The organism is Aliidiomarina minuta, from assembly GCF_003987145.1.
GTDB classification, from domain to species: Bacteria; Pseudomonadota; Gammaproteobacteria; order Enterobacterales; family Alteromonadaceae; genus Aliidiomarina; species Aliidiomarina minuta.
In genome coordinates, this window is the sequence record NZ_PIPL01000002.1 from 1 (window position 1) to 115,343 (window position 115,343).

Annotated in this window: 102 protein-coding genes and 1 tRNA gene (1 of these 103 running past the window's edge); 58 read left to right on the plus strand and 45 right to left on the minus strand. The window is 49.3% G+C overall.

Features of this window, described 5'->3' with window-relative positions; all coding sequences use genetic code 11:
- Positions 1–758 precede the first annotated feature (758 nt).
- The 3 genes from CWE09_RS10285 to CWE09_RS10295 are packed head-to-tail and all read left to right on the plus strand — an operon-like array spanning position 759 to position 2,331.
- Entirely contained in the window at positions 759–1,052 is a 294-nt protein-coding gene (locus CWE09_RS10285) for a hypothetical protein (protein WP_126803966.1), read from the plus strand.
- Positions 1,053–1,105: 53 nt separating this feature from the next.
- Positions 1,106–1,561, plus strand: a complete 456-nt coding sequence (locus CWE09_RS10290) for a copper chaperone PCu(A)C (RefSeq protein WP_126803967.1) — start codon at positions 1,106–1,108, stop codon at positions 1,559–1,561.
- Between the two features lie 53 nt (positions 1,562–1,614).
- Positions 1,615–2,331, plus strand: coding sequence for a TIGR04219 family outer membrane beta-barrel protein (locus CWE09_RS10295; protein ID WP_126803968.1), 717 nt, complete (start codon positions 1,615–1,617; stop codon positions 2,329–2,331).
- A 4-nt stretch (positions 2,332–2,335) separates the two neighbouring features.
- Here the strand turns inward: CWE09_RS10295 and CWE09_RS10300 are convergent, their stop codons facing one another.
- The gene (locus CWE09_RS10300) at positions 2,336–3,244 is read right to left on the minus strand and encodes a TIGR03899 family protein (RefSeq protein ID WP_126803969.1); all 909 of its coding nucleotides are present in this window, start codon (positions 3,242–3,244) and stop codon (positions 2,336–2,338) included.
- A gap of 196 nt (positions 3,245–3,440) precedes the next feature.
- On the opposite strand from CWE09_RS10300, the gene CWE09_RS10305 reads away from it, so the two are divergent.
- The gene (locus CWE09_RS10305; RefSeq protein WP_126803970.1) at positions 3,441–5,654 is read left to right on the plus strand and encodes a GGDEF/EAL domain-containing response regulator; all 2,214 of its coding nucleotides are present in this window, start codon (positions 3,441–3,443) and stop codon (positions 5,652–5,654) included.
- On the opposite strand, the gene CWE09_RS10310 is transcribed toward CWE09_RS10305, so the two are convergent.
- The 5 genes from CWE09_RS10310 to CWE09_RS10330 all read right to left on the minus strand — a co-directional run bounded on the left by CWE09_RS10310 (position 5,651) and on the right by CWE09_RS10330 (position 9,792).
- Positions 5,651–6,139, minus strand: a complete 489-nt coding sequence (locus CWE09_RS10310) for a DUF3299 domain-containing protein (RefSeq protein ID WP_198679756.1) — start codon at positions 6,137–6,139, stop codon at positions 5,651–5,653. The two genes, CWE09_RS10305 and CWE09_RS10310, sit on opposite strands and share 4 nt — an antisense overlap.
- Positions 6,136–7,455 carry an ABC transporter permease gene (locus CWE09_RS10315; protein WP_126803971.1) on the minus strand — a complete coding sequence of 440 codons (1,320 nt, stop codon included), beginning with the start codon at positions 7,453–7,455 and terminating at the stop codon, positions 6,136–6,138. Before CWE09_RS10315 ends, CWE09_RS10310 begins: the two co-directional genes overlap by 4 nt.
- Entirely contained in the window at positions 7,452–8,159 is a 708-nt protein-coding gene (locus tag CWE09_RS10320) for an ABC transporter ATP-binding protein (RefSeq protein WP_126803972.1), read from the minus strand. Before CWE09_RS10320 ends, CWE09_RS10315 begins: the two co-directional genes overlap by 4 nt.
- Entirely contained in the window at positions 8,156–8,689 is a 534-nt protein-coding gene (gene ppa, locus CWE09_RS10325; RefSeq protein WP_126803973.1) for an inorganic diphosphatase, read from the minus strand. Before ppa ends, CWE09_RS10320 begins: the two co-directional genes overlap by 4 nt.
- Positions 8,690–8,799: 110 nt before the next feature.
- Positions 8,800–9,792, minus strand: coding sequence for a class 1 fructose-bisphosphatase (locus CWE09_RS10330; protein ID WP_126803974.1), 993 nt, complete (start codon positions 9,790–9,792; stop codon positions 8,800–8,802).
- A 189-nt stretch (positions 9,793–9,981) separates the two neighbouring features.
- On the opposite strand from CWE09_RS10330, the gene mpl reads away from it, so the two are divergent.
- Genes mpl through panP form a run of 6 tightly spaced genes read left to right on the plus strand, consistent with a single transcriptional unit; the run spans position 9,982 to position 16,067 of the window.
- Positions 9,982–11,361, plus strand: a complete 1,380-nt coding sequence (mpl, locus tag CWE09_RS10335; protein WP_126803975.1) for a UDP-N-acetylmuramate:L-alanyl-gamma-D-glutamyl-meso-diaminopimelate ligase — start codon at positions 9,982–9,984, stop codon at positions 11,359–11,361.
- On the plus strand, positions 11,351–11,965 hold the full coding sequence (locus CWE09_RS10340; RefSeq protein WP_126803976.1) for a flavin prenyltransferase UbiX: 615 nt from the start codon (positions 11,351–11,353) through the stop codon (positions 11,963–11,965). Before mpl ends, CWE09_RS10340 begins: the two co-directional genes overlap by 11 nt.
- Positions 11,966–11,997: 32 nt before the next feature.
- Positions 11,998–12,930, plus strand: coding sequence for an ABC transporter ATP-binding protein (locus CWE09_RS10345; protein ID WP_126803977.1), 933 nt, complete (start codon positions 11,998–12,000; stop codon positions 12,928–12,930).
- 1 nt (position 12,931) lies between these two features.
- A complete protein-coding gene (locus tag CWE09_RS10350; RefSeq protein WP_126803978.1) occupies positions 12,932–13,705 on the plus strand; it encodes an ABC transporter permease in 774 nt (257 codons plus the stop codon).
- Between the two features lie 9 nt (positions 13,706–13,714).
- Positions 13,715–14,383, plus strand: a complete 669-nt coding sequence (gene trmB / locus CWE09_RS10355) for a tRNA (guanine(46)-N(7))-methyltransferase TrmB (RefSeq protein ID WP_126803979.1) — start codon at positions 13,715–13,717, stop codon at positions 14,381–14,383.
- 34 nt (positions 14,384–14,417) lie between these two features.
- Positions 14,418–16,067 (plus strand): pyridoxal-dependent aspartate 1-decarboxylase PanP, encoded by a 1,650-nt coding sequence (panP, locus tag CWE09_RS10360; RefSeq protein ID WP_241974358.1) that lies wholly within the window; start codon positions 14,418–14,420, stop codon positions 16,065–16,067.
- A 1-nt stretch (position 16,068) separates the two neighbouring features.
- On the opposite strand, the gene panC is transcribed toward panP, so the two are convergent.
- From panC to sfsA, 7 genes are all read right to left on the minus strand, one after another.
- Entirely contained in the window at positions 16,069–16,911 is an 843-nt protein-coding gene (gene panC, locus CWE09_RS10365; RefSeq protein WP_126803981.1) for a pantoate--beta-alanine ligase, read from the minus strand.
- Between the two features lie 21 nt (positions 16,912–16,932).
- Positions 16,933–17,727, minus strand: coding sequence for a 3-methyl-2-oxobutanoate hydroxymethyltransferase (gene panB, locus CWE09_RS10370; RefSeq protein WP_126803982.1), 795 nt, complete (start codon positions 17,725–17,727; stop codon positions 16,933–16,935).
- A 57-nt stretch (positions 17,728–17,784) separates the two neighbouring features.
- On the minus strand, positions 17,785–18,279 hold the full coding sequence (folK, locus tag CWE09_RS10375; RefSeq protein WP_126803983.1) for a 2-amino-4-hydroxy-6-hydroxymethyldihydropteridine diphosphokinase: 495 nt from the start codon (positions 18,277–18,279) through the stop codon (positions 17,785–17,787).
- Positions 18,276–19,652 carry a polynucleotide adenylyltransferase PcnB gene (gene pcnB / locus CWE09_RS10380; RefSeq protein ID WP_420807997.1) on the minus strand — a complete coding sequence of 459 codons (1,377 nt, stop codon included), beginning with the start codon at positions 19,650–19,652 and terminating at the stop codon, positions 18,276–18,278. Before pcnB ends, folK begins: the two co-directional genes overlap by 4 nt.
- A 139-nt stretch (positions 19,653–19,791) precedes the next feature.
- Entirely contained in the window at positions 19,792–20,670 is an 879-nt protein-coding gene (gluQRS, locus tag CWE09_RS10385; protein WP_126803984.1) for a tRNA glutamyl-Q(34) synthetase GluQRS, read from the minus strand.
- Complete coding sequence (dksA, locus tag CWE09_RS10390; RefSeq protein ID WP_126803985.1) at positions 20,670–21,122, minus strand: RNA polymerase-binding protein DksA; 453 nt, start codon at positions 21,120–21,122, stop codon at positions 20,670–20,672. The genes gluQRS and dksA overlap by 1 nt, the downstream gene beginning before the upstream one ends.
- Positions 21,123–21,259: 137 nt before the next feature.
- The gene (gene sfsA, locus CWE09_RS10395) at positions 21,260–21,964 is read right to left on the minus strand and encodes a DNA/RNA nuclease SfsA (RefSeq protein WP_126803986.1); all 705 of its coding nucleotides are present in this window, start codon (positions 21,962–21,964) and stop codon (positions 21,260–21,262) included.
- A 70-nt stretch (positions 21,965–22,034) separates the two neighbouring features.
- Between sfsA and pepB the strand changes: the two genes are divergently transcribed.
- From pepB to mrcB, 3 genes are all read left to right on the plus strand, one after another.
- Positions 22,035–23,333 (plus strand): aminopeptidase PepB, encoded by a 1,299-nt coding sequence (gene pepB, locus CWE09_RS10400; RefSeq protein WP_126803987.1) that lies wholly within the window; start codon positions 22,035–22,037, stop codon positions 23,331–23,333.
- Between the two features lie 82 nt (positions 23,334–23,415).
- Positions 23,416–25,881, plus strand: a complete 2,466-nt coding sequence (gene hrpB, locus CWE09_RS10405) for an ATP-dependent helicase HrpB (RefSeq protein ID WP_126803988.1) — start codon at positions 23,416–23,418, stop codon at positions 25,879–25,881.
- The gene (gene mrcB / locus CWE09_RS10410) at positions 25,878–28,151 is read left to right on the plus strand and encodes a penicillin-binding protein 1B (RefSeq protein ID WP_126803989.1); all 2,274 of its coding nucleotides are present in this window, start codon (positions 25,878–25,880) and stop codon (positions 28,149–28,151) included. Before hrpB ends, mrcB begins: the two co-directional genes overlap by 4 nt.
- 51 nt (positions 28,152–28,202) lie before the next feature.
- On the opposite strand, the gene CWE09_RS10415 is transcribed toward mrcB, so the two are convergent.
- The 4 genes from CWE09_RS10415 to CWE09_RS10430 form a co-directional block, all read right to left on the minus strand.
- Complete coding sequence (locus tag CWE09_RS10415) at positions 28,203–29,897, minus strand: NAD-dependent malic enzyme (protein ID WP_126803990.1); 1,695 nt, start codon at positions 29,895–29,897, stop codon at positions 28,203–28,205.
- A 127-nt stretch (positions 29,898–30,024) separates the two neighbouring features.
- Complete coding sequence (gene hemL, locus CWE09_RS10420) at positions 30,025–31,305, minus strand: glutamate-1-semialdehyde 2,1-aminomutase (protein WP_126803991.1); 1,281 nt, start codon at positions 31,303–31,305, stop codon at positions 30,025–30,027.
- Between the two features lie 9 nt (positions 31,306–31,314).
- The gene (locus CWE09_RS10425; RefSeq protein WP_198679758.1) at positions 31,315–32,331 is read right to left on the minus strand and encodes an aspartate carbamoyltransferase; all 1,017 of its coding nucleotides are present in this window, start codon (positions 32,329–32,331) and stop codon (positions 31,315–31,317) included.
- A 52-nt stretch (positions 32,332–32,383) separates the two neighbouring features.
- Complete coding sequence (locus CWE09_RS10430; RefSeq protein WP_126803992.1) at positions 32,384–32,827, minus strand: CopD family protein; 444 nt, start codon at positions 32,825–32,827, stop codon at positions 32,384–32,386.
- A gap of 62 nt (positions 32,828–32,889) precedes the next feature.
- Between CWE09_RS10430 and CWE09_RS10435 the strand changes: the two genes are divergently transcribed.
- From CWE09_RS10435 to pepQ, 4 genes are all read left to right on the plus strand, one after another.
- Positions 32,890–33,597 carry a DUF6776 family protein gene (locus CWE09_RS10435; protein WP_126803993.1) on the plus strand — a complete coding sequence of 236 codons (708 nt, stop codon included), beginning with the start codon at positions 32,890–32,892 and terminating at the stop codon, positions 33,595–33,597.
- 41 nt (positions 33,598–33,638) lie between these two features.
- Entirely contained in the window at positions 33,639–33,986 is a 348-nt protein-coding gene (gene erpA / locus CWE09_RS10440) for an iron-sulfur cluster insertion protein ErpA (RefSeq protein WP_133306980.1), read from the plus strand.
- Positions 33,987–34,239: 253 nt separating this feature from the next.
- Positions 34,240–34,626 carry a DUF3718 domain-containing protein gene (locus tag CWE09_RS10445; protein WP_126803995.1) on the plus strand — a complete coding sequence of 129 codons (387 nt, stop codon included), beginning with the start codon at positions 34,240–34,242 and terminating at the stop codon, positions 34,624–34,626.
- Positions 34,627–34,695: 69 nt separating this feature from the next.
- Positions 34,696–36,000, plus strand: coding sequence for a Xaa-Pro dipeptidase (gene pepQ, locus CWE09_RS10450; RefSeq protein ID WP_126803996.1), 1,305 nt, complete (start codon positions 34,696–34,698; stop codon positions 35,998–36,000).
- Between the two features lie 54 nt (positions 36,001–36,054).
- Here the strand turns inward: pepQ and CWE09_RS10455 are convergent, their stop codons facing one another.
- Entirely contained in the window at positions 36,055–37,158 is a 1,104-nt protein-coding gene (locus CWE09_RS10455) for an anhydro-N-acetylmuramic acid kinase (RefSeq protein ID WP_126803997.1), read from the minus strand.
- Positions 37,151–38,449 (minus strand): peptidoglycan DD-metalloendopeptidase family protein, encoded by a 1,299-nt coding sequence (locus CWE09_RS10460; RefSeq protein ID WP_126803998.1) that lies wholly within the window; start codon positions 38,447–38,449, stop codon positions 37,151–37,153. The genes CWE09_RS10455 and CWE09_RS10460 overlap by 8 nt, the downstream gene beginning before the upstream one ends.
- Positions 38,450–38,595: 146 nt before the next feature.
- Here CWE09_RS10460 and tyrS point away from each other — a divergent pair, with 146 nt between their 5' ends.
- Positions 38,596–39,801: a tyrosine--tRNA ligase gene (tyrS, locus tag CWE09_RS10465; RefSeq protein WP_126803999.1), complete on the plus strand. Its 1,206-nt coding sequence runs from the start codon at positions 38,596–38,598 to the stop codon at positions 39,799–39,801.
- A 61-nt stretch (positions 39,802–39,862) separates the two neighbouring features.
- Here the strand turns inward: tyrS and CWE09_RS10470 are convergent, their stop codons facing one another.
- From CWE09_RS10470 to CWE09_RS10500, 7 genes are all read right to left on the minus strand, one after another.
- Positions 39,863–41,863, minus strand: coding sequence for a methyl-accepting chemotaxis protein (locus CWE09_RS10470; protein ID WP_126804000.1), 2,001 nt, complete (start codon positions 41,861–41,863; stop codon positions 39,863–39,865).
- An 89-nt stretch (positions 41,864–41,952) separates the two neighbouring features.
- A complete protein-coding gene (locus tag CWE09_RS10475; protein ID WP_126804001.1) occupies positions 41,953–42,771 on the minus strand; it encodes a symmetrical bis(5'-nucleosyl)-tetraphosphatase in 819 nt (272 codons plus the stop codon).
- A 9-nt stretch (positions 42,772–42,780) separates the two neighbouring features.
- A complete protein-coding gene (gene apaG / locus CWE09_RS10480) occupies positions 42,781–43,155 on the minus strand; it encodes a Co2+/Mg2+ efflux protein ApaG (protein ID WP_126804002.1) in 375 nt (124 codons plus the stop codon).
- The gene (rsmA, locus tag CWE09_RS10485; RefSeq protein ID WP_126804003.1) at positions 43,148–43,963 is read right to left on the minus strand and encodes a 16S rRNA (adenine(1518)-N(6)/adenine(1519)-N(6))-dimethyltransferase RsmA; all 816 of its coding nucleotides are present in this window, start codon (positions 43,961–43,963) and stop codon (positions 43,148–43,150) included. The genes apaG and rsmA overlap by 8 nt, the downstream gene beginning before the upstream one ends.
- Entirely contained in the window at positions 43,960–44,946 is a 987-nt protein-coding gene (gene pdxA / locus CWE09_RS10490; RefSeq protein WP_126804004.1) for a 4-hydroxythreonine-4-phosphate dehydrogenase PdxA, read from the minus strand. The genes rsmA and pdxA overlap by 4 nt, the downstream gene beginning before the upstream one ends.
- Complete coding sequence (gene surA / locus CWE09_RS10495; protein WP_126804005.1) at positions 44,947–46,227, minus strand: peptidylprolyl isomerase SurA; 1,281 nt, start codon at positions 46,225–46,227, stop codon at positions 44,947–44,949.
- 10 nt (positions 46,228–46,237) lie between these two features.
- Positions 46,238–48,457 (minus strand): LPS-assembly protein LptD, encoded by a 2,220-nt coding sequence (locus CWE09_RS10500; protein ID WP_157982850.1) that lies wholly within the window; start codon positions 48,455–48,457, stop codon positions 46,238–46,240.
- 195 nt (positions 48,458–48,652) lie between these two features.
- Between CWE09_RS10500 and CWE09_RS10505 the strand changes: the two genes are divergently transcribed.
- The 3 genes from CWE09_RS10505 to djlA are packed head-to-tail and all read left to right on the plus strand — an operon-like array spanning position 48,653 to position 51,193.
- Positions 48,653–49,669 carry an aminoglycoside phosphotransferase family protein gene (locus CWE09_RS10505; protein WP_126804007.1) on the plus strand — a complete coding sequence of 339 codons (1,017 nt, stop codon included), beginning with the start codon at positions 48,653–48,655 and terminating at the stop codon, positions 49,667–49,669.
- Positions 49,657–50,346, plus strand: coding sequence for an N-acetylmuramate alpha-1-phosphate uridylyltransferase MurU (murU, locus tag CWE09_RS10510; protein WP_126804008.1), 690 nt, complete (start codon positions 49,657–49,659; stop codon positions 50,344–50,346). Before CWE09_RS10505 ends, murU begins: the two co-directional genes overlap by 13 nt.
- A 4-nt stretch (positions 50,347–50,350) precedes the next feature.
- Positions 50,351–51,193 carry a co-chaperone DjlA gene (gene djlA, locus CWE09_RS10515; RefSeq protein WP_126804009.1) on the plus strand — a complete coding sequence of 281 codons (843 nt, stop codon included), beginning with the start codon at positions 50,351–50,353 and terminating at the stop codon, positions 51,191–51,193.
- On the opposite strand, the gene CWE09_RS10520 is transcribed toward djlA, so the two are convergent.
- The 3 genes from CWE09_RS10520 to CWE09_RS10530 are packed head-to-tail and all read right to left on the minus strand — an operon-like array spanning position 51,190 to position 55,321.
- Positions 51,190–51,981: a DUF3530 family protein gene (locus CWE09_RS10520; protein ID WP_126804010.1), complete on the minus strand. Its 792-nt coding sequence runs from the start codon at positions 51,979–51,981 to the stop codon at positions 51,190–51,192. The two genes, djlA and CWE09_RS10520, sit on opposite strands and share 4 nt — an antisense overlap.
- A gap of 32 nt (positions 51,982–52,013) precedes the next feature.
- A complete protein-coding gene (locus tag CWE09_RS10525; protein WP_126804011.1) occupies positions 52,014–52,670 on the minus strand; it encodes a pseudouridine synthase in 657 nt (218 codons plus the stop codon).
- Positions 52,667–55,321: an SNF2-related protein gene (locus CWE09_RS10530; RefSeq protein WP_126804012.1), complete on the minus strand. Its 2,655-nt coding sequence runs from the start codon at positions 55,319–55,321 to the stop codon at positions 52,667–52,669. Before CWE09_RS10530 ends, CWE09_RS10525 begins: the two co-directional genes overlap by 4 nt.
- 180 nt (positions 55,322–55,501) lie before the next feature.
- Here CWE09_RS10530 and CWE09_RS10535 point away from each other — a divergent pair, with 180 nt between their 5' ends.
- Entirely contained in the window at positions 55,502–56,887 is a 1,386-nt protein-coding gene (locus CWE09_RS10535; RefSeq protein WP_126804013.1) for a PhoH family protein, read from the plus strand.
- On the opposite strand, the gene CWE09_RS10540 is transcribed toward CWE09_RS10535, so the two are convergent.
- From CWE09_RS10540 to metK, 7 genes are all read right to left on the minus strand, one after another.
- Positions 56,884–57,831 (minus strand): hypothetical protein, encoded by a 948-nt coding sequence (locus tag CWE09_RS10540; protein ID WP_126804014.1) that lies wholly within the window; start codon positions 57,829–57,831, stop codon positions 56,884–56,886. The genes CWE09_RS10535 and CWE09_RS10540 overlap by 4 nt on opposite strands.
- The gene (locus CWE09_RS10545; RefSeq protein ID WP_126804015.1) at positions 57,832–58,122 is read right to left on the minus strand and encodes a hypothetical protein; all 291 of its coding nucleotides are present in this window, start codon (positions 58,120–58,122) and stop codon (positions 57,832–57,834) included.
- 81 nt (positions 58,123–58,203) lie between these two features.
- Complete coding sequence (gene ruvX / locus CWE09_RS10550) at positions 58,204–58,626, minus strand: Holliday junction resolvase RuvX (protein ID WP_126804016.1); 423 nt, start codon at positions 58,624–58,626, stop codon at positions 58,204–58,206.
- A 13-nt stretch (positions 58,627–58,639) separates the two neighbouring features.
- Entirely contained in the window at positions 58,640–59,197 is a 558-nt protein-coding gene (locus tag CWE09_RS10555) for a YqgE/AlgH family protein (RefSeq protein WP_126804017.1), read from the minus strand.
- 73 nt (positions 59,198–59,270) lie between these two features.
- The gene (gshB, locus tag CWE09_RS10560) at positions 59,271–60,215 is read right to left on the minus strand and encodes a glutathione synthase (RefSeq protein WP_126804018.1); all 945 of its coding nucleotides are present in this window, start codon (positions 60,213–60,215) and stop codon (positions 59,271–59,273) included.
- A gap of 56 nt (positions 60,216–60,271) precedes the next feature.
- Entirely contained in the window at positions 60,272–61,000 is a 729-nt protein-coding gene (gene rsmE, locus CWE09_RS10565) for a 16S rRNA (uracil(1498)-N(3))-methyltransferase (protein ID WP_126804019.1), read from the minus strand.
- A 4-nt stretch (positions 61,001–61,004) separates the two neighbouring features.
- A complete protein-coding gene (gene metK, locus CWE09_RS10570; RefSeq protein WP_126804020.1) occupies positions 61,005–62,150 on the minus strand; it encodes a methionine adenosyltransferase in 1,146 nt (381 codons plus the stop codon).
- Positions 62,151–62,415: 265 nt separating this feature from the next.
- On the opposite strand from metK, the gene tkt reads away from it, so the two are divergent.
- The 7 genes from tkt to queA are packed head-to-tail and all read left to right on the plus strand — an operon-like array spanning position 62,416 to position 70,169.
- The gene (gene tkt, locus CWE09_RS10575; RefSeq protein WP_126804021.1) at positions 62,416–64,407 is read left to right on the plus strand and encodes a transketolase; all 1,992 of its coding nucleotides are present in this window, start codon (positions 62,416–62,418) and stop codon (positions 64,405–64,407) included.
- A complete protein-coding gene (gene epd, locus CWE09_RS10580) occupies positions 64,408–65,433 on the plus strand; it encodes an erythrose-4-phosphate dehydrogenase (protein ID WP_126804022.1) in 1,026 nt (341 codons plus the stop codon).
- 26 nt (positions 65,434–65,459) lie between these two features.
- Positions 65,460–66,647 carry a phosphoglycerate kinase gene (locus CWE09_RS10585; RefSeq protein ID WP_126804023.1) on the plus strand — a complete coding sequence of 396 codons (1,188 nt, stop codon included), beginning with the start codon at positions 65,460–65,462 and terminating at the stop codon, positions 66,645–66,647.
- A 28-nt stretch (positions 66,648–66,675) separates the two neighbouring features.
- Positions 66,676–67,740: a class II fructose-bisphosphate aldolase gene (gene fba, locus CWE09_RS10590; protein ID WP_126804024.1), complete on the plus strand. Its 1,065-nt coding sequence runs from the start codon at positions 66,676–66,678 to the stop codon at positions 67,738–67,740.
- Positions 67,741–67,761: 21 nt separating this feature from the next.
- Positions 67,762–68,568, plus strand: coding sequence for a DUF481 domain-containing protein (locus CWE09_RS10595; RefSeq protein ID WP_126804025.1), 807 nt, complete (start codon positions 67,762–67,764; stop codon positions 68,566–68,568).
- 60 nt (positions 68,569–68,628) lie between these two features.
- Entirely contained in the window at positions 68,629–69,087 is a 459-nt protein-coding gene (locus tag CWE09_RS10600) for a Crp/Fnr family transcriptional regulator (protein WP_126804026.1), read from the plus strand.
- Positions 69,088–69,137: 50 nt separating this feature from the next.
- Positions 69,138–70,169, plus strand: a complete 1,032-nt coding sequence (queA, locus tag CWE09_RS10605) for a tRNA preQ1(34) S-adenosylmethionine ribosyltransferase-isomerase QueA (protein WP_126804027.1) — start codon at positions 69,138–69,140, stop codon at positions 70,167–70,169.
- Between the two features lie 37 nt (positions 70,170–70,206).
- Here the strand turns inward: queA and tgt are convergent, their stop codons facing one another.
- Together tgt and CWE09_RS10615 are read right to left on the minus strand one after the other, a co-directional pair.
- On the minus strand, positions 70,207–71,334 hold the full coding sequence (tgt, locus tag CWE09_RS10610; RefSeq protein ID WP_126804028.1) for a tRNA guanosine(34) transglycosylase Tgt: 1,128 nt from the start codon (positions 71,332–71,334) through the stop codon (positions 70,207–70,209).
- A 377-nt stretch (positions 71,335–71,711) separates the two neighbouring features.
- Positions 71,712–74,897 (minus strand): serine/threonine-protein kinase, encoded by a 3,186-nt coding sequence (locus tag CWE09_RS10615; RefSeq protein WP_126804029.1) that lies wholly within the window; start codon positions 74,895–74,897, stop codon positions 71,712–71,714.
- 364 nt (positions 74,898–75,261) lie between these two features.
- Here CWE09_RS10615 and CWE09_RS10620 point away from each other — a divergent pair, with 364 nt between their 5' ends.
- From CWE09_RS10620 to rpoD, 4 genes are all read left to right on the plus strand, one after another.
- Complete coding sequence (locus CWE09_RS10620) at positions 75,262–75,969, plus strand: flagellar brake domain-containing protein (protein ID WP_126804030.1); 708 nt, start codon at positions 75,262–75,264, stop codon at positions 75,967–75,969.
- Positions 75,970–76,105: 136 nt separating this feature from the next.
- On the plus strand, positions 76,106–76,321 hold the full coding sequence (gene rpsU, locus CWE09_RS10625; protein ID WP_126804031.1) for a 30S ribosomal protein S21: 216 nt from the start codon (positions 76,106–76,108) through the stop codon (positions 76,319–76,321).
- A 126-nt stretch (positions 76,322–76,447) separates the two neighbouring features.
- Complete coding sequence (gene dnaG, locus CWE09_RS10630) at positions 76,448–78,193, plus strand: DNA primase (RefSeq protein ID WP_126804032.1); 1,746 nt, start codon at positions 76,448–76,450, stop codon at positions 78,191–78,193.
- Between the two features lie 117 nt (positions 78,194–78,310).
- Entirely contained in the window at positions 78,311–80,137 is a 1,827-nt protein-coding gene (gene rpoD, locus CWE09_RS10635) for an RNA polymerase sigma factor RpoD (RefSeq protein WP_126804033.1), read from the plus strand.
- 76 nt (positions 80,138–80,213) lie between these two features.
- On the opposite strand, the gene CWE09_RS10640 is transcribed toward rpoD, so the two are convergent.
- The gene (locus CWE09_RS10640; protein WP_126804034.1) at positions 80,214–82,793 is read right to left on the minus strand and encodes a TonB-dependent receptor; all 2,580 of its coding nucleotides are present in this window, start codon (positions 82,791–82,793) and stop codon (positions 80,214–80,216) included.
- 324 nt (positions 82,794–83,117) lie between these two features.
- On the opposite strand from CWE09_RS10640, the gene CWE09_RS10645 reads away from it, so the two are divergent.
- Positions 83,118–83,194, plus strand: a tRNA-Ile gene (locus CWE09_RS10645).
- Positions 83,195–83,360: 166 nt separating this feature from the next.
- On the opposite strand, the gene CWE09_RS10650 is transcribed toward CWE09_RS10645, so the two are convergent.
- Positions 83,361–84,671 carry a type II toxin-antitoxin system HipA family toxin gene (locus CWE09_RS10650; protein ID WP_126804035.1) on the minus strand — a complete coding sequence of 437 codons (1,311 nt, stop codon included), beginning with the start codon at positions 84,669–84,671 and terminating at the stop codon, positions 83,361–83,363.
- A 3-nt stretch (positions 84,672–84,674) separates the two neighbouring features.
- Entirely contained in the window at positions 84,675–84,938 is a 264-nt protein-coding gene (locus CWE09_RS10655) for a helix-turn-helix domain-containing protein (protein ID WP_126804036.1), read from the minus strand.
- A 195-nt stretch (positions 84,939–85,133) separates the two neighbouring features.
- On the opposite strand from CWE09_RS10655, the gene CWE09_RS10660 reads away from it, so the two are divergent.
- The 8 genes from CWE09_RS10660 (at position 85,134) to CWE09_RS10695 (ending at position 95,942) form a co-directional block, all read left to right on the plus strand.
- Positions 85,134–85,541 (plus strand): hypothetical protein, encoded by a 408-nt coding sequence (locus CWE09_RS10660; RefSeq protein ID WP_126804037.1) that lies wholly within the window; start codon positions 85,134–85,136, stop codon positions 85,539–85,541.
- A 70-nt stretch (positions 85,542–85,611) separates the two neighbouring features.
- Positions 85,612–86,937, plus strand: a complete 1,326-nt coding sequence (locus tag CWE09_RS10665) for a TolC family protein (RefSeq protein WP_126804038.1) — start codon at positions 85,612–85,614, stop codon at positions 86,935–86,937.
- Positions 86,927–88,756 (plus strand): efflux RND transporter periplasmic adaptor subunit, encoded by a 1,830-nt coding sequence (locus tag CWE09_RS10670; protein ID WP_126804039.1) that lies wholly within the window; start codon positions 86,927–86,929, stop codon positions 88,754–88,756. The genes CWE09_RS10665 and CWE09_RS10670 overlap by 11 nt, the downstream gene beginning before the upstream one ends.
- Positions 88,757–88,758: 2 nt before the next feature.
- Positions 88,759–92,466: an efflux RND transporter permease subunit gene (locus CWE09_RS10675; RefSeq protein WP_126804040.1), complete on the plus strand. Its 3,708-nt coding sequence runs from the start codon at positions 88,759–88,761 to the stop codon at positions 92,464–92,466.
- Positions 92,453–92,818: a copper-binding protein gene (locus tag CWE09_RS10680; RefSeq protein WP_126804041.1), complete on the plus strand. Its 366-nt coding sequence runs from the start codon at positions 92,453–92,455 to the stop codon at positions 92,816–92,818. The genes CWE09_RS10675 and CWE09_RS10680 overlap by 14 nt, the downstream gene beginning before the upstream one ends.
- Positions 92,819–92,858: 40 nt before the next feature.
- Positions 92,859–93,575: a PepSY domain-containing protein gene (locus CWE09_RS10685; protein WP_126804042.1), complete on the plus strand. Its 717-nt coding sequence runs from the start codon at positions 92,859–92,861 to the stop codon at positions 93,573–93,575.
- Positions 93,572–95,353: a PepSY domain-containing protein gene (locus tag CWE09_RS10690; RefSeq protein ID WP_126804043.1), complete on the plus strand. Its 1,782-nt coding sequence runs from the start codon at positions 93,572–93,574 to the stop codon at positions 95,351–95,353. Before CWE09_RS10685 ends, CWE09_RS10690 begins: the two co-directional genes overlap by 4 nt.
- Before the next feature lie 124 nt (positions 95,354–95,477).
- Positions 95,478–95,942, plus strand: a complete 465-nt coding sequence (locus CWE09_RS10695) for a hypothetical protein (RefSeq protein WP_126804044.1) — start codon at positions 95,478–95,480, stop codon at positions 95,940–95,942.
- Between the two features lie 185 nt (positions 95,943–96,127).
- Here the strand turns inward: CWE09_RS10695 and CWE09_RS10700 are convergent, their stop codons facing one another.
- The gene (locus tag CWE09_RS10700) at positions 96,128–97,948 is read right to left on the minus strand and encodes a bifunctional metallophosphatase/5'-nucleotidase (protein ID WP_198679759.1); all 1,821 of its coding nucleotides are present in this window, start codon (positions 97,946–97,948) and stop codon (positions 96,128–96,130) included.
- A 147-nt stretch (positions 97,949–98,095) separates the two neighbouring features.
- Here CWE09_RS10700 and CWE09_RS10705 point away from each other — a divergent pair, with 147 nt between their 5' ends.
- The 4 genes from CWE09_RS10705 to CWE09_RS10720 all read left to right on the plus strand — a co-directional run bounded on the left by CWE09_RS10705 (position 98,096) and on the right by CWE09_RS10720 (position 102,558).
- Entirely contained in the window at positions 98,096–100,438 is a 2,343-nt protein-coding gene (locus tag CWE09_RS10705) for a TonB-dependent receptor (RefSeq protein WP_126804046.1), read from the plus strand.
- Between the two features lie 143 nt (positions 100,439–100,581).
- The gene (locus tag CWE09_RS10710) at positions 100,582–101,283 is read left to right on the plus strand and encodes a hypothetical protein (protein WP_126804047.1); all 702 of its coding nucleotides are present in this window, start codon (positions 100,582–100,584) and stop codon (positions 101,281–101,283) included.
- 27 nt (positions 101,284–101,310) lie between these two features.
- Positions 101,311–102,105, plus strand: a complete 795-nt coding sequence (locus CWE09_RS10715; protein ID WP_126804048.1) for a helix-turn-helix domain-containing protein — start codon at positions 101,311–101,313, stop codon at positions 102,103–102,105.
- 9 nt (positions 102,106–102,114) lie between these two features.
- Positions 102,115–102,558: a VOC family protein gene (locus CWE09_RS10720; RefSeq protein WP_126804049.1), complete on the plus strand. Its 444-nt coding sequence runs from the start codon at positions 102,115–102,117 to the stop codon at positions 102,556–102,558.
- Positions 102,559–102,626: 68 nt separating this feature from the next.
- On the opposite strand, the gene CWE09_RS10725 is transcribed toward CWE09_RS10720, so the two are convergent.
- A complete protein-coding gene (locus CWE09_RS10725; RefSeq protein ID WP_126804050.1) occupies positions 102,627–103,298 on the minus strand; it encodes a hypothetical protein in 672 nt (223 codons plus the stop codon).
- A gap of 148 nt (positions 103,299–103,446) precedes the next feature.
- Here CWE09_RS10725 and CWE09_RS10730 point away from each other — a divergent pair, with 148 nt between their 5' ends.
- From CWE09_RS10730 to CWE09_RS10760, 7 genes are all read left to right on the plus strand, one after another.
- Positions 103,447–104,994: an EAL domain-containing protein gene (locus tag CWE09_RS10730; protein ID WP_126804051.1), complete on the plus strand. Its 1,548-nt coding sequence runs from the start codon at positions 103,447–103,449 to the stop codon at positions 104,992–104,994.
- Between the two features lie 120 nt (positions 104,995–105,114).
- Positions 105,115–106,146, plus strand: a complete 1,032-nt coding sequence (locus CWE09_RS10735) for a DUF2157 domain-containing protein (protein WP_126804052.1) — start codon at positions 105,115–105,117, stop codon at positions 106,144–106,146.
- A 17-nt stretch (positions 106,147–106,163) separates the two neighbouring features.
- The gene (locus CWE09_RS10740; protein ID WP_126804053.1) at positions 106,164–106,592 is read left to right on the plus strand and encodes a hypothetical protein; all 429 of its coding nucleotides are present in this window, start codon (positions 106,164–106,166) and stop codon (positions 106,590–106,592) included.
- Between the two features lie 307 nt (positions 106,593–106,899).
- Positions 106,900–107,652, plus strand: coding sequence for an alpha/beta hydrolase (locus CWE09_RS10745; protein ID WP_126804054.1), 753 nt, complete (start codon positions 106,900–106,902; stop codon positions 107,650–107,652).
- 4 nt (positions 107,653–107,656) lie between these two features.
- A complete protein-coding gene (locus tag CWE09_RS10750) occupies positions 107,657–107,938 on the plus strand; it encodes a nitrilase-related carbon-nitrogen hydrolase (RefSeq protein WP_157982851.1) in 282 nt (93 codons plus the stop codon).
- Positions 107,913–108,065 carry a hypothetical protein gene (locus CWE09_RS14355; RefSeq protein WP_420807998.1) on the plus strand — a complete coding sequence of 51 codons (153 nt, stop codon included), beginning with the start codon at positions 107,913–107,915 and terminating at the stop codon, positions 108,063–108,065. The genes CWE09_RS10750 and CWE09_RS14355 overlap by 26 nt, the downstream gene beginning before the upstream one ends.
- Before the next feature lie 170 nt (positions 108,066–108,235).
- On the plus strand, positions 108,236–108,544 hold the full coding sequence (locus tag CWE09_RS10760; RefSeq protein ID WP_126804057.1) for a hypothetical protein: 309 nt from the start codon (positions 108,236–108,238) through the stop codon (positions 108,542–108,544).
- Here CWE09_RS10760 and CWE09_RS10765 read toward each other — a convergent pair.
- Positions 108,541–109,320: an acetoin reductase gene (locus CWE09_RS10765; protein ID WP_126804058.1), complete on the minus strand. Its 780-nt coding sequence runs from the start codon at positions 109,318–109,320 to the stop codon at positions 108,541–108,543. The two genes, CWE09_RS10760 and CWE09_RS10765, sit on opposite strands and share 4 nt — an antisense overlap.
- A gap of 306 nt (positions 109,321–109,626) precedes the next feature.
- Here CWE09_RS10765 and CWE09_RS10775 point away from each other — a divergent pair, with 306 nt between their 5' ends.
- Positions 109,627–109,845: a DUF6500 family protein gene (locus CWE09_RS10775; RefSeq protein ID WP_126804059.1), complete on the plus strand. Its 219-nt coding sequence runs from the start codon at positions 109,627–109,629 to the stop codon at positions 109,843–109,845.
- Between the two features lie 62 nt (positions 109,846–109,907).
- Here the strand turns inward: CWE09_RS10775 and CWE09_RS10780 are convergent, their stop codons facing one another.
- Positions 109,908–112,007, minus strand: coding sequence for a TonB-dependent receptor (locus CWE09_RS10780; RefSeq protein ID WP_126804060.1), 2,100 nt, complete (start codon positions 112,005–112,007; stop codon positions 109,908–109,910).
- Between the two features lie 186 nt (positions 112,008–112,193).
- On the opposite strand from CWE09_RS10780, the gene CWE09_RS10785 reads away from it, so the two are divergent.
- The 4 genes in view from CWE09_RS10785 to CWE09_RS10800 are tightly spaced (at most 20 nt apart) and all read left to right on the plus strand, a layout consistent with a single transcriptional unit that may run on beyond the window.
- The gene (locus CWE09_RS10785; RefSeq protein ID WP_126804061.1) at positions 112,194–113,060 is read left to right on the plus strand and encodes a heme/hemin ABC transporter substrate-binding protein; all 867 of its coding nucleotides are present in this window, start codon (positions 112,194–112,196) and stop codon (positions 113,058–113,060) included.
- Positions 113,035–114,069, plus strand: a complete 1,035-nt coding sequence (locus CWE09_RS10790; protein WP_241974359.1) for a FecCD family ABC transporter permease — start codon at positions 113,035–113,037, stop codon at positions 114,067–114,069. The genes CWE09_RS10785 and CWE09_RS10790 overlap by 26 nt, the downstream gene beginning before the upstream one ends.
- Complete coding sequence (locus tag CWE09_RS10795) at positions 114,062–114,841, plus strand: heme ABC transporter ATP-binding protein (RefSeq protein WP_126804062.1); 780 nt, start codon at positions 114,062–114,064, stop codon at positions 114,839–114,841. Before CWE09_RS10790 ends, CWE09_RS10795 begins: the two co-directional genes overlap by 8 nt.
- A gap of 20 nt (positions 114,842–114,861) precedes the next feature.
- A protein-coding gene (locus tag CWE09_RS10800) for a HugZ family pyridoxamine 5'-phosphate oxidase (RefSeq protein WP_126804063.1) crosses the window boundary here: on the plus strand, positions 114,862–115,343 show its 5' portion. The gene runs 247 nt beyond the window's last position; the window shows 482 of its 729 coding nt (coding positions 1–482); it begins with the start codon at positions 114,862–114,864; the stop codon falls past the right edge of the window.

Consider the following 115,343-nt stretch of genomic DNA (forward strand, 5'->3'; position numbering starts at 1 on the left):
CCAGATCGCAAATGAATACCCCATCGCGGCCACAACGACATCGCACGGCAGGCATAGCCTGCCCTACGGTGCATCCGATGTATCTGGTCATTTGTGTAGGGCAGGCCGTGCCTGCCGTCCAGGTTGGGTACCACCGCGAAACCCCGCGACGTATCCGATACCCGACAACGACAGCATCGGGGATACCCCAACCACCGCAACGGCAGGTGGAACCTGCCCTACGGTGCAACGTATCCAGACCGCAAATGAATACCGCATCGCGGACACAACGACATCGCACGGCAGGTGGAACCTGCCCTACGGTGCAACGTATCCAGACCGCAAATGAATACCCCATCGCGGCCACAACGACATCGCACGGCAGGCATAGCCTGCCCTACGGTGCATCCGATGTATCTGGTCATTTGTGTAGGGCAGGCCGTGCCTGCCGTCCAGGTTGGGTACCACCGCGAAACCCCGCGACGTATCTGATACCCGACAACCACAGCATTGCCGATACCCCAACCACCGCAACGGCAGGTGGAACGTATCCAGATCGCAAATGAATACCCCATCGCGGCCACAACGACATCGCACGGCAGGCCGAGCCTGCCCTACCATGCGGTTTTAGCTAAAATATGGTCAATTTAGCTAAAAATAGAGATTGATATATTTTTTTAATTTAATTAAGTTTATGAAAATCAATAAGTTAAAATATGGCACGGCAATTGAAAGATAATTGAAAGAATTAATGAAATTAACAATATGAAGGAAAGATCATGCGTTCAATTTTACTTATTACTTTGCTGGTAGCTGCATTATTCTGGTTTGCTCCCGGGATCTTTGCCGCCTCTCTTGCTGGATTGATAACGGTCACGGTTTCAGGTTTTGTGGGACTGTTGATTGTAGGTGGAGTCATGTTGTTCGTTGGGCTGATCTTTGGGAGCGCGTTGATGGCATTTCTGGCCGGAGGTATCACGTTACTCTTTGTCGGCTTCAGTCTCCTCTGGCCGCTACTTATTGCTTTTATTCTTATCTGGCTTTGTACACGAGGGCGTACCCAAAGCGCTTAATTTCGTTTACAGTAGGCACGTATAATACTGAGAAAAGAAAAAGGGAAAATTATATGCGTGCTTTATACCTGATAAGCTTTTGTGTGTTTGCGAGTTTTGCTTCCGCTACCCAGGCTGCGATATCTTTGAATACTGATGACATCTGGTTGCGTGAATCGGTGCCTGGTGCCGAGAACGGGGCGGGTTTCGGTGCTTTGCTTAATCCCTCGAATGAGGATGTCGTGATTGTTGGTGCTTATTCTGAGGTGGCAGGTGACGTAGAAATACATCAGCATGTAAGCCGTAATGGTCAAATGTCGATGGAAGCTATTGAAGCTCTGACAGTGCCAGCAGGAGAGGAAGTAAAGTTACAGCCTGGTGGTTACCATCTTATGTTATTAGGGCTGAAGCAGCGCTTAACAACTGGTGATGAACATGAGATTACGTTGTTGCTTGCATCTGGCGAAGCCATTACTATGATGGCTGAGGTCAAACCGTTAATCGAGGATGCTCATAACGAGCATCATTGAGCGAATTCGCGGTAGAATAGCTGATATTGTTAAGTAGTAAAAAGGAAATAAAAATGAAAAAAGCAGGACTGGTCGCCGTAGCGGCTTTTATGGCAGTGAGCGCAGCTCCGGCAAAAGCGGACTGGATTTTTGGTGTGTACGCTGAAGGCCAATACTGGGCGCCAGAAGCGACAGGGAGTTATGGTTCTCAGGGGAATCAGGTCGATTATGATTTCGAAGATGAGGGGCAGCTGCAATTGGCTGTCGCTTTACATCACCCGATACCTTTATTACCTAACATCAGATTAGAACGGCAAGAGCTGGAAACTACCGGCTTTCGCTCTGGTGCTGATAGTGCTACAGCAACTCAGCATACCGTAGATTTGCAGCATGATACGATAACTCTTTATTATCGCCTTCTGGATAATCGACTGGCTCGCATTCATTTTGGTGTCAGTGCTAAACGTTTCGATGGCTATGTTGGTGAAACCATGTCAGGTAATGGTTATCAAGTAGATGAAACTATTCCGACAGCTTATTTGATGGGTAGTGTTGGCTTGCCGTTTACTGGACTAAGTGCTTATGCACGTGGTCATCTGCTTGCCTTTGATGATAACAAAGTACAGGATATAGAAGCAGGTCTGCAGTATCGCTTGTTTAATACTCCACTTCTGGATGGCAATCTTCAGTTGGGTTATCGTGCTTTTAATCTGGAATTAGATAATGTTGCCGGTTTGTATACTGACTTTGAATTTAAAGGTCCTTTTCTCGGTTTTCAGCTTCATTTTTAATTAATCAGTTTATAGCAATCACAAAATCCCGACTAAAATGCTCCTGAAGCATGTCAATAAACGCCTGCTGCGACTTCGGTGGTAGCAGGCGCAGTAGTTCATCTCCCTGTGCAGTATATTTATGATAGGTAAGAACCAGTCCTCTGGTCTTTGGCGTTAATGTCAGGTTATCTCCGCCAATAGTTAACTGCAGAGGCGCAGTCATCTCCAACTCCCCAGACTCAATAGCTGCCGGATACAGTATACCGAGGTCAGCTAACGCTAGTGTGTCTGGATAACTTAAACCAGCACGTGCCAGGTTTAGATTGACTGGTTTGTTTAAGGTTAACCAGGTAAACAGGCTGGGTCGGCGATAATAGCCAGTAATAATTTTATTGCTTTGATGCCGCGAATCACGGCAGGTAAGCGCTTGACCGCGACGAAATATATCAGCTTCCCGCACCGTAAGTCGTTTTAGAGTTGCTATGGTTTTTAACGAAAAACTCCCTGGGCGCGCGCTTTCTGAGGCCATTATTTTAGCCCACAGTTTCTGCATCGCTGGGGATGAAATGTCTTCTGCTTGTTGCAGGAAGCTATTTAACCAGTCTATGTCGAGTTCATCATTATTAGTTCTGGCAGGTGCGTAATCCAAAGCCAGACCCAGAATTTTTTCCAGGTTGTCCTGACGACGGCGTTCCCGGGTTTGCAGTCGCCTCTGCAAGCGCTCATTTATATTAGAACTGCTTTTCTTACTAAACCCATCCTGTTCAATGCCAAGCGAACGCACGGCTCGCAGAAGCTGTTCGCGACTGGATGAGCCAGGTGGGACCCTCTCTGTATTGGCTGCGCTTTTACTGGAGGGCGCAGCGTGTTTACGTTGTCGGGTTACGCGTGGCGGCGCCTTTACCGAATGGATCCGGCTTACTTCAGACATAAAGTGTCCTTATGCATTAAATTACCTAAGCAATATAGTACAGGCTTATCGTATTGTATCGGCCTGTACTCGCAGGACCTGAATTTATTTCTTTACCTTTGATCTAGTACTACCTTTGAAAGACGAGATAGGCTAGAGTGAAATACTGTAAATCAACAATTAAAATACATATCAGTGGACGGTAAGAATCATAGGCATGAGTAATCATCATAATGATGACCAATTAGTCTTTGCTGACCAGGCGGACAACAGCGACGATTCACAATCAATAATTATCCCATGGGTTATTTTGATTGTTGATGATGAAGAGGAAGTACATTCAGTTACTCGTCTTGTGTTGTCGGGTGTCATCTTGGATGGCCGTCCTCTTGCTTATCTACACGCGTACTCTGCGGCCGAAGCTCTGGAAATATTAAGTCAGCGCGATGATATAGCGTTAACTTTGTTAGACGTCGTGATGGAGACCGACGATGCCGGTTTACGTGCGGTTAAGGCAATACGAGAAGACCTGAACAACGATGAAATTCGTATTGTGCTGCGCACCGGCCAGCCGGGTCAGGCTCCCGAAGAACGGGTTATCATGGAATATGATATTAATGACTATAAAACTAAAACAGAACTTACCCGCAGTAAATTACTGACTACCGTTGTTTCCGCTTTACGTTCCTATCAACAGATCCGAACCATTAATGAAAGCCGTCGGGGGCTTGAAAAGATCGTCAATGCTGCAGCTAACCTGATGGAACGTCACTCGATAAATAACTTTTCGGAAGGAGTAGTTACACAATTAGCATCCCTGCTAGGGCTCGAGCCAGAAGGGTTGTTATGTGTTAAAGCGCCAACTGCAACACAAAACGACGTGATAGTACTTGGTGCGGCCGGACACTTTGCCGATGCCATTCAGCAGCCTATCGAGTATATCAAGGAACGTCGTATTGTGGACGGGGTACGCCGCTGTCTGGAACAGAAAAAACATTTGTATTTACCCAATGCGACCGTTTTTTATATTGACGCTAAAGGTATTGAAGCGGCTGCATATATAGAGTCATCTGAAGTATTGAGACAGGTGGATCATAAGCTTATAGAGATTTTTCTGGCAAATATCGCGATCGGGTTTGAAAATGTTAGTTTGTTCGAAGAGTTACGTACCGCGGCGTATCGTGACCAACTTACCGGACTCGCTAATCGGGCCGAATTTATATCTTTGCTTGAGAAATCATTGCTTAGTTCTGAACCATGGCTGTTTGCTATTAGTGATATAAGCCATTTCTCGGATGTAAATGACGCGTTGGGGCAGGATATTGGTAACGAACTGATTTATGAGGTCGGTAAAAGGTTACGCACGCACTTTCCCGAACCCGCTGTAGTTGCTCGTATTAGTGCGGATGTATTCGGTTTGATCTGTAAGAAGGACGACCTGACTCCAGGGGTCATGCAAAATGCGTTAGTTGAACCTTTTGTGGTGTCTGAGCATAGAATTCCTATTAGCATGACTACCGGGTTCTCGTTACAACATTCAGCAAATGACGGTTTGGATGTACTAAAACAAGCTTATATAGCGTTGAAAAATGCTAAAAATCATCGTCTTGATTCGTACGCTTTTTATCACCCGAGTATGGAAGCTGAAACTCAGCGCCGGTTAGATCTAATCCGTCGTTTGCGTTCGGACTTTCATGCTGAGGTTCTGCAGCTTTGGTATCAGCCACAGGTAGAGCTCAGAAGCGGTCGCTTGGTCGGAGTCGAAGCTTTGCTGCGTTGGCCCCAGGAAGATGGAAGCTTTATTTCGCCTGAGGTGTTTATCCCCTTAGCTGAATATTCGGGTCTTATTCTGGATGTTGGAGCCTGGGTGCTGGAGGAAGCTTGCCGTTCTATGGAGAGTATTCTCGAGGACGTGGACCCTGATTTTCGTATGGCGGTTAATGTGTCTGTGCCGCAGTTCCGGCAGCGAAATTTTGCCAACATGGTTGGAGATATTATGGCCAGATATAATATACCGCGGGGTCGACTGGAGCTGGAAATTACGGAGTCCATTGTGATGGATGATCCCAAGCTGGTGGCTGAGGTACTGCATCAGTTGAAAAGTAAGGGCGTTCGGGTTGCTATTGATGACTTTGGGGTCGGTTTCTCATCGTTAAGCTATGTGCAGCAGTTGCCGCTGGATAAACTGAAAATTGACCGGGCTTTTGTTAAAGCCGCACATACCAACAGTGGTGCGGTCATTATTGAGACTATAGTTAATATGGGTCATCGGCTTGGACTTTCCACACTGGCGGAAGGCATTGAAACTGAAGAACAGGCTCGCTATTTTGAAGAACTCAGAGTTACCGAAGCCCAAGGGTATCTGTATGCCCGTCCTATGCCTCTGCAGGACTTACGGCATCACATTAACAAGTCATCGGCACGGTCTTAGTTAAAATAAGAAACCACTTCAGCTGCATCTATCTGGTAACCCACTACGGCAATATCGCCTTCTTTACGTTCTACTTTGACTGTGCCACTGACCCAGACGGCATCATAAGTCACCGAGTAGGGCACGCCTTCCGGAAAGCTAACGTGGATAATTTGATTAGGTGGCGGCGGCGGTACATGAATACAGGCCCCAAAATAGGGTACTAAAAGAAATTCAGTGACCCGGCGATCATCGCCTTCCAGTTGCACCACGTATCCTGGAATTCTTACTTTATCACCATTCAGCTCTTCAATAACGGGAGCATCGAGCCCGGTCTGAACCTGAGCATCCGGATTTCGGTCATAATAAGAGGGATCTCGCACTGCAGGTGCCTGCCAGTCGTCCGGCTTTAATTCTTTCCATTCAATAGTGCGAAAATCACTGGCGTGAACGCCCATAGTGACAAAGAACGTAAGCGCCGCGCTGAACCAGATAAATAACTTCATAATTTTATAGATAGTCCGTCAGTTAATGAGTGACGATAAGCACGCCATGCAGGCAGGCAGCTAATGATGAACCCAGCTACAAATACCAGGCCTGCTCGCTGCCATTCGGTGCCTGACAGGCCGCCAAGTTCAATCATAATGCCAAAACTGCTTTGTAACCAGGGCATCAGGCTCAACAAAAGCCCATACAGCAGACCGATACCAAGCAGTATGCCGGCGCTGGTAAGCAGCATGGCTTCGCTGACTAAAAGCCCAAATATAGTGCCAGGTCCGGCGCCTAGAGAGCGTAAGACCGCCATTTCCCGACGACGTTCCTGCAAGCTGGCTAATAAAGTGGCTAGCATGCCCATCAGGCCCGTTAGTAAAACAAATCCGGATACGATGGCAAGGGTGCGTTCAAATACGCTTAGTGTTCGCCACAGCTCTTGTAAGGTAGCTCCCGGCATAATTGCGGTCAGGGGTTCCTGAGTCCAGGTATTGATCGCGCGCTGCATGAAAATAGCCCGCGGCTGACTGTGCAAACCAACAAAAAAAGCGCTGATACTGTCCAGTGGTGCTTCCTGCTCATGACTGTGTCTATGCTCGCTATTTTGTTCATGTTCATGTTCATGTCCGTCGTCCTGTTGGGTAGCGCCGCTGAAGTCCGGTTGGTGGTCGTCATGTTCATCTTCATGCTCATGCTGACCATGCAAACGGCCAAGCCCTTCCAGTGGAATATAAAGCGCATGATCTGCGGGGGTACCGGTCGTCTGCATAATGCCAACAATACGCATAGGATCGTCGTCATGCTGATGAAAGCTGACACTGCCGGTGCCATGGGCAATCACAATTTCATCACCTATCGACAGATTATGTCGGCGTGCCGCCTGGCTGCCTACTACCACTTCATCATAATGCTCAAAGGTACCACCCGTGGCGATTTCTAGCGATTGTCGCTGACCGTATTTAAAATGCTCGAAAAAGCTATTAGTAGTGCCTATCACGGGATGACCGCGGTAACTGTCGCCTAAGGCAATGGGTATGCTCCAGGCCACCTGGTCGTGATCGCGCCAGTGAGTGTAACTCTGCCAGCTCACGTTAGCGCTGGGGTTTCCGATATGAAATACAGAAAATAAAAGCAGGTTCACCTGACCACTGCGAGCGCCAACAATAAGGTCGGTGCCGGAAATAGTATTAGCGAAACCGGATCGAGTCTGGTCGCTAACCCGCTCAACACCGAGCAACAACATGACGCTGATAGCGATTGAGAACAGGGTAAGCAAAGCGTTGGTTTTACGGCTCAGCAGACTGGAAAGCGCAAGTTTAATTAAATTCACAGGACAACTCCTGATACAGCATTGATATCCTGCAAGCGCAGCTGTCGCTGAAAGCGCTGCGTCAGGTCAGTATCATGAGTGACAAATATCAGCGTACTGCCCGCCGCCTGGCATTCTTCAAACAGCAGGCTCAGGAAGTCATGGCGGCTGTCGCTGTCCAATGCGGAAGTTGGTTCATCAGCGATGATCAAAGGCGGTGCGCCAATCAGGGCGCGGGCCGCGGCAACGCGCTGCTGTTGACCGACACTTAACTGACTGGCCTTGCGAGAAAAAAGCTCTTCTGGTAAGCCTAAACGCTGTAGCAAACGCTTACTTTCCTGTTCCGGGGTAGTCTGTTTTTGTTGCAGCTGCTGACGGCGGCGGGCAGAAAAGTCGCAAGCCAGCTGCACATTATGTAAGCAGTCCAGATAAGGCAGCAGGTTGAATTGCTGAAAGATGTAACCGATATTATCGGCGCGAAAACGGTCTCGTTGTCGGTTACTCAGAGTTGTCAGGTTTACGCCGTTGATTTCAATCTGCCCCTGAGTCGGGGTATGTACGCCAGCAAGCAAAGAGAGCAGGGTCGACTTGCCGCTGCCACTGGGGCCTTGCAGAATAAGTTGCTCGCCTTGCTGTATGTGCAAGGCAGCAATATTAATAACTGGCGCAGTCTGACCACGCCAGTTAAACGTCAGGTCACTTATTGCGACACTGGTTGTGCTCATTTTTTCTCTTGAGCGCGGGCAAACGAGGACTTCAGCTCTTCTTTTGCAGCCTTAACATCGGCCCAGCCTTCCACTTTAACCCACTTGCCCTTTTCCAGCTCTTTATAGTGCTCGAAGAAGTGGGTGATTTGTGCTTTTAACAGCTCTGGCAGGTCATTCACATCCTGAATATGGTCATATTCTTTAGTCAGTTTGCTGATGGGCACCGCGACTACTTTGGCATCTTCACCGGCTTCATCGCTCATTTGCAGCACGCCCACAGGGCGACAGGTAATTACAGAACCTGGCTGCAGTGGATACGGAGTAGGTACTAAAACGTCAACCGGATCGCCATCCAGAGACAGGGTGTCGTTTACAAAGCCGTAATTGCACGGGTAAAACATGGGCGTTGTCATAAAACGGTCAACCCAGACAGTACCGCTATCTTTATCAACTTCATATTTGATAGGGTCGGCGTTGGCCGGGATTTCGATAATTACGTTAATCTCGTCTGGCAGGTTTTTGCCCGCTGGTACATCGCTTAAGCTCATGATGTTTCCTTTAATTAAGTATGACAACAATCAGGTTTAAATTAGCCGCTTAGTATAGCCTTGCGGCGGTAATGAATAAAAGTCAGACCATAGTCGGTAATTACTTATTTTTACACGTCGAAACGGTCACAGGGTATTTTTTTGTGATAATCGAGGCAGACTTCAACTTCGTTAGATGAACCCATAATCACAGAAACCCGTTCGTGGATATCGGTAGGCTGTAGCGACATAATGCGTTCATAGCCAGTACTGCAACGTCCCCCGGCTTGTTCTACCAGATAACTCATAGGGTTCGCTTCATAGAGCAAACGCAGCTTGCAGGGTTTCTTTTTGTTGCGACAATCGGCTGGGTAGGTAAACAACCCGCCGCGACAGAGAACCCGGTGTACATCGGATACCATAGCCGCGTTCCAGCGCATATTAAAGCGCTTCTTGCGCGGGCCTTCTTCGCCTTGTATCAGGTCTGCAATGTAGCTTTGAATGGGTTTATTCCAAAAACGTGAATTCGACATATTAATGGCAAACTCCCGAGTGTCTTTTGGCACCTTTACTTGATCTACGGTCAGCAAAAATTCACCAACGGTATGATCCAGGGTGTACATACGAACGCCCTGACCGGTAGTGAGGGCTAACATCGCTGAAGGTCCATACAAAATGTAACCCGCTGCGACTTGTTCATCACCGGTCTGCAGGAACATATCTTTGCCTTCGGCGGGATGATCTGGTACTTCCAGAATCGAGAAAATAGTACCCACAGAGCCGTTGATGTCAATATTCGAACTGCCGTCCAGAGGATCATAAGCAACCAGGTACTTCGCATCCGGGTTGCCTTCAACGATATCGTCTTCTTCTTCAGAAGCGACAGCGCGTACCAGATTGGTTTCTAACAGCATGTTTTTAATTAACTGATTAGAGACGACATCCAGCTTTTTCTGGGTTTCACCCTGAATGTTTTCATCCAGAGTCGATCCCAGGGTGCCAGCTAAGCTCCCTTGATGCAGGCGATGGGATATTTCTTTCGCTGCTGTGAGCAGGGTGTTGATCACGGAGATCAGGTGAAGTGGAACATGGTCTTTATTAAGCACCGGAATCAGGCGTTGCATGGTAGTCCTCTTTGTCGGCTGAGTCACGCGTTCAGACGCGCAATAGTTTACCTGAAAAGCAGTGAAGATGCGCCCCTGTCAGTTGACTTTATGTCTATTTTAGTCGCAATTGGAGCGTTGAGCTGCTGTAGCAGTGGGATATTAGGTGTTACACTGAGGCGGTTTTAGGGCCACGAGTTACAGACATCTATGCATATTCATATTCTTGGTATTTGCGGTACCTTCATGGGGGGCATCGCGGCTATTGCGCGGGAGCTCGGACATCGGGTAACCGGCAGTGATCGTAATGTGTATCCACCTATGAGCACTCAGCTTGAGAATATGGGCATTGAGATTAATCAGGATGACGATCTGACACAGCTGGAGCCTGCCCCTGATTTGGTTATTATCGGCAATGCGATGAGCCGGGGACACCCCTTAGTCGAAGCTGTGCTGAATGCGCGGTTGCCTTATACCTCGGGTCCGGCCTGGCTGGGAGAACAGGTGTTACGGCATAAATGGGTACTGGCAGTAGCAGGTACTCATGGTAAAACCACCACAGCCAGCATGCTCGCGCATATTCTGCAAAGCGCGGATATGCAGCCGGGTTTTCTGATAGGTGGCGTGTTGCCCGTTTTTGGTTGCTCAGCGCGACTGACAGAGAGTCCTTTTTTCATTATTGAAGCAGACGAATACGATACCGCTTTTTTTGATAAGCGTTCCAAGTTTGTTCATTACTACCCCGACACGCTGGCTTTGAATAACCTGGAATTCGATCATGCCGATATTTTTCCTGACCTGGCGGCTATTCAAAGGCAGTTTCATCATCTGGTACGCACGGTTCCGGGCACCGGGTGTGTATTGGCTCCTGCAGATGACAGCGCACTGCAGGAAGTACTGCGGGAAGGCTGCTGGAGTGAGCTGCAGTGGTTAAATGAAGCTAAGCAGGGCTGGTCGTTGAGCCAGAGCTCGCCGGATGGTTGCGCTTTTAACGTCAACTTTAAAGGCGAACTTAAAGGTCGGGTTGAATGGGCCCTGTTAGGACAGCACAATATGGCCAATGCACTGATGGCAATTGCGGCGGCGCAGCATGCCGGTGTGCCAGCAACAATGGCGGTACAGGCCCTGAATACTTTTGCCGCGCCCAAACGACGTCTTGAACTTTATGCCGAGGTTGCGGGTATTAAAGTCTATGATGACTTTGCCCATCATCCGACCGCTATGCAAAGCACTTTACAGGGATTGCGTGCTCATGTTGGGCAGCAGCTTATACTTGCGGTAATTGAACCTGGCTCGAACACCATGCGACAAGGCGTTCATAAAGCAACCCTGGCACCGGCTCTGAAACTGGCAGATCAGGTTTACGCTTATGATAACGGTCGCTTAGAATGGTCGCTGCAAGACATTAGCGAGCATCTACAGCAGCCGTGGCACATTTCTGGTGCTGTGGATGAGCTGGTGCAGATGATCGCCCGGCAGGCAGCTTCGGGTTGCCACGTATTGCTAATGAGCAACAGTAGTTTTGGTGGTTTGCGCGAAAAATTACAGGCGACTTTAATTCAGATGCATGGAGATATGGATGCGAAATAACAGTGTGACCCTGGCCATTACAGGTGCATCCGGCGCACCTTATGCTCTGCGTTTATTGGAAAACCTGATTGCTCAACGGCAACAGGTATTTTTGCTTATGTCGAGCGCCGCACGAGTGGTCTTTGCGACCGAAGAAGATATGCAAATACCCGCGTCACCCCAGGCGATGACAGAGTTTTTCTGCCAGCGTTTTAAGGTCAGTGATGATCAATTGAAAGTCTTTGGCAAAGAAGAATGGTTTTCCCCGGTTGCTTCGGGTTCTGCTGCGCCTGGCCGCATGGTGGTGTGCCCCTGTTCAACAGGAACCCTTTCCGCGATTGCTGTGGGCGCTAGTGACAACTTGATAGAACGTGCTGCTGATGTGGTGTTGAAAGAGCGCGGACAGCTTATATTAGTGCCGCGGGAAATGCCTTTGAGCACCATTCATCTGAAAAACATGCTGAGCCTGAGCGAAATGGGCGCCACTATTATGCCGGCCGCCCCTGGATTTTATCATCAACCTCAGTCCATCGACGACCTGGTAGATTTTGTGGTCGCCCGCATTCTTGATCATCTGGAACTCGAACAAAACCTGGTTCCACGTTGGGGTTATGGTAAACCTTAATTTTCTGAATTCGTAGTAAGGAGTCTTAAGTAATGGCAAAAGCGCTTGAAATCAGCGGTTTGAAAAAAACTTACCGGGGCGGTCTGGAAGCCTTGAAAGGGCTGGATCTGACTGTTAACCAGGGCGACTTTTACGCCTTGCTGGGGCCTAATGGAGCGGGTAAGTCCACTACCATTGGTGTTATCTCTTCGCTGGTGAATAAAAGTGAAGGTAAAGTACGGGTGTTTGATTATGATCTGGATACACAACTGGCGGATGTGAAACGTCATATTGGTCTGGTTCCCCAGGAGTTTAACTTTAACCAGTTTGAAACCGTGCTCCAGATAGTGGTTAACCAGGCGGGTTATTACGGGGTCTCACGTACACTGGCTAAAGAGCGTGCTGAGAAATATCTGTCTCAGCTTGGTCTCTGGGATAAACGCAATGAACCCGCTCGCACCCTTTCCGGGGGCATGAAACGTCGCCTGATGATCGCCCGCGCGTTATTACATGAACCTAAATTACTGATACTGGATGAACCGACTGCGGGCGTGGACATTGAATTACGCCGTTCAATGTGGGAATACCTGACACTGATTAATCAGCAGGGCATTACTATCATTCTGACCACGCATTATCTGGAAGAAGCAGAAACCCTGTGTCGCACTATTGGCATTATCGATAAAGGCCGCATTATTGAAAACACCACTATGAAGAGCCTGCTTAGCAAATTGAATATTGAAACTTTTATTCTGGATTTAGCAGTGTATGAAAGCGGCCCAACTCTGGAAGGTTTTAAAATGCGTGAGCTGGACAACCACACTATCGAAGTGGATGTCCCTAAAGAAAGAGGCCTGAATAAAGTATTCACGCAGTTAACTGAGCAGGGTTTTAAAGTGCTCTCGATGCGCAACAAATCGAACCGGCTGGAAGAATTATTTGTGGATCTGGTAGAACAGGGCCGTACTCAGAAGGAGTCTGTGTAGCATGAGCAATCCAATGAATCTGACCGCATTAAAAACCATATGGATTAAAGAATGCACCCGCTTTTTACGTATCTGGGTGCAAACCCTGGTGCCTCCCGCTATTACGATGACGCTGTATTTTGTGATTTTCGGCAACCTGATTGGTGAGCGTATCGGTGAGATGGGCGGTGTCAGCTATATGGAGTTCATTGTGCCTGGCCTGATCATGATGTCGGTGATAACCAACGCATACTCCAATGTTGCTGCTTCCTTTTTCAGCGCCAAATTTCAGCGTAATATCGAGGAAATGCTGGTCGCCCCGGTATCTACGATGACTATTATTTTAGGTTACGTAGGCGGTGGTGTGGCTCGAGCCTTGATAGTTGCAGTGGTGGTGACTGTGGTATCGAGCTTTTTTGTGCCACTCAATATTCAGCATTTTTGGTTAATTGTGGTAACGGTAGTGCTGACCGCTACTTTGTTTGCTCTGGGTGGTCTGCTGAATGCTATTTTTGCCAAGACCTTTGATGATATCTCCATCATACCAACCTTCATCCTGACACCTCTAACGTATCTGGGCGGTGTTTTCTATTCCATTACGCTGCTACCTGATTTCTGGCAGTGGGTGTCACAGGCCAATCCTATTATTTATATGGTCAATGCCTTCCGTTATGGCTTTATTGGCGTCTCTGATATTAACGCCTATTTCGCGCTTGGTGTTCTGGTCGTATTTAACCTGATTTTCCTGGGTATCGCCTGGTTACTGCTTGAACGCGGTACGGGCATTCGTAGCTAAGGGGCGGACATGGATTATCAGTCGCGGGCTATTGATAGCAACCAGGAGGGTGTGCATGAGGAGCTGGAAAGCCATGTGCGTAAGTACCTGCAGACCAGTTTCCGTAAACCAATAGCTGAACATAGTCAGCAGGCCTTTGACCGGGTTCAGGAAGAAGTCACCCAATGGCAGGGACCTGTTGTTCTGGACTCCTGTTGTGGGGTTGGCGAAAGTACTCTGCACCTGGCTGGCGAACACGCTGACGCGCTGGTAATAGGAGTGGATAAATCAGCCCACCGGCTGGCAAAAAATACAGCCTATCGGCAGGGCGAACTGGGCCAGCGTTGCTTATTAGTAAGGGCTGACCTGAATGATTTCTGGCGTCTGGCAGCCCAGGCCAGCTGGCCATTAACGCATCACTATATTTTATATCCAAATCCCTGGCCGAAACACAAACATCTGGGGCGGCGCTGGCATGGCGGGGCACTGTTCCCGCAGATACTGGCATTGGGTGGGAAACTGGAAGTGCGCAGCAACTGGCGCTTGTACGTTGAGGAGTTTCAGGTGGCGTTGCAAATTGCCGGTCAGCAGTCAGTCATAAAGCAATTGCCTAATGAGCATTCCCCTATTACGCCTTTTGAACGCAAATATCAGGCAACAGACCAGCCGTTGTGGCAGTTACAAAGTAACTTGTGCTAAAGTCTGCGCCCATGCAAATTCGAGGAGATGTCTTTTGAGCAATTCGTCTGCGGCTGACGTCAGCCTGGATGCCCTGTATCGGATTTTTACAATCCCTGAGGCTCCTGATTCAACGCTGGGAAGAATTGAGCGTCACTTATCCGAAAACCTGGCGGGTTTTCTAAGTGATCACATTGTAGCGAAAGAAAAACCTCTGCATGAAATTGAAGAGGATTTTGCTGACAGCGAAATTCCCGAGCAGCCAACCTTTGTTTCTGAGCACACCGACGAATTACTGAATAAACTGGTCGCCCATTCGGTGCATACTGCATCCCCTCGTTTTATTGGCCATATGACGTCAGCCTTGCCGTACTTCCTTTTGCCGCTGGCAAAACTAATGGTGGGGCTGAATCAGAACCTGGTTAAGATAGAAACCTCGAAAGCTTTCACTCCGCTCGAGCGTCAGGTACTGGGTATGATGCACCACCTGGTATATGGCGAGCAGGAAAAGTTTTATCAACACTGGATGCACAGTGCTGAACATTCGCTGGGTGCATTCTGTTCTGGCGGTACCGTAGCCAATATTACAGCGCTCTGGGTTGCCCGTAATAAGTTGTTTGCTGCGCAACCGGGCTTTGCTGGGGTTGCGACCGAAGGACTGGCTGCAGGCTTGCAGCATTACGGTTATAAAAAAGCCTGTGTAATGGTTTCTGAGCGCGGTCATTACTCGTTATCTAAAGCCGCCGATGTGCTGGGTATTGGCCGGGCTAATCTGGTGGCAATTGCTACCGACAAAAACAATCGCATGGATATAGAAGCGTTACGTAAAGGCTGCCAGCAAATAGCGGACGAAGGTGGCCGGGTAATGGCACTTGTAGGCATTGCGGGCACTACTGAAACTGGTCATATAGACCCCTTGGAAAAAATGGCGGATGTGGCTGCTGAGATTGGCGCCCATTTTCATGTAGATGCTGCCTGGGGTGGCGCGACCTTGTTGTCGTCCACGCATCGTGGCTTATTGCAGGGTATCGAAAGAGCGGACAGCGTCACTATTGATGCGCATAAGCAAATGTATGTGCCTATGGGCGCTGGCATGGTGTTGTTTCGTGACCCGGCACTGGTGCATGCCATTGAGCACCACGCGGAGTATGTTATTCGCCGTGGCTCTAAAGATTTGGGCAGTCATACGATGGAAGGTTCGCGTCCGGGCATGGCGATGCTGGTGTATTCAGCGCTGCATGTTATGGGCCGTCGGGGCTATCAGTTACTCATTGATCAGAGCATTGATAAGGCTCAGGCATTTTCGGCGTTAATCCATCAGCAGCCAGACTTTGAAGTGGTTACTGAACCTGAGCTTTGTTTACTGACTTATCGTTATGTACCGGCGGATATTAAGGAAGTTCTGGCTAACGCTAATGAAGAGCAGATGAACCGTATTACTCCAATCCTCAATCAGCTGACAAAACACGTGCAAAAAAGCCAGCGCGAAAGTGGTAATGCTTTTGTGTCGCGAACCAAGTTAACTCCGCATCAGTATTTTCACCAGCCGAGCACCGTATTTCGTACCGTACTGGCGAACCCGCTTACCACCATGCAGATGCTCAGCGAAATTCTCGAGGAGCAGCGTGAGATCGGTGAAAACGCCCCGCATACTTTGCACGCGTTATATGCAGAGGCGCGGGACTGTGGTTTATTGAGCGGTTGAATTAACAGAGCAGGTTGTCGATAAGCCGGGTGTTCCCCAGTTTAGCTGCCGCCAGTATGACCAGCTCAGTCTGGATGTTTTCTGCTGGCTGCAGGTCCTCGCGCCGACGAATACTGAAATACTCGACATTAAGCCCGGCACTTTGAATGACTTTGCTGGCATCAGCTTCCAGCTGGTGCAGATTATTTTTCCCCTGCCTTATCTGTTGCGCGGTTCGTTGTAACTGTTGATAGATGACCGCGGCCGTTTGTTTTTGTTGCTCTGTCAGATAGCCGTTACGTGAACTTTTAGCCAGACCATTCGCTTCGCGTTCGGTGGCTACACCATGCACTATGAGTGGTATCGATAAGTCCTGCACCATAAGGCGAATTACCTGTAACTGCTGGAAGTCTTTCTCTCCAAATACTGCATGTTCAGGCTGAACCATGTTGAACAACTTGCATACAATAGTGGCCACGCCCCGGAAATGGCCTTTACGACTGGCGCCGCACAATATATCGGAGATCCCCGGCACCTCGACCAGGGTTTGCTGCTTCAGGCCGCGCGGGTAAATATCCTGATTATTTGGTGTCAGCACCACTTCCACCCCGAGTTCCTGCAAAGCGCGCATATCCTCTACCAGGGTCCGTGGGTAATTGTCGAGGTCCTCGTTAGCAGCAAATTGCATGGGGTTAACATAAATACTGACAATCACTCTGTCAGCCAGCTCACGGGCTTTTTTGACCAGTTTGAGGTGACCACTGTGTAAGTTGCCCATAGTTGGCACCAGGGCTACACTGAGGCCTTGCTGACGCCATTCCTGACGTACCTTACGTAATTCATCGAGATTGCTTATCTGTTGCATAGTCAGCTCCTGTGTCTTTAGTTAACCGAAGGAGTGCTCAGCATCAGGAAAGCGACCGCTTTTAACTTCTTCTATATAGGTCTGTATGGCAGAGCGGACGTCGCCGCTTTGTTGCAGATAATTTTTGGCAAACTTAGGCAGGTAATTCGCAGTTAAGCCAAGCATGTCGTGCATCACCAGAATCTGACCATCGGTATCAGCACCGGCACCTATGCCAATGACTGGCATATTAACGGCTTCTGAAACTGCTTTGCCAAGGGCATTCGGAATGCATTCAACCACCAATAGCTGGGCACCCGCCTGCTCCAGCTGGCTGGCCTGTTTAATTAAGGCGTCTGCCTGATGCTGTTCCCGGCCCTGCACTTTATAGCCGCCAATAACATTAACGGACTGGGGCAATAAACCCAGGTGCGCACAGACAGGAATACCTCGGGTGTGTAACGCTTTGACGGTTTCTATTAACCACTCGCCGCCTTCCAGTTTCACCATATTGGCCCCGGCGCGCATCAGTTCAGCAGCATTCTGGCAGGCATCGGCTGGTGTTGAATAACTCATAAACGGCATATCAGCAACTACAAAGGCTTCTTTGGCACCATTGCGTACGGCACGCGTGTGATAAGCAATGTCTGCCACGCTTACCGGAACCGTAGAATCTTGTCCCTGCAAGACCATGCCGAGAGAGTCACCGACCAGCATTAGATCAATGCCACACTCGGCAAACAAGTGTGAGAAGCTGGCATCATAAGCAGTTATCGCGGTGATTTTATCGCCGCTTTGTTTTTGTTTGAACAGCTTAGCTATGGTGTTTTTAGCCATGAGTATTGACCCGGTTTAAAGTGCTTAAAACAGCATTGTAACCGGAGATGCGCAGGGTTAATAGTCTGTAGCAGGGGCGATTTTTTGCAACCCGTTCAGGGCAACTCGCTGGCAGGCCTGTGCAACCGGGGTTCCATCGGGCAACATCAGGTCGGGAGCAATTTCCGCCAAAGGATAAAGCACAAATTCACGTTCATGCAGACCGGGGTGGGGCACTGTTAACTGAGGTAAAGAGAGCTGTAGTTGGTCTATGAGCAGAATATCTACATCGAGAGTGCGGGGCCCCCAGTGTTGTTTTCGCTCGCGCCCGGCCAGAGTTTCGATGCTTTGGGTAAGGTTCAGTAACTCCAGGGGTTGCAGGTTAGTTTCAATGAGCACTACCGCATTGACATAGTCGGGTTGATCCTGAGGTCCCATAGGTTTACTGGCATACAGTGAAGAGCTGCGCAGAACCTGAATGGCCGGGCTTGCCTGCAATGCCTTCACCGCATTCTGTATTTGCTGCAGCGGCTTTTGCAGGTTGGCACCCAGCCCCAGATAACACAAGGTCATGATTTGTCTTTGGCTGGACCTGTGTCTTTCGGGCCCGACTTGCGTCTTGGACGCCGACGTTTACGTGGTGCGGTGCTTTGTCCCGGCGCGCCAGGTGGATTATGTCCCGTTTCTTTGCCACGTTGAAACTCGGTCCAGAAATCAGCCAGTTCCTGTAAATCGGGGCGTTGTTCTATTTTGGCGCGCAATAGCAGAAAGTCATAACCAGCGCGGAATTTAGGATGACCTAATAAGCGTTCGGCACGGCGTGGTGCAGTTTGCTGCAAGCGCAATTGCAGTAGCCAGATATCGCGTGCAGGTAAGCTAAAGCGTTTGGGGATGGAAATGCTCTGGGCCTGTTTGCCAACCACATCAGCGGCCGCAATCTGGAAGGCATCGTATTCGGGTAAGCCGCCGTCCTGGGTCAGTTCTTCTGCGCGCGATACTACGGGATACCATAATATAGCTGCAAACAAATAAGCAGGGGTAACCCCTTTGCCATTGTTCAGGCGATTATCGGTGTCGATAAAAAGTTGGTACAACATACGGTATTCGTTGCTGTCTTCCTGCTTAAGTGCAGTTTTAATCTGCGGGAAGAAATAGTTAAATAGGCCCAGTTCCTGCAAGCTGACAAAATTAGCTACCGCTTTACCGTTCATAAAGAGTTTCAAAAACTCTTCAAATAACCGGGCAGGTGGGATATTGCCTAGTAAATGAGCCAGTCCTTTAATCGGAGCTCTGGAGTTTTCTTCAATGCGTAGTCCAAGTTTGGTCGCAAAACGCACGGCCCGTAACATGCGCACCGGGTCTTCGCGGTAACGAGTTTCCGGGTCACCGATTAAGCGCACGATACCCGCTTCGAGGTCACTCACGCCATTGGCGAAATCGTGGATACTGAAGTCAGCTATGGAGTAATACATCGCGTTAATAGTAAAGTCACGACGCTCAGCATCTTCTTTAATGCTGCCATAGACGTTGTCCCGTAACAGCAAACCTTCTTTATTTTGTTTGCTGGTATTCAGGTTTGCATCATCATCTTCTTCAGGATGGTGGCCGCGGAACGTGGCAACTTCAATGATATCGCGGCCAAAGACAATATGGGCCAGGCGAAAACGGCGGCCAATTAACCGACAGTTGCGAAAAAGAGCTTTAATTTGTTCTGGGCTGGCATTGGTAACGACATCGAAATCTTTGGGCTCAACGCCAAGCAACAGATCGCGGACACAGCCGCCTACCAGGTAGGCCTCATAATTATTATTATGCAGGCGATAAAGTACTTTCAGAGCATGCTCTGAAATGGATGTACGGGAAATATTATGTTTGTCCCGTGGAATAATAATAGGCTCAGCTAAGGTAGCGCGCTGAGAATCCTGATTACTATCATTATTCGGCATGACCTGACGGGCAAACTGTACCAAACGCTTAATAATGGCCAGACTCCAGATTTAAAAGGTATTGTGAGTTAAAAATTGGCGCCGATCATATACTAAGTCGCCGCCAATGAGAATCTAACGACCAAACTTTCAACGATTTTTATCGATTCAGTTGACTCCAGGCTTCAATAGCCCAGGCCAGAATATTATCACAAGGGGCTTTTTTTAGCTCATTTGGCAAGGTCAGGTTCAAATGGGCAAGCGCCTGTTCCAGGTTATCGCTTGCCCGGTTACTGTCCAGTGCGGGCGCATGGTTCTGCTTACTGAGCTTAAGCCCGTCAGTGCCTGTGACTAAAGGCAGATGCATAAGTTGAGGCAAGGAAGTGTTTTTTAAGTCCCCCGGAGTCTGAGCTAACACCTGCCACAAAGTTAGCTGCCAGGCGGAAGGAGTTAATAAATCCGCTCCCCGCACAATATGCGTAATGCCCTGGCGCATGTCATCCACCACGACAGCAAGCTGATAGGCCCATAAGCCATCGCGTCGGCGAACAACAAAGTCTTCGTTGGCAAAACCTGTTTCGACCATCACCTGATGTTTAATGCGGTCGTAAAAAGAAGTCACAGGATTATCATTTTTTAAGCGAATCGCAGCGCCCTCGGCGGCAACCTGGCGTTCGCGACAATAACCGGTGTAAAAAGGGGCCCGGGCTTTTATTTGTTTACGGGTGCAATCGCAGTAATACAGATGTTCGCTTTGCCACAGGTTTTCCAATGCATGTTGATAATAAGCATGGTGTTGGCTTTGGTAGCTGACCTGCTGGTCCCAGTGCAAGTGATGTGCTTCCAGCTGGGAACAAATAGCATCAGCCGCACCGCTAACTTGCCGGGGGGGATCTATATCTTCGATGCGTAACAGCCATTCGCCTTGTTTCGCCCGTGCATCCAGATAACTGCCAAGAGCAGCCACTAAAGATCCAGCGTGTAACGGACCTGAAGGAGAGGGGGCAAAACGCCCCCGATATGTATCAGGCTGAGCCATTAAGCTCCTTTCATTTGCTTCTCACGGATTTCAGCAAGGCTCTTACAATCAATGCATAAATCCGCAGTAGGACGAGCTTCTAAACGCTGAATACCAATTTCGATACCACAGGATTCACAGTAACCGAAGTCGTCGCGTTCAATCAACTGAAGGGTTTTCTCGATTTTTTTGATCAGTTTACGTTCCCGATCGCGGGTTCGCAATTCAATAGCAAACTCTTCTTCCTGAGCCGCTCTATCGACAGGATCAGCATGGTTGTTGGCTTCTTCTTTCAAATGACCAACGGTGCGATCCACTTCCTGCCGTAACTGATTACGCCAGGTTTCCAGAATCTTTTTGAAATGGGCCAGCTGGGCCTCATTCATGTACTCTTCGTCAGCTTTTTGCTGATAGGGTTCTAAGCCTGCTTGCGCGAGAATACCGTGCGCTTTTCTTTCCTTCGTGGCGGCCATAAATCTCTCCTCTGTGAGGCAATGCACCCTGTTTACTTCAAAGTTGGCTATGTATACCAGAATAAAAATTGCCATGCAATTCTGTATGCCGGGCCTTTATATAGGGCCTATGGATGAGCTTTTCAAGCTTTTTTTATTTATAAATGCACTGTTAACTCTGCTCCAGGAGTGATTTCCTGCGCATTGATGTTGCAACGAATAGCCCGCAGCTCAACGCCCTCTGCAGCTGCCTTAATACAAAGATCAGCGTATTCAGGATCAATATGTCGAGCAGGTCGAACCTCCTGAATAGCGCTGTGGGCTACTACAAACAAGAGCATGGCGCGGTGGCCCTGCTGGCGCATGAGCATAAGTTCACGTACATGTTTTCTGGCCCGCACACTAACCGCGTCAGGAAAAAAACCGGTGCCGCTTTCATTCAGGGTGACGCTTTTTACCTCAATGTAGCAATCCGGTTCGCCGGGGCTGTGCAGCAGGAAATCTATTCTGCTTTTCTCATCACCGTAACGGACCTCCCGGCGTATCTGCTGATAGTTACTGAGGCTAGGTATTTTCTGTTGGCGAACGGCTTCTTCAGCAATCTGATTAGCATGCTGAGTATTGATCACTATCCAGTTCTGCTGCGTATCTGTGGCCAGCTCCCAGGTGTTTGGGTATTTACGCTTAGGATTATCAGACTGGCTGTACCATACTGTAAAGTCAGGTTCGGCACAGCCGGTCATGGCACCGGTATTCGGGCAGTGGATGGTCAGCAAAGGCTGCTCAGGCGTGCTAATATCGGCCAGAAATCTTTTATGACGACGTTGTAAACGTCCTTTTTTGAGTGGCGGTTGAAATTGCATTGCAAATGAGTTTCCCGTTACAGTCATGGATACAGAAGTAGCAACAGCAACATACGTGGAGAGAAATAACATGTCTAGCGCAATACAGGTCGAGTTAACTCAGGATCAGATGCCACCGGCGTATAAAGAAAAAGGCAGCAGCTTTTTTGCCGGTGACGGAATGAAAATCAACGCCGACAGTGATGAAACCTCTTTGTTGCGAAATATCCAGCAGGCAGGTCGCAAGCTGGATCAGGCCGGAATCAGAACGATAGAGGCAGTCGGTGCCGGTTGGACACTGGAACGCCAATGGGCATTATCACAGGGTTTTTCTGACAGTCTGAATAAAAACGAAATGCGCTGGAATAGCGATGATATGGGAGTGGCTGAGCAGCTGCAGGCTATGTACACCACAGTGAGCTGGGCTCGCGAACTGGTTAACCTGCCACCACAGGACATTTATCCTGAATCTCTCTGCACCCGGGTTATTGATAAGCTGAAAGAAGTAGGTGGCGAGCAGGTTAGTTATCGCTTACTGCGTGAAGAAGAGCTGCTGAATGAAGGCTGGATGGGCATTCATACGGTAGGCCGGGCCAGTATTAACAAGCCGACCATGCTGCAGCTTGATTTTAACCCCACGGGCAACGATGACGCCGAAGTTGATGTAGCTTTGATAGGCAAAGGTATTACCTTTGACAGCGGTGGTTATAGTCTGAAATCAAGCGAAGGCATGATTGCGATGAAGTGCGATATGGGCGGTGCGGCAACGGTCGCTGGCGCATTAGCACTGGCTATTCAGCGTGGGCTTAACAAACGCGTTAAATTAATTCTTTGTTGTGCAGAAAACCTGGTCGATGGAACCGCGTTTAAACTGGGCGATATTATTACTTACAAAGATGGTCAGACGGTAGAAATATTCAATACCGATGCTGAAGGTCGCCTGGTCTTAGCTGATGGTTTATTAGCGGCTGGCGAAATGGGCGCGAAACGTATTATCGATGCGGCAACCTTAACCGGTGCTGCGCAGGTAGCAGTAGGCCAGGAGTATAATGCACTGTTCAGCGTGGATGATGCATACAGTGCCCAGGCAATGGAATCAGCCATGCAGGAAAATGAGCCTTTATGGCGTTTGCCATTGGCTGACTGGCATCAGTTCCAGTGTCCCTCTGCATTTGCTGATACTGCAAACAGCCGTCCCATGAAAGGTGGTGGTACCGGTGGGGCCAGCAATGCTGCCGGATTTTTATTGCGTTTTGCTCCTAATAAAGGCGCTAACTGGCTGCACTTTGATCTGGCCGCCGCATACCGCAAGCAGGGCGATCAGTTCTGGAATACGGGCGCTACGGGCCTGGGTATCCGTACTATCGCGCGTACCCTGTCTCAGGACTAAGCACAGAGTCTTTGCATAAAAATTAAAAAGACCGTCACCTGCTTATCGGCACGTGGCGGTTTTTTTATGGCAAAATAGGTGTATGAAAGAACCCCAACAACTTCCTGTACTCGCCCTGCTTCCGGACCTGGTTAAACAGCTGGAAACTCAGGCGGTCGTTTTGCAAGCGCCTCCCGGTGCTGGCAAGTCAACCGCATTGCCTTTGTATCTGCTACAGAAAATGGCGACTCAGGGTCGTATCATACTGGTGCAGCCGCGGCGACTGGCCGCTGTTAGCATTGCGAATTTTCTTGCCCAGCAACTTAATCAGGAAGTGGGTCAGCAAATTGGTTATCAGGTACGGCAGCAGCGGCGGGCGGGGCCTGATACCCGCCTATTGGTAGTTACCGAGGGGATTCTGACCCGGATGCTACAAAGTGACCCTGAGTTGAGTGGAACTGACCTGGTCATTTTTGATGAGTTTCATGAACGTAATTTACATAGCGATTTAGGGCTGGCGTTATTTCTGGAAAGCCGCCAGTTGCGTCCTGAGCTTGGTTTGCTGGTCATGTCTGCTACGTTGCCGGCGCAGGCACTGGCGAGCTGGCTGCAACAGCAAAATATATCCTGTCATGTACTACAAAGCGAAGGCCGGCAATTTCCTGTGGAGATCTCCTATCAACCGCCTACGGCACAGCAACCCTGGTTGCAAAAAGCAGTGCAGGTTACTCAGCAGGCTATTGCCAGTGATTACCAGGGCATTCTGGTGTTTTTACCGGGTCAGGCTGAAATACGGAGGTTGCAGCAGCAACTACAGGGCAGCGCGGATCTACAGGTTTTTGCGTTGCACGGGGGCCTATCACTACAACAGCAGAACCAGGTGATAACCCCGTTGCCAGAAGGTCAGCGTAAGCTGGTATTGAGTACTAACATTGCCGAGACCAGCCTGACATTGCCTGGTATCGGCCTGGTTATTGACTGTGGTCGTGAGCGGCAGGCGCAGTATATTCCAAAGTATCGGCTGACTCGTTTAATTACCCGGCGCATTGCGCAGGCAGCGGCTACTCAGCGGGCCGGACGAGCCGGAAGAACCGGGCCAGGTGCCTGTATCCGGGTGTGGAGCGAAGATGACTGGCACAGTATGGCGGAGTACCGGCCAGCAGATATTGAGCAGCAGGATTTAACTGAACTTTTGTTGGAAGTCGCCGTATGGGGCAGCCGCGTTGAAGATATGGCCTGGTTTACCGCACCTAATTCAGGGCATTTGCAAAGTGCGAAAGACACCTTGCAGCAGATCGATGCGCTGGATGATCAGGGACAGGCAACAGCGTTAGGTAAACAATTAAGTGAGCTGGGCTCTGATTTGCGCGGTGCTTTGACCCTATTGAAATGCGAACAGCAACAAAGGCATTTATTACCCCTGGCTGCGTTGCTCGTTGCCAGTATTGAAGAACAGGAACAGCGTGATTTTCATGATGTGCACAGTGCATTGCAGGCGGTTGCAGCGACGCCACAGCGATGGCCCCGTACTCAACGCCGCTGGTTATACTGGTGCGCGCGACTCAAGATTAAAGCCCATATCGGTAAGTGGCAGGCCAGAGACCTTGCCTGGTTATTGTTGCAGATGTTCCCGGACCGGGTCGCTGCGAAGCGAGCTTCAGGCAAAGATTACCAGCTGGCAACGGGGGCGGGTCTGATTTGGGAGCGTGACTCCATGACGTCTGCTGACTGGTTGATAGTAGTGCAGGTTACCTTTAATGAGCGGCGCAGTGATGGCATTATCCGCCAGTTTTTACCCTTACATGAAGACTGGGCAGCCGCGTTACTGGGTGACCTAACCTCCGTCCATACCCTGGCGCGCTGGCGCAGCGATAAAGGGGGCCTGGAAAAAGTAGAGCAGTTGCGGCTGGGCGCTTTAGTCGTGTCAGAGCGGGCTCTGCCGGGTGAGATTAGCGCTGAACAGCGCGTTCAGGCATTGCTGAACGAAACCCAAACCCGCGGTCTGCAGATTTTTAACTGGGATGAAGCCAGTGCTCAGTTATTAAGGCGGCTGCGCATCTGGGCTGACCAACAGTCAGAGCTGGATGTGTCGGATGATTGGCTGCTGCAGAACCTGGATAGCTGGGCCGCGCCGTTCTGGCTGGCACTGCGCACACGGAGTGAATTGTCACAATGGCGGCCGCATAACGCATTGCGTCAGTTATTGTCTTATGCAGAGCAACAGCGCCTGGATCGGGAGCTGCCGACTCACTGGCATGCACCTAGTGGACGACAGCACAAAATTATTTATCAGCAGGATGGCGCCGCTGTGGTGGCGTTAAAATTACAGGAAGTTTTCGGAACACCGCAAACACCGCTTTTGGCGCAGGGCCAGCTGGCGCTGACTTTTGATTTATTATCCCCGGCGGGCCGCTTGCTGCAACGAACCCGGGATTTAGCCGCTTTTTGGCAGAATGCCTACCTGGAGGTTAAAAAAGAAATGCGCGGTCGTTATCCAAAGCACCCCTGGCCCGAAGACCCTGAGCAGGCGCAAGCCAGTCACTTGACAACAAGGGCGTTAAAACGATGAACAAGTGGTTAAGTTCCGCTGGTTGGCTGCTGCTTAAGCTCAGTCTGACAGGCGTTACAATTTTGTTTTTCTATAGTGTGTACCTGGACTCGGTAGTGACTGAGCGTTTTGAAGAAAACCGCTATCAGGCACCTGCTTTGCTGTATAGCCGTGCTTTGCAGATCTCTGATGACAAGCCACTACAGCAGGGGCAGGTGCTACGTGAGTTGCAAGCACTGAATTACCGACATACCCGTTATGCCCGCGAGCCCGGCGAATTTAATCTGCGCGATAATATGATATTGCTGCATCGGCGGGCTTTTGATTTTGCCGATGGTTTTGAGCCGAGCCAGCGTTTACGACTGCGCTTTGAAGATGAAGAATTGGCAGAAATACTGGCCTGGCCAACGCAACAGCCGTTAAGTGTAGCCCGACTGGAGCCGCAACTGATAGGTCGTTTTGCTGCTGACAGTGGAGAAGATCGCTTGTTGGTGAATCTGGAACAGGTACCTCAACTGATGCAGGATACTTTGTTGCTTGTTGAGGACCGCGATTTTTATCAGCATCGGGGCGTTAAGCCCAGTGCTATTCTCCGGGCAGCTTCAGCTAATCTGGCGGCGGGCCGGACGGTGCAGGGGGGAAGTACTCTTACTCAGCAGTTGATTAAAAATATGTATCTGACTCATGATCAGAATCTGCGGCGCAAGGCTAATGAAGCCATTATGGCTTTGATTCTGGATTATCGCTTTTCAAAAAATGAAATTCTGGAGGCCTATTTTAACGAAGTGTATTTCGGTCAGGATCGGGGTCATGCCATTCACGGTGTAGGTTTGGCCTCACAGTATTTCTTTGGCAAGTCAGTGGAAGACCTGACCCCCGCTGAAATCGCCCTGCTGGTGGGCATGGTAAAAGGTCCTTCTTTGTATGACCCAAGGCGCAGACCGCAACGAGCCAGTGCACGACGGGATCTAGTGCTGCGTCTCATGTACGAGAATGACCTTATCAACCAGCCTCAGTACCTGGCTGCTATTGAAGCACCTTTAGTCGGGCGGGAGAGCACCCGGCTGGTGGTTCGTGACCGACCGGACTACGTTGACCTGGTGCAGCGGGAATTGCGTCAGCTGGTGCCAGGCAAAGAATGGCAGCAGACCGGCTTACGTGTATTTACACATTATGACCCTTATCTGCAGGAATACGCGGAAGAGGCCTTACAGCGAGGTGTTGTGTCTTTGCAGGTGGCGGATATAGAAGGCGCTGTTGTGGTTGCCGACCATCAGCAGGGCGTGGTCAGAGCGCTGGCTGGCAGCATACATCCCAGTCAGGCCGGGTTCAATCGGGCGCTGACCGCGAGAAGACCCGTTGGTTCGCTGATTAAGCCCTTTACATACGCCCTGGCACTAGAGCAACCAGAACGTTATGAGCTGAATACTCTGTTGGATGACAGCGCTATCGTGGTGACGGATGAACGTGACCGGGAGTGGCAACCAGGCAATTTTGACGGTGAGTTTCGTGGTGATGTTACTCTTTATGAGAGTTTAGTTGATTCGCGCAACCTTCCGGCTATACGGGTGGGCCTGGATCTGGGGGTAGAAAAAGTGCGTGAACGTCTTTATAACTCAGGGCTGGATGAACCTACCCATGCTTATCCTTCATTATTGTTAGGTGCAGTTGATATGTCTCCGCTGGCCGTCACTCAACTTTACTCAGTACTGGCTAATCAGGGTGGGCAACAACGCTTAACCAGTATTCAGACGGTGACAACTCATTGGGGACATCCACTGTATCGGGCGCAACCTATGACGCAACAGGTCTACACGGAAGAAGCCAGCTATCTGACCAATTATGCATTACAGGGCGTTGTGCGCGAAGGTACCGGGCAGGCTCTGGGCAATACCCTGGGGCAGAGCGGTATTGCCGGAAAAACTGGCTCAACCAATAATTTACGTGACAGTTGGTTTGTCTCTTATGATAGTCGTCATGTGGTGACAGTATGGTTGGGCCGGGATGATAACCAGTCGGTAGGCCTGAGTGGTAGTCGTGGAGCACTGCCCGTCGCAGCAGAATACTGGCAGCAGGCTGGTGTCGAGAATATGCTGATGGCGCGGCCAGCAGGTCTAATACAAGGGGCTTTTAATAAGACCACTGGCGCAGCAGTTGATTTAAATTGCGAAGGCGCGCTGCTGCTACCGGTCAGGCATTATGAGCCGGGCCGCGACATTGATTGTGAGGGTGAAATTAAGGAGTCACCGGAAGAGGACGAAAAGTCCTGGTTTAAACGCATCTTTGGCTAAGATTTAAAATAGGCTAAGACTAAAAATGCGTTTAAAACCAGCAGTATGTTGTTAAATGCTGACGCGTTTGTAATCCCGGTATTCAGGCCGCCAGAAGTTTTTCTCGATACGTTCGCGCAGTACATCGTCTGAAACTTCAAGGGCATAACCCTGCTCCTGGGCTACTTTGCCCACAGCAAAGGCAATTTGTTTGCTCAGGTCAGCGATACCCGTGATCGGTGGCAACAGGTGTTCAGAAAGCCCCCGCGCTGCCGGCGATGATTCAGCCAGGGTCTGGCTGGCGGCCATCAGCATTTCATTGGTAATACGGGAAGAACGCACAGACAAAGCGCCCAGGCCGATGCCGGGGAAGATATAGCTGTTGTTGCACTGGGCTATGGGGTAGGTTTTACCCTCGTAATGGACTGGAGCGAAAGGACTGCCCGTAGCTATCATCACGTTGCCGCGAGTCCATTCAATGACTTGCTCTGGAGTAGCTTCGACATTGCGGGACGGGTTGCTGAGCGGAAAAATAATGGGCTGCGGGCAATTTTGCTGCATGGCACTAATGACCTGTTCAGTAAACAGGCCACTCTGGCCTGAAACTCCAATCAGTACTGTGGGTTTCGCACAGTACATAACGTCCAGCAGAGAAGCATACTCACCGCTGTATGACCAGTTCGCAACGGCATCTTCGGACTGTACAAGAGCTTGCTGAAAATCGCGCAAACCTGTCATACCTTCGGTCAACAAACCAAAGCGGTCAACCATGTACATCTGGCTGCGCGCCTGTTTATCACTGATGCCTTCAGCGGTCATCTGGTCAATGATTTGTTCGGCAATACCACAACCAGCAGAACCCGCGCCGACAAAAACGACGCGTTGGTCGGATAATTTCTGCTCTTTGCTTTTACAGGCTGCAAGCAGAGAGCCCACGGTTACTGCGGCAGTGCCTTGAATGTCATCGTTAAAACAGCAGATCTCGTCGCGGTAACGATTCAGAATAGGCATCGCGTTAGGTTGGGCAAAATCTTCGAATTGGATCATGGCTTCTGGCCAGCGGTGTCGTACAGACTGGATAAAGGTATCAACAAAGTTACTGTATTCTTCACCGCGAATCCGTTTATGGCGGGCGCCCATGTACATAGGATCGTTAAGCAGTTTTTCGTTATCCGTACCTACGTCGAGCATTACTGGGAGAGTGTACGCCGGGCTGATTCCACCACAGGCGGTATACAGAGATAACTTACCAATAGGGATTCCCATGCCGCCAATACCCTGGTCACCCAGGCCGAGTATGCGTTCTCCATCAGTAACTACGATAACTTTAACTTTGCCTTTGGTGGCATTGCGTAAAATGTCATCCATTTGGTCACGTTCAGCATAGGATATAAATAAGCCTCGTGAGCTGCGGTAAATATCCGAGAATTGTTCACAGGCGTCACCTACCGTAGGGGTGTAAATGATAGGCATCATTTCTTCCAGGTGGTCCTGCAACAGCCGGTAAAATACGGTTTCGTTATTATCCTGAATAGCACGCAGGTAGATATGTTTGTTAATAGGTGTGTCGAAGCTTGAATACTGTTTGTAAGCGCGACTCACCTGCTCTTCGATAGTTTCGTAGCGCGGTGGTAACAAACCGGTCAGATTAAAAGCGATGCGCTCGTCACGACTAAAAGCACTGCCTTTGTTGAGCAGAGGGGTTTCCAGTAACTTCGGGCCTGAGTGGGGAATATAGAGCGGATGCTTAACTTTTTTGTCTGTCATGAAATACCTTATCAAAGCCGGGGGAAATAACCAAAGGACACCGGCCAAATGATAGGCTTATGGCCTGCATGAAGCAAGCAGACCAGTGAGCTAACAGGCTGGGAATGTACCCAGCCTGTTGTGGTACTTATTTCAGACTGGCAAATGCCTGACGTGCGGCCTGCAGAGTTTCTTCAATATCAGTTTCGCTATGTGCCATCGACATGAAACCCGTTTCGAAGGCGCTTGGAGCGAGGTAGATACCACGTTTCAGCATTTCGTGATAAAAAGCTTTAAAGTGCTCCATATTACAGGCTGTGGCACCGGCAAAGCTGGTCACTTTCTCACTGGTGAAGAAAAATCCAAACATGCCGCCAACATGGTTAGTCGTCAGCGGAATGCCCGCTTCGTCTGCAGCTTCCTGCAAACCGTTGACCAGGGTTTCTACCCGTTGATTCATAACCTGATAAAGCCCGTGGTCCTGCAATGCTGTAAGCGCAGCCAAACCGGCTGCCATGGCTACAGGGTTGCCTGATAAGGTACCTGCCTGATAGACCGGACCAGTTGGAGCGATATGATCCATAATTTCCCGTTTACCGCCAAAGGCGCCGACAGGCATACCACCACCAATAACTTTACCCAGGCAGGTAAGGTCCGGAGTTACGCCGTAATATTCCTGAGCACCGCCAGGGGCAACCCGAAAGCCGGTCATAACTTCATCAAAGATAAGTACTGACTTATGCTGGTCACAGACATCACGCAAGGTTTGTAAAAAACCTTCAGCCGGAGGTATGCAGTTCATGTTACCGGCGACCGGCTCAACAATGATGCAGGCGATCTCATCGCCATAACGTTCGAATACGTCGCGGACTTCGTCAGGCTCATTAAAGCTTACTGTCAGCGTATGCTGCGCTAAATCTGCCGGTATGCCAGGTGAGTTTGGTGTGCCCAAAGTCAAAGCGCCGGAACCTGCCTTGACGAGTAGTGAGTCGACATGGCCGTGATAACAGCCTTCGAATTTGAGAATTTTATCGCGGCCAGTATAACCCCGGGCCAGACGAATGGCGCTCATGGTCGCTTCGGTACCGGAGTTAACCATGCGTACTTTTTCTATCGAAGGTACTATCTCAATAATTTTTTCAGCCATGGTCACTTCAATAGCGGTAGGCGTACCAAAACTCAGGCCTCGTTCAGCCGCTTCAATAGCGGCATCGCGTATTTCCGGATGGTTATGGCCGAGAATCATAGGTCCCCAGGAGCCGACGTAATCAACGTAGCGATTACCATCAACATCAAACATGTAGGCGCCATTGGCCCGTTCAAAGAACAAAGGACTGCCGCCCACACCATTAAATGCGCGAACCGGCGAGTTTACGCCACCGGGGATACTGTGCTGAGCCTGAGAAAATAATTCGCTTGAGCGAGACATAGATACCTCTTATATGTTTGCTTTATCACTGTGCCAGATAACGTCAGTTTCATATTTCTGCAGTAGATCCTCAACACCGAGGGTCAGTGCAAAAAGTGCCATACGGATTAACACACCATTATCGGCCTGACGGAAAATAGCCAGGTTAGGATTCTGGTTTAAGTCATTATCCAGCTCATTAGCTTCAGCACGAGAATCGCGCGGTAGCGGATGCATGATGACAGTATTTGGTTTGTAGTGACGAGTATAGATTTCATTGTTTAAACGGAATTTACCGCGATATTGATCAGCTTCTTCTGCTGTAGCGAAACGTTCTTGCTGAATGCGGGTCTGATAGACGATGTCCGCATCCATAGAACCTTCGATATGTTCGGTAATATGGACCTTGTGGCCAGCGCTATCCAGCATACTTAAAATATCGTCAGGCATGCTAAGTTCACGGGGCGAAATCAGCGTGAAACGCACGTTGCTGTACATGCTCAGTAATTTGGATAAGGAGTGCACTGTACGACCATATTTGAGGTCACCCACCATGCAGATGTGCATGCCATCGATGCCGAGCTTGTTGTGTTCGAGCTCTTTTTTGATGGTATATAAATCCAGTAATGCCTGGGTAGGATGTTCGTTGGCCCCGTCACCACCATTAATGACCGGTACCCGGCTGCCTTCAGCGAACTCCGCAACGGAACCTGCTTTGGGATGACGCATAGCGATTATATCGCTGTAACTGGAAAGCACTCGGGCGGTGTCATATAAGGACTCACCTTTAGCAATCGCCGAGCTTTCCATACCCGTGGTTTCACGGACTTCGCCGCCGAGCAGGTTAAAAGCGGTACCAAAGCTGACCCGGGTGCGTGTTGAGGGTTCGAAGAACAGATTGCCCAGAATAGCGCCGTCGAGGACTCGGGTACGTTTTTTTCGGTGAGCGTAGGGTTGCATCTGATCAGCGATTGCAAAAATTCGCGCGATGGAGTCTGGGTCAAACTGTTTGACCGAGAGAATATCGGCGCCTGTAAAGTGCATCATGCGGTGGTCCCCAATGTGAATGGCAGTTGGCGTTGCATGATAGCAGATTAACTTATGGCTTAACCACAGCCAGGATTATAATTGCAAACAGTAAGAGTACCGGAATTTCATTAAAAACCCGATACCAGCGACTGCTGCGGGTATTTAAATCGTTGCGGAAGTCGGCAAGCAGCTTGAAGCAATAAATATGGTAAAGATATAGCAAAGCGACTAACACGAATTTTATATGTAGCCACAGGGGCAGATTAGACAATGCTACGCCCCACGCGTATAAAATTCCCAAACCAAAAATTAAAGTTAACAGGGCAAAAGGTGTTACGAAAAAGAGTAGCCGCCGTTCCATGACCTTAAAAAGTTCATGTACATCATGCTTATGGTTCTCAGCATGATAAACAAACAGCCGGGGCAGATAAAAAATACCGGCAAACCAGGCCACCATAAAACTGATATGCAGTGCTTTAAGCCAGTCAGTATGTAGGAGCAGGAATTCCTTCATGGTACACTTCGTTTCAGGTAGTCATTAGAATTGCTATGTAGCATAACACAGGTATTAAGTTAGTGAGTTTTTCTAAAATGCGGCAACGCACAGGACGTTTAAAGTTCACCCTGACGGTGGCGGCGGTGGCAGCCGTGTGTATCTGGTTAGGGTACATACTGGGTAACGCTCGTTTGAGTTGGCTGGAAGGGCAATATGCTTCCCAGCAGGACCGCATACAAAGATTGCAACAAACGATAGAACAGCTTGAATATAGAATTAATATTCTGCAGGTTGAGCTGGATGTAGAGAGGGTGGCAACGACGACCTTGCAGCAGGACTTAAGATCCGCGCAGAGTGAAAAATCAGGGGTACGCCGGGAGCTGGCATTTTATCAGCGGGTAATGGCACCGGAACTGGATGCTGAAGGTGTTACTATTGACTCCCTGGTAGTATCGCCCAGTGGACCAGGTATTTATCATTTTCGTTTGATCCTGGTTCAGATTGAGCGAGCTCAGCAGCAGTTGGCGCAGGGGTCTGTATCGATAACCTTGCGAGGTCGGGAACAGGGCAGCCCAAAAGAGCTGGATTTATTTGAACTGGCCAATAAAGATGATTCAGCGCGGACCTTTGCGATGAACTATTTTACTCGTCTTGATGGAAGTTTTAAGCTGCCTGCTGAAATAGAGCCTGAATCTATCGTAGTTCAGGTGCGAACTCGCACTGGTGGACGCACAGAGCGTCGTTTCCAGTGGGGCGACTTGATAGATCTGGTTGATGAGTCTGAATGAGTAAATGAGAATAACCATTCTTAATGTCCGGAGGTAACGACATGAGTGCAGTTGAACAGGCTTTGCCGATTGAATTTAGTGAAACAGCAGCGCTGAAAGTGAAAACTTTAATTGCTGAAGAAGAAAATGACGCATTAAAATTGCGCGTATTTGTTACCGGCGGTGGTTGTTCGGGCTTTCAGTATGGCTTTTCTTTTGAAGAAAGCGTCAACCCCGGAGATATGGAAATTCAGAAAGAAGGGGTAACTTTAGTGGTCGACCCTATGAGTTTACAATACCTGGTCGGGGGAATTGTTGATTATGAAGAAGGGCTTCAGGGCGCGCGTTTTTTTGTTAATAATCCGAATGCGACAACTACCTGCGGATGCGGGGCTTCATTCGCCGTGTAAAAACCATACCACTAGTTTAGTTAGTTAACATTCTGCTTCGTTACGCCAGCGCTTTACATCGCTGGCGTTTTTGTTTTCAGGTCTGGAGTCAGGTTTAAAAACGCTCATTGGCAAGGTGATGATTTAACAAAATCACTACACGGTTATTCTTGCCTTTAGAGTGACAAAGCGCAAAAATCAGACGCAATAGATTATTGTTTTTGCCAATATAAGTAGTTGGCGTAGCCCTATACTGCGCCTAAGAGGAGTTTTGATGAAAAAGTTAGCCATGGTTGTTGCAGCCAGCAGTGTCCTTTTATCTGCTACCAGTTTGACAGCAGTTGCAAATGACAGCATTGCGGAAGGTTTATGTACTGCCATTAGTGCTGATGATCGTCAGCGTTTGCGCACTATTTTGAGCAATCATAACATGCGTGTCCGTAACATTTACACTTCGATTCGATGCAATAATTACAGCATGCTGCAATTTGCCATTACTGCGGAAGCAGAGCAGGTTGGAGAGATGCTCACCCGTCAGCTGCCAGCAAGCGTGATCGACGACGATACGGTAAATGGTGAACATATACTGAGTTGGGCTGAATCTACCGGTTACGGTTCATCCGCTGTGGTTGCTGCTGTGCGAAACCGTATCTCTGATTGATGGTCGTCATGCAGAATGCCGCTTTTTTTGTTAGACTGCGGCATTACTTACAGACTATTTGAGGTGGTTATGGGAGATTATGCAGAGCATATAGAAAGGGTAAAACAACGCTTTGATGCGGCATTAGCACAGACTGGGCATGCAGCAGCACTGATCTACTCGGGTCAGCCCCGTGTGGCTTTCCTCGATGACAACCCTTACCCATTTCGAGTCAACCCTATGTTCAAGTACTGGTTGCCGATCACGGATAGTCCTAAAAGTTTTATTTATTACGAAGCGGGCAGTAAACCCACGCTTTATTTGTTTTGTGCCAAAGATTTCTGGCACGCCCCGGTGAATATAGCGCCTGGCGATTGGCAGGACCATGTTGAGCTTAAAGTTGTTGATAACCTGGCTCAGGTGCGGTCGGATTTAGGTGATAAACTGCAACATGCCGCTTTCATTGGAGAAGATTTTGAGCCCATGAAAAGCTGGCACCTGGGGGCCGTTAATCCTGAGCCTTTGATTGATGTATTGCATTATCAACGTGCTGAAAAAACTGACTATGAAGTTGAATGCCTGCGTAAAGCTAATCGCCTGGGAGCACGGGCTCATATTGCTGCCCGCGATGCTTTTTATGCCGGTGCAAGTGAGATAGAAATCCAGCATGCTTACCTCAATGCGATAAAGTTTCGTGAGCAGGAAGTCCCCTATAACAGTATTATTGCGCTGAATGAACATTCGTCTATTTTGCACTACGATGTTTACGAGCGCTCGGCACCTTCAGAATCCCGCTCTTTCCTAATTGATGCTGGCGCAACCTACAATGGGTACTGTTCTGATATCACCAGGACTTATGCGGCGCAGAAGTCAGGCTTTTATGCCGAGTTGGTCGAGGCGGTAGATAACGCAGAGCAGGCGATCATAGCAGAGATTAAACCTGGCGTTTCTTATTATGACCTGCATGTCAGCATGCATCATAAAATTGCTAAAATTCTGTCCGACTTTAATTTCTTTAAAATCAGTCCGGAAGAAATTTATCAGCGTGGTTACACCAATGCGTTTTTCCCGCATGGTTTGGGTCACTATATAGGTTTGCAGGTGCATGATGTAGGTGGCTACCTGAAGAATCCGCAAGGCGATAAATTTGAGCGTGACGCCCGTCACCCTTTTCTTCGCTTGATGAGAAAGGTCGAGGTTGGACAAGTATTTACCATTGAACCTGGTCTTTACGTGGTCGATCAGTTATTGCAGGATTTTGAAGGCAATGACGACTTCAACTGGACACGCATTGCTGAGTTACGGCCCTTCGGTGGTGTGCGCGTTGAAGACAGTGTGTATGTAGGTGAGCATGGTGTTGAAAATCTGACGCGCGATGCATTTGCCAACAACTAATCTGGTTGTTGAGACTCAATTGTAAAAAGCCCCGGTAACGGGGCTTTTTACTTTTTACTTTGCAGGGTATAGAGCGCCAAGAATGGCGGGACGACTGGCGCCAGTGACCGACGGCAGATTGCCCGGGCGTTGCTGTTCATAACACCAGGCCAACCAGGCAAAAGCCATTGCTTCGACCCAGTCAGGGTCGACTCCCAAAGCTTGCGTACTGGTAAAGCTGATAGTTGGCATGAGCGCTTTGAGGCGATCCAACAACAGTTGGTTGTGTACTCCGCCACCACAGACGTAGCAGGCTGTAGCGCTGTATTGGAGTAGGCCTAAGCGAATGCTTGCAGCAGTAAACTCAGCCAAAGTACGTTGTACATTGGTAGCCTTCAAGGACCCTGAATTTGCAAGGTGTTCATTTAGCCATTTGGGGCTAAAGTACTCCCGCCCGGTGCTTTTAGGTGCTGGTTGTTGGAAGTAGGGGTCAGTAAGTAGCCGCTGTAATAGGGGTTTATTTAACTCTCCCTGACGTCCCCAGTCTCCGTTAGCATCAAAAGAGCCTGGATTATGCTGGCTATACCAATAATCAAGCAGGCAGTTACCCGGGCCACTATCAAAACCCTGCACAGGGCCCTGCTGGGGTAAATAGCTAAGGTTGGCAATACCGCCGATATTGAGTACAGCGCGGTTTTCCTGCTGATCATTGAATACATGATGATGGAAAGCTGGTGCCAGAGGAGCTCCCTGACCGCCCAATGCAATATCTTTTTGCCGGAAGCCAGCAATCACGTTAATTCCGGTTTCTGCAGCTAAGGTAGCTGGACAGCCAAGCTGCAAGCTGAAGGGAGTCACCCGTTCCGGGTAATGGCGTACGGTTTGACCGTGACTGCCAATAGCCCGTATTTGACTACTTTTAATACCTTGCTGGCGGAGTAGCTGGTTAACTGCATTGGCACAGAACAAGGCAAATTCACGATCACAGTGACCATAGTGAATGAGCTCATTTTCATGTACCTGAGTTAGCTGGAAAAGGCTTTTTTTAAGAAGAGTTGGTAAAGGCTGGTGGTCAGTGCAAACGAGTTTGGGCTGACCACGTTCATCAAACTGGGTAAGGGCGATGTCCAGCCCATCTAAACTGGTACCGGACATTAAACCCAGGTAATAATTAGTCATTCATCGCCAGCATAATACGGCGCTGACTTTCCAGTTTCGCTAATCGTTGTTCAGCGATTACTTTGAAGTCAGGCATTTTATCCGGATCTAAAGATTCAGCGGCAGGCAGGTCTACCGTGCGCGGATTACGATGTACGCCGTCGACCAGGAATTCATAATGCAAGTGGGGGCCGGTCACCCGTCCTGTGGCTCCAACAGTGCCGATAGTCTGACCCTGGCGAACCCGAGCGCCTTGCTGCACGTGACGACGGTTCAGGTGCAGGTACTTGGTTATGTAACGTTCACCATGCTGAATAAAGATATAGTTACCATTGAGGTCGTTGTAGCCGCTACGAATGACACGGCCGTCTCCGGAAGCCATAACAGGGGTGCCGACAGCCGCAGCGTAATCGATGCCGTTGTGGGGTCTTACACGGCCAGTGACTGGGTGCGTGCGCCGAGGATTAAAATCTGAACTAACGCGGTTAAAGCTGACGGGTGCGCGCAGGAAACTCTGGCGCATATTTTTACCTTCGGGCGTGTAATAATCGCCGTTTTCATGGCGTACGGCCTGGAAGTTATCACCCTGATTTTCAAATTCAGCGGCGACAATGCGGCCGTAGCCTGCAAATTCACCATCAATGTAGCGTTGTTCATAAAGTACGCTGAAGTTGTCGCCGGGACGAATATCCAGTGCGAAGTCGATATCCCAGCCGAAGAGTTCAGCCAGGCTCATAATCTGGCCCTGAGTTAAACCAGCCTGCACACCTGCGTTCCAAAAACTGCTGGTAATGGTTGCGTTAGCAAAGCCCAGACGCACTTCAAATTCTTTACTTTCCCGTTCGCTATAGAAACGGCCTTCTTCGTCGCGAGTAATTAAAAAGGTATCCAGTTCATTCAGCTCGTACAACACCTGCACCAGTTCACCGTCTTCGTTATTGGCGAAGCGAAGAGTATTGCCGGGGTGGATACGGCGTAAAATAGTATCAGCGTCTTCAGCTTGTGTTACCCGGTGTAGTTCCTGAGCGGAGAAGCCCAGACGCTGAAAAATGCGCGCCATGCTGTCGCCAGAGCGGACTTCATAATTCTGCCACTCAATATCTGCGCCAAGCTCTTGCTCAGCAAGCTCCGCTTCATGCAGTTGGAGCTCAAGCTGGTAGCGTTTGCCCAGTTCAATTTCATCCACATCTGAAGTATTGCGAGAGGCACTAGCCTGCTCCGATGGTAGCAACGCGATGATCAACAGAAGCCCAAGCAATAGCGCGATAACAATGCGGTGTTGTCGGGGCAGGTGATGAATAAATTGTGTCATGAGATGAACCTTTAGACTACTTTAGCTTTAGCGCGCAATAAGCTTTTTTTCAAAGCTTCGTATAGTTGCTTACCAGAATGCTTAAAAGCCAGGCAAAAATCAAGTAGAATGCGCTGTTTGCCATTGGTCGAGCGCGAGGAAAGTAAATGAAAGGTAAGCAAGCTGAGTTTGGAATAGCCGATCTGCTACGCGGAGTCGACGAGGTTTTACTACAGGATGAACTGGAGAAAAAGCTGAAAAGCGGTAAAACTTTGACAGTAAAAGCGGGCTTTGATCCTACAGCTCCAGACTTGCATTTAGGTCATACCGTGTTGATTAACAAGCTGAAAATACTTCAGCAAATGGGTCATAAAGTGATCTTCCTGATTGGTGATTTCACCGGGATGATTGGTGATCCTACAGGTAAGAATGTAACGCGTAAGCCTCTATCCAGAGAGGATGTGCTGGCGAATGCAGAAACTTATAAAAGCCAGGTATTTAAAATTCTGGATGAGAAAAAAACTGAAGTTCGCTTTAACAGCGAATGGATGAATAAACTGGGCGCGGATGGTCTGATCAAGCTGGCTGCCAGTCATACTGTTGCCCGAATGTTAGAGCGCGATGATTTTAAAAAGCGTTATCAGGGGGGGCAACCGATTGCTATTCATGAATTTCTTTACCCCTTGATACAGGGCTGGGACTCGGTGGAGCTCAAAGCGGATATTGAGATGGGCGGCACCGATCAGCGTTTTAACCTCTTGATGGGGCGTGAGCTGCAAAAAGAAAATGGGCAGGTTCCACAAACAGTCATTACCGTACCTCTGCTGGAAGGCCTGGACGGTGTTCAGAAAATGTCTAAGTCGTTAGGCAATTACATCGGCATTACCGATAAAGCGAACGATATGTTCGGTAAAGTCATGTCGGTGTCTGACGATTTGATGTGGCGTTATTTTGATTTACTCAGCTTCCGCCCGACCGACGAGATCAAAGCGCTTAAGCAGCAGGTAGCCGATGGCACTAACCCCCGGGATATTAAAATCATACTGGCGAAAGAACTGATTGCGCGTTTTCATGATGAAGCGGCCGCAGCGGCCGCAGAGCAGGATTTTATCCAGCGCTTTCAGAAGAATGCAGTGCCGGATGATATGGATGAAATCAGTCTGCAATTGGAAGAGGCGCAGCTAGGTTTGCCCAGCGTGCTTAAAAATGCAGGTCTGGTGACTTCTACCTCGGAAGCCATGCGTATGATAAAACAGAATGCGGTTAAGGTGGATGGCGAGCGGATCGCCGATACTAAGCACCGTTGTGAGCCAGGTAGTGAAGCTGTGTATCAGGTGGGTAAGAGAAGGTTCGCTAAAATCAGCATCAACTAGAAACTGATGCGGGTAATTAAAAAGGGGCCTTGAGGCCCCTTTTTTGCAACTTAAACAAGCTTTACAGACGGAAGCTTTTCACTGAATCCTGCATCTCGGCAGAGAGTTTAGCGACTTCGTCACTAGCTTCAGAAGTTTGTTTCGCACCTAGTTCAGCTTGCTCAGCAATAGAGACAATAGCCTCCAGTTTTTCGCTGATATCCTGTGCGGTAGCACTTTGCTGCTCCGCTGCAGCGGCGATTTGAGTACTACTGTCAGACGCCTGGTGGACTGAGTCAGTAATGCCCTGCAAGGCAGCGGCCGCTTCGTCGGTTTGAGTTACGCAGGTTTCGGCTTGAGTGCGGCCTCGTTCCATCACACTTACGGCGCGACTGGAATCACTTTGCAGACGCTCAATCATTTCCTGAATTTCTTCGGTGGACTGTTGAGTGCGGCTGGCAAGGGTACGAACTTCATCCGCAACCACCGCAAAACCGCGACCTTGTTCACCGGCACGAGCGGCCTCAATGGCGGCGTTAAGTGCCAGCAGGTTGGTTTGTTCGGCAATGCCACGAATTACATCCAGAATACCGCCGATATTGGAGCTGTTTTCTGAGAGCTGGTTAATAACTTCAGAAGCATGCTGAATTTCCCGGGCCAGCTCTTCGATAGTGCGTTTATTTTCATCTGAAATAGCCCGTACCCGAGTGGCTTCTTCATCGGAATGCTGAATTTCACGTAAAGCCTGAGCCGCTCCACTCGCCATTTCCGTCGAAGTGTTGCTCATTTCCTGCGTCGCGGTGGCAACCTGCTCAACCTGGGAACGCTGTTCCTGCATTGAATTACGCGATTCAGCGGAAATGCCGGAGGACTCTTCAGCCGCCGTAGCCAATTGCGTAGAGCGATTGGCAATACCTTCAATTAACTGACGCAGGTTGGCGATCAACTTATTGATGTTCCGCGATAACTCACCAAACTCATCTTTAGCACTGTCATCTAAGCGACCTGTCAGGTCACCATTTGCCAGGGTGTTGAGCATTTCGTTGACGTCAGCCAGAGGACGGCTGATAGAGCGTACTGCCAGATAGCCTATACCTACTGCAAACAGGATAGAGAGCACAGTCAGCACACCATTTAATATGCCACTGCGACTAATCGCGTCTGCTGCCTGCTCCTGAGTTCTATCCGCCATGCCCTGAACCTGAGTTTGCAGGTTAGCAATCTGATTCAGAATGTTCTGCATGGAATCATTGTTGTCAGTTAATAAAGTTTCGGCATCTTCGCGGGCCTGTAAGCGTTGTTCAATGATTTCAACTAAGGAGTCGGAACTTCCTACCAGGCTATTCGTCGCGTTCTCTACGTTGTCCTGTACCTCGGCGATGATGGCTCGGCCCTGGCCAAGATCGATGACGGTTTGTAAACGTTCTTCAGTGGTGCTGACGGCAACTTCAATTTCACTGCGAATAATGTCAGCACGGCCCAGGTCGTCTACTGAAGACATATCGTATGCAAGCGTAACCAGAGTATTAAGCGTGTTCTCCAGTTGGCCAGCCTGATTATAAAGTTCGTTGGGAATGCCTTCTTCGTCAGTTAGATCGAGTAACAGCATGGCCGCATCGTCAGAAGAAAATTCTACCTGACTGAGGGCGGAGTCACGGTCATTGGCAAGCTGGAGGTAGAGCAGCTGATACTCGAAAATTTGTCCGATCTGACTCAGGAAACTTTCTATATTAGAGGTTACCTCATCAATGTTAGTAGTTTGCTCGCTTTGCCGCATGCTTCGTTGCAGCGCTGAAGTGAGCTCCTTCAGATTTTCGTTGGATTCGCGGAAATTCTGTTGGTTGGTTTCAACCTGAGAAATACTCTGACTATGAAAAGTTTCAAGCTGACTGTTAGATAGTTGCAACAGTTCTGTCTGTATGTCGGTAACCCCCATCAAAGCCGGAATCGCCACTTCATTTACTTCTTCACTGGACTTACCAATAGCGTTCAGACTTATAAATGAATTTAAACTGATAATCAGCAAAAGCAAAGTAATAATGGCAAACCCGCCAATTACCCGCGCTGCGACGGTTAACCTCATGACATTCTCCTAATGCAAACCTGATATATGCTTATTTTATGAGAGCACTATAACTAAATTATAAGCATTTGGAAATTGCATTGATCTTATTAATCGGCTAAAGCGTCCTGTTGGTAGTAATAATTATTCTCATAATCCCAAAGGGTGAGCTTATTTCCCCATACACAGCCAGTATCCAAAGCAACGATATCTTTTCGCTGACTATCTCCATTTAGCGCGGCCCAGTGTCCGAAAGCTATTGTAGTTGCGCTCTCGGGCCAGATTTTAAACCAGGGTTTAATAGTTTCAGGTGCCTCAGCGGGAGGGGCTTTGCAGTCCAGGTCGAGTATTACTTTTTGCTGCTGTTGACGACAAAAGCGCATGCGGGTAAATGCATTAACAATAAAACGGAAGCGTTCAGAGCCCTGTAGTCCGTCATCCCAGGTATCCGGCTGATTACTGTACATGTCCCTTAAAAAGGGGACAAATTGCTCGCTTTGCAGCACCAGGCTAGCTTCGTCTGCCAGTTGCTGTGCCTGGTGGAGCGACCAGCCCGGATAAATGCCTGCATGAGCCATTGCCAGAGGGGCACTTGGGTGCTGTAGCATTAACGGCTGCTGACGTAACCAGTCAATCCAGTAATGGCGTTGAGAGCTATTGAGTATGGTTTCGGTATTGTCTTTAGGGTTGGCTGGCTTTACACCACAAAGCACGCTCAGAAGATTGAGGTCATGATTGCCGGATACACATTGAAAAGCGCTGCCCAGGCTGTCTACTAGCTGTAAAACTTCTAACGGTTGCGGACCCCGGCCGATTAGATCCCCTACTGACCAAAGCTGATCATGGGCAGGGTTGAAACTGACCTGGCTGAGCAACATTTCGAATTCTCGCGCGCAACCGTGAATGTCACCAACCAGATAAAGCGCCATGAGATACCTTTAATGTAAGATATTGGGAACTGCCAGGCGGAAAGCCGGAATGGGAACCTCGATGTCATCACCGTTTTCCCAAAGCATACCGTAACTTCCCTGCATGCTGCCCAACGGAGTGGTTAGCACCGTGCCGCTAGTGTAAGTAAAATGCTCCCCTGGACCTATATGAGGTTGTTTACCCACTACTCCATCACCAGCCACCTGGGTTACTTTGCCATCAGCATCATTGATGCTCCACTCACGGGTCAGTAACTGAATACTTTGCTGTGCATTATTGGCAATAGTAATGGTGTAGGCAAAAACGTACTGATCCTGTTCAGGATTAGACTGCGCATCCATAAACTGGGTTTCGACCTGAATATTAATCGGAGAATTATTCATGATCTGATTCTTGCTCCGTTAACCAATTTGCGATATTACAGAAATCTACCACATTCAGGGTTTCAGGGCGAACACTGGGGTCGATACCCAAAGCTTCAAGTTGCTGCTCACTGACTAACTCCTTGAAGTTATTGCGTACGGTTTTACGGCGTTGGTTAAAACCAGTGAGACATACATTGTTCAGCATTTTACGGTCGTGCACTGGATAAACCGGGTTGTCCATAGGGCGCAGGCGGACAACAGCGGACTCTACTTTAGGAGGCGGAGTAAAAGCCCCAGGCGGTACATGCAGTACGGGTGCTACTTCACAGGCTTGCTGAATCATGACTGATAAACGACCAAAGGTTTTATTACCCGGGGTTGCCGCCATGCGTGCAACGACTTCTTTTTGTAGCATAAAATGCATATCTTCTATTTGTCCAACCTGGTTTAACAGGTGGAAAATCAAAGGTGTTGAAATATTGTAAGGTAGATTACCGAAGACTCTGAGTTTTTTTCCCAGCTCTTGCGCCAGTTCGCTGAAGTCGAAGCGTAAAGCATCGACACGATGAACGGTTAATAAATCAGCTAAAACAGGGTGCTGCTGTAAACGGTCAGCCAGATCTCTATCTAGTTCAATAACATGTAACTGGCGGCAGATATCGGCGACAGGCTCGGTAAGTGCAGCGAGGCCAGGACCGATTTCAACCAGCGCTTCATCTGGCTGAGGATGGATGGCACTGACGATAGACTCTATTACATCCTGGTCGTGTAAAAAATTTTGACCAAAACGCTTGCGGGCGAAGTGCCCCTGGTGGACTTTACTCATAGTGATTGGTTAGCCATGCTAATGGCTTGCTCGATAGCAAGCTTAAAACTGCCTACATTGGCATTACCCTGGCCAGCCAAATCGAGCGCTGTGCCATGGTCTACTGAGGTGCGAATAAAAGGCAGGCCAAGGGTAATATTCACCGCTGCTCCGAAACCTTTATATTTAAGTACTGGTAATCCCTGATCATGAAACATGGCAAGTACAACATCGGCCTGCTCCAGATACTTGGGTTGAAAAATGGTATCGGCAGGAAAAGGGCCTGGTAAATGGTAGCCATATTCATCACGTAACTCTTGGAGGGCAGGAATGATAACATCAATTTCCTCGGTCCCCAGGTGGCCGTTTTCACCAGCGTGCGGATTCAGGCCGCAAACCAGAATGCGAGGTTGCGGCAGGTTAAATTTGTTTACCATATCTGCGTGTAAAATATGGATAACCTGCTGGATACGCTCTTTGGTAATAGCTTTAGAAACATAGGCTAGCGGTAGATGAGTGGTCACCAGAGCGACTCGTAAGCCCTCTGTCGCCAGCATCATGACAACATCGTTGCAACCGGCCTGATGGGCAAAAAATTCGGTATGTCCACTGAAGGCAATCCCGGCATCATTAATAACCCCTTTATGCACAGGCCCGGTGACCACGGCTGCAAACTCACCATCAAGATTACCCTGACAGGCACGGTTCAAGGTTGAAACTACATACTGACCGTTGGCTTCGTCAAGGACGCCAGGTGTCACCTTCGCTGCCACAGGCAGGTGGAGTACAGTCATGCTGCCGGCGGGCAAAGGCCGTGCCGGTAAATCTGCATCGTAGTCGACGATCTCCAAAGGTAACCCAAGCAATGCAGCGCGTTCCTGAAGCATTGATTTATCGGCACAGACTACCAATTCAACCGGCCATTTTTGCTGGCACAACTGGATGATTAAATCCGGACCGATACCCGCCGGTTCACCGGCAGTTATGGCAATGCGTTGAGGCATTTAGCGCACCACCTCTACGTAAGCTCCGTCACGAATTTCCTGTAGCCAGATATCCAGTTCTTCGCGGAATTTACGGTTATAGAGCATTTGCTGTGCCTGATCCTGTTTGCGTTGATCGGTTATGTCTTCTACCCGGCGGTCCTGCACTTCGACAATATGCCAGCCGTGAGTAGTGCGAAAAGGTTCGCTAATAACACCTTCTTCCTGACTCATTACACGGTCGCGAAACTCAGGCACATAGGCAGAAGGGTCAGACCATCCCAGTTCGCCGCCGAGGGCTGCAGACCCCGTATCCGATGAATGTTCACGGGCCAGCTCTGCAAAGTCTTTCTCACCATCAATAATCTGTTGACGGAATTCTGTCAGCATTTGCTGTGCGCGGTTATCTGAAAGAATAACAGAGGGCTGAATTAAAATATGACGCGCTTTGACTTCTTCTGCGGTAAAGGCGTCTGCGCCCCGTACATCATTTACTTTTAGAATGTGAAAACCCACACCTGAACGCAAAGGGCCAACCAGGGTGCCGGGACTTTCGCCATCCACCGCCGCAGCAAATAAAGTAGGCATGGCGTTACTACTCATCCAACCCATCTCACCGCCGTCAAGAGCGTTAGCGGCTGAGGAAGCTGATATTGCCACCTGAGCGAAGTCGTCACCTTCATTAAGGGTTTCCATAACTCGATCTGCGCGGCGTCTTGCCGCGGCTTCATCCTGGTCGCCCTCTTCGTTCTGGAAGCTGATAAGAATATGACTCAGGTTGTATTCGGTAGCAGACTGTCCCTGTTCGTCAATCAGCCTGACCAGGTTATTTACTTCCTGAGGACTGATGTAAATACGGCGTTGTACCTGTGAACGCTGAACTTCGTTGGTAATGATTTGTTCTCGGACCTCTTCGCGATACGAATTCCAGGTAAGACCATCGGCAATAACCTGATTACGCAGAGCTTCAACCGGCATGTTATTTTCTGCGGCAATTGAGGCGATAGCCTGATCCAGCTGAGCATCACTGATGCGTATGCCCATATTTTCTGCCATACTAATCTGCAGCTTTTGCAAAATCAGGCGTTCGGTCGCCTGAGTCCGCAGAGCTTGCTCTGACGGCAGGCTGCGCCCGGAAGCCGCGGCATCTCTTCTTACTGATTGCACGAGGCTTTCAACTTCACTCTCCAGAACGACATTGTTATTTACCACAACGACGACCTGATCGAGCAGTTCTTCGGCCGTACTTGCTGTACTGAATAGCAGCGTGATTGCAAATAAGCAGGAGGTTACTACTTTCATATAATTTCCATTAGTTACTTAAATAAAACGGCCGACGGTATCCAAAAATGCCCTGCTGCAATAAATTGCTAAGGCTGGAACGGTCGCCCGACAAGCCGGTAATTACAAATTGCAGGCTAATCCCGTTATCAAACTCCGCCGGTGTCAGAGGTTGTGTACTTGAAATGCCTTCGAAATTACGGTCAATTCTACGATATCCACTTACTCGCAGGGCCCAGCAGCAACGTTCATACTGAAACCCGAAATTAACATCAAGTGCGTCTCCATTACGCAAATCCTGATACCAGTGACCCGCTATTGACCAGTCTTGATGAACTTGCCAGGTGGTCACTAAGCCGAGCTGTTCGACATCGGCTTCTGTACCAACAAGACCTCGAATCTGACGATGGTTCAACTGTATCAAATTGTTGCTATCTTTACGATATTCAACAGCAGACCGACTTTTTTGCATTTGGTTCAGCTGACTATCGTATTGCGCTCCCAGACTGAAGTACCAGCGCGAGCCAAAACGAAAGTCGAGTTCAGCAGCCAGCTCAGAATTATTGTCAGTAATCTGGGTTGTGTCATCAAACAGCTGTGTCTGACTATCATCAAAGTAAAAGATCTGACCCAGGCTAAGGCGCATAAGTTCCTCAGCTCTGTGGTTAAATATGCTGGTAGTGGCCCCCAGCGTTATCTGATTGGCATCTGCTATTCGATCCAGACCGGTGAAACGGCGGGGTCGAAACAGCCCATTGTAATCATCCTGCATGGGTATGGAGTCATATATTCCGATATCACGCTGGTCGCGGTAAGGCGTGTAGAGAAACTGGAGTTGCGGTTGCAACGTCTGTAGCCCTCCATTGCCTGAAAAATCCAGTGGTCGTTCAAGGTTTATCTGGCCATGCCACCTTAGCTCGGGAAGGGCTCGAGTAATAGAGTTGCTGTTCAGCTGCTCTTCTTCGAATTTTTGTTGTTCATAATGAGTCAGCAGCATGCTGGTTTCAGCCTGCCATTCCCAACCAGGTCTGCGCATGTAATAACTCAAGCCTGGCTCCATGTGCACGCGGGTCGCATTTTCATCCGCCATATCCTGGCGCTGAAATTGAGTTATTTCACTAAACCATTGAGTGGTAAACCCCTGACGGGTTGGTAAGTCGCTTTCATGCCAGACGCTGATACGGGGCATGGTGCGATAGGGATTCTGGTAGGGTCCCAGCATTTGGAAGTCTTCTACCTGAACCTGCGCGGTCCAGTTCTGATGTTGGTAGTCAACCTGGCCGCGGCGATAGATATGGGCATCGGCGGGGCTGGCGAACTGACTGCCAAAATCATTGAAATAATTGACATCGCTAACGTGACTGGTGTCAACGTAACCGCTCCAGCGTGAGCTGAATTCAGCTTCATGTTCTACCCGCCAGAAAAAACGACTGTTGTCGGCTTGCCTGGAGCTATCGTTGTTCAGATATTCGATGTTGAACTGACCCTGGTGATCTTCGCTCAGGTAGCGTTGCTCCGCCATCCCCATCAGGCCACGCTCAGACATATAACGAGGTGTCAGGGTAGCGTCGTAATTGGGGGACAGATTGAAGTAATAAGGAATTTCGAATTCCAGGCCATTACGAGACGAGCTGCGAACGGTAGGATAGAGCAGGCCGGATTTGCGCTCGTCAGTAAGCGGGAAACTAAAGCGAGGGATATAAATGACAGGAACATTAAATAAACGAACCTGAGCACCGTGGGCCACCCCCCAGCTTTCATCTTCTTTCATCTCAATACGTCGGGCACGAACCTGCCATGCCGGACGATCACCCGGACACGTGGTAAAGCTGGCTCGGCGGAAGTTCAGGTTCTGATAGCCGCCAGACTCCTGGATGTCGAGTACACTCGCTGACCCTAGTGCTGATGTGCCTACAAGATGATAATCAATGTCCTGAATCGTAGCGCTTTGCTGGAGAGTGTGGGCATGAAAAGTATCTCCACGCACAGCAACGTACCCATCATTAAAATAGAGTCCACCGTCGGCTCGGATTTCACCGGTGATTTGGTTGTATTCGGCACTTTCAGTTTGCAGTAATTGCTGATTGTGGCGTAACTCTACGTTTCCCAGGTAGGAAGCGTAACTATTATGTAAAACATTAGCCTGATCAGCAGTCACCTGCACTGCATTATAAAGAGCTGGAGAAATATCATCTGAGGTGCTGGAAGGTTGGACCCAATCAGGCGTGACCTCGCATTGTTGCGGCCACATAGCCTGCGCTGAACCACTTACCATGAGCGACGATATAAGCAAAAAATAATGTGGGCGCCCCAATTGCAGCACAGTTATTTAACTCCGAACCAGTATCATAGACAGAAGGTGCTCATGATAAAGCAATTTCCTTCGCGCGGCTATTTGATAAGATAGGCGTTTTACGCAGAAAAGCGGAAATATAGGGAGAATTTTTTGCATTCGCTCAATCAACGTCAGCAAAAATTAGAGCAGTGGTTAGCTACACAGAGTCTGTGTCCGGATGGAGAGTTGCTTGTGGTCTCCGGTGACGCCAGTTTTCGCCGCTATTTTCGCTACCTGCATCAGGGTCATTGGTACATTGCGGTAGACGCTCCGCCGCCGCAGGAGTCTCTGCAGGAATTTTTGGCCATCGCGGCGGCCTATAAGCAGACCGGAGTGCCGGTTCCTCATGTTTACGCTTATAACAAGGATGATGGTTTTATGATCCTTGAGGATCTCGGTGACGACCTGTTTTACAGTCACCTGCAAGATGATTCGAGTGCGCGAGATTATTATATTCAGGCACTGGATCTGTTACCGGGGGTTATGCGCACCATTCGCACTGAAGATGGAGACTTGCCTGTTTATTCAGGTGAACTTCTGCAGACTGAATTAAGTTTATTCAGCGACTGGTTGCTAGAGCAACACCTGCAGCTAAAGCTGAGTCTTGCGGAACAGGAAATCTGGTTAGCTACTTGTGCGCTGTTAGTAGATAACGCCACGGGGCAGCCTCAGGTAGGAGTACACAGGGACTATCATTCGCGCAATATCATGTGCACAGAGTCTTCTGGTCTGGCGCTGATTGACTTTCAGGATGCTGTTCTGGGGCCAGTTACTTACGACGCGGTTTCCTTGCTGCGCGACTGTTATCTGGCATGGCCGGATGAATTGGTGAGTGAATTAAGTGAACATCTGTATCAGCGATTACAGACGGAGCACATTCTGCAACCTGAGGTTAGCCTGCAACAATGGCAACGCTGGTTTGATTTAATGGGTATTCAGCGCCACTGCAAGGCGGCGGGTATTTTTGCGCGGCTTTGTCACCGTGACGGTAAATTAAACTACCTGGCTGATGTACCGCGAACCTTGAATTATATCCTCGAAGTATCTGCAAAATATCCCGAGCTCAGTGATTTTCATCGTTTACTGAAAGAACGTGTAGAACCAGCGGTGCAAGCATGCGCGCAATGATTCTGGCGGCTGGCCGAGGGCAGCGCATGCGTCCGCTCACTGACAATATGCCCAAGCCTTTGTTGCCGGTGGCAGGCAAACCTTTGATTGATTACCACCTGGAAAAGTTAGCACGGGCTGGAGTCAAAGACGTGGTTATTAATCATGCCTGGCAAGGCGCCAGTTTGCACCAGCATATAGGTAATGGGCAGGCTTATGGTCTCAATGTTGCCTGGTCAGCAGAACCTGAAGGCGGTCTGGAAACAGCCGGGGGCATTATAAAAGCATTACCATTACTGGGGGATGAGCCGTTTTGGGTTATTAATGGTGATGTCTGGACCGATTATGCGTTCTCCAGTTTACCTACCACACTGGACGATGCACTGGGTCATTTGATTTTGGTGACAAACCCACAGCATAACCAGAATGGAGACTTTCAGTTAGCTCAGGATCGGGTAGAGCTGCCTGAAGCAGGGCCTGGTTATACCTTTAGCGGTCTTAGCTTGCTAAGCCCGCAGTTGTTTGCTGGTTATCCAGTAACTAAGCTGGCATTAAAGCCTTTATTTTTAGCAGCCATTCAGCAGCAGCAACTACAGGGTTCTGTTTATAATGGGCAATGGACAGATGTAGGTACGCCACAGCGACTTGAGCAATTATCAGCTCAGCTGCTGGCTCAGCGACGGCAACAGGAGCAATAAAGCCATGTGGGGAAAGATTCTGGGGGCGGCTTTTGGTTTCCTGTTTTTACGTATACCGGGCCTCATTCTGGGGTTCCTGATCGGGCACTGGTTTGACCGTGCTTATGCACAGCATCAGACTCAGGAAGGCGGCTTTTCGCGGTTTTTTTATGACACTGCAATAAGCGGCGAAAAGGCGACGTTTTTCTTTGCCATGTTCGCCACTATGGGGCATTTAGCGAAAGCGAAAGGGCGGGTTACCGAACAGGATATCGCTCAGGCGCAGGCATTGATGCACAGACTGGAGTTGCGTGGGGAAACGATGCGCGAGGCGCAACAAGCTTTTCGCGAAGGTAAAGACCCAGCGTTCCCGCTGGATAAAACCTTACGTCGTTTTCGTGACGATAGCCGGGGGCGGCGCGACATTCTGCAGTTGTTTATGGAGCAACTGATTTTAACCGCACTGAATGACAGTAAGTTAGAGCGTGACGAGTATAATATTTTGTTGCGTGCCGCCCGCACACTTGGTTTTAATAAATTCGAACTGGATAAATGGTTGCTGATGACAGGAGCCAGTGCCCGTTTTCAAAGGGCTCACCGGTCACAGAACTATACAAAAAGCAGTGGTCAGGCTCGCGGCTCCCAGGATGCTTCCCGGTTGCAGGATGCTTATCAGGCGCTAGGTGTGAAAGCAGACGTTAGCGATCAGGAATTGAAAAAAGCGTATCGTAAGTTAATGCGTGAACACCATCCGGATAAGCTTGCTGCCCAGGGGCTACCAGAAGAAATGATGAAAGCAGCGAAAGAGCGAACGCAGAATATTCAGGCCGCCTATGATCAAATCAAGCGCAGCCGGGGGCGTAACTAAAAATCGTTGCTGCGTAACCAGCCATAAAGCTGGTGCTGCAAATAGCGTGGTTGGTGAGCATGAGTGCCGGCCGGAATAATACGCTGGCGATAACTTACCTGCTGGTGGCGTTGTGCTTGTTGCTGACGACGTGAGGCGGCCTGAGTTACCCAGTCGTTGCCGTCATGGGGCGAGAGATCAAGCACTGGCACTGGTAGCTGCGCGAGCTTGGTGGCCAATTGCTGATTGAGTTGCCACTGAGGGAAATAGATACCATAAACCACAAAGGCATCGGGCAGAGGCAATTCATTGCGGCTGAACAAATCAGTTAATAATGCTGCACTGATGCCTTCAGCGACAATAATAACTGACCCGGCTATTAAACTGGTCTGACTATAAGCTAACTCGACCCGTTCCCGCAGTTGTTCACGTAATTCAGCCAGTTCTTCATCCGCTAGCGGCTCCGGGTAGCGGACGTCTTCGTCGCCCTGCCAGCGAAAATTATCAAGCGGTTGTGTCGGTGGCTGTAACGCGTAACTTTGCCAGCCATAATCGGGCATGCTTTGATATAAGCTGCGAATAGCGGCGGACTGGTAAGGATGATACCCCCATTCTGGAATATGCAGAATACTCCCCCGATCAAACGCCTGTTTGTTCTCCTGCTCAAGTAGCAGTACCTGAGTATCACCTTCACCTAACCAGACCACCTCGCCGGGAGGCAGGTAGTAGTCAAGGTCGTTGTTAGCCTGTGCTGCTGCCGGGGTTAGCAGTACAGTCAGCAGGCATAGGTGCAGTAAGGTCTGTTTCATACCTGGGTTATCGGCCGCAGGTAAGCAAAGCTTTAAAAATTAGCGGGCAGTTTAAAGTGGCAGGCTTCACCACTATGTGGATGGCTAAAGCGTAGCTCTTCTGCGTGCAGGAGTAACCGGGGAGCTGCCTGAGTAGACTGAGGGCTACCATACAGCCGATCACCCAGAATGGGGCAGCCTGATTGCCACATATGCACCCGTAACTGGTGCGAACGACCCGTTACCGGAAACAACAGGACATCGCTATAATGCTGACTCCGGCTTTGTACTTTATAGTGAGTTAAGGCGCTTTTCCCTTGCTCATGGTCGACCATTTGCCGAGGGCGATTGGGCCAGTCACAGCGCAGTGGAAGCTCAATACTTCCCTCCTCCTGAGGTAGTTTTCCCCATACGCGCGCGCGGTATACTTTGCTTACTTCACGGCGTTCAAACTGTTGTCCCAATGCTCCCTGAGTGCCTTTGTCCAGCGCCATCAGTAGCAGGCCTGAGGTTGCCATATCCAGCCGATGGACAATACGTGCAGTCGGAAGTACTGATTTCACTCTGTTTTCTACACAGTCTTTATGTTCCGCTGCTTTACCCGGGACCGTTAACAAACCGCTGGGCTTTGCCACAATCAGCAGGTGCTCGTCGCGATAAACTAATTCCAGCCAGGGGGTTTGCGGAGGCTGGTAAACAAAGTTACTCACACTGTGGCTCCATCGGCACCAGCGTTAACAACCAGCCGCACCGAGTCAATATTCAGCTGCGGTTTAGCAAAGGCTTTTTCGAGGTTTTCTTTTTTCTGTTCCAGAGCCTGGATTTCATCTTCCCGGATACTTGGATTACGTTCGCGCAGTGTGCGCATACGGCGAATTTCATCTTCGAGTTGATTACAAATATCGGTGCCTGCAACGGCACATGCCTGGTTGAGTTTATTCTCAGCCTCCGGCCAGCTATCTTTCACTAATTGCTGGCATGGCTTACGTAATGCTTTGACCATTTGAGCGCCGGACTTCTTGTTCACAAAGTGCAGCTGTTTATTCAAAGTCTGCGCTGTTATTTTGCTGTCCATATTGCGCCCACTACTGTCGAGAAAGAGCCGCACTGGAGCCGTTGGATAAAGCTGCTGCAGGCCTAGAGTTGGCGCTTCGGGTATGCTGGCGCTGAAAATGAGTTCCAGAAACCAGTGGCCAGTGGGCAGGGCACTGTTTTTCAAAATGGCGACGCTACTGGTGCCTTGAGATTCGTTGAGCACTAGCTCAAAAGCGGTTTGTACCTGAGGGTGTTCCCAGGTCAGGAATTGCACATCATCGTAAGCTAACGCAGTAACGCGATCAAAGGTTACCAGTGAACCCTCTTCATCGAGGCCAGGCAGACCGTTGGCTGCAAAATGCTGGCCTGGTTTTAAAATCAGACGCTTACCATCTTTATCTTCAACCTCTACACCAAACTGATCCCAGAACGCAAACATGAAAGTCGGCAATGAACTTTCTCCATCCGTCGCCGCTATGGCCTGCTGCAGCTTATTTGCCAGCTCAGGGCGACAGGAATTGAGCTCCAGTAAACGGTCACGACCTTCGGCCATGCTTGCTTTCACATCTTCGTAATGCTGCCTGGTGTTTTCAACAAATTCAGCGAACTCACTGTCACTCGCTGTCAGTTTAGTTTCCAGCTGGCCACCTAGCAGCTGCATTAAGCGATGTCCGGTTGCATTGGGTTGGGTAAATGCCTGCATACCCTGTTCGTACCAAAGTGCCAAACGTTGATCGCGACTGCCGTTTGCATAAGGTACGTGAATATCAATGTGGTCGCTTTGACCTATGCGGTCAAGGCGGCCAATGCGTTGCTCCAGCCGATCCGGATGAGTGGGTAAATCCAGCATGACGATGTGGCGGGCAAACTGGAAGTTACGGCCTTCGCCACCAATTTCAGAACTGATCAACAGTTGGGCACCGTCTTCCTGATCAGCGAAGAAGGCCGCTGCTCTATCGCGTTCTACTAAAGTCATGCCTTCGTGAAAGAGGGCACAGTGGCGGCCAAAACGTACGCGCATGAAAGCGGCCGCTTCTTCGACCTGTTGCTGGTTATGAGTTATGACCAGTATTTTTTCAGGTTGTACCGATTTCGCTAATTTCTGCAACCATTCAATCTTGCTATCAAAAATGTCAATTTCTGCCTCATCCGGGGAGAGTTCATGGGGCTGATAGCGGCGCTGAGGAAAGCCTTTTATATGAGCCCGGGTATTACGCATTAATACGCGTCCGGTGCCATGTTCATCCAATAACTGATTGATCTCAGGTGAGTCGCTATCCATAGTTGCGGCCTGGTCGGCGATAGCCCGGTACTTTTTCTGTTCTTCGCGAAATTGTTGCAGGTCATGGAAACGTTCAGGGTCTAATAATTGCAATTGAGCAAAATGGCTGTCTGCACCTGCCTGATCCGGAGTTGCTGTGAGTAATAGCAGGCCCTTATTGGCAGCAATTTCACGGATATTCTGTATGTCTTGTGTGTCCAATTGGTGAGCTTCGTCAATGACCACCAGATCCCAGCCAGCAGTTGCCGCCTGAGCGGCTCTTTGCGGCTCATGCAGCAGAGAAGAAGGACAAAGCACCAGTTGGGCCTGTTCAAAAGGATTCTCTTCCTGTTCGTCGTATAATTCGCAATAGTCATTGTCGAGAATACTGAAATAAAGCGAAAAACGGCGCCGTAATTCAATCATCCACTGATGCAACAAGCTGTCCGGGACCTGAATTAAAATGCGATTGGCCATCCCGTTAATAAGCTGAGTTTGCATGATAAGGCCAGCTTCTATGGTTTTACCCAGGCCCACCTCATCGGCTAGCAGCACCCGTGGCGCCGGACGTGAACCGACATTGTGGCCAATGTATAACTGGTGTGGAAGTAGTTCAATACGGGCACCGAGAAGCCCTCTTGCGGGATGTTTCAGCCATTTCTGCAAGTACTGATGCGTTTCCTGGCGCAAGTTATATTTACTGACACGATCAATTTGACCGGCTAGCAACCGGTTAACCGGACTATTCAGCTGGACCTGATAATGCAACTGGGTTTCCGGTACCTTAACGGCTCCATCATCAGCCTGGCCATGGTAAATAAGAACGCCTTCAGTTTCCTCAATATCAGTGACTCTGAAACTCCAGCCGTCGCTGTGGCGACTGACGTCGTCAATCTCGAGCAGGTAACGGGTGAGCGGTGCTTCAGAGGAAGCGTAGGCACGGTTTTCTCCGCTGGCAGGAAATAGTAAGCTAACCTGGCGCCCGCTTATTCCGGTAATCAGACCCAGACCCAGTTCAATTTCAGTTTCGCTTATCCAGCGTTGGCCAATTGCAAAATCACTCAATGTGGTTGCCTTCTTCGGTCGTCAGTACATGCATAGTTGCTGCGCTATGGTAACAAAGGCATCGCCTGACTGCGGTAAAAATTTTGTTATCTAATATATTAAATTAATGGTTCTCAGCTAAGCTTTATGGCATAACCATAAATAATACCAACGATAAAAACCAGCTCAGTGGGGTATGCTATGACCGACGACGGTATTAAGCACTATGTACTGGACACCAACATTCTTCTGCATGAACCTCTCGCCTTCTTAAACTTTGATGAACACAACGTTATTATCCCCATGGTGGTACTGGAGGAGCTGGACAATATTAAAGACCGCCAGAAGGATGTGAGCCGGGACGCGAGAGTCGCTATCCGGGCTTTAGAAGAAGCGCTGCACGACGCGACACCGGAACAAATTACTGAGGGTGTACCCTTAACCCGGGTTTCTGGGGAACATCAGGCTGTAGGTCATCTATCCATATTCCCGGATTTTCAATTGCGGCAACAGGAAGCTGTGATATCACTGAATGAAAATGATCATCGAATTATTCAGTCGGCCCTGGAGGTACAGCGGCATAAGGCTCCAGAGCAGGTTATTCTGGTGACTAAAGACATTAATATGCGTCTGAAAGCTAAAGGTGCTGGTGTGAAACAGGTAGAGGACTACCGTACTGACCAGTTAATTGATGATATTAAATTGCTGACAAAAGGTTTTTATCAGTTTCCGGGAAACTTCTGGGAACAGGTAAAGGATGTTGAAAGTGAACAGGACGGTCGTGAAACCTATCATTATGTGCCGCTGGATATCTTCACCACCCCCTTTCCCAATGAATACCTGCTCGATGAAACCGATAGTTTTGCGGCCAGGGTGGAAAGCTATGACAGTAAACGAGTGAAAATCCAGGACATTGGGCGTGAGCGTTTGATGAGTCAGCGCGCCTGGGGTGTCAGCCCGAAGAATATCTACCAGGCCATGGGTATGAAAGCTTTGCTTGATCCGACCCTGGATCTGGTTATCTTAACGGGCCCCGCGGGCTGCGGGAAAACTTTGCTGGCACTGGCCAGTGCTTTGGAGCAGGTTGTTGAGCAGGGTCTGTATGAGAAAATAATTGTGACCCGAAGCACTCCGGAAATTGGTGAGTCGATAGGCTTTTTGCCGGGCACGGAAGAAGAAAAAATGGCGCCCTGGCTGGCCGCTATTACTGATAGCCTGGAAGTGCTGCATAAAAATGACGAGAACATGGAATCCAGCCTGAACTACATTATGAATAAGGCAAATATTCAGTTTAAGTCAATTAACTTCATGCGTGGGCGCAGTATTCAGAACGCTATTGTGCTGTTAGACGAAACCCAGAACTTAACGGCTTCGCAGTTAAAAACCATTATTACCCGTTGTGGCGCCGGCACCAAAATAGTCTGTTCGGGGAATCTGGCGCAAATTGACAGTTATTATCTGACCGCACTGACGTCCGGGCTTACTTATATCGTTGAGCGGTTTAAGAACTACCATGGCGGCGCTACGGTAAACCTGAATGGCGTGGTACGTAGTCCGCTGGCCCAGTATGCTGAAGAGAATCTTTAAAAGGCTTCTACCACGAGTGCGCCATTGTAGACATGAGGGACATAACGATCACCAATGCGGCCCGGCTCAAAACGGGCAGGGCCGGTTGGTTCGGTAAGTAAAAAACGCCGTTCATCATGGCGAACCCAGTAATCATCTTCGCCAGGCTCAATATCCACTGCAAACATGGCGTGTCCCGGCAAATATACAATCAGGCTCTCTGTTTGCGGATGCAGGGCTGAGAATAACGCGGCGATTAACGTTACTTTGCTATCGCAGTCACCCCTGTTTTCAAATAACAGCCGTGCAGGCGTATGAAAACCAGCCCCCGGACTAGAAAACCTGTTGTCTAATTCGGCATAAGGAATGGTTTGAACGAAGCTCAGAATCAGGCGCAGGCTGTCGTAAGGACTGCTGTCTTCACCTAGCTTATTGGCAAAAGCCTCCGCTAAAGACTGCACCGCCGGGTGAGACTCTTCGGCGATACGCACGTGATCGGGTTTAAACCCCTGTCGCCGGGCATGATCAACCAACAAATTATAATAATTACGGTGCATGATTTCTTGCTGTAAGCGCTCTTTTTCAGTAAGTAAGGCTTGCATGCGTTGCTGTCTTTGCCCCGCTGTGCCGCTACGCAGGTTAATTTCAATAGACTCTCCGCCATGGGGTAAGTTTATCTCCACATCTCGCCATCCACTGTCATGCGCAAAACTACGTAGATCGGGTTTGATTTCACGGTGGATACGAGCCGGACTTAAAGGGCGGAAGTTGACTGGAGTTTGTAAAAAACCAGTCTGAGGTACCTGAAAACTAATTTGACGGGAGTGATTATCAAGGTCACGCCATTGGTAGGCAAAGTTGAGTTGACTATTTTCTGCCTGACGCTGGAAAAAGAACTGTTCAGCCCAGCTAACTGAGCTCATCAGGCATAAACAAATTGCCAGCAGCCCGCTGAGCCTTAGCATTTAGAACTTCACTTCAGAAATAGGACTGTCCGTGTATTTAAGATCGATCTGATACTCCACACCACCTGCCTTGATGAAGAAAAAGGTTTTATCGCGTTTAAAAAGTTCGCTTAACAGAACATTTTTCACGCTCGGGCGTCTTTTCGGTTCGATATCTGTCAGCTCTACGCTATACCGGGACACAAGGATGTTGTCGTAGCGCGCTGGAGTAACCAGCAGTAAGCGCTTGTTTTCATCCGTTAAAGTGATGGTATTTCCGGTGACTGTAAATGGTTCTTCATTTCCGAACAATGGGTTGCCCTCATATAACAATCTGAATAATGCCTAAATATAACGAAATAGAGTCATTCAGCCAAGCAAAGTTTAGCGAACTTAGCGGTAAGTAAAGTAATCTTCCAAAATCAGGCAGGCCGAAGCGCTGTCTATTTTCTCTTTGCTCAGGTTTTTGAAGCCTCCCTGGCTGAACAGAGTTTCCTTAGCACTGACCGTTGTTAACCGCTCATCCTGAAAGCTGATAGCGACGCCAAAACGGCCATGTAAACGGTTACCAAACTTACGCGAGCGAACCGTTAAAGGCTGCTCGCTGCCATCCATGTTTAATGGTAGCCCGATAACACATAATTCGGGTTGCCAGGTTTGTAGTAACTTTTCCAGTTGAAACCAGTCCGGAATGCCATCTTTTGCTGCTAAAGCGGCAAGTGGTGAAGCGGTGCCGGTTACTGACTGGCCAACGGCTACGCCAATGCTACGGGTGCCAAAATCAAAGCCCAGAACACAACCTTCTTGCTTACTCATCCTTGTTTACTCATCAGGCGTGGCCGGCATCTGGAGCTAGTTGCCAGATATCTATGCCTAGCTTCTCGGCCGCTTTTTGCCAGCGATCTGCGCTTGGTGTATCAAATAAAACATCTGCTTCAGCAGGAATGGTAAGCCAATTATTGTTGGCTATTTCCTCTTCCAGCTGCCCAGCATCCCAGCCAGCATAACCTAAGGTTAATAAAAATTTATGCGGTGCCTGACTGGACCCTAAAGACTGCAAAATATCTTTAGAGGTGGTGACCATGATGTCGTCGCTTAATTGCAGGCTACTACGCCAGCCTTCCTGCGGTGGATGCAGGACAAAACCGCGGTCAGTACCTACAGGGCCTCCTGAGTAGACTAGCGAACGCTCCAGAGACGCGTCGGCGGGAATTTTAATTTCAATTTGCTTAAGCAGCGCTGGAATCGACATCTCCGCTGGCTGATTGACAATAAGCCCCATAGCGCCTTCGTCGTTGTGCTCGCAAATATAAGTGACCGAACGCTCAAAGAAAGGGTCGTCCAGGCCTGGCATAGCAACTAAAAAATGATTTTGTAGGCTGTTCATAACCTTAGATCCCCTGCTTTAACCGCTTGCTTTAACCCATTATACTTTGAATATGGAGGTTAAAAGTCAATTTTTAAAGACTAAAATCCTGAGTAATAGCGTCAAATAGCATACCAGCAATATTGATCGAGTAAGCGTCTTCGATCTCGCGCATACAGGTCGGGCTGGTGACATTGATTTCGGTAATGCAATCGCCAATAACATCCAGCCCCACCAGATAAAGACCTTTTTCTTTTAAAACCGGCCCGACCCGTTTTGCTAGTTTCCAGTCACTCTCGCTCAACGGCTGCGGACGGCCAGTGCCACCGGCGGCCAGGTTACCACGGGTTTCACCGGCAGAAGGAACACGAGCCAGTGAATAGGGCACCGCTTCACCATTGATCAGGATAATGCGTTTATCGCCTTCTTTAATGGCGGGTAGGTATTCCTGCACCATGGCAAAACGTTGCCCATGCTCGGTCAGAGTCTCAATGATAACTCCCAGGTTATTGCCCTGGTTATCAACGCGAAAAATGGAAGCGCCGCCCATGCCGTCCAGTGGTTTTAAAATAATGTCTTTATGTTCCGCATGAAAAGCCCGGATCTGCTCTGCACTGCGGGTGACGATAGTTGCCGGTATGCTGTCCGGGAACCAGGCGGTAAATAATTTTTCGCTACAGTCACGCAGGCTTTGCGGCTTATTAGCGACTTTCGCACCGGCAAGCTCAGCCAGCTCCAGCATATGGGTAGCGTAAATATATTCCATATCAAAGGGGGGGTCTTTGCGCATTAGAATAATATCCAGCGATCCCAGCTTGATATGAGATTCCTGGCCAAGGTCATAGAAATCTTCTGTTTGATCGCGAACGCTAAGAGGCTGGACTCGCGCCATCGGCTCGCCGCCTTTCATGTAAAGATCCGCCATTTCCATGTATAAAACGTCATAACCACGGTTTTGAGCTTCTAAAGCCAGGCGAAAACTAGTGTCTTTATAAGTTTTAACGCTGGAAATGGGATCCATAATAATGCCAACTTGCATGACGGCCTCTTTATTAAAGTAGAAAAGATAGACTGGCTGCAGTGTACCACGGTGTATTAAATCAGGTCACCGTGATTCGCCTGCAAGGCTGCCAGCGCGGTTAGTGCTGCCGTTTCGGTGCGTAAGACTCGCGGTCCCAGATGAACAGGAGTGCAGCCTTGTTGATGAGTTGCTTCTACTTCGTGCGGAGAAAAACCGCCTTCAGGGCCTACTAATAAAGACAACTGCTGAGCAACAGACACGGTTTTCAAAGAGTGCGCCGCGCTGGGTTCCAGGGTCAGGGTTAGCGGACGCTCAGGGTTACTTAAATAGTCTTGCAAGGATATGGCTGGCCGTACTTCGGGGACTTTATTGCGTCCGCTTTGCTCGCAGGCACTGATCACAATTTTCTGCCATTGCTGAATTTTCTTTTGCAGCCGTTCGCCCTGCAACTTAACACCACAGCGTTCTGTAAACAGTGGAGTAATACTGGCTACGCCTAGCTCCACCGACTTTTGCAAGGTGAAATCCATTCGGTCACCGCGCGAGATCCCCTGCGCCAGGTGTATCTGCAGGGGAGACTCAGTACTTGCCGCTGTGGCCTCGATAATTTTTACCTGCACGTGTTTTTTGCTGGCCTGGGTAATGACTGCCTGGTAGGCGTGGTCGTCTCCGCAAAAAAGTTCAAGTTCGGCACCTTCGCTTAACCGCAGCACCCGCGCCACATGATTAGCCGCGTCAGGATGCAGCTCTGTGTGCATGCCTGATGTTAGTGCGGCGGAATGATAAATGCGAGGTATACGCATGCGGTTATTTTATAGCCGCTCGCAAAGCTTCCGCTTTGTCAGTTTTTTCCCACGGGAACTGATCGCGACCAAAGTGGCCGTAGGCGGCGGTTTCCAGGTAAATAGGGCGCTCCAGATCGAGCATTTTAATTAAACCATAGGGGCGTAGATCAAAATGCTGACGTACCAGCTTAATTAAGGTCTCTTCGTCGTACCGACTGGTACCAAAGGTTTCAATGCTAATGGAGGTTGGTTGTGCCACACCAATGGCATAGGAAACCTGCAATTCACAGCGTTTAGCCAGGCCTGCAGCGACTAAATTTTTCGCCACATAACGAGCAGCATATGCAGCACTACGGTCCACTTTAGAAGGGTCTTTACCCGAGAAGGCACCGCCACCATGACGTGCCATGCCGCCATAAGTATCGACAATAATTTTGCGGCCCGTCAGGCCACAGTCACCCATAGGACCCCCAATGACGAACTTGCCGGTCGGATTTATATGGTACTTGGTATCGGGACGCAGCCATTCTTCTGGGAGGACGGGTTTGATAATGGTTTCCATGACCGCTTCCTGAACCTGTTTCAGGCTATATTCTTCAGCGTGCTGGGTGGAAAGCACTACCGCATCAATGCCTATAGGTTTGCCATCTTCATAAATAAAAGATAGCTGGCTTTTGGCATCGGGGCGTAGCCAGGGCAAGGAGCTGCGTCTGACTTCAGCCTGGCGCTGCACCAGTTTATGGGCATAAGTGATAGGCGCAGGCATTAAAGCTTCAGTTTCATCGGAAGCATAACCAAACATTAGTCCCTGATCTCCGGCACCCTGTTCTTCAGGGTTGCCGCGGTCAACGCCCTGGTTAATATCAGCGGATTGTTTGCCTATCGCGTTTAAAACCGCGCAACTGCCTGCGTCAAAACCCATCTCCGAATTGGTGTAGCCTATTTTGCGCACGGTCGTACGCACCAGGTCTTCCACATCGACCCAGGCGTGGGTATTAATTTCCCCACCAACCAGGACCATGCCTGTTTTGACATAGGTTTCACAAGCAACCCGAGCTTTCGGGTCTGTAGCCAGGATAGCGTCCAGTACTGCGTCAGATATCTGATCAGCAATTTTGTCTGGGTGGCCTTCGGAAACAGATTCAGATGTAAACAGGTGTTGTGCCATAAACAAGTATACTCTCTAAGTTGGTATGTTAATGGTGCAGGAAGCCGCGATACTTTAGCTAAAAAGCGCTGAGAAATCCAACTTTAGACGTCTATAAGTCTGATCTCAGCTGTAAATTTGCGTGCGTGGCTTTAATTGTGGACAATACGCGCGCAGGCCTCCGGTCAGATCACTGCCTTTCGTCAATTCGTCAGTTCGAGAGCGCCCGGCATCTATTGTATTTATACATTAATAATTGATTACCCGTCATTATCAGGAGTGTTTCATGTCGCAACGTCGTCATCTCGCCAACGCCATTCGTGCTTTAAGCATGGATGCGGTCCAACAAGCCAAATCAGGCCACCCCGGCGCCCCTATGGGCATGGCCGATATCGCTGAAGTTCTGTGGCGTGACTACCTGCAGCATAACCCGCAAAATCCAGATTGGGCAAACCGCGACCGCTTCGTATTGTCCAATGGCCATGGCTCTATGCTGATTTATTCGTTGCTGCACCTGAGCGGTTATGACCTGGATATTAGTGAATTAAAGAATTTTCGTCAGCTACACTCAAAAACTCCCGGACATCCTGAGTACGGTTACACACCCGGTGTTGAAACTACCACCGGACCCTTGGGGCAGGGCCTTAGCAATGCAGTAGGTATGGCAATTGCGGAGAAGGTACTGGCTGCTCAGTTTAATAAGCCGGGACACGATGTTATCGACCACCATACTTATACGTTCCTGGGCGATGGTTGCCTGATGGAAGGTATTTCTCATGAAGTATGTTCACTGGCCGGCACCTTAGGCCTGGGCAAACTGATTGCTTTTTATGATGACAACGGTATTTCTATTGATGGCGACGTTGAAGGCTGGTTTACCGACGATACCGTCAAGCGTTTTGAAAGTTACGGCTGGCATGTCATTGCGGATGTTGACGGGCATGACTCTGACGCGGTGAAACAGGCGATTGAGCTGGCGCGCAAAGAAACTAAGCGACCTACCATGATTTGCTGCAAAACCGTGATCGGTTTTGGTGCTCCGAACAAACAGGGCAGTGAAAGCAGTCATGGTGCTCCTTTGGGTGATGATGAAATTGTACTGGCGCGCAAGGAACTGGGCTGGGAATACGGCGCTTTTGAAATCCCTGACGACGTATACAGCCAGTGGTCAGCAAAAGACAAAGGCGCGACTCTGGAACAGCAGTGGGATCAGAAGTTCACTGCGTATGAAGCCGCGCACCCGGAACTGGCCGCTGAACTGAAAAGACGGTTAAGTGGCGACTTGCCGGCCAACTGGGAACAGCTGGCGCAGGCTTATGTTGAAAAGCTCCAGGCGAACCCGGAAAAAGTAGCCACCCGTAAAGCCTCGCAACAGGCATTGAATGCCTTTGGTCCTGCATTACCTGAGTTACTGGGCGGTTCGGCTGACCTGGCAGGTTCTAATCTGACAATCTGGGATCAATCTAAACCATTAACTCAGCAGGACAGCAGTGGTAATTATATTTACTACGGTGTGCGCGAGTTCGGCATGTCCGCTATTATGAATGGCATTGCTTTGCATGGTGGTTTTATTCCTTACGGCGCAACTTTCCTGATGTTCATGGAATATGCACGTAACGCAGTGCGCATGGCTTCGTTAATGAAACAGCCGGCAATTTTTGTCTATACCCATGATTCTATTGGTTTAGGCGAAGACGGCCCGACACACCAGCCAGTTGAGCAACTATCAAGCCTGCGTTTGACCCCTAATCTGGATACCTGGCGCCCTTGTGACCAGGTTGAGTCAGCGGTGAGCTGGCGCGCGGCCATTGAACGTCGTGAAGGGCCAACAGCACTGGTCTTTACCCGTCAGGGTCTTGAACCACAGCAACGTGACGCGCAACAGCTGGCTGATATTGCCCGTGGCGGTTATGTATTGAAAGACTTTGCAGCTGAACCTGAGCTGATTCTGATTGCCACCGGTTCGGAAGTAGAACTGGCTATGCAGGCAGCGCAGAAACTGAGCGAGCAGGGCGAGAAGGTGCGCGTAGTTTCTATGCCAAGCACATCGGTATTTGACGCTCAAAGCGAAGCTTACCAGCAACAGGTATTGCCCAAATCAGTACGCCGGCGTGTGGCGATTGAAGCCGGTATTGCCGATTACTGGCAAAAATATGTGGGTCTGGACGGCGCTGTAATTGGTATGACTACCTTTGGTGAATCAGCGCCTGCAGATGAATTATTTAAATACTTTGGTTTCACCGTTGAAGCGGTGGTGGAAAAGGCCCGGAATTTATAAATGACAACTCCAGTGCGTATTGCTATTAACGGCCTTGGGCGCATCGGCCGCAGTGTGCTCCGTGCGTTATACGAATCCGGTTACCGGGATCGTATTGAAGTGGTGGCGGTGAATGAGCTTGCGTCCGCTGAAGGTGTAGCCCATTTAATGCAATACGACTCCACCCATGGACGTTTTTCAGTTCCTGTAAGGGCGGTTGAAGGTAAGCTTTACCTGGGCGATGACTGCATTCAGCTATTGCAACAGGCCGAGCCGGAAAAACTACCCTGGGCTGAGCTTGGTGTTGATATAGTTCTGGACTGTACTGGTGTATATGGCAGCCGACAGGATGCAGAAAAGCATTTGGCAGCGGGGGCAGGTAAAGTGCTTTTTTCCCACCCCGCTGATCCGGATGTGGATTTTACGGTAATTCAGGGCATCAATGAGCAAGACTTAAAACAGAGTCACCGGATTGTCTCCAATGGTTCCTGTACCACGAACTGCATAGTGCCCGTGATTAAAGTGCTGGATGACGCTTTTGGTGTAGACAGTGGGACTATTACGACTATTCACTCAGCGATGAACGACCAGGCGGTGATTGATGCGTATCATGATAATTTGCGCTTGGCGCGGGCGGCTTCGCAATCGATTATTCCGGTAGATACCCGGCTGGCGCGTGGTATTGAACGTATCTTACCGAAGTTTGCCGGCCGCTTTGAGGCGATTGCAGTGCGGGTTCCAACCACGAACGTGACTGCCATGGACTTAAGTGTAACCTTGCAAAATGCAGTTGATATCAATGCGGTGAACCAGGCTATTCAGCGTGCTACACAGTCAGAATTACGCGCTGTGCTTGGATACACCGAAGCTCCATTGGTGTCATCTGATTTTATTCATGACCCCAGATCCAGTATTGTAGATGGAACTCAGACCCGGGTGAGCCATGGTCATTTGGTCAAACTTCTAAGCTGGTGCGATAATGAATGGGGCTTTGCTAACCGAATGCTGGATACGACCTTAACGATGGCATCGACAACTGCTGCTTAACTGATTATTTGAAAAAGGGAAATCTCATGAGTGTATTGGCGATGAAAGATTTTGAGCTGCGCGGGAAGCGGGTTTTGATTCGTGAAGATTTGAACGTGCCGATTAAAGACGGTCGGGTGGCTTCAGATGCGCGCCTTAAAGCCGCTTTGCCCACCCTGAAAAATGCCCTGGAACAAGGGGCTAAAGTGATGGTGATGTCACACTTAGGGCGCCCGGAAGAAGGCCATTATGACGCCGAGTATTCAATGGCACCGATCGCTAAGTATCTTGAAGAAGCGCTGGATTTCCCGGTACGTCTTGAGAGCAACTATTTGCAGGGTGTGGATGTAGCTGGCGGCGAGCTGGTGGTGTTTGAGAATGTTCGCTTCAACACTGGCGAAAAGAAAAATGATCCGCAGTTGGCGAAAAAGCTGGCTGCATTATGCGATATTTTTGTGATGGACGCTTTTGGTACAGCACACCGCGCCCAGGCTTCTACCTATGGCGTTGCACAGTACGCGCCCGTTGCTTGTGCCGGACCTTTATTGGCGGCTGAACTGGAAGCTCTGGGCAAAGCACTCAAAGAACCTAAACGTCCCCTGGTTGCTATTGTTGGTGGCTCTAAGGTGTCGACTAAGCTAACAGTGCTGAATTCACTGGTGCGTAAAGTGGATCAGCTGATTGTGGGTGGTGGCATAGCAAATACTTTCATTGCGGCGGCTGGCCATAATGTCGGTAAATCATTGCATGAAAAAGACCTGTTAAAAGAAGCGTCGCGTCTTGCAGATTCTGCTAAAACCCGCGGTGCTGATATCCCCATGGCTACAGATGTCGTGGTGGGCAAGGAATTTTCCGAACATGCTGAAGCGACGGTTAAAGCCGTGACTGAAGTGAGTGACGACGACATGATTTTTGATATTGGCCCGGATAGTGCTGCAGCGCTTGCTGATACTATCAGGAATGCTGGCACTATTGTGTGGAATGGTCCTGTCGGTGTGTTTGAGTTTGAGCAGTTTGGTGCAGGCACCAAGGCGATTTCTGAAGCGATAGCCAGCAGTGAGGCATTTTCAATTGCCGGTGGTGGCGATACTCTGGCGGCCATTGATAAGTATGGCATCGCTGATAGAATTTCATATATATCCACGGGTGGCGGCGCTTTCCTGGAGTTTCTGGAAGGTAAAAAACTACCTGCGGTGGCTATTCTTGAGGCCCGGGCGAAAGAACACAAAGATTAAAATTTAAAAACTTTAGGAGTATAAGCAGATGGCTTTAATATCAATGCGGCAGTTACTGGATCACGCTGCCGAACAAGGGTACGGCGTACCCGCTTACAACGTAAACAATCTTGAGCAGATGCGCGCTATCATGCGTGCGGCCGACGACACTAATAGCCCGGTCATAGTGCAGGCTTCTGCGGGTGCTCGTACTTATGCGGGCGCGCCGTTTTTGCGTCATCTGATTCTGGCGGCTATTGAAGAATGGCCACATATTCCGGTCGTAATGCATCAGGACCACGGCACGTCGCCGGCGGTTTGTCAGCGCTCCATTCAACTGGGTTTTAGCTCGGTAATGATGGACGGTTCTTTGGGTGAAGATGGAAAAACCCCAGCGGATTATGACTATAACGTTGATGTAACTCGTCGCACGGTTGAAATGGCTCACGCCTGTGGTGTTTCTGTGGAAGGTGAACTGGGTTGTCTGGGGTCACTGGAAACCGGTGAAGCGGGTGAAGAAGATGGCATTGGTGCTGAAGGCACATTAACCCACGACCAGATGCTTACTGACCCGGAAGAAGCCGCTGAATTTGTTAAAGCGACTCAGGTTGACGCTCTGGCCATTGCCTGCGGCACATCACATGGCGCTTATAAGTTTTCGCGTCCACCTACTGGTGACATCCTGTCCATTGACCGTATTAAAGATATTCATGCGCGCATTCCGGACACGCATCTGGTTATGCATGGTTCTTCGTCAGTGCCTCAGGAATGGTTGAAAGTTATTAATGAATTTGGCGGTGAGATCCCGGAAACTTATGGGGTGCCGGTAGAGCAGATTCAGGAAGGCATTCGTTATGGTGTGCGTAAAGTGAATATAGACACCGATTTACGGCTTGCTTCCACAGGTGCGGTACGTCGCCATCTGGCAGAAAACACTAGTAATTTCGACCCGCGTAAATTCCTTAATGCCGCAACAGACGCTATGTACGACATCTGTAAAGCCCGCTATGAAGCCTTCGGTACTGCGGGTCAGGCGGATAAAATTAAGCCGGTTTCACTGGAAGAAATGTACAAGTTGTACGAGTCAGGCGCGATGCGCGCGACTGTAAAATAACTGCATAGATAGGAGTGCGTTGTGCGAAAGACGTTGTTAAGCGCTGTGGTGCTAGGGTTACTGACTCCAGCAGCCAGTGCCACCACCTTTATGTTCGACGATATACAGGATATCGATCCAGAAAATGCTGATAGTTCCTGGCGTGCAACAGCTGAGGTCGGCTTGTTAATGCGCACCGGTAATACCGAGTCTCAGTCCTGGAAAGGCAAGCTGAACCTGGAACGCGACAGTATGATGTGGCGACACAGAGGGGAGGTAGATTACTACCAGCAAAAACGTGAGACTTTCGAAGGCGATAATGTTACTGAGGCGGACAGACTCTTTATGTCTGCTCAGTCGAACCGCAGATTTGAGGAAGGTAGTGCTTCTTCATTTTTTGGTTATCTGTCTTATGAGGATGACCGCCTGAGTAGTTATGAGTATCAGACGACTGTAGCTGCTGGTTACGGTACCCGCTACGTGCACAACCCTGATATTTATGCCGACTTTGAAGTGGGTCCTGGTTATTCCTGGGACAGACGTCGTGATACGAACGAAACTGAAGGTGAATTGACTGTTCGTCTGGCCGCTGCTTTAAACTGGGACTTGTCGGAAACCGCCCGTTTTACACAAACCGTTTCAACAGAACTTGGGGATGAAAATACCCGTTCGCGTTCGGTCTCAGCCTTAACTTCTAATATTAACTCACGACTGGCTATACGAGTATCGCTGACTTTAACGCATAACTCTACTGTGTATGAGCAAGCTGATGGGCGAGTGCCGGAGAAGCTTGATACTGAAACGGCAGCCACCCTGGTGTACACGTTTTTAACGGTGGGAAACTGCTGAAAAAGCGTGGCTTGTTGATTGCAGGTCACGCTTTTTTTAGTCTGAAAGGGATGGCATAACATGCAAATCATTCAAACGGTTTCCAGGTTAAAACTGCTGGAAATTATGAATCGGCTGGATTTTTTCGTTGAATTTACCGCCGAAGAGCGGGGGCTGTTGCTGGAAGATAAATTGCAGGTTTATTCCTGCCGTAAAGACCGGGCTGTGATTCGAGAGGGCGAGAGTGACACCGCTTTTTATCTGTTACTGAGTGGAATCCTGCGCATTGAAAAGAGTAAGCAGGAATTAGGTACAGTCACCTCGGGGCAGTTTATTGGCGAAGGTGCATTTGTAACCCGGCGTCCGCGCAGCGCGTCAGCTATCGCCGCTGAAGACTGCATTTTATTACGCCTGGACAATAAAGCGTTACGTTCGTTAGGGGCTGTGCTGCGGGAAAAAGTCAAAGATGCCATTATCGTCGGCATGGCGAAGCGCATTGTGCACCTTAACCAACGACTGGAACTCACAAGGCTGAATTAGTAGGCCGTTTTTTATTTTGCAAGCTACTCTGGAGTTGCCTGAGCGTGACCATGAAAGTTTCTGATTATACCTTTACGCTGCCGGATGAACTTATTGCCCGGTATCCTCAGGCGGAACGCAGTGCCAGTAGGTTGCTGGACCTGCATGCAAAAAGTGGCGCGGTGACTCATCGTCAGTTTCGCGATATCGTCGATTTAGTCGCACCGGGTGATTTACTGGTATTCAATGATACCCGGGTCATACCCGCGCGTATGCTGGGGCAAAAGGTTTCCGGCGGCAAGGTTGAGATCCTGGTGGAGCGTATTGTGGACGAGCATAGTGTACTGGCTCACGTGCGCTGCAACCGCGCCCCTAAAGCGGGTACTCAGCTGCTTCTTGAAGGCATTGTCGAAGCGGAAGTGACTGGGCGTCAGGACACCTTATTTGAAGTAACCTTTGCTGGCAATGAAGGTGTTCTGAACATCCTTGAACTGCACGGACACATGCCGTTACCGCCCTATATTGACCGGCCGGACGAGAGCAGTGACCGGGAACGTTATCAGACAGTGTATAACCGCAAGCCGGGAGCTGTGGCTGCGCCAACGGCAGGCCTTCATTTTGATGATAAGATTTTGCAGGCATTACGCGATAAAGGCGTTGAATTTGCCTATGTGACCCTGCACGTGGGCGCGGGTACTTTTCAGCCTGTGCGGGTAGAGAGCATTGAAGAACACGTGATGCATAGCGAATATGCTGAAGTTGCAGAACCTTGTATAGCCGCAATAGAAGCGACTAAAGCGCGCGGTGGACGGGTTATTGCGGTTGGCACTACCTCGGTGCGTTCACTGGAGTCCATGGCTCAGGCTAGCGGTAGCGAAGGTTTGCAACCCTTCTTTGAGGAAACTGATATTTTCATTTTCCCAGGTTATGAGTTTCAGGTGGTCGACGCCATGCTCACTAATTTCCATTTACCGGAGTCGACATTGCTGATGCTGGTCTCAGCTTTTGCCGGGCGTGAGCATATTATCGCGGCCTATGATGAGGCAGTGCAGCAGGAGTATCGTTTCTTCAGTTATGGCGATGCCATGTTCATACACGCTTAGGGCGCCGCGCATGCCCTAAGCGGTTTCAGGCTGGCGCTTATGCTTCTTCCCAGGGTAAAACAGGGACCGGAAGGTCGCGACTAGCGTAGAACTCAGCAACAAACTGATCCAGAGTATCGGTGGCAATTGCGTCGCGTAAGCCCTGCATCACGTTTTGATAGAAGCGCAGGTTATGAATAGTATTCAGGCGCGCACCGAGAATTTCATTGCAGCGGTCTAAGTGGTGCAGATAAGCCCGCGAGTAGTTTTTACAGGTATAACAGTCACAGCTGGCATCCAGTGGACTGGTGTCCGTGCGGTGTCTGGCGTTACGGATTTTAAGTACGCCTTCTGATACAAACAGATGGCCATTACGCGCATTGCGGGTTGGCATGACACAATCAAACATATCAATGCCACGGCGCACTGCTTCTACTAAGTCTTCTGGTTTGCCAACGCCCATCAGATAACGTGGTTTGTCTTCTGGCATTTGCGGGGCTGTATGGTCCAGAATGCGCATCATGTCTTCTTTGGGTTCACCCACAGACAGCCCACCAATTGCATAGCCGTCAAAGCCAATATCAGTGAGACCGTTCAGCGACACGTCACGTAACTCTTCGTACATACCGCCCTGGATAATTCCAAATAGTGCTGCGGAGTTGCCTTCGTGCGCTTCTTTGGAGCGTTGTGCCCAGCGTAGCGACAACTGCATTGATGTTTCTGCCTCTTCGGTGGTGGCCGGATGGGGCGTGCACTCATCGAAGATCATGACGATATCAGCGCCTAGTTCACGCTGGACTTGCATCGACTTTTCAGGTGTTAATAGAATTTTTTCGCCGTTAATTGGCGAGCGGAACGTTGCCCCTTCTTCAGTGATTTTGCGAAGTTCTCCTAGGCTGAAAACCTGAAACCCACCGGAGTCAGTAAGAATAGGGCCGTCCCAGTGCATGAAGTCATGCAGGTCGCCGTGTTGCTGAATTATTTGAGTGCCAGGGCGTAACATCAGATGAAAAGTATTACCCAGGCAAATTTGCGCGCCTGTTTCTTTTAATTCTTCCGGTGTCATACCTTTCACTGTGCCAAGGGTGCCTACCGGCATAAAGGCAGGTGTTTCTACCGTTCCACGTTCAAAGATCATACGCCCGCGGCGGGCGCGGCCAATCGTTTTGTCTAATTCAAACTTCATATACAGGTCACTTGTATGGGTTCAGCATTCCCGGATTCGGGTATTCAATAAGTTGCAGGCGATTATACGGCAAGCGTATGGCTTTGTCTGCCAGCTGCATATTCTGCTTACTGTGCTAAATTTAATAGTAGATATTTCAGTAACTTTTCGGTTTCTCAGGAGTACCAGCTATGTCAGAACTGCAATCAGTTGTAATTCGGGTCACTATTGGTGACAACTTGACCTGCTCTTTTCCGGATGGAAATGAAGTGTCATCGTTAAAAGGTAAAGCGCGTTTTGAAAACTTTACCCAGCTTAGCGCGGAAGTGCATTTTTCAAACTCAGATACTGTTATTGAGCTGGCTCCAGAGGAGGCAAAAGTGTTTGATCTTAAGGAGTTAAAAGAGCCCGGGGATCACAGGTTCAGTATTCACGAGGTTAAGGACGGCGAAGTGGACCCCACCGTATATGGTGAGGGCGGTATTATCATTCGAGCGTAGTTCGCAGCTAATATCAGCCTGCTGATTTACGCTGTTCCAGGCTGACGTAATCTCCTTTCGACGACGGCTATCCAGTTTATCCTGTTGCACCAGTTGCTGTGACTTCTCGCAGAGCTGTTCCAGACGAGCCAGGTATTGCCCGGCCACCTCTGCGCTTGTTTTTACTTCGCGCCACCTGGCAAAGTAGGCACGCACATGAACCACTGTATGCATAAGTGGATTGTCTGGACTTGAACTGTCATTGAAATACTCATCATATAAACGCAGTCCATGCTGAGTTAGCGGAGTCGCTTCTTCAGCCGGTAAATTGCCAGCCGTGGCTAGCAGGCTATTCGCTACAATATCGAAAATATGATTGCTTTGTGTCTGTTGCAGTTCCTCAGCGACCTTCACTAACCGGGCTATATGTTGCTGCTTATTTTCAGTCTCAGTTTTAAGTTGAAAGCGTAAAAGCTCAGCCTTTCGTTGAAGCGTAAAAGGTGGCAGATCATTACGCTCAAGCTGCAGGATGTTGTCTACCTGAGTGAGTCTTTCTTTTCTAGATGGGGAGCTCGTTAATAATGGGTAGTCATACAGATAAATATCAGCAATTTGCTGTCTGGCGTATTCCAGGCCAGGACTTATATCCAGAGCACGCTGATAACTGGCGAGTGCAACCTGCAAAGCTGCAGCCGCTTGCGCGCCTTTCAGGTTATTGGCTAAGCCCCGGTAAATATGGCCTTTATTGTAAAGGATGATGGAATTGCCGGGTGCCATTTCATCGGATTGATCGATAGCTTCCTGAGCCGCGTGCAGTTTATTGATGGCCTCCGAACGAGGGGAGTGAAATGGCCACAGAGCTAGCTGACGGGCATGATTTGCATGCATACCGGCAACCGTCGGCGCTATCTGACGTGCTTTGATATAAGCCTGGTCGCCAATTTTAAGGTGCTCCTGCGCCCGCTCATCGTAGTGGTAGTCGTAGGCCATAGCGAAGTGGTTATCCGCCAGGTTCATATAATGACGGGCACCTCGGTGTTCTTCAGGCACTTGTTGCATGAGCGTGAAGTAACGGTGGCGAAGCGAAGCTGAGCTTTTATTGGAGTTACTCAGCGCCGTGCTGTACGAGGTCAGGTTATTCAGGGTCGACGTTAGCAGACGCACAATATGCTGCTCAGGCCATTGCCGTTCTCTGGCTTCACGTAGTGACAATTCATTATTACGCAGTGCGCGGTTGAAGTGAGTCTCGTAGTCTTCCAGTTGTTGCAAGGCCTGTAGCGCCTGGATGCGGTCGATCAGTGCTGACAGATGGTATAAACGCGGGTGTGTAGGGTCAATTACCGCCATAATATCGAGTTTTTGTTTTATTTTCTGAACATGCTCGTCAGAAGGGTTATTGTCGCTGCCACGCATTTCGTTGTACACAGCACCCATTTTAAGGTGAGAGTCAAAATGGCTGGGTACCCGGGCAACCAGCTGCTGATAGGTGTGCTCTATTTCTGCCAGTGTATGCTCAATGGAGTGGTCATTACGACCCAGAGAGGCGTCGTTGAAAATACCTTGTTGAATATACATGGCTAACTGGAAACGCTGATAGAACCAATACGGGTAACTATCAGCAGCCAGCAGGGCTAAAGCCTGCTGGTGTTCATTTTGCAAAAAAGCACGCATGGCGGCGACATATGCGTCCGGTAAACTGCTGTCCTGGGCCTGGTCTAAATAGTCCAGTGCAGGAGCTTGATAATCCAGGTGTGCTTTATCCAGGGCATTCTGACGAGACTCTGCATTAGCGAGATTACGGGCCTGTGCTTCGGCGATGGCATATAAACGTTTATAAACACGGGCCAGTGACATAGCTGTCAGGCCAGAGTGGTCACCAAGTTGCCAGGCTTGAGTGAGTGACTCCAGAGCTTTTTCATTTTCATTCAGATAGAGAAAAATACGACCTGCTGCCGCATAATTAGAAGCAGCCAGCCAGTCTGGCTGGTTAACAGCTTCGGCTTGCCATTGCTGAGCTTCCTGTTGCAAGCGGTGCAGTTCGGGGCGTGTGTTGTGCAGCGGCGAGCGGTAAATGGCGTCTATACGGGCCTCGCTATAAGAAACCTGTTCGCGTATTTCCAGCTGTTCCAGCTGACGCTGTTGCATGGTGTCCTGATAAACCGACACACCAATAAAAAGTGCTACCGCAACCGTTGCGGCGATAGCACTGGTGCCCCGTATCCAACGATTTCGACGCCAGCCCATATGCGCTTTGTAAACTGGAGAACGGCGTAGAGAAATAGGCCGTTTATTCAACCAGGCTTGCAAGTCCTGGCTTAGCGTACGCATGTTCTGATAGCGCTGCGTTGGGTCAGTGCGCATACAGGCATGAATAATACGCTTGAGGTCGTCAGCTATATCGGACTGCTCCAGACTTTGCAGAGTCGGTTGACCCGTGAGCAGGAATAGTAAGGTAGCTCCGGTGCTGTAGATATCCACTGTCGGATGCAGGTTATCTGCACCGTTTTGTTGCCGTTCCGGGGCCATGTAGGCTTGAGTACCCGCACCGCTTTGTGAGCTGAGAAGGCTGGCGCTGTGGGCGACTCCGAAATCTACCAGTACCGCTGATAACGCGCTTGAGTCACTATGTTTGAGTACAATGTTATTCGGCTTTACGTCGCAATGTACGATTTCTTTATCGTGGGCTGCGGCCAGGGCGTCGCATATCTGAGCAATTAACTGAACCTGTTTTTCAGTGCTGAATTGTTGCCGCCATTCGCCCAGATGACTGCCATTAACGAATGACATGACCAGATAAACAGCATCACCATCTTCTACTACTTCATAGACTTTGCAGACGTGTGGATGATCTAATTGTGCCAGTACCCGGCCTTCAGCGAGCAGACGACGCCGCTCAATTACGTTTTGCAGATGAATGAACTTAATGGCTACATCGCGTTGTAATTGCTGGTCATAGGCTCTGTAAACCGCTCCACCACTGCCATGACCCAGTAGCTCGATACATTTATAACGTGGATTGATGGGATGTGGGAATTGGGGGCCTGGTTTTGTGGTAGCTGGGGTTTTGCCGGGCTCAAAAGTAGGTTCGTCATCATAATGGCTCATGTAGCGTCCTTGACCTGTAGCTCTTTTATATACGCCAAGTCAGTTTATCTTAGTTTGTAAAGAATTACGATAATGGACGTCAACTGACGTCACGTTACGACTTTCCCTGATAGGTATCTCGTTATCTATTTGATTTTAATAGAAAATAGGATAGCTTAAAAGTTGGCTGTTTGTTTGCAGGATAGCATTCGAGAGCGACGACATTAACGCATGCTCGACTACCAGCCTTTGACGTGCGGTCGTCGTTCTCACTCCTCTTCTATTGAGTTATCATGTTCGCAACAACTAGTTTGATTGTAGTCGGGTCGCCAATGAAATCAGGTTATTGTAAATTAATAGCTTATGGCCCAGAAATGAGGTGTGAATGAGCAACCCCAGTTTATCGTCGGTTATGAAAACTCTTCCAGTCGATATTGAAATTAAGTTCGGAACCTCGAATCAGCGAGTGCGTGGTACCTGGGTAGGCCAGCGAGAGGGTGAATACTTAATTATTGAGTTCCCCCGTAAATATAACTGGTCGGAATTGCAGGATTGGTTTAATAACAGCATAGGTCTGGTGATGCGAGGGGTGCTTGATCACGGCCAGGTGTATGCAGCCACGGGTCGGGTTCTGGGGACAACATCGCGGCCCTATCGCACTTTATATATGAGTTATCCCGACACCTTTGAAGAACGATCACTGCGCAAAGTTCCGCGTGTTGAGGTGGAACTTGATGCCTCTCTTTGCTTTACTGATGAAGTGGCTAAACCCATAGGTCTGGACCCGGATTTCAAAGCTTTAACTGGCCGGGTTACGGATTTATCGAAAACCGGTATTGCTTTCGAAACCACAATGACATTACCATGCCCGCAATCGTCGTTGATGAACCAGCTTATTGAGCTGTCGATAAAGGATGAGGGTAAGGAATTAGTGAATGTCCTGAGTGAAGTCAGAAGCTGTCGCCTGTTGGGCGAAAAGCGAGCATTGATTGGCCTGGCACTGGACAAACGCAATCGCGAGTACCAAAACTCCCTTAGTACCTTGATTCTTCATTCTAAAACTATCAAAAGTGTGTGGAAGGAAGACAAATAAAGCCAGGCAGTTATCGATCTAAATCTGATCTTGGGGTTTACAGCATGCTTTTATTTGTTTAAAATTCAGCACCAATTTTATTCGTATCGGTTAAAAGTTAACCAGCAGCCAAAGTATTTTTTGAGGTGAGATTTTAATGCCAGTAATTAAAGTGAAAGAAAACGAACCATTTGACGTAGCGCTGCGCCGTTTCAAGCGTTCTTGTGAGAAAGCAGGTGTGTTGTCTGAAGTTCGCAGTCGCGAATTCTTCGAGAAACCTACTGCTGAGCGCAAGCGTAAGAAAGCAGCAGCTGTTAAGCGTCATGCTAAGAAGCTATCGCGCGAGAATGCTCGTCGCGTGCGTATGTACTAAAAGTTTTCTTTCCGGCGTCCTGTTCTGGCGCCGTTAAAAAAACCGCCAGACAGGCAGAAAACCGTGCGCTTTAGCACGGTTTTTTTATGGTTACCGTTTTTTGCATGGTAAGAGTAAAGTAATGATATGGCAGGTTTAATACCTAAAGACTTTATTCAGGACTTGTTAGCACGCGCCGATGTGGTGGAAGTGGTAGACAGTCGTGTGCGGCTCAAAAAAGCGGGCCGTAATTACCAGGCGTGCTGTCCATTTCATAATGAAAAATCCCCTTCTTTTACCGTCGCTCCGGATAAACAGTTTTATCACTGTTTCGGTTGTGGTGCTCACGGCAATGCCCTTGATTTTCTGATGGAATATGACGGTCTTGATTTTCCTGACGCCGTGGAAGAGCTGGCATCAATGCTGGGTGTGGATGTACCGCGAGAGAAGGGCAGCGCCGGCAGCGGTCCCGCTGTTGATAAACAGCAGCAGGCTGATGACTATGCGTTACTCGAGTCGTGCAGCAAGTTTTTCGAGCAGCAGTTGCGTAGCAATGAACAGAAAGAGCGCGTGATTGGTTACCTTAAAGGCCGGGGCCTGTCCGGTGAGACGGTCAAACATTTCGGTATTGGTTATGCGCCAGACGCCTGGGATAGTATTTTAAAGCAGTTTGGTAAAAGCAAACCTCAGCAGCAACAGTTGCTGGCGCTGAAAATGATTACCGAAAATGACAGCGGCCGACGTTACGATTTTTTCCGTGACCGCATTATGTTCCCTATCCGCGACCGGCGCGGCCGGGTAGTCGGTTTTGGTGGCCGGGTGCTGGACAAAGGCGAGCCTAAATATTTAAATTCGCCAGAAACCCGCGTATTCCATAAGGGACGCGAGCTTTACGGTTTCTGGGAAATGAAACAAGCAAATAAGAACATTGAAAGTGTAGTGCTGGTTGAGGGTTACATGGATGTCGTCGCGCTGGCTCAGCACGGCGTGACAAACGCCGTAGCTTCGTTGGGAACGGCGGCCACCAGTGACCATCTGCAGTTGTTGTTTCGCCACACCCCATTGGTCATTTGTTGCTTTGATGGCGACCGTGCGGGTCGCGAAGCTGCCTGGCGTGCGCTGGAAAATGCGCTACCCTTGTTGCGTGACGGCATTGATATGCGCTTTCTGTTCCTCCCCGACGGCGAAGACCCTGACTCGCTGGTTCAGCGCGAGAGCAAACAAGGGTTTGAAAAACAGTTAAAGAATGCCCGGGCACTGACCGATTACTTCTTTGAGCACCTGACAGCAACTATGGATATCAGCACTGACGCTGGTAAATCGGCTTTAGTGGGTAAAGCCAAGCCGTTAATTGCCCAGGTAGCCAGTGACTTTTATCGTGAAACATTGATGCAACGGCTAGCCAATGTGCTGGGCCGTGAACGTTCCCAGGTAGAACGTCTGGTACCTGGTAAAAAAGTTGAGAACAGCGGGGGTAAACGCGAACAACGACGAATGACTCCGGTATTACGGGCGATGGGTTTGCTGGTGCAGTATCCATATCTTGGGCAGCGGGTACCAGTTCATGAAGAGCTGGTGAACCTGAAGGCTGAAGGGGCAAAGATATTCGTAGCGCTGCACAAGCAATGCGCAGACAAGTCGGTGAATACAGCTCAGTTGCTGGAAAGCTGGCGGGATACTAAATATGCTGATAGCCTGCGTCGCTTAGCTAGTTGGGAACATGAAGTATTAGAAGAAAATATAGAACAGGAGTTCTCTGAAACTTATCTGTTTTTAATTGATAGCTATCTGGAACAGCGACTGCATGAACTGCAAAGTTTAGGCAACGAGGAACTGGATAGAGGCAAAGTACAGGAACTGGATCAGTTGGTGAAGCTTTTAAAGCGCAGGTAACTAACATTTGGGCTAAGCCTTACTGGCGAACAAAAACTGGCTTAAATAGCACTTTTTTGGTACACTAACCGGTCATTCAATCCATTATTAAAGTCATTTTCTGAGGTGAACGCCTGTATGCAGACTCGGCAGTCGCAATTAAAACTCCTTATTGGTAAAGGGAAAGAGCAAGGGTACTTAACCTTTGCGGAAGTAAATGACCACTTACCACAAGATATCGTTGATTCGGATCAGATAGAAGATATCATTCGAATGATCAACGACATGGGTATTAAGGTGTTCGAAAATGCACCGGATGCTGATGACCTCATGATGAGCGAAGACTCCGCGGATGAAGATGCAGCCGAAGCTGCCGCCGCGGCTCTAGCCACCGTTGAAAGTGAAATCGGCCGCACCACAGATCCGGTTCGCATGTACATGCGTGAAATGGGCACGGTTGAACTACTGACCCGTGAAGGCGAAATCAAGATCGCCAAACGCATTGAAGAAGGCATTAACCAGGTTCAGTGTTCAGTAGCTGAATATCCTGAAGCAATTAACTTCCTGCTCGAGCAGTGGGATGCCTACGAAGCTGAAGAAATTCGTATTACCGAAATGATTTCTGGCTTTATCGACCCGAATGAAGTGGACGCCGCGCCTGTCAGTGCGACTCATATAGGTTCTGAATTAAGCACCGAAGAACTTGCCGACGCTGATGACGACGATGCGGAAGAAGAAGAGCAGCATGATGGCGGTATAGATCCGGAATTTGCCCGCGAGCAGTTCGGGGCCCTGCGAGCTCAGTACGAAGCCACTCGCGCTATTATTACCAAGCATGGACGTGATGATAAACGTTCGCGTGTTGAGATCGACAAATTAAGCGATTTATTCAAGCAGTTCCGTCTGGTACCTAAGCAGTTTGACCGCCTGGTACGTGACATGCGTGAGATGATGCATCGGGTACGCGTTCAGGAACGCTTGATTATGAAGCTGTGTCTGGATCAGGCAAATGTGCCTAAGCGCACCTTTGTACAGGCGTTTTCTGGTAATGAAAACTCCATGTCCTGGTTTGATCAGCTGGTTGCTACAGGCGATGATTACTCAGCAGTGCTGGCTGAACAGCGCAGTGAAGTGGACCGTTGCATACAAAAGCTGGTATCCATTGAAGTTGAAACTGGCTTAACCATTACCAAAGTAAAAGAAATTAACCGTCGCATGTCGATTGGTGAAGCCAAAGCGCGCCGCGCCAAGAAAGAAATGGTCGAAGCCAACCTGCGCCTGGTTATTTCAATTGCTAAGAAATACACCAACCGTGGTTTGCAGTTCCTGGATCTAATCCAGGAAGGTAATATCGGTCTGATGAAAGCCGTAGATAAATTCGAATACCGTCGCGGTTATAAGTTCTCGACTTATGCGACCTGGTGGATACGTCAGGCCATTACCCGCTCTATTGCGGATCAGGCGCGTACTATTCGTATTCCGGTGCACATGATTGAGACGATCAACAAACTGAACCGTATCTCACGTCAGATGCTGCAGGAAATGGGTCGCGAACCTTTACCGGAAGAGTTGGCAGAACGTATGCTGATGCCGGAAGACAAGATCCGCAAAGTGCTGAAAATCGCCAAAGAGCCAATCTCCATGGAAACTCCGATAGGGGATGATGAAGATTCGCACTTAGGTGACTTTATTGAAGACACCACTTTGGATCTGCCGGTCGATTCGGCAACTTCTGAGAGCCTGATGAATTCAGTGCGTGATGTGTTAGGCGGCCTCACCGCTCGTGAAGCTAAAGTGCTGCGCATGCGTTTTGGTATCGATATGAACACTGACCACACTCTGGAAGAAGTCGGTAAACAGTTTGACGTAACCCGTGAGCGAATTCGTCAGATAGAAGCCAAGGCACTACGCAAGCTTCGTCATCCAAGCCGCTCTGAGCAGTTGAAGAGCTTCCTGGACGAGTAAACTGACCGCTTCGTAAATAAAAAAAGCCCCGCTATGAAAGCGGGGTTTTTTATTATTGAGATTATTTTCCTCAATTTTAGAAGCTGTAATTTAAGCGAGCATAAATAAAACGGCCTCGTGGGTTATGCACACCAGAAACATAACCATAAAGATCGTTGTTCATATCGCCGATGGCAAAAGGTGGCTCTTCATCGAGCACGTTAGTGCCACCGACGGACATACGTAGTGACTCAGTGAGGTCATAACGTACCTGTAAGTCCAGCAAGGCCTGACTGCTGACAGTGCGTACACTGGTTGTTTCAACTTCCTGCGGTGGTTTGTAGTCTTGAAACTCACCTATGTAACTGACCGTTGCTGTTACCCCCCAGCCATTCCGTGTCCAGTCAGCACTGCCGGTCCAGCGGTTTTTCGGGTAGTTGTATTCGCCCAGGTAATCAATATCATTTTTCTCAAAATGAGTCATATATGACCAGTCGAGTGAAAGACGAAGGTCGCCATACAAATCAAAGGGCACCCGGTAATTCGTCGAAAAGTCGATACCGGCCGCCTCCTGAGAACTGACGTTGACGTAGCTATTGTAAATAACAGACAGTTCACCTAATTCATTGCCAGGTTGTGGAGGCTGGCGGACGCACACGGTACTGTCTTGATCATTACAGTGTTCCTGATACACAGCTTCAAAGTCGTTACGGTCGATTTTATTGTCCTGGGTAATGGACCAGTAATCGAAGGCCAAATCCCAGTCCTGATTGATCTGCCACACAGCGCCAATATTCCAGTTCTCTGACTCTTCCGCATCCAGATCTTCATTACCAGTAAACACAATTACATAATCCGTAGCACCGCAGGCTGGATTATTGGGGTCGTTATCAGGACAGCGGTAGGTATCGGTAAAGAACTGAGAAACTTCAGAAGGGCCCAAACCGATTTGTGCGAGTGAAGGCGCGCGGAAACCCTGGCCGTAAGAAGCGCGGAACCTTACCTCTTCTGTCGCTCGCCATTGCACTTTAAACTGAGGGTTAAAGGTAGATCCAAAGTCACTGTAATCGTCGTAGCGGCCTGAAGCCGTAAATTCCAGGTCGTCAGTCAATGGCACCAGGAATTCCAGGTACGCAGCCCATTGTTCACGCTCAGCTTCAGCCTGAACTGACTCGGTACCAAATATCAGACCGCGCTGGAACTGATCGTCGGGGCGGTCAAAGACATCTTCTTCACGGTACTCAAAACCAGCCGCCATTGAAACGTAATGATCACCAAGCTGAAATGCTTCACCTGCGATGCTGCCATCCACAGAAGTAATATGGGATTTACCACGACGAGTCAGAGAAGTGGTAATCGCATCAATAACCTCAGGCGAATTGACAGTTCCGCCAAACGGATTGTAACGGCCAGCATTGATTTCTTCCTGTAGCATGTCTGTCCGGACCCAGCCTTGATCCCGGCCGCCGGTCTGTAATGAGGCGTTACGACCTTTCTGGAAAGCAACATCCCAGTTCCAGGTGCCCAGATCACCACGTAAACCAGTGACTAAGCGTAAGGTGTCTGATTCTATACTCCATACCCGAGGTCCAGCGTCGACCGTGCGAAAGCGGTTAATTTCCACATCCTGACCAAAAGGATTGTCAGGGTGGTCGCCGGGGACGGTAAGACCAGCATCGCCATCCAATGGCGTCGCCGCACCACCTGCTTTGGAACGGTTATGCTGGGCGTTGAATTCGACATAGCCTTCAAGGTTGCGGTTTAAACGACGGTTCATGAGCACCATGGCGCCCATGCGTTCTGCTTCTGGAATGGTCATTGTAAAAGGACCGTAGTCATAGACACAGGTAACACCGAACGTACTGTCTGCCGGACAATCAGGGTCGATCTGAACCTCTCCGTCGACAACAAAGTTACCGGGAAAACCACGTGAGGAGCGTAAATCCAGGCCACCGTACGGGGCCTGATTAGCGGTCCCAAAACGGCCCATTTCCGAACCCATAATAGAACCGTTTTTGAAGTAATCGAAAATAACCGTGGTGTTACTGTCGCTGTCCCCGGCACCCCATACAGTGCTGAGGTTGGTTTCGTCATAGTTCGGGCCGGTGGTACCACCGTAGCTGATAGCGGCTTCAGTACCGACAAAGTCATCGCGCAGAATGATGTTAACTACGCCTGCCACCGCATCCGAGCCATAAATCGCCGAGGCACCATCTTTAAGCACTTCAACTCGCTCAATAGCGGCTACTGGAATGGAGTTAATATCGACAAAGGAATTTGCTACGCCCTCGGCGAACGAAGATACCGCCACCCGGCGACCGTTAATTAATACAAGTGTGGCATCACTGCCAAGACCGCGCAGACTGATCGCTGCACCGCCATTCGCCGTTGAATCCTGGCTGTTACCACGGGTGGAAAAAGTTCCAACCCCCGCGGAAGGCATTCGTTCAAGTATCTGCTGTAGGTTGGTGTAACCTGATGCGTCAATTTCATCGCGATTTATAATAGAGATCGGCGACGCTCCTTCGACATCAGTGCGGTTTATACGAGAGCCTGTAACCTGCACTCTCTCCATTGGCTCGGCTTCGGCAGCTTGTTGCTGAGCGAGAAGGGAGGGGGAGGCAAAGGCAGAACTGATCGCTACAGCACAAAGCGAGAATCTAAATGCAGATTTCATGTAAATTATCCTTACTTAATCATGGATTTATATGCTTATTGAGTAGTAAAAGCTCCTTGTTTATTACATTAAAACAACAATCAGGCAACACCCCAATTGTAAGTTTTTTGTTAATGGGGTGATGACGCACGTTGCTTCAGGGAAAGTAAAAGTGGAAAAAGAAACTAACAGGCAGGTATCGCTTCAGTCAGGGATGAAATAACGAATAAAAAGAAAGCACTTAGACGTTCAACAGTTGCACAGCACGGCTACTTTTTCGTATACTCCCACGGCTTTGCAAAAAGCATCCTACAGTAGCAGGTCTCAACTGCTGCAAACAAAGATGGCCCCTTAGCTCAGTTGGTTAGAGCGCCCGACTCATAATCGGTAGGTCCCCAGTTCAAGTCTGGGAGGGGCCACCATTTTTAAAGGCTTTCCTTGATAGTTATGGCTAACTTTTTACCTGTATATAATTCTGTGTAACAGATATTTAGCAACGCAGGTGGATGGAACCTTATTTCCTAGGAGTCTGTCACAAAACTGCATAGCTTATTGTTGTGTGGTGTTATTTCAGGGGAAAGGTTAAACCTAACCCAAAAGCCTTTCGCTAAACTTACGCATGCCCTGAAATATTGGCTCTGAAATGAATGCCGGAAAGTCTTTGGGCAGGTTGGCTGCAACGCGGTTGATGACTTGTTCTGTTTTTGAAGCCATGTCATCGAGCATGTCGTTCATGGAGTCTTCGCTGAAGCCTACTTCTTTTGCTGTGGCCAGGAAATGGGTTCTTCGAATCATCATGCACTGGTATTTGCGGCCTCGACTCCCTTTTAAAGACATGGCCAGTTTTAGATCGCGCTCATGCAGTCCTTTTTTGCTGATAGCAGGGTAGGCGGAGATAATGTCGTACAGCGGGGTCAGGCAATACTGGTTGCCTGGTTGAATGAAAATTGAGAAATTCTTGGCGTGCCCATCGGTAGCACCGAGTAGCCAAAATAGTACCTGGGTGCGCATGAACTCGCTTCGGTCCGCAATGGGATTCTGGGAACCCATTAACTCTTTCATAATTTGTCTAATGGCTGGCCCCTTGTCCGATTCATATTTTTTCGCTGGCGATGTGCCAGTCACCTGGCAGAAGTCTTCCTGAGGTAACCGCATGATCCAGGAACCGTCAGCTGCGAGCTTTCTGTCAAAGCGCTTTACAGCGAGTGCTTTCATGTCATGCGGAGTAATGATGTCGCAGTCTGGCACCTGAAAGCCAAACTCCCGGGCAATCTTCAGGCAAAGGTACTCGTTCTCGACACTGTGCGTCATATCTATGACACGGTCATGAGACTGAATTTCCCCGATAGGCAGCTTTATAATGTGAGTGGTGGGTGTGGCATGAAGCGGCAGGCACCATTGTCCGTCCTGATATAAAAGCGCGGTTTTTTCCTGCGCTCCCGCTAATGAAATACGGAAATCGTTCTCGTCTGGTAACATCCCAAGCGGTATCTTCGATTGATAACCTTTTAAGATGTCCACAACTTGCTCATCATTTAAAGGTTTCGCCTGGATCTGTTTTACATTGGGCGGAGCTGAGCGATGGGGGACGAGTTGAACCGCACCTACGCAATCTCTGCCAATCTGAGTCAAAATATCAAAAGGCTCGGTTGAGTCGGCGTTATAGCGAGCAACAATTCGGTCGCGGATTTCTCGTGAGTCGGGTAGCAGGTTGTCGAAATAGTTATACACTTCAGCGCCGTTATACGGTGCTTCGCGCAGCGGTAAGGATAACGAAATACCGCGTTTACCCTTGGAATTCAGCCAGTTCTTATCGTAGGTGAAGCTGTTTGCACCACTCTGAGTGCGTGTGTACTCACCAACCTTTATGCCGTTCATATAGACATCGAGCGTGTTCATTGGTCACCATCCCTCGTTCCATGACTTAGTATTGTCGGGTTTATGACTTACATCCTTGTTTCGACTGGTAACATCGAGTTGTAAGTTTAGCGCAGCAAGAATTTTAAAAAACGTTTCGAGTTTGCATGACTCGGGTTTATTTTCGAAATCCGAAATTGTCGCAACACGAATACCAACAAGCTGAGAAACTTGTTTCTGGGTCATTCCTGCCTTCTTTCGCTGTTCCTTTATGAAGGTGCTTAACTGTTCCGGTCGGGTAATGTTCATTATCGAGTCGCCTTATGAATACGCTCTAGCGTAATATCTAAAAAATACGCTACATAGTAATTCTTGTCAATAAACGCTATAGCGTAAACTTATCTTATTTACGGTTTAGCGTAATAACTAGCTTCGGCAGCTCGACACATATTGCATTTACGTGGGCAGGGGGTATAGTACAGTTTCTATTCATGGGAGTTTTCGATGCGTTCTTGGATCGTGCTGATGACAATATTTTCACTGCTGAGTCTGCCTTTTTCCGGCAGTATGGCGGCTGATAGTGTCCATCACGCGAGCATGATGCAGTCGGCTTCTGAGCATGAGCAGCATATGTCGGCTCAGATGACCGGCGATGGCGAACACTGTCCGATGACCAGTCCAGCGCCTGTTGAAGTGATTCATGATTGCTGTGAAGACACGGCCGGTAGTCCTGAATGCGGAAGTTGTCCGCCGGACTGCGGTCATTGCGTGATGTCTGATCATGGTTCATCAGCAGCACTGACGATGCAGCAGACTCACTCTCATGCTGCCTTCACGTTTTCCGTAGTAGGCAAATCTTCTTTTTACCAACTCTTATCGGGGCAACCCACACCACCACCTATTATTTCCTGATTCCGACATTTAGGTTCCGGACGTTTGCCTGAGCGAGCGCCGGTCATGTTGAGAATGCAGGAGATATTGCATGTCGATTATTACCCGCACCACCCGTTTTATAACGGTTTTTGCAACCTTAGCGCTAACTGCTTGCGCTAGTTACAGCCCGGATTATGAGTCGCTGAACCAACAGGTTCTCGCGGAGTCTGCGCCGCTGCCTGTGGACGCTGACATTGCTGATTTGATTCATTATGCCCAGCAAAACCATCCGAGCGTATTAGCTGCTGAAGCCCAGTTAGAGAGGGCTCGTGCCAATTCTATCGCGGCGGGCGCTTTTGCTGATCCCCAGTTGAATTTTAGTCAGGGTCTTAACGATGCTGATTATCAAACGTTGGGCATCTCCCAGGAAATTCCTGTTTTTGGTCGCCGGGCGATGAGCATAGAGCAGGCTCGCACAGCTGAACGTGCCGCCCAGGCGCGGTTGGCGCAGGCAAAGGCTGATCTGGCCGCTAATGTGGTACAGGGATTTAGTGAATACCTGTATGTGCAGGAAAACCAGCGCTTGCAAGCTGACTTGATTCAGTTGCTGGAGCAGTTTACCGCTGTTGCAGAGCGGAGTTACTCTGCTGGTTCCGTCAGCATGCCGGATTTATTGCGCGCTCAGAATGCGCTGGATGAAGCACGCAGTGACTATCAGAACCTGGACTCCATGCTTTTCTCGCAACGGGCCCGGCTTAATTCTGCACTGGGTCGCGATGCCCGCGCGGAGTTTGAAGGTGAGTATTCACTGATTCAATCGCATCATGAATTCGCGCACTTACCAGCACAGCCTGATCAACTTTACGCACAGCTGAAAGCGCAAAACCCAGCTTTGCTGGCGACCCGCTTTGAAGTGGAAAGCATGCTGGTGGCGCAGGATATTGCCGGTACTGCTGGTCAGCCAAGGCTGATGGTTGGTGCTGAGTACATGAACACTGCCATGGCCTCGGACACGGTGGCTGGTATGCTGTCCGTTTCTTTGCCTATCTGGCGCTCAAACTACCGCGCTCAGCGGGAAGCGGCTGATGCCAATGTTAAAACGGGCATACAGCAATTGCAGGCGGCTGAACTTGAGGTCCAGGCTGACTTAAGCATGGCTATCTATCAATGGCAGGAATCGGAACGTAACCGTGAGCTCTATGGCGATGTGCTTGTTGCCCGAGCGGAACAAGCGGTCGCGACCACATTAAGTAACTATCAAAATGGAACGGCGGGTTTTACCGACGTTATTACCAGCCAGCGCGAGTGGCTGAGCTTTGCACTGGCATATCGCCGGGCACTGGCTAACCAGCTAGCTGCCGTTGCCAGCATTCATGCACTGATACCTTCCGTCAGTACGCCAATGACCCAAGTCGAGGTTAACTATGAAAACTAAGAATCCAGTCACGGTCATTGCCGTTATTTTTATTTCCATTGTTGTGGGTATTACCGCACTGGGCGTGTCTTTTCAGACTCCGCACGATGACAGTCACGACCACGATCATAACCAGGAGACAGTTGTTAGTCAGTCTGCTGAAGAAGGGGAGCAGCAATATACCTGCTCGATGCACCCAAGTTTCCGTTCCACCGACCCGAATGACCGTTGCCCTATCTGTGGTATGGAACTTGTACCTGTAGCCAGTAGCGCAGCCCGTGAAGATGACCTGGAGCGGATTGAATTTACCGGCCGCAGTCTGGCGCTGCTTGATTTGCAAACTCATGTGGTACAGCGAGGCCCGGCGACAAGGCAACTGCGTTTAATAGGTTCACTTGATTTTGACGAGCGTTCGCTCACGGCAATCAGTGCCTGGACGGGGGGGCGCATTGAGCATCTGCATGTGAACTATACCGGTGCTTATGTTGAAGCTGGAGACCCACTGGTTGAGCTGTATAGCCCTGAGCTGTATGTGGCGCAGCAGGAGTTAATTCAGGCTTATGCGCAGACACAGCGCGAAGCGCCGGCGTTTTTAGCGGATTCAAATCAAACCACGTTGCGTGCAGCGCGGGAACGCTTGCGTTTACTGGGTCTTTCCGGGAGCCAAATTGAAGCCATTATTGAAAGTGGCGAAGCCAGCGATCGGGTCACTATTCATGCGCCGTCTGAAGGCCTGGTGGTAAACCGTAATGTGGCGCAGGGCGATTATGTGAATACTGGCGATACGGTGCTGGAGCTGGCTGACCAGGACAGATTGTGGGCGGTGTTCGAGCTGTTTGAACGTGATCTGCAATATATTGAAGTAGGACAGGAGCTTGAGTTTAAGCTGCAGTCTTCGAATGAACAGATGCAAGGCGTTGTGGAATCCTTAGGCCCACGTATCGATGCAGAGCGTCGTACACGGGAAGTTCGGGTGGCTGTTAACGCTGGCGAACATTCGCTTACTCCTGGTTCATTTGTTCGCGCGACTGTCGATATTGACGTCGATGACGTAATGACGATTCCTGCATCGGCTCCTTTATTGACCGGCGATCGTGCCGTTGTTTATGTGCGGGTGGCCGCAGACAGTGGCGAATTTGAAGCGCGTAATCTAGATATCGGCCGTCGACTGGGGGATAGCTATGAAGTGCTGAGTGGCCTGGAAGAAGGTGATCTTGTCGTAAGTCGTGGTGCATTTCGTATCGACAGCGAACTGCAACTGCGCGGGCGGCCGAGCATGATGGCACCTCAGGGTGGCGGTGCAGTTGGCCATGATCACGGGAATGGTCAAGGAAACGGAGCGATGGCAGAAGAGGAAGCTACGCACGCTGAACATGAAGAACTTACGGTGCCAGCGGGCGAGAGTCTGCAGTTAAATGACCTTCCGCAACATTACTTTGCAATGTGGGACGCGTTGCAGAGCGATGACCTTGATGCCTGGCAGGAAGCCGCAGAGCAGTTTTATGAAGCTGCGGATGGGATTAGCTGGCCACACAACATGCATGACGTACATGACGAGTTAAGCGCCGGCGCCGGTCATGCTCACCATGTGGGCAGTCTCGACCAGGCTCGTGAGTTGTTTCATGTGCACTCGCAAGGAATGATTGCGCTCGCACGAGCTGATTACCTGGAAGTGGATGCCTATCTGATGTTCTGTCCCATGGCCTTTGATAATCAGGGTGCTTATTGGCTACAACCGGATAACCGCCTGCTGAACCCTTATTTTGGGGGCAGTATGCTGCGTTGCGGTGACCGCGTTGAAACCTTTGAAGCGAATCAAAACAGCCACGGAGGTCACTAATTATGACGAACTGGCTGTTACAGAATAAGCTTGTAGTTGGCTTACTGGCAGTGATTGTGGTGGTCACCGGCATATTGGTGGCGCCCTTTAACTGGGACACCGGCATGCCGCGGTCACCGGTCGCGGTAGATGCGATTCCGAATATCGGAGAAAACCAGCAGATCGTATATACCGAGTGGCCAGGTCGTTCGCCCCAGGATGTGGATGATCAAATCAGTTACCCCTTGTCGGTACAAATGATGGGGGTGCCGGGCGTCAAAGACGTGCGCACGCTGTCGATGTTTGGTTTTTCCAGCATTGCGGTCATTTTTAATGACGATGTGGAATTTTACTGGTCGCGTTCACGATTGCTGGAAAAACTCAGCAGCTTGCCACCTGGTACTTTACCTGAGGGTGTGCAACCGGCGTTAGGTCCGGATGCCACGGGGCTTGGTCAGGTTTATTTATATACGCTGGAAGGCAGAGATCCTCAGGGTAACCCTATTGGTGGCTGGGATCTGGATGAATTACGTTCGGTGCAGGATTGGTATCTGCGTTATGCGCTGCTGGCGGCGGAAGGCATCTCTGAGGTCGCTTCAGTAGGTGGTTTCGTTCGCGAGTATCAAATCGATGTCGACCCGGATGCGCTGCGCTATTATGACGTGACCCTTGAACAGGTAATGACCGCAGTTCAGCAATCGAACCTCGATGTGGGCGCGCGCACCACCGAAATCAACAAGGTGGAATATATTGTTCGCGGTGTTGGTTTTATCAAGTCACTGGAAGATATCGAAAGCGCCGTAGTGCGTTTAGCTGGTGATAATTCGCCGATACTGGTTTCTGATGTGGCGACTGTTGGTTTTGGTCCTGCTGAGCGTCGCGGCGCTTTGGACGTTGCCGGTGCTGAAGCTGTCGGCGGGGTAGTTACGGTACGTGAAGGTTTCAACCCTCTTGAAGCTATTGAAAATACCAAAGCACGTATCGCGGAAATAGCTGACAGCATGCCGGCGCGTGCCGTGATTGACTGGGACGAAGTTAGTCCTCAGCAAGTGCAGGAGTTTGCAGCCAGTCAGCAATTGCCGAGTTACCAAACTGGCACCCTCAACTTTGATGATCATAATCAGCGCGCCTGGGCTGAATGGTTGCAGGCGCACCCCCAGAACAGTTGGCCGGAATGGCTGAATCTGAGTCAAATCAACGTGGTGCCCTTTTATGACCGCTCTACCTTGATTATGGAAACGCTGGGCACTTTGAACGACGCGCTGGCCCAGCAATTATTGGTGACCACTGCTGTGGTCATGATTCTGCTCTTACACCTGCGTTCAGCCATTACGGTCGCGACTATGCTGCCGCTGGCGGTATTAATGTCCTTTATTGGCATGCGGGTGCTTGGAGTGGAAGCGAATATTGTGGCGTTGGCGGGTATCGCCATTGCGATAGGTACCATTGTCGATATGGGGATTATTGTCACTGACAATATCTTAAGGCTACGAAAACAGTTCCCGGATAGCGAAATCGGCAAAATTATTCAGCGCGGTACCAAAGAGGTAGGTCCTGCGGTCATGACCGCCATAGCGACCACAGTGATTAGTTTCCTGCCGGTGTTCACTATGACCGGAGCCGAAGGCAAATTATTTACGCCACTGGCATATACGAAGACCCTTGTGTTACTTGCCGCTGTGGTGCTGGCGCTGGTCGTGGTGCCGGTCATGTTACGTATTTTACTCAGCGATCGCTTTAAAAGAATAGATGCCTGGCTGGAAGCCCGGCGCAAGGCCTACCGTATTCTGTATGCCGTACTTACCTTTATAGTGCTTATTGTGCTGGCGAACCTATGGGAACCTCTAGGTCCGGCAGCCGGAACCATACGCAACGTGCTCTTTGTAATGATTCTGTTCACCGTTGTGGTGGGTAGTTTCGCTGTCATTATTCGTTTTTACGAACCGATGCTGCGCTGGTGCCTGCGTTTTAAAGCAGCATTTCTGGCGCTGCCAGTGCTGGTAATCATTGGAGGACTCGCCATTGTTCCCGGCTTAGGCCGTGAATTCATGCCCTCCCTTGACGAAGGCTCTTTCTTGTTAATGCCGACTACCATGCCGCACGCTTCAATTGGTGAAGCACTGGATGTATTGAGTCAGCAGGATAAATCCATCGCCGCCATTCCGGAAGTGGAATCTGTGGTGGGTAAAATCGGACGCGCAGAAACGGCCCTGGACCCTGCTCCTGTATCGATGATTGAAACCATCATCAACTATAAAAGCGAGTTCAAAACTGACGAAAATGGTCGCAGAATGCATTTCAGAACCGATTCTGACGGCAACTTTGCGCGCGATAGCGATGGAGAGTTAATCGCCGATCGTCGTGGACGCCCGTATCGCCAGTGGCGCGATCATATACAAAGCCCGGCCGATATCTGGAACGAAATTACAGCCGCCGCGGAAGTGCCCGGAGTGACCTCAGCACCACGTCTACAACCTATTGAAACCCGGCAGTTGATGTTGCAAACCGGTATGCGAGCGTCGATGGGTGTGAAAGTACAGGCACCGGACTTAGAAACTCTGGAGCAGGCAGCCCTTGATATTGAAGGGGTGCTGCGCGACTCAGAAGGAGTTAATGCTGCTTCGGTTAGTGCTGAGCGTGTGGTCGGCAAACCTTATCTGGAGATTAATCTGCGGCGCGACCAGTTAGCGCGTTATGGTCTTAGTGTTGAAAAAGTGCAGAACACAATAGCTGCAGCGCTGGGTGGTGTGGAAGTGACTCGAAGTATTGAAGGTCGTGAGCGTTATCCGATTCGGGTGCGCTACCAGCGTGAGCGCCGTGACGATATCGAGTCCATGTATGAGACTCTGATTAGCGCGGCTAATGGTGCCCAGATACCGCTTTCTGAGGTAGCTGAAATTACTTACACGCGTGGTCCGCAGATGATCCGTTCGGAAAATACCTTCCTCACCGCTTATGTCACCTTTGGCTCCACCGGCGGGTATGCCGAAGTGGAAGCGGTAGAGGCTGCAAGCGATCACCTGAAACGGGCCCAGGAGCGTGGTGAGTTAAGTCTGCCCTCGGGGGTGAGTTACAGCTTCGCCGGTAGTTACCAGCAGCAGCAAAGCGCCATGCAGACCTTGCAGCTGGTGATACCGCTGTCACTGATACTGATCTTCATACTGCTGTATTTGCAGTTTAAAGAAGTTAGCACTGCGCTGATGGTGTTTAGTGGCATCGCTGTGGCCTGGGGCGGCGGTTTTATCATGCTGTACTTATACGGCCAGTCCTGGTTTGCCAACTTTAGCATTCCCCTGGTTACCCAGGGAGTCACGCTGCGTGAAATCTTCCAGTTCGAGGTGACTAATTTAAGTGTTGCGGTGTGGGTAGGTTTCCTGGCGCTGTTCGGCATCGCCGTTGACGACGGTGTCGTCATGGCTACTTATCTGAAGCAGCGATTCAGTGAAGGTGTCAGCGATACCGTAGCCAGTGTGCGTGAACGTACTGTAGAGGCCGGTCTGCAGCGTGTACGTCCTTGTCTGATGACCAGTGCGACGACCATCTTAGCCCTCTTTCCTGTCCTTACAGCGACCGGGCGGGGTGCTGACCTAATGATTCCAATGGCAATACCTACGGTGGGCGGTTTGACCTTCGTGGTGTTGTCGATGTTTGTAGTGCCAGTGCTGTATAGCTGGCGTGAAGAGTTGAAACTTAAATTTAATAGTAAAGGAGCTTTAAATGTCGACATTTAGTCAGGTAATCACTGCTGTGGCAGTAACCTTTTTCGTGAATGGCGCTGTCCTGGCACATCAGGAGCATTCGCACCATCAACACGGCCATGCCCACTCGGAAAAACATGCGGAGGCAGAGTTTGTGCGTGCCGAAGTGGTAGAAGTGGATTTAGAGCACAAAGAAGTGGTTCTGAAGCACGAGGCTATTGAACACCTCAATATGCCAGCGATGACCATGGCGTTCAGCGCCGCTGATGATGTGGAAATTTCCGCCTTGAGTGCAGGGGATGAGATCAAGGTCAAGGTCGAACGGCAGGATCGGGATTTCGTCATTATTGAGATGAAGGCCGAAATAGATCATCATGCTCACTAATAATAATTCCAATGACTTTAACCCTTATCTCTAAGTGACTATGCAATATCAATCCTCTGCGTTTCGCACCTGGCATCGCTGGTTAGGCATTATTGTCGGCGTGCAGATGGTTATCTGGGCGATTTCGGGCGCTTACATGGTCATTGTTCAGTTACCTTTTATACATGGGGTGCATCTGACCGAGGAAGCCGATGGTGAGATTCGTGATTCGTCACTGGTGACTCGGTTGCCCGCCGTACTCGATAACTATCCGGACGCTGAACAGATTCATCTGGTAAACCGCTTGGTACAGGGCGAAGGCCAGGATCTGGCTCAATTACAACTGGACACAGAAAAGTTTTTGGTCGATCTGAATACTCTGGAGCCGGTTGAGCTCTCCGAAGCGGATGTTCGCGACCTGGCTGCTGCTTATTATGCCAAGGGCGAACCGCATATCAGCGGCGTTGAATACCTTGAAGACGAATCGCCGGGTGAGCTAAATGAGCGTTTTTTACCAATCTGGCGAGTCAATTTTGATGATTTTGGCAACACTAGTTTATACCTGCATCCGCAAACCGGAGAGATGACTGTGCGCCGTCATGATTTCTGGCGTGGCTTCGACATTATGTGGATGCTGCATATTATGGATTACAAAGACCGTGTAGACATCACCACCTGGTGGCTGCGCGCCTTCATCTTTGCCACTTTTGCTTTTCTGTTTACCGGCACAGTGTTATTACTGCAAACCTTGTGGGTGTCGCGGAGGAAACCAGCGTGAAGTTCCTACAATGGTTACATCGCTGGACTGGACTAATTTTGTTAATTCAGCTCATGCTGTGGACCGTCAGTGGTTTGTATTTTGCACTGGTCGATCACCATGGCATGGGAGGGCAGCAGTATTTTAGTCAAGAGCAACCTGAGCCACTGAGCCGGGCGCAATTAGCGAAATTGTCATCGGACTGGTGGGACGATCTGAATGGTGTGACTCAAGTACTTACATACAGAGCCCTGGGTCTGCCGCGAGTAGAAGTTCATCATCAGGATGGCATTCGTTATCTGGATGGGCGTGATGGAAGTCGGTGGCAAACCAACGAAGATTTCGCGCAGCAAATTGCGCAGGCAAGTTATTCTGGGCCCGGCAGCCTGGCCCGGGTTACGCCGATTGAGCGTACCCGTGAGCTGCGCGACTGGAGAGGGCAGGGTTTTCGGATCGATTTTGATGATGATCTGAACACTCGGGTATATGTTGACCGAACATCAGGCACTGTTATCGACCACAGAAACACTCCTTGGGTGGTTGCTGACTGGATGTTCAGACTTCATTTTATAGATTATACCGGTGGTCGGAATTTTAATAACCTGGTGGCTATTGTCGTCGCTGTGATGACCCTTTGGTTTGCGCTTTCGGGCTTTATATTGCTGGTCAAGTTGCTGAATAGCGGCGAAATGCGCTTCACGCTGCGCAAAGCATCGTTGTCGGCGAGTGTTGGAGGTCAGGCGTTTAAATTCACCGACAAGGCTCACAAAACCGTGCTGCAGGTTCTGCAACATAACGATATCACTGTCGAAAGTGGCTGTGGTGGCGGTGGCACCTGTGGTTTCTGTGTCGTAAAAGCGTCGCCTGACACACCGATAACGGTAAGCGACCGTTCACAGCTGTCGCAAACTCAACTTAACGAAGGCTACCGTCTTTCCTGCCAGCACAGTATTGAAACCTTGCATCAGGTTGAAGTGCCGGAAACGGATGCGCGCAAATATTCACTGCGCCTGAAAGAATCCCGCTTTATAACGCCTATGCTTAGAGAGCTTCGCTTTGAAGTTGATGAAGAACAGGTTGAATACGCGGCCGGGCAATACATGCAGTTCTTGATTCCGGCGGGTGCGGGACAAAGCCGGCCTGTCGATATTCCGGAGGATTTTGTATCTGAATGGCATGCAATCGCGGCAACCAACTTCAGACATGACGCAGTGCGACGCAGCTACTCTATGGCAACCGCTGCCGGTGGTACTGAGCTGGTTTTTACTGTGCGGTATCAACCACAGAGTTCAGGTGCGCCTGCCCCGGGCGTCGGTTCTTCGTATTTGTGCAATTTAAAGCCGGGTGAAACTATTGTTGCCGAGGGTCCTTATGGAGATTTCCAGAGACTTGAAGGGGCTGAACGTAAGCTTTGCTTCATAGGCGGTGGCGCGGGTATGGCACCGTTACGAGCATTAATTCAGGAAGAGCTTGAAAGCCACTCACCACGGCCAATTCAGTTCTTCTACGGTGCCCGTAATCGCGGCGAATTGCTCTATATGGATGAGTTTGTTGAGCTCGACAATGCCAATAAACTGCGCTTTATACCGGTGCTGTCTTCGCCCCGCGAAGCCTGTAAGTGGAGTCACGCACAGGGTTTCGTGCATGAAACTGCTAAAGCATGGCTGGAACAGCGGGACATCAGTGAATATGACTTTTATATTTGTGGTCCGCCCCGCATGCTTGCAGCGACCTTAACCATGCTCAACGAGCTAGGGGTAGATTCATCTCGTGTTCGTTATGATGATTTCGGTAACTAGTTGGTAATTTCTCTGCGGTTTTGTCAGTCATTACTGGCTGACTGGTAACAGGGTTACCCAGATACTGTCTATCGTTGCTGGTATACAGGGTCTTACGCTTTTTACGCTGGCTATTACCTATAGTATGCAGGTGCTGACAGCAGTTACCGAAAAGCGCCGTTTGGCGTTACTGATCAACGCCCTGCTAGCGATGAAAGGTAAGCATCAGCTGGATGGAGCTGAATCTATTCAATATATTGTAAGCAAACTGAACACCTTAGATGGCGATATCGCAGGAATATCACAAAAATACTCGGCTTTCCCCATCATCCACTTTTTCCACGACCGTTCACGCAATGATTCTTTACCCCTGAATGCTTATAAGCTAAATCACTGTTTAAACGAGGTTATTCAATCTCCAACAGTATCAAGTGATGCAGTAACTCAGATTAAACAAACACAACTATTGCTTAAGATGTTGGCTATCAAGTCGCTTCGGCACCAATTTGTGCAGAAGCACTTACTACAGGAGGCCAACAAGAAGGGTAGGAATTACCTCACAACTGATAAATTATTATTTCTCTATCGGAACAGCACGGTTTACGATTGAGAATGCTGGGCACGTGTCATTTAATTGACTCACTTCCCCCTATCCATACCCCTAGCGCCATGGTTGGTAATGTTAGCTGGCTTGCTCTATTTCATGTCGTTGCGTCTGCAGCTGGTAAAGTCTGAATCAGTTGCTGAGTCAGAACGGGCGCTAATTGTAAAGCGAGATGGATCACCTCCAACGCCTTAGTCTACAACAACGCGTTTATCTAGAATGACTTCTATAACGCCTTGCTCGCGGATATACTGAGTCACTTCGTTGCGCATTAACAAACCTGTGTTGTCTGTTGCATGTTGAGTGATGTCATACCCCAGAACCGACTCCGGCAATCCGGTGCCTATGATGTCGCCGCGCCAGCCTTGATTGCCGTTGGCTATATAATCGCCCAGCGCTAGTTTAAATCTGTGTCTATCTGGATACTCACTTAATGGCTTGCCATGTACTTTTATGTTTTTAACCTTGTTTCCGCTAACTTCATAGCGCAATGCGTTGGAAAAATGCAAAAAACCGCGTGATACGAAGTCGGTTAAGTCAAATTGATCCACTTCATCTTGGCGCACCAGCCGCTGGGCATTGCTTTCAATCATGAGTTGAAGATGCTTTGGAGTGAGTTCAAGTATATGGATGACATCGGCGTAGGGCATGACTTGAAACCAATCACTGAAAGTGACTTCAGAACCCGGAGTCAGTCCAGCCAGTATGCCGGATGCATTGACGGCCGCTATATCTGCACTCAATCGGACCGCTGCCGCGTCGGCAATGGTATTGGCCAGGGCCATTTCCCCAACATAGCGTTTTTCTAACGTATTCTGAGTGTTAAGTGCCGGGTCATTGGCCGCTGTTGCTATGACTTCTTGCAGTACATTATCAAATGCCGCTAACACAGGCGCTATATGTTGTTGCTGAAATGCAGTATCTACCAGATTGCCTTCGGTGACATGCATCTGCGTTGCATGCAAATAATTGGCTTTAAATTGCGCCTGTCTGCCGGGTTTTGATGGCACTGGCACACGTATGTTCAATTCCCCTAAATAACGGCCCCAGCTTCCGGCCTGCACTATAGGAACTTCCTGAATAATATAGGCGTCGTCGACCTGTCCTTGCTCGTCGGGGTAAAGCGCGGTATGAGAATGGCCGCCAACAACCAGTGCTGGTACCGATAATTCTGCCAGATACCTGGCTACGGCCCTGTCGTCGGTTCCGGCATCGGTTTGGTAACCTATGTGGGTTAAGGCAATGAGTAAATCGACATGGGGGGCTAACTCAGGCGCCAGTTCTTGCAAAGCCTCAAGTTGGGGTGTGATATAAAGCTCAGGATCATCCGCCAGGTTGGTTTTGGTGTCTTCGAAGGAGGTCAGCCCTATGATGCCGACGCGGGCTCCGGCAAAGTCGCCGATAAAAGCCGCGGCATAATGTTGCTGGGTCAATACCGCTGAACGCTTCAGGTTAGCTGATAGCAACGGGAAACCGGCGTCCTGCTCAATTTTACTTTTTAGTATCTTGCTGCCGCGATCAAACTCATGGTTGCCCAATACGGCGGCGGTCATACTGGCCTGACTATAGGCATGGTAGGCCAGACTGATAACGAAATTATCAGGTGTAGTGCCGAGTAACTCGTCATAAACTTCCCCGGTATGATCATCGCCTGCGGACAGGAAAAGGGTCAGTGCATCAGGTGACTGCTGACGTGCTTTCTCAATGCGGTGTGCCATCTGTGCAAAGACATATGTATCACCCTGTGAGGTGTCCGGAATTACCAATTTATTGTGCAGATCATTCAGATAAAATAGGTTCAATTCCAGCTCATGCTCTGATGCTGGAAGTTCGCGTTCAAATTGGGTAAGTGCCTGCCAGTCACTACCCTCTGGTTTATGCCGATGGATAAGGTAACTGCGTTCAAATGGATCATGGGCCGGATCCATAACTTCGACCCAGAAGCGCTGCTCTGCATTGGCTGTTGTCAGTATTAAATACGCTGCTACTGAAATAAATAATAAAAACTTCATAAAGATACCTTCACGTTTTCTGTATAGCTGGTGGTTAGCCTGACACAGTAAGATGTCAAATTTACGACAACCCCTTGTCATTAAGCGGTCATTTTTCAGGCACAAAATTATGACGCTGATAACCATGAAAACAAATGAGGGGATTACATGAAGCAGTCAGAGAATAAGAGCGTGGCAATGTTCAGCTTAGTGAGCATTGCCGTGAGTTATGCGTTATATAACTCTGTTGCTGTTGCCGATGATGCAACAGCGGACGTGGAGCGCATTATTGTCACCGCGCAGCGCACAGAACAAAGTCTGTTGGAAATTCCGGATGCCATTTCTGTAGTCGGTGGCGATGAACTGGATTTGCTTAACGTGGCTACTATGTTTGATTTAAGTGACCAGGTGCCGGGTCTGGTGGTCTCCAGTGTTCAGGGGTATCGTCCAAGTATTACCATTCGGGGTGTAGGTAACGAAATTCCGGATAATGCAGGCACTAAACCGGCGGTGGCTTATCACATCGATGGTGTTTTCATGGCCAATGACTATGCGTTATGGGCTGATCTGGTAGATATAGAGCGCATTGAAGTGCAGCGGGGGCCGGATGGTACTATTTACGGTAACAGTTCAACGGGCGGTGCCGTTAATGTAGTGACCCGGCGCCCGGATACCTTCGCAAGTTCTGGTTTTGCTGATTTTACAGTGGGCCAGTACAACACTAAAAATCTACGCAGTTCACTGAATCTGCCGCTCAGCGATGAAATGGCGATACGGCTATCAGCATCCCATCGACAGCATGATGGCTTTACTCAAAACCTTGCGCTTCCCCACGACACCCGGCTGGACGACAAAAACGATACCACAATGAGGGCTCAGTTATTGTGGCAACCCTCTGAGCGGTTGGAGGTCATGGCGCAGTATATGCAGTTCAGTTCAGATACCAATGGACCGGCGTTAAAGGGCAACTATGACATCATCTCAGATGACCCCCGGGTTGTTTATCAGGATACCTTTCAGTACTACAAACTGGATAACGACCTGCTGACGCTGCACTTAACTTATGATCTGGGTTGGGCAAGGCTAAAAGGCATTTTATCTAAACAGGATTATGACATGCGCCGGCGTCTGGATATGGATCGCTCCAGTCTGACAGCTAATGATCCGGCACCCTTCCCGCTGGCTGATGGCGAAATCCCCACCGACCTGGGGCAAGTTCCTATTCCTGAATACGTAAGTAACCTGCGTCAGGAAGATACATCCTACACTGCTGAGATGAACCTGATTTCAGCAGATTCAGAGAGCTCGCTACGCTGGGTATTGGGCGCCTTTTATCTGGATACTGAAATTTTCAGCAACACCCGTAATTTTTATGATGCAGACAGAGACGGGGAACCATTAAGTGAAGTTGTGGCCGGCCCTAATGTTTTTGCCAACAACCCGGATATTGATTTTATTAACTCGGATTATCGTAACTTTGAGTCTTATTCGGTATTTGGCCAAATCGCTTATGATCTGACTGAACGAGTAACGCTGACAACCGGATTGCGTTACACCGAAAACACATTCAGTGACGAGCGTTGCAGCTTAAATTGTGTACCGGATCGTTCGCCTATCACCAGCACACCCAGTGACAAAACTGACAACGTAACCGGCAAAGTGGCGTTGGATTATATGTTGAGCAATCGTAGTATGCTGTATGGCTCAGTGGCCACGGGCGTGAAACCGGCCGGTTCTAACAGTAGTACGGACACCCGCTTTTTCCCTGAAGTCTTTGATCAGGAAACAGTGACAGCCTACGAAATAGGCAGCAAGAATCAGCTGTTGGAGAACCGCTGGCGGCTTAACCTGGCTGCCTTTTATTATGACTATGAAGACTACTTGTTTGAGTCCAGTGGTATCGGACGATTTAATTCAGGTGCCTCTAACATTCCTGAAGCTGAAGTTTATGGTTTTGAGGTTGAATCTGTAATGCGTCTGGCCGATAACTGGACGCTGAATTCCAATCTGACCTGGATGGATTCGGAAGTGAAACGAGGTCGCGATGCAATTGATCGTGCCGAAGCAGAAAATGCGTCGGTAGGCCTTATTCTTGCGGGTGCCTCCGAAGAGGAAATCAATGCAGCCCGGGAAGCCACTGCTATTGATTTGACGGGTAACAAACTGGCGAAAATTCCAGATTTCGTCGCTAATATCAGATTAACGCATGACTATCCGCTCGCTAATGGTGCTTCATTGCGTAGCACCCTGGGTTATAACTATCGTGGTGACTACTATGCCCGGGTGTTTAATTCAGAAGAGCGGGATCTGGTGGAGTCCTATAGCCTGGTGAACTTCAATATGGGCTATTTTGCAGCCAGCGGTGACTGGTCGGTAGAGTTGAACGTGCAGAATCTGTTCGACAATGACGCTATCGCTTCTTTGCATACGGACACCTTTGGCATAGGCATTACCAGCGCCCAGTATTTAGCGCCGCGTAGGGCTACACTGACCGCCCGTTATCACTTTTAAGTCTCAAAATTCGCACCCAATACGTAATTTGGGTGCGAGTGTTAATCCCACTATCATTAACATCGTTTCAGCAAAACCGTCATTTAATTGGGCCACATCCCTTGTTAACATGAATTCAACGTATAAAAGACAAAGGTTGTATCGTGGTAGCACTGTTCTTAGGCATATTATTGGTTGAAGGTTACTATCTGTATGATTTGTTACGGCAAGTATATGAACAGCCAGGTGGTGAGGAGATTTTTGAATATGTATGGTTACTGGCTGGATTTAACCTCATCAACGGTTTGCTTGTTGTCATCGCTTACGCCATCGGGCGCCACTTCTCGGGGCAGCAGACCAAACCCTGGTGGGCATTTTTCCTGCTTGGTGGCGTGATCGCCTTTGCTACAATTAAAATAAATGGCATGTTGCTAGAAACCCCGTTGGGTGTAGAGGGCGAGACTCCGATGACATTCCTGCTACCCGTGATACTTGGCTTTTTGCTTGCGTGGTTACCCTTGGGCCGAGTTCCTGGGGGGCTCAGGCAGCGGCCGTTTGATTGCCCTCATTGTGGCCATAGTCATAACTTTTCAATGAAGTCGGTTAATAAAGTGGGCGACAAAGTACTTGTATGCGAGCCCTGTCAAGGCCACATGAAGCGTACTCTTGATGGCGGGCGTCTGGCAATCTGGTTTGTTCCGGTGTTTGTTTTGCTCTTCGGTGTTTCGATGAACTTCCCGTTGTCCGTGCCGCTGGCGCCGTGGCTGATGCTATTTGTTGGATTACTCTATCTCATCTCTCTGCGTCTGCAGCCGGTAGAGTCTGTACCAGCTGATGAATCAGAGCAGGAGTCACCTGTAGAGTAAGCATCTCATTTTTAAAGAGGCTTTGTTATGGAATCAACGAGCAAAGAAACTCAGGTGTCATTGCCGGCGCTTGCGTTGCGACCCTTTGTTAGCCATTACTGGCTGAGCCTGAATAATCAGGAGAAGGTTCATGGCGTATTGCCGGATGGCGCTGTAGATGTGGTGGTGGAGATAGGGAAAGCTGATTGCCAGGTAAACATCTTTGGTACCACGACATCAAGAGCGGAGCTGCCTCTCGATATAGGTACGCATTATCTGGGTATTCGTTTTAAACCCGGTCAAAGCCGGCATTTTGTGGATGTAAGAGTATCGGAACTTACTAATGCAGTGCAGCCTGTTGAAGGCGACCTTCTAGAGGGCCTTAGTAATGCCGTGGAATGTGTTGCTTGCAGCCACCTTTTTGCGCGACTGGACGGCGTCTTGCTAACTCACCTGAATCGCCAGGCACCGCGGCGTTCACGCATGGACGATGTTATTCGTTACCTTGGAACCTGCCATGATCTGGTTCCCGTTTCAGAACTTGCAGATATATATGGTAAAAGCCGCCGGCAGTTTGAACGCCACTTTGTCGAAGTTGTAGGTCTTTCGCCTAAGCTTTTTACTCAGGTTATTCGTTTTCAGAAAGCCGCCTGGATGCTTGCGCATTCGCCACTGCCCCTGGCGCAGGTGGCAGTGGCGCTTGGTTATACCGACCAAAGTCATTTCACTCATGAATTTGTGCGCTTCTATGGAGAATCCCCTTCTCGGGTACGCAGAGGTGTCGCATTCGTACAAGACAGAGAACACCTCGTAAACCATGATAAAAGCTCCATTCTAATTTGAGGTGCAATTATGAAACTTAACAGTTTTTATCCGGTGATTATGACGCAGGACCTGGTCGCGTCACGCGCGTTCTATACAGAGCATTTTGACTTCATGGTGACATTCTACGCTGATTGGTACGTGAGTTTGCGGTCCGGTGAGAGTCCATCCTTTGAGCTCGCCTTGCTGCAGGCGGATCATCCAACCCTCCCGGCTCATACCCGGGGCAACATAGTCGGTGGACTGATTCTGAATTTTGAGGTGGACGATGTAGACAGCGAATTTGAGCGACTAAAGCGTGCAGGCCTGCCAATCCACCAGGAGCTGCGCACGGAGGAATTTGGGCAACGTCATTTTATCACCGCCGATCCAAACGGTGTGCTTATTGATGTGATTAAAATGGTTGCCCCATCCGCGGAATATGCAGAACAGTATGATGAAGAAACGCTGAACAGTATAAAGTCGGATGCTTAATGTAGATACTCTGCATAGCTTTAAGCGTTGTTATGGGCTGTTCGCCGTCAGAGCGGCAGCCCAGAGGTTTAGTTTCTATGGCTAAACTGCCAGGCAAACTGGGTGCGTTTCCACATCAGTGCTACGAAGGGGAAATGCAGCCACATATAGAGCGCAAAATGCCACTCGATATTGTTCTCCATCATATCGGCCCAACTGAAGCCAATCTCTTTGAAGAGTAGATTGCCCATGCCCAGAAGCCAGCAAAGTATGATCAGGGTTAGTTGAATGTAGATATACCTGCGCATTGTGGAGTCGATTTTATCGCCCAGCTTATGCAGGGTGTTGATGCTGAAAATCTGCGCCAGTACGGTTAAGCCAAAATAGAAAATGACACCGTAGCGGCGCAGGAAGCGGTTAAAGTCGCCTTCGGTACCTAGAAAATCGACGTATAAAATCAGGAAAAGGGCGCCAATGCTGCCCAATATGAAGACATGTAGCTGAGACTTTTGCGTCATGCGCTCCAGCCACTTTTGTTGTAAGTACCAGAATATCACCAGCAAGGCGGCCAGGGGCATCATCAGGGCGCGGAAAAAGAAAATCGCATTGCCTTCACGTGCTGCGCGGCTAATAGTCGTGCAACCGTCAATATAGGGATTGCATTGGAAAGCGACACCTTCCCACCATCCAATGGCATAGGCTCCGTGGACGGCAATCACCGGAATCAAAAATATCATCCATGCAATATGCTGAGGGCGCATGTCATCTCCCTAAAACAATATATACGGAAATTAGCTTAGCTGAATAAGCGAATGTTGCCGAATTATAAAGCTTTGTTTCAGTACGTCGATATAATGCTGACAAGTCACATCAGTATGCATAGTTGGCGTATTAAGGTAGATATTCTAAATGAAAAGAAGAGGTTTTGGGGTACTGTGGGTGACTTTGGCGGTCTGCGTAGTTCTGTTGTTTGCGGTGCATAGCCTGACAAAAGATTATCAACGTGCTGAACAGCAGCAATTTTCTAATAGCTTGCTTAATCATGCTGAGTTGGTTTCTTCTCAAGTAATGAACGCGATGAGAAATGCACAGGATGAGTCCATTTCTAAATGCACGGCAGAGAGTCTTGATCAGTTAAGACGAATTGCAAATCAGTATTTGTACGTTTATGACCTGGGGGTCGTAGAAGCAGACCAGGTTTTATGTACAGCGAACTGGGGAGTATTTACCACGCCTTCAATGCTACCTGATACCTATTATGGCGCGTCCTCCAGATTTCAACTTTATTCTAGAGCTGAAGGCATATTTCCTGTTCCTTTGCGTTTGGATATTACCAGGGGCGGGAGCATTCTGGCATTTACAGCTGAGTTTTCGTTTCAGCATTTTATTAATCAAAACCGCGGCTTTTCTTATTCACTAGGCATGGCTGATCAAGCGCATGACTTTTTGAATTATCAGTCGCGACGACAAACTATAGGTTGGCCAGAAAGATTCAACCTGAGCATGTTTCAATTAACGACCCAAAGCTGTAGTGAAATTTTTCGTTATTGCGTGCAGACCAAAAATAACCGAGCCGGCATTCTCTATTTCAGTGCTTACTTTATTGCCGTTATAGTGGTGATCAGTCTTATTTTCGGCTTTCTCGTTGCCTACACGATACAATCTTATTTATATAAGAAGAACTCAATGGAGTTCAGGTTGCGCCGGGCGATTCAAACCAGGTTAATTTATGTTGAGTATCAACCTATTCTTCATGCGGGCACCGGAAAAATTGTTGGCGTAGAGAGCCTGGTTCGATGGAACGATGCTATATATGGCAAGGTCTCGCCAGAGCATTTTATCAGTATCGCAGAGAACATGGGGTTGTATGAAGAGCTAACCTTCCATGTGGCGGGCACCTCAATCGAAGAAATGGCACCTGTTTTGAAGCGCGATAGCAATTTCACCTTGTCTATTAATGTCAGTAGTTTTGAAGTTCTTTGTGATGAATACCTGTTGTTTTTGAAAAATAAAGTTAAGGCCTGTGGGGTGCCGCACAATCAGCTTAAAATTGAGATCACTGAAAAAATATCGGTACCTTTAGAGGCGCTTTCTGCATTTTCGCATAAAGCAAAACAGTGTGGCTTTCGAGTCTCTCTGGATGACTTTGGCACCGGGGTCGCGAATCTGGTCTGGTTAACTGAAATGGCCTTTGATGATATCAAAATTGATCGCACTTTCACTCAGTCATTAAATGATGCTTTCAAAGATAAAATGGTGCTTTCTATCATGGCTATGGTTTCAGACTTACATAAGCAAGTGATCTTTGAAGGCGTCGAAACCCAGGGTGAACTGGATGTTATCGTGGATCGATTCTCTGATGCCTATGTTCAGGGTTGGTATTATTATAGATCTCTGTCGAAAGAAGCCTTGTTTGAAGTATTGCAAAGCCATGGAGACACAATGTCCGCGGCGTAAATCGTGTTGCTCAGCTCTGGTATTTACTTGTTTTTTTCATATCACCTGATGATTAATCTATTTTATTATATGAAGGTGACAAAGATTTCAGGCCGGGCAGAAAATTAAGGACGGAATCGAATGAAAATAACCAGGGAAACTCTCGAGTCAGCAGTGAAGAAAGATATTATTTCTTCTGACCAGGCAGATGAGCTTTTGCGCTTTTTCAAAGCTCAGCCATCTACGGGCCCCAGTTTTGATTTCACCCATGTGCTTTATTATATGGGCGGCCTCATTGCTATTGGGGCCATGACGCTGTTTATGAATTTGGGCTGGGAGAACTTTGGCGGCTGGGGCATTCTCTTTATTTCCCTGATATATGCCGCTATCGGCCTTAGGCTAACCTCGGTTTTTCAACGCAAAGGGTACGCCATTCCTGCCGGTATTTGCACCACTTTTGTGGTGGCGCTGACCCCGTTGGCAATATACGGCTTGCAACAGGCCATGGGGTGGTGGCCGGTTGATGCAACCTATCAAGACTACCATAGATACATTCGCTGGCACTGGATTTACATGGAATTGGGCACGCTGGCGGTGGGCGCCATTATGGCGTTTAAGTATCGCTATCCCTTCCTGGTTATGCCGATTGCTGTAACGCTGTGGTACCTGTCAATGGATATTGCAGCAGTCATAGCTGGAGGCTCAGCAGCCTTTGAATTACGCACCTTAGTATCGCTTTATTTTGGGCTGGCTATGCTGCTTTTTGCCTTCTGGGTCGACATGCGTGGTTCAAAATCCGGTGATTATGCGTTCTGGCTGTATTTATTTGGCGTGCTGACTTTCTGGTGGGGGCTAACCCTGCAAAATCCTACTGGCGAGCTTTCGAGGTTCTTATACTTCTGCATTAACCTGGTGCTTATTGGAGTGGGGGTGGTCATTGTTCGTCGCGTGTTTGTAATTTTTGGAGCCATTGGAGGTTCACTCTATCTTGGCCACCTTGCCAGTGAAGTATTTAAGGACAGCTTTTTGTTTCCAGTCGCCTTGACGTTGATGGGTTTAGGAATCATCTATTTAGGTGTGCTGTGGCAAAAAAATGAGGCTGCAATTACAGCCCGGGTCAGGCAGCGACTGCCATCCCGAATACAGGCGTTTTTGGCGCAAAGAACAGAGTAGGTGGTAGGAGAGCGTATATGCGGTATTTAGTTTTATTGGTATCTTTTTGGGCGCTTTCGGGCTGTGCCCAGAGCAGTGACTGGTATGAAGGCCGTTGGCAGGTTACTGACGCGAAATTTCCTGGTGTCAGTGCAATGGGAATGGAAGAGGCGCAAGTCTGGTTTGGATCCGAAGTACGCTATAGCAAAGATGAAGTCAGTTTTCGCGACGAAGTCTGTGCAGAGCCCTCATTCAGCCTGAGCAGGTTGAATGAGGGCGAGTTTTATACCCACTATCGAGCCGGATTTCAAAGCCTGAAGATTGCAGGGGACAGCGTCGAGATTTTGAATGTCAGCTGCCCTTCCGAGTGGACGGTACCAGGGGCAACGCTGATAAAAGCCAGTGACGAGACCGCCTATGTACCCTGGGATGGCGTGTTTTTTAAAGTCACTAAGATCGCCGACTGAACCGACATGTCGCCTGATTTAGAAAGGGCTGGCGGTGGGTCGCACTGCGCACGAAGCGCGCTTAATGATGATTCGTAACGACATCAATGCAGTGACCGGCGCTGATAAGGTTGGTTATGAGAGCTCATAGCAGTTCAGTGGTGAATTTAAGCGATTATTCGGCCGCGGCCCGGTTGAAGAAGCTCGTCACAGCATGTGAAAAACAACTTCTATCGTCAGTTTCTAGACGCTGAATTTCTGTTGTGTTTATTTTGTGAATAAGGGTACAGTAAGTTATTAACCACGGGAGCAAAGGAGCGCCCCAACTATGCCCAAAATCTGGGTTTTTTTAGTCGGTATAATGCTGTTGTCCGCTTGCCAGCCGCAGGAGTCTGTAACACCTGCGGGAAAGGAACAACAAACCTTGCAACACCTGCCCGCGTTGCAGGGGGACTATTTTGAACTTGAATCTGCTTTATTAGAACGCTCCCTGCATATCTATGTGCGTTTACCTCTGGGCTACGACGCAAACGAAACCCATTATCCCATTGTGTACCTGTTGGATGGCGATTCACTTTTCCCTATTCTGGGCGCTAATCATCTGTTCCTGACCTATGATGACAATCTGCCTGAAGCCATTATTGTGGGCATTGCCTATGGATCCTTTGAGCCAGAGATCAATAAACGTGGTTATGATTTTACTGCCAATGCGCCAGATGCCCGTGAGGGGCAGGGCGGCGCTGCTAAATTCCATGACTTCCTGAAACGTGAACTTATACCTGAAGTTGAAGGCCGGTATCGCGCTGACTCAAACCAGCGTGTGCTTTTTGGGCAAAGTCTTGGAGGCTCTATGGTGCTGTATTCTGCTTATACGGACCCTGATTTGTTCTGGGGCAGAATTGCCAGTAACCCTGTTTTTGCACCTGGCCGGGAGATGTTTTTCGCTGAAGGCGAGCCCGCTACACGAACCAATCTAAGATTGGTTGTGACCAGTGGTTCTGATGACAGGCCACCGTTAAGAGCTGCCGCATTAGCCTGGTTTGATTATGTAGCGGCTTATGAAAATTGCGAGGCCGAGTGAAACTATGAAAATAGGTGCGATTCAATGTAAGGCGATACCTGGTGACATTAATACCAATATAGCCCGACATCTGCAGTTGCTGGAGCGGGCCACGGAACATGGAGCCCGGCTTGTGTTTTTCCCTGAGCTGTCGATTACCGGGTATGAACCTCGACTGGCTAAATCACTAGCGATGACAGGGAAAGAAGCGGTTTTAGGTGTTTTTCAGGAATGTAGCAACCAGTCCGCATATAGCACAAAAGCACGACATGTTCGTTCTGATGGCGAATGCTCTGGGGCCCAGTGATACTTTTGTTAGTGAAGGTCAAACAGCTGCCTGGGATCCTTCAGGCGCTTTATTGGCACAAATGAATAACAACCATGAAGGTATACTGATACTTGATCTTGAAAGTCGAAGAACTCAAATGGTTTGAATATTTTGTGGTAATTTTGGAACCATGCGTCACTATATGAAAGTGTCGGCTAAGCGAGAATTATAGCTTGCAGCATTTTTTAAAACGCTTAAACCAGTAAATGGTTATTAAAGCACTTAATTCACCACAGAACCGTGGTGTTATAACTTCAGGGTAACAAGGACTAACCAATGAGAAAAACATGGGAATTCGATGTTAAAGGGCACGCTGTCAGAGTCACAAATAGCTGGCTTCATGGCGTGAAATTATACATTGATGGTGATTTCAGGGATGAGGACCGGAGCTTTCTGGCATTTGGTAATGAAGTTCGATTGTCAGCGCGCGTAGGAGAAATCGGTGTCATTGAAATTGAACCCAGAGCCTTACTGTTTGCAGTAGAAATCGATGCTTACTTTATCGAAGGTAAACATCGTAGTTGCGTATTTAGCTCAACTAAAAGGCTTTCGTTGGCTCACCAAAGAGCAAAACGGATAACTTAACGGAACACAATGCCACCGTCGATGAGTGGCGCCTGACCTGTCATGTAGTCAGAGTCCGGGCCTGCGAGATAGGAGACGAAGTTTGCCACGTCTTCTGGTGTTTGTGCCCGGCCAAGGGCAATGCCATCGACGTATTTTTTATAGGTTTCACCTTCTTCTGCGCCGGTGATTTCTGCGAAGCGCTTATCAATCTCGACCCACATGTCGGTGCCAACCACGCCGGGGCAATAAGCGTTGACGGTGATGCCTTCGCTCGCATATTCCAATGCTGCGGCTTGTGTTAAAGCGCGCACGGCGAACTTAGTTGACGAATACACACCCAATAGCGCAAAACCATTGTGGCCAGCGATAGACGACGCATTGATAATTTTGCCTTTCTGTTTACGCTCAATAAATTTCTTCGCCGCAGCCTGAATTCCCCAGAGCGTACCATCCACATTGATTTTCTGAATCTTACTCACTTCTTCCTGGGTAACATCGGCAATAGCCTGAACCTGAGCAATACCCGCGTTATTGACGATAATATCGAACCCGCCCAGCGTTTTTTCTGCATGTTCGATAGCCGCATAGACTTGTTCGCGGTCGCTGACATCGGCTTTGAAAGTCGTGGCTTTACGGCCTAAGGCTTCAACCTCTTTCGCAACTTCATGCATTTTATCTTCGTTCAGATCAACGATAGCGATGGCTGCACCGTCGTTGGCTAAACGCAGAGCGATGGCACGTCCAATGCCTTGACCTGCGCCTGTGACTAATGCCACTTTACCTTGAATCGACATAATGTACTCCTTGTTGATGTGATTGAAATATTTCAGTCGGGAGATCCGCTGGAAGAATTTCCCAATCAGCTTACTCATAGGGTAGTTGAGTTTCGTAGATGCAGATCAACAAGTGATCAAATAGGGTTGAAACGAACAATGCTGGGCCTATATCGAGGAGCTTGGTTGATATTCCCGAGGGTTTTGTGCCGTCCAGCACTTATTGGCTGGTTGATAAGGATGAAATCCTGGGTGTTTCGAATCTTCAGCATTCAAGTGCTATATAATCGATACCGATTAACAGTCCGATAAGAATAGGTTAAATCAATGAGAACAGACCTCAGAGCAAAAGTAATCGCCGTGTGCGATCAGAAAATCCGGGCGAAAGGCGAGACTGTGGGTCTTTCTTTTTATGCTTTCTTTGCTAACAAAAATGACGATCCTGAGCTGCTTATGGAAGCGGCCACCTGGTGGATAAAAACGCATAAGCTGGACCATTTTGAAAAGGCGAAAAAGATCAAACAGATGGTCCAGTCGGGACTTTAACGTAAAAGCCAACTCTGCGTTTTTGGGCGTATCCAGCTGCGACAGCAGACACGCCCTTTGCTTTAGAATTGGTAGCTTAGGCGCAATGAAGCATGCCGCCCTGGCTGCGTGTATTGTTCAAGAGAAGCCTCTTGCGACTGCCCAGCGACCAACTCGTACGGAAGATAACGTTTGTCGAACAGGTTTTGCAACGACAGATTGAGTTGCCAGTTCTGCCATTCGTAACCTGCCATGAGGTCTGCGGTGGCCCAGCCAGCAGTTGTCGTATTGTCGCTATCAGGTACCCGGTTCATGCTTGATGCAGCGCGCACCGCAGCCCCTGCGTACCAGTCAACTCCTTCATATTGCAGTTGCACGTTACCGCGCCATGGGCTGATGGAGGTCAGGTAGGTGTCAGTGGTGTCGTCTTTACCACTGGCCCAGGTGAGTGCGGTATTGAGTCTCCAGGGCGCAGCAAAACGATATTGCGCGGCGAGTTCTGCGCCGTATATGTAGGCCGATTCGGTATTCTGATACTGGAATACACTACGTTCTAAGCCTGGAATAAAAGTAGGCTCGGTGGCAATCAGTTGCGCATCAATAAAATCAGTGAAATCCGTATAAAAGGCTGCCAACGTGTAGCTAAAAGCACCGTTGAATGACTTTAAACCTACCTCAAATGAGTCGCTCGTTTCGGGCTCGAGTTCGGCATTGGGTCGAATTACATAAATGGGTTCAACACCATGACTTTGATAGGCCTGATCATGCGGTGGGATACGAAATCCGCGAGCGTATTGCGCATACAGATTGGTATTATCGGTTAGCGCCTGCACGATACCCAGTTTAGGCGATAATGCAGTTTCGCGGATATTCGCCATATTTTCAGGGTCATGCACGTCATCAGATTTTGGTGTCATCCGGTAAACATCAGCCCGAAGTCCCATGATAAACTGGGTATTGGTTGTGGCTAGCGTTGCGTTATTTTGCACAAATAAACCGCCGAGCCAGGTTTCAGCACCAGGGAAAGCCGCCTGAGGTTCATTGTCCTGTTCAACTGTTCCATCAGCCAGGACACGGGTTTTCAATCGCGGGCGACTGGTGTCCAGGTAATCAACATCAAGACCATAGACAAACTGATGTTCGAGCTGATTGCTCGATACATGCTTCACTGCCTGCCAGCGTGCACCAAAGATGTCCTGTTCAAAACGATAATCATTAAAATCAAGATAACTGCCGTCGCCGCTGCCACCCGCTGCAATCTGGTCATTGCTTTGGCGGTACTGTGAGAAGTAAAGCTGGCTATCGATCTGATCCGCGTAGGCTCTTGTTTGCGTCGTTCGGTAGTCGACGGAGAACGCGCTTTGGCGGTCGCTGACGTCGGTCTCATTGCTGCCAGCGCTCAATATTTGTTCATTATTTTGTTGATAGTGGTCAAAGGTAAACTTAATGGCACGGTTGTTATCAATATCGCGCGTGGCTTTAGCAAGTATTGACCAGGCATCGAAGTCATATTCAGGTAAACTTTCTTCGTAATTCTGGGTCTCGTTACCCTGGCGATGCGACAGGGTCACCATGCTTTTCCAATCACCGTGATCTCTTGCTGCCTGTGCGCTGGCAAACCATTCACTGTTGATACTGCGATAGCCACTCGCAAGGTTTACATGGCTATCGTCACCCTGTAGTAAGTCAGTGGGATCAGGGGTGGTCACCACAATAATGCCGCCAAGCCCGTCCGAACCGTACAGAGGTGATGCAGCCGCTTTAGCGACTTCTACCCGTTGTATCTGGTTGACGTCAAGATAACCGCGACCCACTAAGAAGCCACCGCCGCCTTCATAGGCGTCATTGATGCGCCGACCATCTTTAATATACATCAGGCGGTTACCACCAATGCCCCGCACGGTCAGTGTTTGTGGACCTCCCGATTGACCCGTGCTGGTAATTGAAGGGTCATAACGGAAGATATCCCCTATGTCAGTGCTGACCTGACGTTCAATATCCTGCTTGTCGACAACAGAGACGGCGCCAGCGACATCTTTCAGTTGCTGCTCGACTCTGGAGCCTGTGACTACAATAACGTCCTCAACATTCGCGGTAGCACTGTCAGGGGTGTCGCTTGCCTGTAGCGCGTTGTGAACGAAGAGGGTGAGGGCGCTAAGCAGGTAGACCTTTTTGGCTTGCATGGAATCGCTCCTTTTGTTTTGGCTAATTTGTATGCATCAGGTGGAAATGGAACTGGCTTAAATTGCGAGACCAGCTAACTTTCAAAAGAGTAAATGAGAATCACTTGCAAATGCAAGTGATTCTCATTTAGAATTAGCTCATCGCATCAACATCAATAAAACCAAAACAGATGAGGACGAAGGATCATGAAACTGATCAGCTACCTGTTCGCGGCCACACTGGTTATTGTCTACCTGCTGGTGCCAGCTCAAGCGCAGACGCCACGTATCGTAGTAACCGGGGGCAGCCTCACTGATGTAGTTTTTGCGGTGGGTGGCGAAGCGCAGGTTGTGGCAGTGGACAGCTCCAGCCTGTCACCGGCAGAGGCACAGCAAAAACCAGTCGTGGGTTATTATCGGGATCTTTCCGCAGAAGGCGTGTTGTCGGTGTCTCCCACCCATGTCTGGGCTTTGGAGGGGACGGGGTCTGATCAGACCTTACGCCAGATCGCGCGTACCGGTGTGACCGTTGAGCATTTCGCTAAACCCGAATCGGTGGCTGATCTGATTGCGCTGGTTGAGCGTGTCGGGGCCGAGTTAGGCCGAGAGGGCGAGGCTCAGCAGGTTGTGGCGTCTATTGAAAAGGATTTAATGAATGTGGCTGCACTAACCACAAACGAGTCTACAACAGATAATACGTCGTCACTCCGTGCTTTATTCGTATTGCAGGCGTCTGATCGCGGTATTGTCGCGGCCGGGCGTAATACGGTGCCCGCTTTATTGTTCAGTTATGCGCAGGTAGCTAACCTGATCGAGCATGATGGCTATAAGCCCGTGTCTACAGAGTACCTTGCGGTTTCTCAACCCGACTTTCTGGTGGCACCCTCTCATGTAGTTGAGGCCGCGGGTGGTCGTGAGCAGTTTTGCGCACAATCAAGTTTGCGTCTGTTACATGCAGCGCGTGACTGTCAACTGCTGGTCCTTGATTCGATGCTGGCTCTTGGTATGACAACCCGTATTGCTGATGCGATTCAACAAGTTTACACCTATGCACATGCAAGCCCGTCAGCATAACTTTAAGACGGCGATTGCCGTTACCGCGTTTTTACTTATGGTCGCCTTTGTTCTGGCGATATCTTCAGGCCCGGTAATGAGTGACTGGCGTCTTATGCTGGCGTTCTGGTGGCCTGGCGAATTTAGCGGTATTGATACCATTCACCAAACTGTGGTGACCGAAATCCGCATGCCGCGGCTTGTTTTAGGTATCGCTGTAGGTATGACTCTGGCGCAAGCGGGTACCACCATGCAGACACTCTGTCGCAATCCGCTGGCTGATCCTGGTTTAATTGGCATCTCCGCTGGTGCTGCCACCTTTGCCTTGTTTGTGATCGCCTTTGGTCCCGTTATAGGTCTGCAAGGGTCTTACTGGGTTACGATCGCGGCCTTTACGGGTGCTTTGTTAGCCACCTTTCTGGTGTATCACCTGGCGGGTGGCCTACGTGGCGTTAATATCGCCACCTTGATCCTGGCAGGGGTCGCGATTAATGCGATGGCGGGTGCCTGTATCGGCTTGTTTAGTTATTACGCGGACGATGAAGCGCTGCGCCTGATGAGTTTCTGGCAAATGGGATCGCTCGCCGGGGTAACCTGGGACCGCTTGCCTTATGGCATGGTGGCTATGGGCATCAGCTCAGTCATGTTGTGGTGGCGTCGACGTGCTATCAATGCCTTATTACTGGGTGAACGCCAGGCGGGTTATCTGGGCATTCAGGTGGTGTCGCTCAAGCGCGAACTGGTGTTCTGGGTGGCGTTGGGGGTTGGTGGCGCGGTTGCGTTGACTGGCATGATAGGTTTTATCGGGTTGGTTATTCCGCATATCGCACGAATGTTAGTAGGGGCCTCGGTGGTTCGTCTGATGCCGGTGTCTATGCTGTTGGGAGCCGCTGTGCTGGTACTTGCAGACTGGCTGGCACGGATGCTGGTAGCGCCGGCTGAATTGCCGATTGGCATTATCACCGCACTGATTGGCGCCCCCTTCTTTATTTATTTGTTACTTCAATACAAACGGAGGCTGCATGCTTGATATCAGCCAATTGTCGGTGGTTCGCAATAAAAACAGGGTGCTTGATGACATCACGCTGACCCTGGAAGCGGGCCAGATGGTGGCGGTCATCGGAGAAAACGGTGCCGGTAAATCTACGTTGTTACATGCCATTGCAGGCGATCTCGGTTTTACTGGTCATATTTTTCTGCATGGACGCGAGTTGCTAGCCTGGCCTGCGCGCAAGCTGGCGAATGTACGCGCAGTCATGGAGCAACACGCGCCGGTAGCGCAGGGAATGTCGGTATTAGAGCTGGTGATGCTTGGCCGTTATTGGGCGCACGAGGCGGATAAAAAAAGTCAGCGCATTGCTGAGAGCTGGCTGGAAAAACTTAAAATTGAGCATCTCCAGCATAACGATCTTGAACGTTTGTCCGGCGGTGAGCAACAACGAACTCACTTAGCCCGCTGCATGGCGCAACTGCAGTCATCACTGCCGGGCGAGCAACTATTGCTGGCGGATGAACCAACGGCAGCCCTGGATGTGCATCATCAGCATACCGCGTTATATCAATTGAAAGCCTTTGCCAGAGCGGGCAACCTGGTGGTCACTGTGATGCATGATTTGAATCTGGCGATGTCGTATGCTGATAAGGTAGTGCTGCTCAAAGGCGGCCAGTTACAGGCCTTCGGCGACCCGGAAGAAGTCTGTACCGCCTCCAGATTAAGCCGATTGTACGAACACCCTATGCATGTGTCACAGCATCCTGTGTTACAAGTGCCTATGGTGTTTGCTGAACCTAACCGAATATAAACTGAATGACAGGAGCAGGTATGAATCATCGAATTGAAGCGGCTCGCCAGGCACGGTTGCTGGCTATGACGCACTCAACCGCAGTGTTTTCGACCATTTCTCATAAACTGAATGGTTATCCATTTGGTTCGGTCTCACCCGTGGCATTGACCGATCAGGGCGACGTGCTGTTTTACGTCTCTGATATCGCCCAGCATGCGCGTAATTTAACTCACGACCCGCGGTTAAGCCTGACCTTCTTTGCCTCAGCCGCGCAGGGTGACCAGAATGAACAGGCACGTCTGACGTTAAGTGGTCAGGCAGCACCTATAACTGGCGATGACGCCGAACCCGCACTCAAGCGTTATCTGAGCTTATACCCCGATGCGGCAGGTTATACCCAAGCCCATGATTTTAAGATGTGGTCGATGAAAGTTGAACATATTCGTTTTATCGGAGGCTTTGGCGAAATATTCTGGTTGACCCCGGAAGAGTGGCTACTGCCTGCACCTGCGTGGTCGGC

Coding starts and splice junctions, on each gene's coding strand:
- gshB (WP_126804018.1), bottom strand. CDS start 60,215: ATGCAAGTTGGCATTATTATGGATCCCATTTCCAGCGTTAAAACTTAT.
- rpsU (WP_126804031.1), top strand. CDS start 76,106: ATGCCAGTAATTAAAGTGAAAGAAAACGAACCATTTGACGTAGCGCTG.
- djlA (WP_126804009.1), top strand. CDS start 50,351: ATGTGGGGAAAGATTCTGGGGGCGGCTTTTGGTTTCCTGTTTTTACGT.
- CWE09_RS10555 (WP_126804017.1), bottom strand. CDS start 59,197: ATGAACAGCCTACAAAATCATTTTTTAGTTGCTATGCCAGGCCTGGAC.
- apaG (WP_126804002.1), bottom strand. CDS start 43,155: ATGAATAATTCTCCGATTAATATTCAGGTCGAAACCCAGTTTATGGAT.
- CWE09_RS10475 (WP_126804001.1), bottom strand. CDS start 42,771: ATGGCGCTTTATCTGGTTGGTGACATTCACGGTTGCGCGCGAGAATTC.
- CWE09_RS10350 (WP_126803978.1), top strand. CDS start 12,932: ATGAGCAATCCAATGAATCTGACCGCATTAAAAACCATATGGATTAAA.
- CWE09_RS10445 (WP_126803995.1), top strand. CDS start 34,240: ATGAAAAAGTTAGCCATGGTTGTTGCAGCCAGCAGTGTCCTTTTATCT.
- CWE09_RS10345 (WP_126803977.1), top strand. CDS start 11,998: ATGGCAAAAGCGCTTGAAATCAGCGGTTTGAAAAAAACTTACCGGGGC.
- CWE09_RS10500 (WP_157982850.1), bottom strand. CDS start 48,457: ATGTGGCCGCAACAATGCGAGGTCACGCCTGATTGGGTCCAACCTTCC.
- CWE09_RS10760 (WP_126804057.1), top strand. CDS start 108,236: ATGAGAAAAACATGGGAATTCGATGTTAAAGGGCACGCTGTCAGAGTC.
- queA (WP_126804027.1), top strand. CDS start 69,138: ATGAAAGTTTCTGATTATACCTTTACGCTGCCGGATGAACTTATTGCC.
- CWE09_RS10650 (WP_126804035.1), bottom strand. CDS start 84,671: ATGAACACGCTCGATGTCTATATGAACGGCATAAAGGTTGGTGAGTAC.
- hrpB (WP_126803988.1), top strand. CDS start 23,416: ATGAAAGAACCCCAACAACTTCCTGTACTCGCCCTGCTTCCGGACCTG.
- CWE09_RS10745 (WP_126804054.1), top strand. CDS start 106,900: ATGCCCAAAATCTGGGTTTTTTTAGTCGGTATAATGCTGTTGTCCGCT.
- pepQ (WP_126803996.1), top strand. CDS start 34,696: ATGGGAGATTATGCAGAGCATATAGAAAGGGTAAAACAACGCTTTGAT.
- hemL (WP_126803991.1), bottom strand. CDS start 31,305: ATGTCTCGCTCAAGCGAATTATTTTCTCAGGCTCAGCACAGTATCCCC.
- ruvX (WP_126804016.1), bottom strand. CDS start 58,626: ATGAGTAAGCAAGAAGGTTGTGTTCTGGGCTTTGATTTTGGCACCCGT.
- CWE09_RS10600 (WP_126804026.1), top strand. CDS start 68,629: ATGCAAATCATTCAAACGGTTTCCAGGTTAAAACTGCTGGAAATTATG.
- folK (WP_126803983.1), bottom strand. CDS start 18,279: ATGACCTTGTGTTATCTGGGGCTGGGTGCCAACCTGCAAAAGCCGCTG.
- CWE09_RS10750 (WP_157982851.1), top strand. CDS start 107,657: ATGAAAATAGGTGCGATTCAATGTAAGGCGATACCTGGTGACATTAAT.
- CWE09_RS10765 (WP_126804058.1), bottom strand. CDS start 109,320: ATGTCGATTCAAGGTAAAGTGGCATTAGTCACAGGCGCAGGTCAAGGC.
- dnaG (WP_126804032.1), top strand. CDS start 76,448: ATGGCAGGTTTAATACCTAAAGACTTTATTCAGGACTTGTTAGCACGC.
- CWE09_RS10680 (WP_126804041.1), top strand. CDS start 92,453: ATGTCGACATTTAGTCAGGTAATCACTGCTGTGGCAGTAACCTTTTTC.
- CWE09_RS10340 (WP_126803976.1), top strand. CDS start 11,351: ATGCGAAATAACAGTGTGACCCTGGCCATTACAGGTGCATCCGGCGCA.
- tkt (WP_126804021.1), top strand. CDS start 62,416: ATGTCGCAACGTCGTCATCTCGCCAACGCCATTCGTGCTTTAAGCATG.
- CWE09_RS10330 (WP_126803974.1), bottom strand. CDS start 9,792: ATGCAACGCCTGATTCCGGTGCTTAATAAAGACCATGTTCCACTTCAC.
- panC (WP_126803981.1), bottom strand. CDS start 16,911: ATGCAACAGATAAGCAATCTCGATGAATTACGTAAGGTACGTCAGGAA.
- CWE09_RS10655 (WP_126804036.1), bottom strand. CDS start 84,938: ATGAACATTACCCGACCGGAACAGTTAAGCACCTTCATAAAGGAACAG.
- rpoD (WP_126804033.1), top strand. CDS start 78,311: ATGCAGACTCGGCAGTCGCAATTAAAACTCCTTATTGGTAAAGGGAAA.
- CWE09_RS10300 (WP_126803969.1), bottom strand. CDS start 3,244: ATGTCTGAAGTAAGCCGGATCCATTCGGTAAAGGCGCCGCCACGCGTA.
- mrcB (WP_126803989.1), top strand. CDS start 25,878: ATGAACAAGTGGTTAAGTTCCGCTGGTTGGCTGCTGCTTAAGCTCAGT.
- CWE09_RS10675 (WP_126804040.1), top strand. CDS start 88,759: ATGACGAACTGGCTGTTACAGAATAAGCTTGTAGTTGGCTTACTGGCA.
- CWE09_RS10290 (WP_126803967.1), top strand. CDS start 1,106: ATGCGTGCTTTATACCTGATAAGCTTTTGTGTGTTTGCGAGTTTTGCT.
- fba (WP_126804024.1), top strand. CDS start 66,676: ATGGCTTTAATATCAATGCGGCAGTTACTGGATCACGCTGCCGAACAA.
- CWE09_RS10785 (WP_126804061.1), top strand. CDS start 112,194: ATGAAACTGATCAGCTACCTGTTCGCGGCCACACTGGTTATTGTCTAC.
- rsmE (WP_126804019.1), bottom strand. CDS start 61,000: ATGCGTATACCTCGCATTTATCATTCCGCCGCACTAACATCAGGCATG.
- CWE09_RS10320 (WP_126803972.1), bottom strand. CDS start 8,159: ATGAGCACAACCAGTGTCGCAATAAGTGACCTGACGTTTAACTGGCGT.
- CWE09_RS10415 (WP_126803990.1), bottom strand. CDS start 29,897: ATGACAGACAAAAAAGTTAAGCATCCGCTCTATATTCCCCACTCAGGC.
- surA (WP_126804005.1), bottom strand. CDS start 46,227: ATGAAAGTAGTAACCTCCTGCTTATTTGCAATCACGCTGCTATTCAGT.
- CWE09_RS10520 (WP_126804010.1), bottom strand. CDS start 51,981: ATGAAACAGACCTTACTGCACCTATGCCTGCTGACTGTACTGCTAACC.
- gluQRS (WP_126803984.1), bottom strand. CDS start 20,670: ATGGCTCAGCCTGATACATATCGGGGGCGTTTTGCCCCCTCTCCTTCA.
- CWE09_RS10620 (WP_126804030.1), top strand. CDS start 75,262: ATGAGCAACCCCAGTTTATCGTCGGTTATGAAAACTCTTCCAGTCGAT.
- erpA (WP_133306980.1), top strand. CDS start 33,639: ATGAGTGCAGTTGAACAGGCTTTGCCGATTGAATTTAGTGAAACAGCA.
- CWE09_RS10735 (WP_126804052.1), top strand. CDS start 105,115: ATGAAAATAACCAGGGAAACTCTCGAGTCAGCAGTGAAGAAAGATATT.
- CWE09_RS10585 (WP_126804023.1), top strand. CDS start 65,460: ATGAGTGTATTGGCGATGAAAGATTTTGAGCTGCGCGGGAAGCGGGTT.
- CWE09_RS10725 (WP_126804050.1), bottom strand. CDS start 103,298: ATGCGCCCTCAGCATATTGCATGGATGATATTTTTGATTCCGGTGATT.
- panB (WP_126803982.1), bottom strand. CDS start 17,727: ATGGCTAAAAACACCATAGCTAAGCTGTTCAAACAAAAACAAAGCGGC.
- sfsA (WP_126803986.1), bottom strand. CDS start 21,964: ATGCAATTTCAACCGCCACTCAAAAAAGGACGTTTACAACGTCGTCAT.
- CWE09_RS10705 (WP_126804046.1), top strand. CDS start 98,096: ATGAAGCAGTCAGAGAATAAGAGCGTGGCAATGTTCAGCTTAGTGAGC.
- CWE09_RS10640 (WP_126804034.1), bottom strand. CDS start 82,793: ATGAAATCTGCATTTAGATTCTCGCTTTGTGCTGTAGCGATCAGTTCT.
- CWE09_RS10795 (WP_126804062.1), top strand. CDS start 114,062: ATGCTTGATATCAGCCAATTGTCGGTGGTTCGCAATAAAAACAGGGTG.
- tyrS (WP_126803999.1), top strand. CDS start 38,596: ATGAAAGGTAAGCAAGCTGAGTTTGGAATAGCCGATCTGCTACGCGGA.
- CWE09_RS10470 (WP_126804000.1), bottom strand. CDS start 41,863: ATGAGGTTAACCGTCGCAGCGCGGGTAATTGGCGGGTTTGCCATTATT.
- CWE09_RS10305 (WP_126803970.1), top strand. CDS start 3,441: ATGAGTAATCATCATAATGATGACCAATTAGTCTTTGCTGACCAGGCG.
- CWE09_RS10660 (WP_126804037.1), top strand. CDS start 85,134: ATGCGTTCTTGGATCGTGCTGATGACAATATTTTCACTGCTGAGTCTG.
- CWE09_RS10535 (WP_126804013.1), top strand. CDS start 55,502: ATGACCGACGACGGTATTAAGCACTATGTACTGGACACCAACATTCTT.
- CWE09_RS10720 (WP_126804049.1), top strand. CDS start 102,115: ATGAAACTTAACAGTTTTTATCCGGTGATTATGACGCAGGACCTGGTC.
- pdxA (WP_126804004.1), bottom strand. CDS start 44,946: ATGCCTCAACGCATTGCCATAACTGCCGGTGAACCGGCGGGTATCGGT.
- CWE09_RS10285 (WP_126803966.1), top strand. CDS start 759: ATGCGTTCAATTTTACTTATTACTTTGCTGGTAGCTGCATTATTCTGG.
- CWE09_RS10455 (WP_126803997.1), bottom strand. CDS start 37,158: ATGACTAATTATTACCTGGGTTTAATGTCCGGTACCAGTTTAGATGGG.
- CWE09_RS10665 (WP_126804038.1), top strand. CDS start 85,612: ATGTCGATTATTACCCGCACCACCCGTTTTATAACGGTTTTTGCAACC.
- CWE09_RS10775 (WP_126804059.1), top strand. CDS start 109,627: ATGAGAACAGACCTCAGAGCAAAAGTAATCGCCGTGTGCGATCAGAAA.
- CWE09_RS10740 (WP_126804053.1), top strand. CDS start 106,164: ATGCGGTATTTAGTTTTATTGGTATCTTTTTGGGCGCTTTCGGGCTGT.
- CWE09_RS10615 (WP_126804029.1), bottom strand. CDS start 74,897: ATGAGCCATTATGATGACGAACCTACTTTTGAGCCCGGCAAAACCCCA.
- CWE09_RS10730 (WP_126804051.1), top strand. CDS start 103,447: ATGAAAAGAAGAGGTTTTGGGGTACTGTGGGTGACTTTGGCGGTCTGC.
- CWE09_RS10700 (WP_198679759.1), bottom strand. CDS start 97,948: ATGAAGTTTTTATTATTTATTTCAGTAGCAGCGTATTTAATACTGACA.
- CWE09_RS10780 (WP_126804060.1), bottom strand. CDS start 112,007: ATGCAAGCCAAAAAGGTCTACCTGCTTAGCGCCCTCACCCTCTTCGTT.
- CWE09_RS10295 (WP_126803968.1), top strand. CDS start 1,615: ATGAAAAAAGCAGGACTGGTCGCCGTAGCGGCTTTTATGGCAGTGAGC.
- CWE09_RS10670 (WP_126804039.1), top strand. CDS start 86,927: ATGAAAACTAAGAATCCAGTCACGGTCATTGCCGTTATTTTTATTTCC.
- CWE09_RS14355 (WP_420807998.1), top strand. CDS start 107,913: ATGGCGAATGCTCTGGGGCCCAGTGATACTTTTGTTAGTGAAGGTCAA.
- CWE09_RS10310 (WP_198679756.1), bottom strand. CDS start 6,139: ATGAAGTTATTTATCTGGTTCAGCGCGGCGCTTACGTTCTTTGTCACT.
- dksA (WP_126803985.1), bottom strand. CDS start 21,122: ATGGCCGCCACGAAGGAAAGAAAAGCGCACGGTATTCTCGCGCAAGCA.
- metK (WP_126804020.1), bottom strand. CDS start 62,150: ATGGCACAACACCTGTTTACATCTGAATCTGTTTCCGAAGGCCACCCA.
- trmB (WP_126803979.1), top strand. CDS start 13,715: ATGGATTATCAGTCGCGGGCTATTGATAGCAACCAGGAGGGTGTGCAT.
- tgt (WP_126804028.1), bottom strand. CDS start 71,334: ATGAAGTTTGAATTAGACAAAACGATTGGCCGCGCCCGCCGCGGGCGT.
- ppa (WP_126803973.1), bottom strand. CDS start 8,689: ATGAGCTTAAGCGATGTACCAGCGGGCAAAAACCTGCCAGACGAGATT.
- rsmA (WP_126804003.1), bottom strand. CDS start 43,963: ATGAGTAAAGTCCACCAGGGGCACTTCGCCCGCAAGCGTTTTGGTCAA.
- CWE09_RS10695 (WP_126804044.1), top strand. CDS start 95,478: ATGCAGGTGCTGACAGCAGTTACCGAAAAGCGCCGTTTGGCGTTACTG.
- CWE09_RS10790 (WP_241974359.1), top strand. CDS start 113,035: ATGCACATGCAAGCCCGTCAGCATAACTTTAAGACGGCGATTGCCGTT.
- CWE09_RS10540 (WP_126804014.1), bottom strand. CDS start 57,831: ATGCTAAGGCTCAGCGGGCTGCTGGCAATTTGTTTATGCCTGATGAGC.
- epd (WP_126804022.1), top strand. CDS start 64,408: ATGACAACTCCAGTGCGTATTGCTATTAACGGCCTTGGGCGCATCGGC.
- pcnB (WP_420807997.1), bottom strand. CDS start 19,652: ATGCCGAATAATGATAGTAATCAGGATTCTCAGCGCGCTACCTTAGCT.
- CWE09_RS10715 (WP_126804048.1), top strand. CDS start 101,311: ATGGAATCAACGAGCAAAGAAACTCAGGTGTCATTGCCGGCGCTTGCG.
- murU (WP_126804008.1), top strand. CDS start 49,657: ATGCGCGCAATGATTCTGGCGGCTGGCCGAGGGCAGCGCATGCGTCCG.
- CWE09_RS10430 (WP_126803992.1), bottom strand. CDS start 32,827: ATGAAGGAATTCCTGCTCCTACATACTGACTGGCTTAAAGCACTGCAT.
- CWE09_RS10460 (WP_126803998.1), bottom strand. CDS start 38,449: ATGACACAATTTATTCATCACCTGCCCCGACAACACCGCATTGTTATC.
- pepB (WP_126803987.1), top strand. CDS start 22,035: ATGTCTAGCGCAATACAGGTCGAGTTAACTCAGGATCAGATGCCACCG.
- mpl (WP_126803975.1), top strand. CDS start 9,982: ATGCATATTCATATTCTTGGTATTTGCGGTACCTTCATGGGGGGCATC.
- CWE09_RS10685 (WP_126804042.1), top strand. CDS start 92,859: ATGCAATATCAATCCTCTGCGTTTCGCACCTGGCATCGCTGGTTAGGC.
- CWE09_RS10425 (WP_198679758.1), bottom strand. CDS start 32,331: ATGATGCACTTTACAGGCGCCGATATTCTCTCGGTCAAACAGTTTGAC.